This window comes from Sphaerisporangium aureirubrum, assembly GCF_042658925.1.
GTDB lineage: Bacteria > Actinomycetota > Actinomycetes > Streptosporangiales > Streptosporangiaceae > Sphaerisporangium > Sphaerisporangium aureirubrum.
Genome location: NZ_JBHSRF010000004.1, coordinates 115344 through 230686, shown reverse-complemented (window position 1 = coordinate 230686; position 115343 = coordinate 115344). Strand labels below are relative to the sequence as shown.

General features: G+C 70.2%; 79 protein-coding genes (2 of these 79 cut by a window edge). 48 read left to right on the top strand and 31 right to left on the bottom strand.

Annotated features, from left to right (window positions below; genetic code table 11):
- Positions 1 to 394: the end of an AfsR/SARP family transcriptional regulator gene (locus ACFP1K_RS04850; RefSeq protein ID WP_380747269.1), read on the top strand. 515 nt of this gene lie to the left of the window's left edge; the window shows 394 of its 909 coding nt (coding positions 516-909); the start codon falls outside the window, past its left edge; it ends in the stop codon at positions 392 to 394.
- A gap of 79 nt (positions 395 to 473) precedes the next feature.
- Here the strand turns inward: ACFP1K_RS04850 and ACFP1K_RS04845 are convergent, their stop codons facing one another.
- Positions 474 to 1493 carry a phytanoyl-CoA dioxygenase family protein gene (locus tag ACFP1K_RS04845; protein ID WP_380747267.1) on the bottom strand — a complete coding sequence of 340 codons (1020 nt, stop codon included), beginning with the start codon at positions 1491 to 1493 and terminating at the stop codon, positions 474 to 476.
- Between the two features lie 268 nt (positions 1494 to 1761).
- Here ACFP1K_RS04845 and ACFP1K_RS04840 point away from each other — a divergent pair, with 268 nt between their 5' ends.
- The 10 genes from ACFP1K_RS04840 to ACFP1K_RS04795 are packed head-to-tail and all read left to right on the top strand — an operon-like array spanning position 1762 to position 23918.
- Positions 1762 to 6651, top strand: a complete 4890-nt coding sequence (locus ACFP1K_RS04840; protein ID WP_380747265.1) for an amino acid adenylation domain-containing protein — start codon at positions 1762 to 1764, stop codon at positions 6649 to 6651.
- Positions 6648 to 14240, top strand: coding sequence for an amino acid adenylation domain-containing protein (locus tag ACFP1K_RS04835; protein ID WP_380747263.1), 7593 nt, complete (start codon positions 6648 to 6650; stop codon positions 14238 to 14240). The genes ACFP1K_RS04840 and ACFP1K_RS04835 overlap by 4 nt, the downstream gene beginning before the upstream one ends.
- Complete coding sequence (locus ACFP1K_RS04830; protein WP_380747261.1) at positions 14237 to 15823, top strand: MBL fold metallo-hydrolase; 1587 nt, start codon at positions 14237 to 14239, stop codon at positions 15821 to 15823. The genes ACFP1K_RS04835 and ACFP1K_RS04830 overlap by 4 nt, the downstream gene beginning before the upstream one ends.
- On the top strand, positions 15817 to 16719 hold the full coding sequence (locus ACFP1K_RS04825; protein WP_380747259.1) for a hypothetical protein: 903 nt from the start codon (positions 15817 to 15819) through the stop codon (positions 16717 to 16719). The genes ACFP1K_RS04830 and ACFP1K_RS04825 overlap by 7 nt, the downstream gene beginning before the upstream one ends.
- Positions 16706 to 17662: an alpha/beta hydrolase family protein gene (locus tag ACFP1K_RS04820; protein WP_380747257.1), complete on the top strand. Its 957-nt coding sequence runs from the start codon at positions 16706 to 16708 to the stop codon at positions 17660 to 17662. Before ACFP1K_RS04825 ends, ACFP1K_RS04820 begins: the two co-directional genes overlap by 14 nt.
- Positions 17663 to 17676: 14 nt before the next feature.
- The gene (locus ACFP1K_RS04815; protein WP_380747255.1) at positions 17677 to 19596 is read left to right on the top strand and encodes a B12-binding domain-containing radical SAM protein; all 1920 of its coding nucleotides are present in this window, start codon (positions 17677 to 17679) and stop codon (positions 19594 to 19596) included.
- On the top strand, positions 19590 to 20804 hold the full coding sequence (locus tag ACFP1K_RS04810; protein ID WP_380747253.1) for a MalY/PatB family protein: 1215 nt from the start codon (positions 19590 to 19592) through the stop codon (positions 20802 to 20804). The genes ACFP1K_RS04815 and ACFP1K_RS04810 overlap by 7 nt, the downstream gene beginning before the upstream one ends.
- A complete protein-coding gene (locus ACFP1K_RS04805; protein ID WP_380747251.1) occupies positions 20801 to 21889 on the top strand; it encodes an aminotransferase class I/II-fold pyridoxal phosphate-dependent enzyme in 1089 nt (362 codons plus the stop codon). Before ACFP1K_RS04810 ends, ACFP1K_RS04805 begins: the two co-directional genes overlap by 4 nt.
- Positions 21871 to 23199, top strand: a complete 1329-nt coding sequence (locus ACFP1K_RS04800) for a hypothetical protein (RefSeq protein WP_380747249.1) — start codon at positions 21871 to 21873, stop codon at positions 23197 to 23199. Before ACFP1K_RS04805 ends, ACFP1K_RS04800 begins: the two co-directional genes overlap by 19 nt.
- Complete coding sequence (locus tag ACFP1K_RS04795; RefSeq protein ID WP_380747247.1) at positions 23196 to 23918, top strand: gamma-glutamyl-gamma-aminobutyrate hydrolase family protein; 723 nt, start codon at positions 23196 to 23198, stop codon at positions 23916 to 23918. Before ACFP1K_RS04800 ends, ACFP1K_RS04795 begins: the two co-directional genes overlap by 4 nt.
- On the opposite strand, the gene ACFP1K_RS04790 is transcribed toward ACFP1K_RS04795, so the two are convergent.
- Together ACFP1K_RS04790 and ACFP1K_RS04785 are read right to left on the bottom strand one after the other, a co-directional pair.
- On the bottom strand, positions 23899 to 24984 hold the full coding sequence (locus tag ACFP1K_RS04790) for an LLM class flavin-dependent oxidoreductase (protein WP_380747245.1): 1086 nt from the start codon (positions 24982 to 24984) through the stop codon (positions 23899 to 23901). The genes ACFP1K_RS04795 and ACFP1K_RS04790 overlap by 20 nt on opposite strands.
- Positions 24985 to 25029: 45 nt before the next feature.
- Positions 25030 to 25701: an NADPH-dependent F420 reductase gene (locus tag ACFP1K_RS04785; protein WP_380747243.1), complete on the bottom strand. Its 672-nt coding sequence runs from the start codon at positions 25699 to 25701 to the stop codon at positions 25030 to 25032.
- Between the two features lie 171 nt (positions 25702 to 25872).
- Between ACFP1K_RS04785 and ACFP1K_RS04780 the strand changes: the two genes are divergently transcribed.
- On the top strand, positions 25873 to 26310 hold the full coding sequence (locus ACFP1K_RS04780) for a nitroreductase family deazaflavin-dependent oxidoreductase (protein WP_380747241.1): 438 nt from the start codon (positions 25873 to 25875) through the stop codon (positions 26308 to 26310).
- Between the two features lie 78 nt (positions 26311 to 26388).
- Here the strand turns inward: ACFP1K_RS04780 and ACFP1K_RS04775 are convergent, their stop codons facing one another.
- Positions 26389 to 26655: a hypothetical protein gene (locus tag ACFP1K_RS04775; protein WP_380747239.1), complete on the bottom strand. Its 267-nt coding sequence runs from the start codon at positions 26653 to 26655 to the stop codon at positions 26389 to 26391.
- A 422-nt stretch (positions 26656 to 27077) separates the two neighbouring features.
- Between ACFP1K_RS04775 and ACFP1K_RS04770 the strand changes: the two genes are divergently transcribed.
- Positions 27078 to 29222: a protein kinase domain-containing protein gene (locus ACFP1K_RS04770; protein WP_380747237.1), complete on the top strand. Its 2145-nt coding sequence runs from the start codon at positions 27078 to 27080 to the stop codon at positions 29220 to 29222.
- Positions 29223 to 29226: 4 nt separating this feature from the next.
- Here the strand turns inward: ACFP1K_RS04770 and ACFP1K_RS04765 are convergent, their stop codons facing one another.
- From ACFP1K_RS04765 to ACFP1K_RS04740, 6 genes are all read right to left on the bottom strand, one after another.
- Positions 29227 to 30504, bottom strand: coding sequence for a TIGR02679 family protein (locus tag ACFP1K_RS04765; protein ID WP_380747235.1), 1278 nt, complete (start codon positions 30502 to 30504; stop codon positions 29227 to 29229).
- The gene (locus ACFP1K_RS04760; protein ID WP_380747233.1) at positions 30501 to 34625 is read right to left on the bottom strand and encodes a TIGR02680 family protein; all 4125 of its coding nucleotides are present in this window, start codon (positions 34623 to 34625) and stop codon (positions 30501 to 30503) included. Before ACFP1K_RS04760 ends, ACFP1K_RS04765 begins: the two co-directional genes overlap by 4 nt.
- Complete coding sequence (locus ACFP1K_RS04755) at positions 34622 to 35797, bottom strand: TIGR02678 family protein (RefSeq protein ID WP_380747231.1); 1176 nt, start codon at positions 35795 to 35797, stop codon at positions 34622 to 34624. The genes ACFP1K_RS04760 and ACFP1K_RS04755 overlap by 4 nt, the downstream gene beginning before the upstream one ends.
- Positions 35794 to 37362 carry a TIGR02677 family protein gene (locus tag ACFP1K_RS04750; protein WP_380747229.1) on the bottom strand — a complete coding sequence of 523 codons (1569 nt, stop codon included), beginning with the start codon at positions 37360 to 37362 and terminating at the stop codon, positions 35794 to 35796. Before ACFP1K_RS04750 ends, ACFP1K_RS04755 begins: the two co-directional genes overlap by 4 nt.
- A gap of 144 nt (positions 37363 to 37506) precedes the next feature.
- Positions 37507 to 39300, bottom strand: coding sequence for an ATP-dependent nuclease (locus tag ACFP1K_RS04745; protein ID WP_380747227.1), 1794 nt, complete (start codon positions 39298 to 39300; stop codon positions 37507 to 37509).
- Positions 39301 to 41403: a UvrD-helicase domain-containing protein gene (locus tag ACFP1K_RS04740; RefSeq protein WP_380747225.1), complete on the bottom strand. Its 2103-nt coding sequence runs from the start codon at positions 41401 to 41403 to the stop codon at positions 39301 to 39303.
- A 210-nt stretch (positions 41404 to 41613) separates the two neighbouring features.
- Here ACFP1K_RS04740 and drmD point away from each other — a divergent pair, with 210 nt between their 5' ends.
- Together drmD and ACFP1K_RS04730 are read left to right on the top strand one after the other, a co-directional pair.
- Entirely contained in the window at positions 41614 to 44844 is a 3231-nt protein-coding gene (gene drmD / locus ACFP1K_RS04735; RefSeq protein WP_380747223.1) for a DISARM system SNF2-like helicase DrmD, read from the top strand.
- Positions 44845 to 44888: 44 nt separating this feature from the next.
- Positions 44889 to 48983, top strand: a complete 4095-nt coding sequence (locus ACFP1K_RS04730; RefSeq protein WP_380747221.1) for an Eco57I restriction-modification methylase domain-containing protein — start codon at positions 44889 to 44891, stop codon at positions 48981 to 48983.
- 7 nt (positions 48984 to 48990) lie between these two features.
- On the opposite strand, the gene ACFP1K_RS04725 is transcribed toward ACFP1K_RS04730, so the two are convergent.
- From ACFP1K_RS04725 to ACFP1K_RS04710, 4 genes are all read right to left on the bottom strand, one after another.
- Positions 48991 to 49482: a hypothetical protein gene (locus ACFP1K_RS04725; RefSeq protein WP_380747220.1), complete on the bottom strand. Its 492-nt coding sequence runs from the start codon at positions 49480 to 49482 to the stop codon at positions 48991 to 48993.
- Positions 49483 to 49843: 361 nt separating this feature from the next.
- Complete coding sequence (locus ACFP1K_RS04720) at positions 49844 to 50794, bottom strand: alpha/beta hydrolase (RefSeq protein ID WP_380747219.1); 951 nt, start codon at positions 50792 to 50794, stop codon at positions 49844 to 49846.
- Between the two features lie 199 nt (positions 50795 to 50993).
- On the bottom strand, positions 50994 to 51230 hold the full coding sequence (locus ACFP1K_RS04715; protein ID WP_380747218.1) for a hypothetical protein: 237 nt from the start codon (positions 51228 to 51230) through the stop codon (positions 50994 to 50996).
- Positions 51231 to 51466: 236 nt separating this feature from the next.
- Entirely contained in the window at positions 51467 to 51754 is a 288-nt protein-coding gene (locus tag ACFP1K_RS04710) for a hypothetical protein (RefSeq protein ID WP_380747217.1), read from the bottom strand.
- Between the two features lie 15 nt (positions 51755 to 51769).
- On the opposite strand from ACFP1K_RS04710, the gene ACFP1K_RS04705 reads away from it, so the two are divergent.
- The 3 genes from ACFP1K_RS04705 to ACFP1K_RS04695 are packed head-to-tail and all read left to right on the top strand — an operon-like array spanning position 51770 to position 53318.
- Positions 51770 to 52162 (top strand): ATP-binding protein, encoded by a 393-nt coding sequence (locus ACFP1K_RS04705; RefSeq protein ID WP_380747216.1) that lies wholly within the window; start codon positions 51770 to 51772, stop codon positions 52160 to 52162.
- A 3-nt stretch (positions 52163 to 52165) separates the two neighbouring features.
- A complete protein-coding gene (locus ACFP1K_RS04700) occupies positions 52166 to 52888 on the top strand; it encodes a DUF433 domain-containing protein (RefSeq protein WP_380747215.1) in 723 nt (240 codons plus the stop codon).
- Positions 52869 to 53318, top strand: coding sequence for a PIN-like domain-containing protein (locus tag ACFP1K_RS04695; protein WP_380747214.1), 450 nt, complete (start codon positions 52869 to 52871; stop codon positions 53316 to 53318). The genes ACFP1K_RS04700 and ACFP1K_RS04695 overlap by 20 nt, the downstream gene beginning before the upstream one ends.
- A 39-nt stretch (positions 53319 to 53357) precedes the next feature.
- Here ACFP1K_RS04695 and ACFP1K_RS04690 read toward each other — a convergent pair whose 3' ends face one another.
- Positions 53358 to 54311 (bottom strand): restriction endonuclease, encoded by a 954-nt coding sequence (locus tag ACFP1K_RS04690; protein WP_380747213.1) that lies wholly within the window; start codon positions 54309 to 54311, stop codon positions 53358 to 53360.
- A 167-nt stretch (positions 54312 to 54478) separates the two neighbouring features.
- Here ACFP1K_RS04690 and drmA point away from each other — a divergent pair, with 167 nt between their 5' ends.
- From drmA to ACFP1K_RS04655, 7 genes are all read left to right on the top strand, one after another.
- A complete protein-coding gene (gene drmA, locus ACFP1K_RS04685; protein WP_380747212.1) occupies positions 54479 to 58000 on the top strand; it encodes a DISARM system helicase DrmA in 3522 nt (1173 codons plus the stop codon).
- Positions 57997 to 59844, top strand: a complete 1848-nt coding sequence (gene drmB / locus ACFP1K_RS04680; RefSeq protein ID WP_380747211.1) for a DrmB family protein — start codon at positions 57997 to 57999, stop codon at positions 59842 to 59844. The genes drmA and drmB overlap by 4 nt, the downstream gene beginning before the upstream one ends.
- Positions 59841 to 60626, top strand: coding sequence for a DISARM system phospholipase D-like protein DrmC (gene drmC, locus ACFP1K_RS04675; protein WP_380747210.1), 786 nt, complete (start codon positions 59841 to 59843; stop codon positions 60624 to 60626). Before drmB ends, drmC begins: the two co-directional genes overlap by 4 nt.
- 812 nt (positions 60627 to 61438) lie before the next feature.
- Complete coding sequence (locus ACFP1K_RS04670) at positions 61439 to 62272, top strand: glycoside hydrolase family 19 protein (RefSeq protein ID WP_380747209.1); 834 nt, start codon at positions 61439 to 61441, stop codon at positions 62270 to 62272.
- Positions 62273 to 62325: 53 nt separating this feature from the next.
- On the top strand, positions 62326 to 62676 hold the full coding sequence (locus tag ACFP1K_RS04665; protein ID WP_380747208.1) for an effector-associated constant component EACC1: 351 nt from the start codon (positions 62326 to 62328) through the stop codon (positions 62674 to 62676).
- A complete protein-coding gene (locus ACFP1K_RS04660; protein ID WP_380747207.1) occupies positions 62669 to 64492 on the top strand; it encodes a caspase, EACC1-associated type in 1824 nt (607 codons plus the stop codon). Before ACFP1K_RS04665 ends, ACFP1K_RS04660 begins: the two co-directional genes overlap by 8 nt.
- On the top strand, positions 64471 to 66381 hold the full coding sequence (locus tag ACFP1K_RS04655) for a caspase, EACC1-associated type (protein ID WP_380747206.1): 1911 nt from the start codon (positions 64471 to 64473) through the stop codon (positions 66379 to 66381). The genes ACFP1K_RS04660 and ACFP1K_RS04655 overlap by 22 nt, the downstream gene beginning before the upstream one ends.
- A 90-nt stretch (positions 66382 to 66471) precedes the next feature.
- Here the strand turns inward: ACFP1K_RS04655 and ACFP1K_RS04650 are convergent, their stop codons facing one another.
- Positions 66472 to 66867, bottom strand: a complete 396-nt coding sequence (locus tag ACFP1K_RS04650; RefSeq protein ID WP_380747205.1) for a winged helix-turn-helix transcriptional regulator — start codon at positions 66865 to 66867, stop codon at positions 66472 to 66474.
- Between the two features lie 116 nt (positions 66868 to 66983).
- On the opposite strand from ACFP1K_RS04650, the gene ACFP1K_RS04645 reads away from it, so the two are divergent.
- Positions 66984 to 67856 carry an SDR family oxidoreductase gene (locus tag ACFP1K_RS04645; RefSeq protein ID WP_380747204.1) on the top strand — a complete coding sequence of 291 codons (873 nt, stop codon included), beginning with the start codon at positions 66984 to 66986 and terminating at the stop codon, positions 67854 to 67856.
- A 100-nt stretch (positions 67857 to 67956) separates the two neighbouring features.
- Here the strand turns inward: ACFP1K_RS04645 and ACFP1K_RS04640 are convergent, their stop codons facing one another.
- The gene (locus ACFP1K_RS04640; RefSeq protein ID WP_380747203.1) at positions 67957 to 68628 is read right to left on the bottom strand and encodes a signal protein; all 672 of its coding nucleotides are present in this window, start codon (positions 68626 to 68628) and stop codon (positions 67957 to 67959) included.
- Between the two features lie 256 nt (positions 68629 to 68884).
- Between ACFP1K_RS04640 and ACFP1K_RS04635 the strand changes: the two genes are divergently transcribed.
- The gene (locus ACFP1K_RS04635) at positions 68885 to 69274 is read left to right on the top strand and encodes a hypothetical protein (protein WP_380747202.1); all 390 of its coding nucleotides are present in this window, start codon (positions 68885 to 68887) and stop codon (positions 69272 to 69274) included.
- Positions 69275 to 69335: 61 nt separating this feature from the next.
- On the opposite strand, the gene ACFP1K_RS04630 is transcribed toward ACFP1K_RS04635, so the two are convergent.
- Positions 69336 to 70280, bottom strand: coding sequence for a hypothetical protein (locus ACFP1K_RS04630; protein WP_380747201.1), 945 nt, complete (start codon positions 70278 to 70280; stop codon positions 69336 to 69338).
- Positions 70281 to 71485: 1205 nt separating this feature from the next.
- Between ACFP1K_RS04630 and ACFP1K_RS04625 the strand changes: the two genes are divergently transcribed.
- The 3 genes from ACFP1K_RS04625 (at position 71486) to ACFP1K_RS04615 (ending at position 74863) form a co-directional block, all read left to right on the top strand.
- The gene (locus ACFP1K_RS04625; protein ID WP_380747200.1) at positions 71486 to 72451 is read left to right on the top strand and encodes a CHRD domain-containing protein; all 966 of its coding nucleotides are present in this window, start codon (positions 71486 to 71488) and stop codon (positions 72449 to 72451) included.
- A gap of 228 nt (positions 72452 to 72679) precedes the next feature.
- On the top strand, positions 72680 to 73651 hold the full coding sequence (locus ACFP1K_RS04620; RefSeq protein WP_380747199.1) for a CHRD domain-containing protein: 972 nt from the start codon (positions 72680 to 72682) through the stop codon (positions 73649 to 73651).
- A gap of 264 nt (positions 73652 to 73915) precedes the next feature.
- Entirely contained in the window at positions 73916 to 74863 is a 948-nt protein-coding gene (locus ACFP1K_RS04615) for a CHRD domain-containing protein (RefSeq protein WP_380747198.1), read from the top strand.
- 127 nt (positions 74864 to 74990) lie between these two features.
- On the opposite strand, the gene ACFP1K_RS04610 is transcribed toward ACFP1K_RS04615, so the two are convergent.
- The 3 genes from ACFP1K_RS04610 to ACFP1K_RS04600 all read right to left on the bottom strand — a co-directional run bounded on the left by ACFP1K_RS04610 (position 74991) and on the right by ACFP1K_RS04600 (position 78025).
- Positions 74991 to 75866 (bottom strand): hypothetical protein, encoded by an 876-nt coding sequence (locus tag ACFP1K_RS04610; protein WP_380747197.1) that lies wholly within the window; start codon positions 75864 to 75866, stop codon positions 74991 to 74993.
- A 19-nt stretch (positions 75867 to 75885) separates the two neighbouring features.
- Positions 75886 to 76458 carry a hypothetical protein gene (locus tag ACFP1K_RS04605; protein WP_380747196.1) on the bottom strand — a complete coding sequence of 191 codons (573 nt, stop codon included), beginning with the start codon at positions 76456 to 76458 and terminating at the stop codon, positions 75886 to 75888.
- A 211-nt stretch (positions 76459 to 76669) separates the two neighbouring features.
- Positions 76670 to 78025: a hypothetical protein gene (locus ACFP1K_RS04600; RefSeq protein WP_380747195.1), complete on the bottom strand. Its 1356-nt coding sequence runs from the start codon at positions 78023 to 78025 to the stop codon at positions 76670 to 76672.
- A 34-nt stretch (positions 78026 to 78059) separates the two neighbouring features.
- Between ACFP1K_RS04600 and ACFP1K_RS04595 the strand changes: the two genes are divergently transcribed.
- Positions 78060 to 79193 (top strand): amidohydrolase family protein, encoded by a 1134-nt coding sequence (locus ACFP1K_RS04595; RefSeq protein ID WP_380747309.1) that lies wholly within the window; start codon positions 78060 to 78062, stop codon positions 79191 to 79193.
- Here ACFP1K_RS04595 and ACFP1K_RS04590 read toward each other — a convergent pair.
- Positions 79184 to 81988, bottom strand: a complete 2805-nt coding sequence (locus ACFP1K_RS04590) for a hypothetical protein (RefSeq protein ID WP_380747194.1) — start codon at positions 81986 to 81988, stop codon at positions 79184 to 79186. The genes ACFP1K_RS04595 and ACFP1K_RS04590 overlap by 10 nt on opposite strands.
- Before the next feature lie 299 nt (positions 81989 to 82287).
- Between ACFP1K_RS04590 and ACFP1K_RS04585 the strand changes: the two genes are divergently transcribed.
- The 4 genes from ACFP1K_RS04585 to ACFP1K_RS04570 are packed head-to-tail and all read left to right on the top strand — an operon-like array spanning position 82288 to position 87002.
- Positions 82288 to 83091 carry a hypothetical protein gene (locus tag ACFP1K_RS04585; protein ID WP_380747193.1) on the top strand — a complete coding sequence of 268 codons (804 nt, stop codon included), beginning with the start codon at positions 82288 to 82290 and terminating at the stop codon, positions 83089 to 83091.
- Positions 83092 to 83144: 53 nt separating this feature from the next.
- Positions 83145 to 85397: a hypothetical protein gene (locus tag ACFP1K_RS04580; protein ID WP_380747192.1), complete on the top strand. Its 2253-nt coding sequence runs from the start codon at positions 83145 to 83147 to the stop codon at positions 85395 to 85397.
- Positions 85394 to 86236, top strand: coding sequence for a hypothetical protein (locus tag ACFP1K_RS04575; RefSeq protein ID WP_380747191.1), 843 nt, complete (start codon positions 85394 to 85396; stop codon positions 86234 to 86236). The genes ACFP1K_RS04580 and ACFP1K_RS04575 overlap by 4 nt, the downstream gene beginning before the upstream one ends.
- On the top strand, positions 86223 to 87002 hold the full coding sequence (locus tag ACFP1K_RS04570; protein ID WP_380747190.1) for a hypothetical protein: 780 nt from the start codon (positions 86223 to 86225) through the stop codon (positions 87000 to 87002). Before ACFP1K_RS04575 ends, ACFP1K_RS04570 begins: the two co-directional genes overlap by 14 nt.
- 54 nt (positions 87003 to 87056) lie before the next feature.
- Here the strand turns inward: ACFP1K_RS04570 and ACFP1K_RS04565 are convergent, their stop codons facing one another.
- Genes ACFP1K_RS04565 through ACFP1K_RS04545 form a run of 5 tightly spaced genes read right to left on the bottom strand, consistent with a single transcriptional unit; the run spans position 87057 to position 92567 of the window.
- Positions 87057 to 87935, bottom strand: a complete 879-nt coding sequence (locus ACFP1K_RS04565) for an ATP-binding cassette domain-containing protein (RefSeq protein WP_380747307.1) — start codon at positions 87933 to 87935, stop codon at positions 87057 to 87059.
- On the bottom strand, positions 87935 to 88879 hold the full coding sequence (locus tag ACFP1K_RS04560; protein WP_380747189.1) for an ABC transporter ATP-binding protein: 945 nt from the start codon (positions 88877 to 88879) through the stop codon (positions 87935 to 87937). The genes ACFP1K_RS04565 and ACFP1K_RS04560 overlap by 1 nt, the downstream gene beginning before the upstream one ends.
- The gene (locus ACFP1K_RS04555) at positions 88876 to 89760 is read right to left on the bottom strand and encodes an ABC transporter permease (protein ID WP_380747188.1); all 885 of its coding nucleotides are present in this window, start codon (positions 89758 to 89760) and stop codon (positions 88876 to 88878) included. Before ACFP1K_RS04555 ends, ACFP1K_RS04560 begins: the two co-directional genes overlap by 4 nt.
- A complete protein-coding gene (locus ACFP1K_RS04550) occupies positions 89757 to 90752 on the bottom strand; it encodes an ABC transporter permease (protein ID WP_380747187.1) in 996 nt (331 codons plus the stop codon). Before ACFP1K_RS04550 ends, ACFP1K_RS04555 begins: the two co-directional genes overlap by 4 nt.
- A gap of 57 nt (positions 90753 to 90809) precedes the next feature.
- Complete coding sequence (locus ACFP1K_RS04545; protein WP_380747186.1) at positions 90810 to 92567, bottom strand: ABC transporter substrate-binding protein; 1758 nt, start codon at positions 92565 to 92567, stop codon at positions 90810 to 90812.
- Between the two features lie 564 nt (positions 92568 to 93131).
- Between ACFP1K_RS04545 and ACFP1K_RS04540 the strand changes: the two genes are divergently transcribed.
- From ACFP1K_RS04540 to ACFP1K_RS04530, 3 genes are all read left to right on the top strand, one after another.
- Positions 93132 to 94178 (top strand): LacI family DNA-binding transcriptional regulator, encoded by a 1047-nt coding sequence (locus tag ACFP1K_RS04540; RefSeq protein WP_380747185.1) that lies wholly within the window; start codon positions 93132 to 93134, stop codon positions 94176 to 94178.
- A 217-nt stretch (positions 94179 to 94395) separates the two neighbouring features.
- Positions 94396 to 94752 carry a hypothetical protein gene (locus tag ACFP1K_RS04535; RefSeq protein ID WP_380747184.1) on the top strand — a complete coding sequence of 119 codons (357 nt, stop codon included), beginning with the start codon at positions 94396 to 94398 and terminating at the stop codon, positions 94750 to 94752.
- Between the two features lie 57 nt (positions 94753 to 94809).
- A complete protein-coding gene (locus ACFP1K_RS04530) occupies positions 94810 to 95712 on the top strand; it encodes a DUF4429 domain-containing protein (protein WP_380747183.1) in 903 nt (300 codons plus the stop codon).
- A gap of 65 nt (positions 95713 to 95777) precedes the next feature.
- Here the strand turns inward: ACFP1K_RS04530 and ACFP1K_RS04525 are convergent, their stop codons facing one another.
- Positions 95778 to 96296 carry a DUF2690 domain-containing protein gene (locus ACFP1K_RS04525; protein ID WP_380747182.1) on the bottom strand — a complete coding sequence of 173 codons (519 nt, stop codon included), beginning with the start codon at positions 96294 to 96296 and terminating at the stop codon, positions 95778 to 95780.
- 146 nt (positions 96297 to 96442) lie between these two features.
- On the opposite strand from ACFP1K_RS04525, the gene ACFP1K_RS04520 reads away from it, so the two are divergent.
- Complete coding sequence (locus ACFP1K_RS04520) at positions 96443 to 97387, top strand: NBR1-Ig-like domain-containing protein (protein WP_380747181.1); 945 nt, start codon at positions 96443 to 96445, stop codon at positions 97385 to 97387.
- A gap of 22 nt (positions 97388 to 97409) precedes the next feature.
- On the opposite strand, the gene ACFP1K_RS04515 is transcribed toward ACFP1K_RS04520, so the two are convergent.
- From ACFP1K_RS04515 to ACFP1K_RS04505, 3 genes are all read right to left on the bottom strand, one after another.
- A complete protein-coding gene (locus ACFP1K_RS04515) occupies positions 97410 to 98126 on the bottom strand; it encodes an HNH endonuclease family protein (protein WP_380747180.1) in 717 nt (238 codons plus the stop codon).
- 121 nt (positions 98127 to 98247) lie between these two features.
- Positions 98248 to 99060, bottom strand: a complete 813-nt coding sequence (locus tag ACFP1K_RS04510; RefSeq protein WP_380747179.1) for an alpha/beta fold hydrolase — start codon at positions 99058 to 99060, stop codon at positions 98248 to 98250.
- Positions 99061 to 99151: 91 nt separating this feature from the next.
- A complete protein-coding gene (locus ACFP1K_RS04505) occupies positions 99152 to 99940 on the bottom strand; it encodes a CPBP family intramembrane glutamic endopeptidase (RefSeq protein WP_380747178.1) in 789 nt (262 codons plus the stop codon).
- 124 nt (positions 99941 to 100064) lie between these two features.
- Here ACFP1K_RS04505 and ACFP1K_RS04500 point away from each other — a divergent pair, with 124 nt between their 5' ends.
- From ACFP1K_RS04500 to ACFP1K_RS04460, 9 genes are all read left to right on the top strand, one after another.
- On the top strand, positions 100065 to 100910 hold the full coding sequence (locus tag ACFP1K_RS04500) for a glycosyltransferase family 2 protein (protein WP_380747177.1): 846 nt from the start codon (positions 100065 to 100067) through the stop codon (positions 100908 to 100910).
- A 132-nt stretch (positions 100911 to 101042) separates the two neighbouring features.
- On the top strand, positions 101043 to 102245 hold the full coding sequence (locus ACFP1K_RS04495; RefSeq protein WP_380747176.1) for a TIR-like protein FxsC: 1203 nt from the start codon (positions 101043 to 101045) through the stop codon (positions 102243 to 102245).
- A gap of 3 nt (positions 102246 to 102248) precedes the next feature.
- Positions 102249 to 105437: a KGGVGR-motif variant AAA ATPase gene (locus ACFP1K_RS04490; protein WP_380747175.1), complete on the top strand. Its 3189-nt coding sequence runs from the start codon at positions 102249 to 102251 to the stop codon at positions 105435 to 105437.
- Between the two features lie 317 nt (positions 105438 to 105754).
- Positions 105755 to 109387: a CARDB domain-containing protein gene (locus tag ACFP1K_RS04485; RefSeq protein ID WP_380747174.1), complete on the top strand. Its 3633-nt coding sequence runs from the start codon at positions 105755 to 105757 to the stop codon at positions 109385 to 109387.
- 101 nt (positions 109388 to 109488) lie between these two features.
- The gene (locus ACFP1K_RS04480) at positions 109489 to 110721 is read left to right on the top strand and encodes a serine hydrolase domain-containing protein (RefSeq protein ID WP_380747173.1); all 1233 of its coding nucleotides are present in this window, start codon (positions 109489 to 109491) and stop codon (positions 110719 to 110721) included.
- 25 nt (positions 110722 to 110746) lie between these two features.
- Positions 110747 to 111925, top strand: a complete 1179-nt coding sequence (locus ACFP1K_RS04475) for an outer membrane protein assembly factor BamB family protein (RefSeq protein WP_380747172.1) — start codon at positions 110747 to 110749, stop codon at positions 111923 to 111925.
- A 151-nt stretch (positions 111926 to 112076) separates the two neighbouring features.
- Positions 112077 to 113717 (top strand): carbamoyltransferase family protein, encoded by a 1641-nt coding sequence (locus ACFP1K_RS04470; protein WP_380747171.1) that lies wholly within the window; start codon positions 112077 to 112079, stop codon positions 113715 to 113717.
- A complete protein-coding gene (locus tag ACFP1K_RS04465) occupies positions 113714 to 114652 on the top strand; it encodes a glycosyltransferase family 2 protein (RefSeq protein ID WP_380747170.1) in 939 nt (312 codons plus the stop codon). The genes ACFP1K_RS04470 and ACFP1K_RS04465 overlap by 4 nt, the downstream gene beginning before the upstream one ends.
- A gap of 518 nt (positions 114653 to 115170) precedes the next feature.
- On the top strand, positions 115171 to 115343 hold the 5' end (the start) of the coding sequence (locus ACFP1K_RS04460) for a glycosyltransferase family 9 protein (RefSeq protein ID WP_380747169.1). Its footprint extends 1024 nt past the window's final position; 173 of the gene's 1197 nt are visible here — the first part of the coding sequence; the start codon lies at positions 115171 to 115173; its stop codon lies off the right edge, out of view.

The following is a 115343-nucleotide window of genomic DNA, read 5'->3' as shown; positions in this document are numbered from 1 at the left end:
GCTCCAGGCGTGGCGCGGGTCGGCGCTGGCCGGGTTCCACAGCCGTTTCCTGCAGTCCAGGGGCACCTGGCTGGACGAGCTGCGATGGTCGACGTACGAGGAGTACGTGGAGCTGCGGCTGCGCACGGGCCACGCGTCCGAGCTCGTGGGCGAGCTGACGGTGGCGGTGGCCGACCAGCCGACGCGGGAGAGGCTGTCGGCGTACCTGATCCTGGCGCTGTACCAGTCGGGCCGCCGGGCGGACGCCCTGGAGACCTACCTCGCCACGCGCGAGGTCCTCGTCTCCCTGCTGGGCATCGAGCCGGGCCACGGGCTGCGTCGCCTGCACGCGGCCGTGCTGGCCGACGACGAGCGGCGGGCCGCGGCGCTGCTGCGGGAACGTCTGATCGCCTGACGCTTCGTCCCCTGCCACGCCCCGGTGGAGATCGAGGAGATCTCCACCGGGTTTCTGGCGATTCCGGGGACGTACGGCGTCAGGCGGCGGGCAGCCGCCAGACGTTGCGGCTCTCCAGCGGCGAGCCGGAGACGAGGATGCTCTCGTGCCCCCGCACGTCGAGGTTGGAGCCGTCGACGTACTCACCGGTCAGGCGCCCCGGGTACACCAGCGTGTCGGACTTGGTGATCCTGCAGTTGACGGCGGTCCTGCGGCGGTCGGAGAGGTTCGCGGGCGAGCCGTGCATGGTGCGCTCACTGAAGATCACGAAGTGCCCGGCGGGCATGGTGGCCGTCGAGACGGACGCGGGGCGGAAGTCGGTGTACTTGGCCTGCAGGCCGCGGAAACGGCCTTCGAGGTGGTCGACGAGCCGCTCGCGGCTGATCCCGGCGACGTCCACGCCGTCCAGCCAGCCGGTCGTCTCGATGTCCAGCAGCAGCTCGCTCGCCTCGGTGCGCCGGACGATCTCCTCCTTGGCGAGGCCGTGGAACGGCTCGTCGTAGAACGCGGAGTCGGTCATCGGCACCTTCTTCCAGGGCACCCTGGTGTTCTGGCTGCCCGGGGCGAACTGCAACGGGCCGTTCTCGTCGGTGACGTCGTCCAGGGCGATCCACACGGTGAGGTCCCAGATGCCCTCCTCGGGGGCGGCCGGACGCAGGGCGGGCACCGAGTTGCCGATCTCCTCGCCGTCGAAGAGCCCCCACTCCTGGTGCCAGCCGATCGCACTGGCGCCCGGGGCCTTGTGGAAGATCTTCGACCGCCACATCAGCAGGTCCTTGCCGAGGATCGGGATGACCTTCTCGACGATCGCCTCCTGGGTCAGCAGTGCCTCCAGCTCGGTGTCGACGAGATGCCAGTCGCGATGGGAGTGGCGGCCGTAGACGGGGCTGTGCCGCCGGCCGTCGGCGATGTCGGCCATCCGCTCCGCGAGGTCCCTGACCCGGCGCGGGTCGATGTCGAGGGGGAAGGGTCCCGCGAACCCGTCACGCCAGAACCTCTCCGCGTGATCGTCGGCGAATACGGGCTCCGCGATGTCGAGGGTGTTCGTTCTCAGATTCATTGCAGCGCCTCCGCGCACGTCGGGACAAAGGGGCGGCAGGCGGATCACCTGGCGCCATGTCGCCCACCCTCGGCCAGCGTCCGGCTGGGAGGAAAGTGTTGACCTGTTGCCTGTGTCGGGCAACGCCCCCTGAAGCGCCTGGTGATACCGCGGCAATACCCCCGTGAGGACCCGCGCTTGAAGACTCGCATTCGTTCCAGCACGGAAAGGGGTGCTCGATGTCCGACGACCACCGCGACGCGACCGCCGGCGTGAACGGCGGGGCCCGATGAGCCTCGCCGGCCGGGAAGCCGCGTGCCTGCACGAGGTCTTCGAACGGCTCGCGGCCCGTGAACCCGGCGCCGTCGCCGTCGACTCCGCCGAAGGCAACCTGACCTACGGTGAGCTGGACTCCGCCGCCACCGCCGTCGCGCTCACCCTGCGCGACGCGGGGGCGGGCCCGGAGACGACCGTCGGGGTGAGTTTCCCCGTCGGCCCCGGCATGGTGACGGCCATCCTCGGCGTGCTGAAGGCGGGGGCGGCCTACGTCCCGCTCGACCCCGGCCTGCCGGAGGAGCGGCGCGGGCTCATCCTCGGCGACACCGGAGCGTCCGTCGTCCTCGACGACACCGCGATCCTCACCGCCACGGAGTCGGCGCGGTCCGGCGCCGTCGCGGCCGGAGGACCGGCACAGGCCGGCGCCGTCGCGGGCGGAAGCGGCGCCGGGTGCGACCCGGACAACGCCGCGTACGTGATGTACACCTCCGGCTCGACCGGCCGCCCGAAGGGGGTCGTGGTCACCCACCGGGGTGTGCTCAACCGCGTCATGGACTCCGTCCGGCGCCACGCGATCGTCCCCGGCGACCGGGTGCTGCTGCGCACCCCCATCGGCTTCGACGGCTCCGTCTGGGAGATGTTCGTCCCTCTGCTCGCCGGGGCCACGGTGGTCATCGGCTCGGGGGACATGACCAAGGACGCGCGGGCCGTCGTCCGCGCCGTCGTGGAGCGCGGGGTCACGGTGATGCAGGCCGTGCCGTCGATGCTCGCCGTCATGAGCGAGGAGGCCGTGCCGCCCGGTTCCCGGCCGCGCCTGGTGTACGCGGGCGGTGAGCGGTTCGACTCGGGGGTGGCCGCGCGCGTGGCGCGGTCGCTCGGCGCGGGCGAGCTGTGGAACGCCTACGGCCCCACCGAGTGCACGATCGGCTGCGTCGAGGGGCGCTACGTGCCCGGCCAGGACGGTCCCGTGCCGATCGGCGAGCCCATCGGCGGCACCACCGCCGTCGTTCTCGGCCGCGACGGCGGCCCGGTGACGGACGGCGAGCCCGGCGAGCTGTACATCGGCGGGGAGGGGGTGGCCCGCGGCTACCTCGGTGCCCCCGCGCTCACCGCCGACCGCTTCGTGCCGGGCCCGGACGGGACGCGCCTCTACCGCACGGGCGACCTGGTGCGGCGGCCGCCTGGCGGCGCGCTGGAGTTCCTCGGCCGCGTCGACCAGCAGCTCAAGGTGCGCGGCGTCCGCATCGAGCCGGGCGAGGTGGAGGAGGCGCTGGTGCGCCACCCCGGCGTGCCGGCGGCGGCCGTGGCCGAGCGGGGCAACCTGCTCGTCGGCTACGTGGTGGGCGACGTGCCCGCCGCCGAGCTGCGGGCCTTCCTGCGCGACAGGCTGCCGTCCGAGTACGTGCCCACCCACTTCGTGAGCCTTTCCACCCTTCCCCGCACCCCGAACGGGAAGCTCGACCGGGCGGCGCTGCCCGCGGTGGAGCACCACGCGGGGAGCGACACGCCGCCGCCGCGCGACGCGGCCGAGGAACTGGTCCGGCAGGTGTGGGCGGAGCTCCTTCCCGGCGTCCAGGCGGGCCCCGGCGACGACTTCTTCCAGCTCGGTGGCTACTCCCTGCTGGTGCCGAAGCTGGCGGCCCGGCTGAACCGCCGGTGGGGCGCCGCCATCCCCGTGGCCGACCTGTACGCCGCCTCCACCGTGCGCGCCCAGGCCGAGCTGCTGAGCGGCCAGGGAAACGCGGGTTCCGCCATCCCCAGGGCCGCGCGGTCCGGCGCCCTGCCGCTCTCGTCGGGGCAGCGCCGGCTCTGGTTCCTGGACCGCCTGGAGCCGGGCAGCCCGGAGTACATCGTGCCTCTGGTGGTGCCCCTGCCCCCGGCGGCCGAGCCCGCGCTGGTGCGCGACGCGCTGCACGCGCTGGCCGCCCGGCACGAGATCCTGCGGACGACCTACCGGACGCGGGACGGCGAGCCCAGGCAGGTCGTCGCCGGCAAGCCGGTGGTCGAGCTCGCCGTGTCGCGTGACGACCTGGCGCACGTGCTGCGCGCGGAGACCGGCTACGGCTTCGACCTCGCCGCGGGACCCGTCTGGCGGGCCACGCTGTGCGACGACGGCCGCCTCGTCCTGATCGTCCACCACATCGCCTGCGACGGCCTGTCGACGGTGATCCTGCGGCGCGACCTCCTCGAACTGTGCGCGGCGCTCGCCGAGGGCCGCGAGCCACACCTTCCGGACCTTCCCCTCCAGTACGCGGACTTCGCCGGCTGGCAGGAGCGGCGGCTCGGCGACGACGTCCTGCGCGGCGAGCTGGACTACTGGCGGACCCGGCTGGACGGGATCACGCCGCTCGACCTGCCCGCCGACCGCCCCCGGCCGCAGCGCCGCTCCCCCGCCGGGGCGGTGCACACCTTCGAGATCGGCTCCTCGGTCGCCGAGCCGGTGCTGGAGCTCGGGCGGCGGCAGGGCGCGACGGCCTTCATGGTCTTCATGGCCGCCTACTGCTGCCTGCTCGCCCGCCTGTGCGGCACCCGTGACGTGGTGCTGGGCACCCCGGTGGCCGGTCGCCTGCGTCCCGAGCTGGACGACCTCGTCGGCTTCTTCGTCAACTCCCTCGTGCTGCGGTGCGACCTTTCCGGCGCCGAGCGGTTCGAGGACGCGGTGGAGCGGGCCCGGCAGGCGGCGCTCGGCGCGTTCGCGCACCAGGAGCTGCCGTTCGAGCAGCTCATCGAGGCGGTCCGGCCCGAGCGCGACCTGTCGGTGTCCCCGCTGTTCCAGGTCATGTTCGAGCTGGTCGACGAGGACCCCGGGGCCGACGACGCGCTGCGGGACGTACTGAGCTCCTGGAACGTCGCGAAGTTCGACCTCACCCTGCACCTGGAGCGGCGCGCCGACGGGTCGCTGCTCGGCGTGCTGGAGTACGCGACCGACCTGTTCGACCGGGCGACCGCCGAGCGGCTGGCCGGGGCCTACCTGCGCGTGCTGGAGGGGGTGGCGGCGGGAGCCTCGCTCGCCGACCTGGAGATCATGAGTCCCGGCGAGCGTCACCAGGTCGTGGCCGGGTGGAACGACACCGCGCGCGACATCCCGGACGCCTGCGTCCACGAGCTGATCGAGCAGCAGGCGCGGCGCACCCCCGGCGCCGTCGCGGTCGAGGACGGGCGCGTCCGCCTCACCTACGCCGAGCTGGACGCCAGGGCCAACGGCCTGGCCCGGCGGCTGCGCGACCTCGGCGTGGGCCCGGACGTGCCGGTGGGGGTGCTGCTGGAACGCTCGGCCGACCTGGTGATCGGGCTGCTCGGCGTGCTCAAGGCCGGCGGGTGCTACGTGCCGCTGGAGACGACGTTCCCGCCCGCGCGGATCGCCCAGGTCCTTTCCGGCGCGGGCGCCCGGCTCTGCCTGGCGGACCCGGGTACCGGTGTCCCGGACGGCGTCGTGCCGGTGCCCGTGGCGGCGGACGGGTGCGCCGGGTTCCCCTCGGGCACGACGCCCGACGACCTGGTGGCCGTCTACTACACCTCGGGATCCACCGGACGGCCGAAGGGGGTCGCCGCCACCCACCGGGGCTGGGTCAACCGCCTGGTCGCCATGCAGGACACGATGCGCCTGCGGCCGGGCGACGCCGTCCTGCAGAAGACCACCGTGGTCTTCGACGACACCCCCGTCGAATGCTTCTGGCCGCTGATGGTCGGCGCGCGGGTCGTGCTGATGGCCCCCGGCGCGCACCGCGACCCCGTCGCGATCCTGCGGGCCGTCGCCGAGCACGACGTGACGGTCGTGCTGTTCGTGCCCAGCATGTTGTCGCTCGTGCTGGAGTCGCTGACGCCCGCGCGCCGGGCGGGGCTGCGGGCGCTGCGGCACGTCGGCACCAGCGGCGAGGCGCTGAGCCCCGAGCTGGCGCGGCAGTTCCTGGAACGCTTCGGCCCCGGCGGGCCGGTCCTGCACAACCACTGGGGCGTCACCGAGGCGTCGATCGACTCCACCCGGCACGAGGTGACCGCGGCCGACGCCGCGCTGCCCGGCCCGGTCCGCATCGGCAGGCCGCTGGCCAACAACCGGATCCACGTACTGGACGAGGAGCTGCGCCCGGTCCCGCCCGGCGTGCGGGGGGAGATCTACGTCGGCGGCCCCGTCCTGGCCCGCGGCTACTACCGCGACCCGGGCAGGACGGCGCAGTCATTCGTGCCTGACCCGTTCGGGCACTCCGGGCGGCTCTACCGCACGGGTGACCGCGCGTGCCTGCGCCCCGACGGCACCATCGCCTTCCTCGGCCGCACCGACCACCAGATCAAGATCCGCGGGATCAGGGTGGAGCTGGGCGAGATCGAGGAGACGCTGCGCGAGTGCCCCGGCGTGCGCGACGCGGCCGTGATCGTGTGGGAGTCGCCCTCCGGCGGCAAGCGCATCGCCGGGTACACCGCGCTCGGCGACGAGGCGGCGGCGGACGGCCTGGAGGGCTACCTCAGGGACCGCCTGCCGGGCTACATGATCCCCTCGGTGCTGACCTGCCTGCCGGAGATCCCCCGCACGGCGAGCGGGAAGCTCGACCGCGGCGCTCTCCCCCGGCCCGACCTGGCCGCCCTGGTGGAGGGCGAAGGGCTCGTCCCGCCGCGCAACGCGACCGAACAGATCCTCCTCGACATCTGGACGAAGGCCCTGGAAGCGCCCGTCGGCATCCACAACAGCTTCTTCCGTGCGGGCGGCCACTCGCTGCTGGCCGCGCAGGTGATCGTCCAGATCCAGGAGACATTCGACCTCGAACTGCCGCTGCGCACCCTCTTCGAGCAGCCCACGATCGCTCAGCTCGCCACGGTGATCGAGGAGATCATCCGCGCGGAGATCGACGGGCTCGCCGACGAGGAGGTCCAGGCGGCCACGACCTGGAAGCAGGGGGCCCGCACATGACGAACACCGACGTACTCCGCGAGGAGCTGATCCAGGCACGACTGGCAGGGCGGGCCCGGGGCCGGGACGCCGGGCGGGAGCGCCTGGCCGACCGGAGCGGGCCGCTGCCGCTCTCCTTCGGCCAGCAGGGCATCTGGTTCCTCAGCCGCCTGCACCCGGACAGCCCCGAATACCTGGTCCCCTTCGCCCTGCGGATGCGCGGGCCGCTCGACGCCGGCGCGCTGCGGACGGCCCTCGCGCGCCTCGTCGCCCGCCACGAGGTGCTGCGCACCCGATACGAGTTGTCCGGCGGCGAACCCGTGCAGGTCATCGACGAGCCGCCCGCGCCCGCCCTGCCGGTCGTCGACGTCGCCGACCCGGAGCAGGCGCTGCGTGAGGACGCGTACCGGCCCATCGACATCGAGCGCGAGCACCCGCTGCGGGCGCGGCTGCTGCGGCTCGGCCCGCGCGACCACGTGCTCAGCCTCGTGCTGCACCACATCGCCTGCGACTTCCGCTCGCTCGGGATCATCGTCGACGAGCTCGGCGCCCTCTACCGGGAGCAGGCGACCGGCGAGCCGTCCGGCCTGCCGGAGCCCGGCGCGCAGTACGCCGACTACGCGGTGCGCCAGCGCGACCGGGTCTCCGGCGCCGTGCTGGACCGGCGGCTGCGGCACTGGCGGGAGACCCTGGACGCGCTCGTCCCCACCGACCTGCCGACGGACCACGCGCGGCCCGCCGCCAGGACCTGGGACGGCGCGGAGGCGGGTTTCCACCTGCCTGCCGAGCTGGCCGGCAGGCTGAGCGAGGTCGCCGCCGCGTCGGACACGACGTTGTTCGTGCTGCTCCTCACCTGCTTCCAGGCGCTGCTGGCCCGCTACACCGGCGTGAACGACGTCGTGGTGGGCAGCGCGGTGGCCGCCCGCACCCGTGCCGCCGAGCAGCGGATGATCGGGTACCTGCAGAACACGCTGGTCCTGCGCGCCCGCTGGACGGGTGACCCCACCATGGCCGAGCTGGTCGGGCGGGGCACCGAGACCATGCTCGGGGCGCTCGACAACCAGGAGATCCCGCTGCACCTGCTGGTGGACGCGGCGGGCCACGACCGCAGCCTGTCCCGCGCGCCGCTCTTCCAGGTGATGTTCGACCTGGTCGAGGGCACCGCGCCGCCGGTGGAGATGCCGGGGCTGACCTGCGAGCCCGTGGAGGTCGGCGGCGGGACCGCCAAGTTCGACCTCACCCTGCAACTGGCCGAGAACGCCGACGGCTCGCTCCTCGGCGGCCTCAGCTACGCCACGGCCCTGTTCGACCGGCCGGCCGCCGAGCGCATGGTGGACCACTACCGGCGCCTGGTGGAGGCCGTGGCCGGGGACCCCCGCACCCGCCTGTCCGCGATCGACATCCTGGGTCCCGGCGGGCGGCACACGCTGCTGGCCGCGGGCGACGGCGGCCCGGGTCTGCCGCCCCAGGGCACCGTGAGCGAGATGGTGGCGCACCACGCCGTGCGCACCCCGGACGCGGCGGCGGTGCGGTTCCTCGGCGACGACGCGCGCCCCGGCACGTCCTACGCCGAGCTCGACGCCCAGGCCAACCGCGTCGCCCGGCACCTGCTGGAGCTCGGCGCCGGGCCGGAGTCGGTGGTCGGCGTGTGCCTTGACCGCGGCGCGGCACTGCTGCCCGCGCTGCTGGGCGTCTGGCGGGCCGGGGCGGCCTACGTGCCGCTCGACCCCGATCATCCCGGCGAGCGGCTCGCCCAGGTGCTGGACGACGCCGGGGCCGAGCTGCTGGTCACGCAGGACAGCCTGGCCGATCGTGCCGCGGCCGCGCACCGGGGCAGGACCGTGCTGCTGGACCGCGACGCCGCGCTCATCGCCGCGCACTCCGCCGAGGCGCTCGACCGGCCCACCGACCCCGACGCGCTCGCGTACGTCATCTACACCTCCGGAAGCACCGGGCGGCCCAACGGCGTGCTCGTCAGCCACCGGAACCTGGCGTCCTACCTGGCGTGGGCGTCCGCCACCTATGTCACCGGCGACGGGAACGGCGCGCCGCTGTTCTCCTCGCCCGCGTTCGACCTGGTGGTCACCACGCTCTACGTGCCGCTGCTGGCCGGCCGTCCGGTGCACGTGGTCCCCGCCGAGGTGGGGCCGGGACGGCTCGGGGAGGTCCTGGCCCGGAACGCCCCCTACGACTTCGTCAAGCTCACCCCCGGACACCTGGACCTGCTGACCGCGCAGCTGACCCCCGCGCGGGCGGCCACGCTCACCGGCGTCCTGGTCGTCGGCGGCGAGGGCTTCCCCACCGGGCTCGCCGCCCGCTGGCCGCACACCCGGGTGATCAACGAGTACGGCCCCACCGAGACCACCGTGGCGGACGCGCTCTACGAGGCCCGCGGCGGCGAGAGCGGCGACCTGCTGCCCATCGGCCGCCCGGCCCCCGGGACCACCGCCTACGTCCTGGACGCGGACCTCGGGCTGCTGCCCGCGGGCGCCGTCGGCGAGCTGCACGTCGGCGGGGACCAGGTCGCCCGCGGCTACCGGGGGAAGCCGGGCCTGACCGCCGACCGGTTCCGCCCCGACCCCTACGGCACGCCCGGGGCGCGGCTCTACCGGACCGGCGACGCCTGCCGCGTGCTGCCGGACGGGGACCTGCGGTTCCTCGGGCGGGCCGACGAGCAGCTGAAGATCCGCGGCTACCGGGTGGAGCCCGCCGAGATCGACGCCGCCACGACCCGCCACCCGTCGGTCGCCGCGGCGGTGACGCTCATGAAGGACGGGCTGCTCACCTGCTACTTCGTCCCCGCCGGGCGCACCCCGGACACCGGGGAGCTCCAGAGGTTCCTCGGGGAGACGCTGCCCGCGTACATGGTGCCGGCGGTGTTCGTGCCACTGGAGACGATCCCGCTCACCGCCAACGGCAAGGTCGACCGCCGCGCCCTGCCCGCGCCCCGCCGCGACGAGCCCTCGGTGGAGGGCCGCACGGCTCCGGCCGCAGGGCCGCAGGAGCAGCTGGCCGCCGTGTGGCGCTCGGTGCTGCGCCTTTCCGAGGTGGGTGCCGACGACTCGTTCTTCGACATCGGCGGCGACTCCCTGCACGCGGTCGCGCTCGTCGGCGCGCTGCGCGAGTGCGGGCTGGACATCGCCGTGCAGGACGTCTTCGAGCACCCCACCATCGCCGAGCTGGCCGAGCTGGTGGCGGCGCGCCCGCAGGAGGCCGCCCCGGCCGCCGGGGTGCGCCCCTTCGAGCTGCTGGACCCCCGGGACGCCGCCCGCGTGCCGCCGGACGCCGAGGACGCCTACCCGCTGTCGATGGTGCAGGCGGGCATGGTCTACGAGATGGTCGCCGCGGACGGCGCCAACCACTACCACAACACCACGACGTACCGGATCCGCGACGGCCGCCCGTTCTCGGTGGAGGCGATGCGCGCCGCCGCGGAGATCGTCGTCGGACGGCACGAGGTGCTGCGCACCTCCCTGCACCCGAGCGGCTACGGCGAGCCCTTGCAGATCGTGCACCGGGACGCGCGGCTCCAGGTCGACGTGAGCGACCTGCGCGGCCTCGGCGACGACGAGCAGGAGCGGCGGGTGCTCGCCTTCATGGCCGAGGAACGCCGCACCCTGTTCGACCTGGAACGTCCGTCGCTGCTGCGCATGCGCGCGCACGTCCGCCGGGACGACCAGTGGACGCTCACCATCACCGAGTGCCACCCCATCCTGGAGGGCTGGAGCTACAACCTCCTGTTCATGGAGCTGCTGACCTGCTACGACGCCCTCCGGGAAGGCAGGGAGCCCGCGCCCGAGCAGATGCCCGCCGTCCGGTACGCCGACTTCGTCGCCGCCGAGCGCGCCGCGCTGGCCTCCGAGGCCGACCGCGCCTACTGGCGGGATCTCGTCGCGGACGCGGAGAAGTTCGAGCTGCCCCCGGCCTGGGCCGATCCGTCGGCGCCCGACGGGGAGCAGTACAAGATCCAGGTGCGGTTCGACGACCTGATCGACGGCCTGACGGCGGCGGCGCAGCAGGCCAAGGTCCCGCTCAAGAGCGTGATGCACCTGGCCCACCTCAAGGTCATGAGCATGATCACGCCCCAGCGGGAGTTCTTCACCGGCCTGGTGTGCGACGCGCGACCGGAGGTGGCCGGGGCGGAGCGCGTGCTCGGCATGTTCCTCAACACCGTGCCGTTCAGGTTCCGGCCGGGCGCCGGGACGTGGCGGCGGGCCGCGGCGGACGTCTTCGCCGAGGAGACACGGCTGTGGCCGCACCGGCGTTTCCCTGTGCCCGCCATGCAGCGGGAGTTCTCCGGCGGGCGGCGGCTCATCGACGTGATGTTCAACTTCCTCGACTTCCGCGAGGTGGACACCGACCTGGTGGACGTGTTCGGCACCGTGGACGACAGCCCGAACGACTTCCCGCTGTCGGTGACGGCCTTCCGTCTCGGCATCGTCGACCTGACCGTCCACGCGCGGGCGGTGAGCCGCGAGCGGGGCGAGATGCTCGCCGCGGCGTACCGCACCGTCCTCGAGGCCATCGCGGCCGACCCGGACGGCGACGCGCTGGCCTCCTACCTGCCCGCCCCCCTCGAAGTGGAGCACACCGAACGCCCCGTCCCCGAGGCTCCCCCGGTGCACGAGATCCTCGCCGGGCACGCCGGGACCGCCCCGGACCGCGCGGCCGTCGTCCACGACGGCGGCACGGTGACCTACGCGGAGCTGGACGCCGGTGCCAACCGGCTCGCCCATCACCTGCGGGCGCTCGGCGCGGGTCCGGGCACCGTGGTCGGCGTCTGCCTCGACGCCGGACCTGCCGCGATCACCGCGGTGCTGGGGGTGCTCAAGGCGGGCGCGGCCTACCTGCCGCTGGATCCGTCGAACCCCGGGACGCGGCTGTGCCACTGCCTCGCCGACAGCGGCGCCCTCCTGCTGATCACCGAGAGGGCCGTGCCGTGCGAGGTGCCGGCGCGGCCGGTCAACCCGACCCGGGACCGGGACCAGATCGCCGCCCGCCCGGACACCCCGCCGCCGGTGCGCACCGACCCCGACGACCTCGCGTACGTCATCTACACCTCGGGCTCCACCGGACGGCCCAAGGGTGTGATGGTCACCCACCGCGGCCTCGGCGCCTACCTGGCCTGGGCCGCCGCCCGGTACGGCCCGCCCGCCGGGCACGGCGCGCCGCTGCTCGGCTCGATCGCGTTCGACCTGTCGGTCACCAACCTGCTGCTGCCCCTGTTCCTCGGCCGCGACGTCGAGGTGCTCCCGCACGGCGAGGAGGTGGAGTTCCTCGCCGGGCGGCTGCGCGCCGGGACGGACTACACCGTCGTCAAGGCGACCCCGAGCCACCTCGACCTGCTCCGCGGCGCCCTTGAGGCCGGCGGCGACGCGTCCGGGGCCGTCGGCGCGGCGATCACCCTGGTCGTCGGCGGGGAGGAACTGCGCGAGGACACCGTGGCCGCCTGGCGGCGGATCGCCCCCGCGGCGCGGATCGTCAACGAGTACGGCCCGACCGAGACCGTCGTCGGGTGCGTCGTGCACGAGGCGCGCGGGGAGGGCACGGGAGCCGTGCCCATCGGTCGCCCGATCGCGGGCGCCACGGTGCGGCTCCTCGACGCGTTCATGCGGCCGGTGCCCGAGGGCGTGGCCGGTGAGATCTTCATCGGCGGGCTCGGCGTGGCCAGGGGATACATGAACCGTCCCGCGCTCACCGCGCGGAGCTTCGTGCCCGACCCGTACGGCCCGCCGGGGTCGCGGCTCTACCGCAGCGGCGACCTCGGGGTGCTCGGGCCGGAGGGCGAGCTGGAGTTCCTCGGCCGCATCGACGACCAGGTCAAGATCCGGGGCTACCGGATCGAGCTCGGCGAGATCGAGGCCAGGCTGCGCGCCCACCCCGCCGTGCGTGACGCCGTGGTCGCCACCCGCCCCGGCCCGCGGGGCGCGCCGCGCCTGGTGGCCTACGTCGCCGGCGACGCGGGCCCGGACGAGCTGGCCGGTTTCCTGCGCGCGGACCTGCCCGCGTACATGATCCCCCAGGCCTACGTGCGCCTGGACGCGCTGCCCGTGAGCCCGAGCGGCAAGGCCGACCGGCGGCGGCTGCCCGAGCCCGAGGGCCACCCCGACGGCGACCGGCCGCCCTACGCCGAGCCGGTCACCGGACCGGAGCGTGTCCTCGCCGAGGTCTGGGCCGCGACGCTCGGCCTGGAGCGGGCCGGCGCCGACGACGATTTCTTCGACCTCGGCGGCGACTCCATCCTGGTGATGCGCGCCGTGACCGCCGCCCGCGCCGCGGGCGTGGCCGTCACACCCAGGCTCGTCACGCGGCACCGGACGGTACGCGCCGTCGCGGCGGCCTCGCGGGAGGCCGGGGCCGCGCCCGCGCGGCACGACGTCGCGTCCGGCCCGCTGCCGCCCACCCCGATCCTGCTGGCGTTCGCCGGCGAGGCCGCCGACCTCACCGAGTACACCCAGGTCGCCCACCTCGTCGTCGACCCGCCGCCGGACCCGGCACCGCTGGAGCAGGCGCTCCGCGACGTGGTGAGCCACCACGACGCGCTGCGGGTGCGGCGGCGCGACGGCGGGTACTCGATCGCGCCGGACGAGCCGGAGGTGCCGCTCGACGTGGTCGATCTCCCGGCCGGCGCGGACGCCATGCGGGACCTGATCCGCCGTCCCACCGGATCCGGCCCCGCCGTCCACGCCACCCTGTTCACCTCCGGCGACGGGCCCGCGCAGCTGGCGATCGCCGCGCACCGGCTGGCCGTCGACGGCGTGTCCTGGCAGTTCCTGCTCGACGACCTGGCCACCGCCTACCGGCGGCGCGAGGAGGGCCTCCCGGCCGATCTGCCGCCGAAGACCACGTCCTTCCGCACCTGGGCGCACCGCCTCGCCGAGCACGCCCGCAGCACGCCGGTCAGAGGACAGCTCGGGTACTGGCTCACCAGGGGCCCGCACACCCCCGTCGCCCCCGATCTGCCGGACGGCGACAACACCCCGGCGGGCATCGAGACCCTCTCGGCCCGCGTGGACCTGGCCCGCCCGCCCGCGGGCCTGCGGGACGCCCTGCTGGCGGCCCTGCTGCTCACCGTGACCCGCGTCACGGGCTCGGACCGGCTGCTGGTTGAGCTGGAGGAGCACGGCAGGCGGGACGTCTTCCCCGACCTGGACGTCTCCCGCACGGCCGGGTGGTTCACCACGCTCCACCCGGTGGAACTGCGGCTCGCGCCGGACCAGGACGCGACGCTCGCAGCCGTGTCCGCCGCCTTGTGCGCCGTGCCCGACGGCGGCCTCGGCCACGGGCTGCTGCGCCACCTCGGCGACGACGCCGACGCACGCGCGCTGGCGGCCCTGCCCGAGCCCCAGATCCGTTTCAACTACACCGGCTGGTCGCCCCCGGAGGAAGCAGGCGCGAGGTTCGCCCGCGCGCCCGGCGGCCCCTCGCCCGCGCGGCCCGTCTCCGGCGTCCGGTCCCGCGAGTTCGAGATCGACGCGAGCCTGCACGACGGGGTGCTCGAAGCCGTCTGGGCCTACCCGTCCCGGCGGTACGCGCGGGCGACCGTCCGCGCCCTGGCCGAGAGCCATCTGGCCGACCTCACGACCCTCCTCAAAGGGAAGACGACATGAGTGACGACCTGCTCCACCTGAAGCCCAACGTGCGCGTGCAGGGCCTCGTCGACCAGTTCACCGCCTGGCTGCACACGCTCGCGCCCGTCCCCGCCGCGATGAACCTCAACCATCTGCAGCTGCCCATGCTGGACTCCTACATCCAGCAACCCGGCGTGCACGCCGCGGCGGTGGCCAACCCCCGGATGAAGGGCGGCTTCTTCGTCGACGTGGCCCCGGGCCGCGTGGACGAGGTGCGCGACCTGCGCGACCGCATCCTGCGCGAGGAACGCCCGCTGATCGAGCTGGCCGAGGCCGTCAAGCAGGCGGAGAGCGTGCTGCGCGCCCAGGCGAGCGGATACGACCTCACCCCGCTGTACGACCAGCTTCCCCAGGCCCTGCGCGGCCTCGTCGAGCTGGTGTACGACGTCAACCACGCGGCGGGGCTGCGGTTCCTCGAGCCGGTGCTGTACCGCAGCGAGTACCACCGGCCGTCCCGCCAGTCCGTCGACCTGTCCCTGGACGACGGCACCGAACCCCCGTTCATCCTCAGCACGCCCCGGCTGCCCGCCCCCGGGCACCTCCAGCTCCCGATCCCGCTGGCGCACCCCGGCATCGACACGCTGTTCGCCCTGCGCGGCAAGCCGCTGGCCTTCGCCGAGATCCGCGAGGCGCTGGAGATCGGCGACGACGCGTCCGCGCGGGAGCTGCGCTCGCTGCTCACCGAGGAGCCCGCCCCGCCGCCCGGCGCGATCACCGACGGGGGCGGCCGGGTGCGCTACTTCGGGCACGCCTGCCTGGTGTTGCAGAACGCGACCACCGCGATCGTGGTGGACCCGCTGATCAGCTCCCACCACGCCGCCGGCGACCGCTACACCTACACGGACCTGCCCGAACATCTCGACTACTGCCTCATCACGCACGGCCACCAGGATCACGTCGTCCTGGAGAGTCTGCTCCAGATACGGCACCGCGTCGGCGTGGTGGTCGTGCCGAGGAACGGCGGCGGCCACCGGCAGGACCCCTCGATGCGCCTGTGCCTTGCGGGCGCCGGGTTCACGGTGCGGGAGGTCGACGACTACGACGAGATCCCCTTCGACGGCGGCTCCATCGTGGCGACCCCGTTCCTCGGCGAGCACTGCGATCTCGACATCCGCGGCAAGTCCACCTACTGGATCCGGCTGGCGGGCAAGACGATCTTCGTCGGGGCAGACTCCTCCGGCCTGGACAGCAGCTACTACCGGCGTATCCGGGAGCATGTCGGCCCGGCAGACATCGCCTTCATCGGCATGGAGTGCGACGGCGCGCCGCTCACCTGGCTCTACAGCCACCTGTACACGCAGCCGGTGCCGCGCAAAATGGCGATCACCCGGAAGCTGTCGGGGTCCGACGCCGCCCAGGCGCTCGGCATCGTGCGTGAGCTCGGCGCCACCGAGGCGTACGTGTACGCCATGGGCCAGGAGGAGTGGCTGCAGCACATCATGGCCACCAGCTACACGCCGGAGTCCTACCAGCTCCAGCAGGTCGCCGTGTTCCTCCAGGGGTGCCGGGAGCGAGGGATACCGGCCGAACATCTCCTGCGGCGCAAGGAGTTACGGTGGTGACCGCGCGCGTGCTGCTGGACACCGGGCCGACGCCGGCGGAGGCCGCGCGCATCCGGGCCGCCTTCCACGCGCGAGGCATGACCGCCACGGTCGAGGGCCACTCCTACGGCGGCCCGCCGCCCACCTCGGCCTTCCTCATCGTCGTCAACACCCGGCTCCCCGTCTTCCTGGCGCGGTTCACCGGCGCCGATCTGGAAGAGCTGGTCACCTCGCTCCTGGCGCTGCGCGCGGACCCCGCCCAGTGGGGCCGCCGGCACGTCGTCAAGCTGGAGGACGCGGACTCCGGGCTCGGCGTGCTCTGCGACGCCGAGGTCCCGCCGCGGGCCTACGCCGCGCTGCTCACCCTGGACCTCGCGCACTTCGACCGCGACTCGCCTCCCCTGCGCGTCGAGTGGAGCCCGGCGCTCGGCCTCTGGCGGGCCAGGCTGATCGACCTGCCCCGCGACGCCATGGTCCGGGTGCCCCGGCTGGCGGAGTCCGGCGCCGACCCCGCGCTGCTGCGCACGCTGGACGAGGCCGAGAAGAGCGCGTTGTGGCGGCTGGTGGACCCCGGTGCCGACTCGGCGATCAGCAGGCGGCGGGCGGGGATCGTCCTCGCGAGCGCGGTCGGCTGGAGCGCCGCGTCCGTCGCCCGGCGGACCGCCGTGCGCGAGGCCCTGGTGCGGGCGGTCATCCGCGACTTCAACGACGCGGGCTTCGCCGCGCTGGAACCCGGCTTCGAGGCCGCCCGGCCGGCGCAGACAGCCGGGGAACGCGAGGACGCCCTCGCCGCGGCGCGGCACGGGGCCGCCGGCTGGACGCCGGAGACGCTGGCCGAGTTCCTCGTCGCGGAGGGACTCGTGGAGGACATCACCCCGACGGCCGCCAAGGAGCTGATGACCGATGCGCACCGATGAGGTCGCCTTCATGGTCGGCGAGTCCCGCATCGCCGGGACGCTCCACCTTCCCGACGGCGAGGGGCCGCACCCCGCCGTGGTGATCGTGCACGGCTCCGGCGCGGTAGACCGCTTCGGCATCGACGGCACGCTGCGCCCGGTCATCACCCACTTCGCCGCCTCGGGGTACGCGACGCTGTCCTACGACAAGCCGGGGGTGGGCGAGTCCTCGGGCCGCTGGATGGACCAGACGTTCGACGACCGGGCCGCCGAGACGCTCCTCGCCGTCCGGTTCCTCGCCGGTCGCCCGGACGTCGACGCCTGCCACATCGGCCTGTGGGCGATCAGCCAGGGCGGCTGGACGGCCCCGCTCACCGCCACGCTCGCCCCCGGGGAGATCGACTTCACGATCCTCGTCTCGGCGTCCGCCATGACGCCCTGCGAGCAGTCGATGCACCAGCTGAACACCGAGCTCACCAGGGACGGCTTCACCGCCCACGACATCGGCCGGGCGGTGGAGGTGATGGAACGGCGCACCGCCGGCATGCGCGCGGGGAGAGCGGGCGCCGACATCCTGGCCACCGAACCCCTGTGGCTGGCGGGCGAGCCCTGGTACCCGTACTGCGAGACCGACGAGGAGGAGCTCGACTACGTCCGGCCCATCTGGCACTTCGACGTCTCACCGCTCATGCGCCGCCTGTCCTGCCCCGTCCTCGCGATCTGGGGCGCCGACGACGTGCACATGCCCGCGCAACGCTGCGCCGCCACGTTCGCGGCGGACCTGGCGGCGGCCCGGCATCCGGACTTCCGGTTGCAGGTGTACCCGCACGCCGACCACCGCCTAAGGGTCAGCCGGACCTGCGCCCTGGCCCCCGGTTATCTCGACGACATGACGCACTGGCTGTCCTGCCGGAGCGGTACGGCCGACGCGGCCGCCCGCCCGCCGTCCCCCGCGGGCGACTAGCACCAGGAGAAACGATGGCTGAATCCGCCGAAATCTCACAGTCGACAATCCGGAACCTGCGCGTCGAGTCCGGCGCCGCCCCCGCCCGCATGGGCGCGCGGCTACGCTCCCGCCGCCGCAGGCTGGCCGGCCTCCTGGCCGCCGGTGACGAGGTGGACCGCTACTTCCCGGTCCTGTCGGTCCTCGCACCGGTCATGACCCAGGCGGAGGGCGAGATCACCTATCCCGGCGACCCGATGTGCCTGTACGGCGCCCTGAGCGTGGCGGTGCACAACGCGGTCCGCGACGCGGGGCCGCTCGCGGCGAGCCGGCACTACAACGACCTCGCGCCGCGCTGGACCCGCTTCCCGTCCAAGGCCTACCGGCTGGCCGCGCCGAGCGACGGCTACCGTCCCGCCACGGCCGACCCCAACACCGACCAGACGGCCTTCGACCCCCGCATCTGGGACGAGCGGTCGCGGGTGCGCTGGATCAGGCTCCTGCGGCAGGTGCGGCCGCGCGTAGTGCTCATCAGCGCCGTCTCCCCCGCGCACCGGTACGCCCTGGAGATCGCCACGCTGGTCAAGACCGAGTTGCCCCGCGCGTACGTCGTGCTCGGCGGGCGGCACGCCGACGAGACCATCATCACCTCACCCACCGCCATCACCCAGCGCTCCAGCAGCCCCCTGTCGGTCATGGCCGACGGACGCGCGCCGCACGTCATCGACGCCATCGTGACCGGGGAGGCGTACTACACGCTCGACGTGCTGATGCGCGCCCTCGCCCTGTCCATGGACCTCGTGGACCGCTGGGTGGCGCCGGGCGACGTGCGGCTCATGCTCCAGCACCTGCTGGCCAAGGAGACCCCGCCCGGCAAGTCGACCATCCTGCTGACCAGGGGGGACGACAGCCGCGTCACGGCCTTCCCGTTCCACGGGCCGCAGGTCGACCTGGCCGCGCTGCCCTCCCCCTACCAGGCGTTCGCGATCCGCTCGCGGTTCCCCATCTTCACCGACCCCGTGACGGACGGCGTCCTGCGCACCGCCCACTTCATGGCGTCCAACTCCTGTCCCTACCAGTGCAACTTCTGCTCGGAGTCGTCGCTGATCAACCGGCTCAACCGGTTCAAGTCGGACGCCGCGCGGCGCGGGATCGAACGGGTCTGCGAGTACGTGGGCTACGGGGCGGAGTCCATCTTCTTCGACGACTCCATCTTCTGGAGCGGGCGGTACGCGGACATCGAGGAGTTCTGCCGCGAGCTCCACAAGATCCGCCAGGGCGGATACCGCGCGCTCCCCGCCCGCTACCGCCGCTACTTCGACGGCGAGGACGACATGACGCGCCTCGCGAACCTGCAGTGGGGCGCGCAGCTGACCGTCGACACCCTCGTCTCTCTGCACGGCGCCAAGGAGTCGGCGAACATCCTCGCGCTGATGCGACAGGCGGGCTGCAACTACGTGTACATCGGCGTGGAGAGCATGTCGACGCAGGTCATGGACGGTGTGCACAAGCACCTGCGCAGGAAGGCCGACCGGCCGTGGAGCCTGAAGGTGCACGAGGCCGTCTCCCTGGTCAAGGCGGAGGGCCTGCGCGTCGGGACGTCCGTGCTGTTCGGGCTGGACGGCGAGACCCGGCAGAGCATCAACGAGACGATCGAGGCGGTGGGGCGGCTCATCGACGAGCACCTCATCGACCTGGCCAGCCCGAACATCCTCACCTACCACCCGGCGACCCCCATCACCGCCCAGCACGACATGCAGCACAAGCTGGACTACCACTCCCCGCGCGTGGACAACCGCAAGCCGTACACCTACTTCGAGGAGGCCTTCCCCGGCGTGGTCTCGGTGGCCCTGAGCGAGGAGGACATCTGGCACATCCACCAGGAGACCGACCGGCGGTGGGGCACCGTGCGCAACGACAGCTCCGCCGAACAGGAGCTGGAGCCCGCATGGTGACCGGCCTCGCGGAGTCCCGCTTCGACGCCGTCGAGCTGTCGCTGCTCGAACGCAGGGACGGCGAGAAGTGGGCGCACGCGCCCGCCGGGGTCCTCGCGGCCTGGGTGGCGGACATGGACTTCCCCGTCCTGCCCGCGATCCGCGACGCCCTGGCCCGCCGGGCCGAGTCCGACCTCGGCTACCCGGCATGGTTCGACGACAGCGACGGCGGGCCGCTCGGCGAGGTGTACGCCGCGCGGACCCTGCGCCGCTTCGACTTCGCCCCCGACCCCACCTCGGTCCGGATGTTCACCGACATCAACCAGGCCATGGCGGCGACCCTGCACGTCGCCACCGAGCCCGGCGACGCCGTCCTGCTGAACACGCCGATCACGCCACCATTCGTCGACGTCATCGAGAGGCTGGGCCGCCGGGCGCTGGCCGTGCCCTTCGAGCGGACCCCGGACGGCTGGGGCGTCGACCTCGACCGGATGGAGGCGCTGGCCGCCTCCCCCCGCTGCAAGGTGCTCTTCCTGGTCAACCCGCACAATCCCACCGGTCACGTGTTCCGGCCCGGGGAGCTGGCCCGGCTGGCGGACCTCGCCCACCGGCACGACCTGCTCATCGTCTCCGACGAGGTGCACGCCGATCTGGTCTACCGCCCTCACCGGCACACGCCCATCGCCTCGACGAGCGAGGAGACGGCGGCCCGCACCGTCACCCTCACCTCGGGGAGCAAGGCGTTCAACCTCGCCGGGATCCGCTGCGCCGTCGCGCACGTCGGCCCGCGGGAGGTGCGCGTGGCCCTGGACGCGCAGCGCGGCCTGCTGTTCGGCCAGGTGAGCGCCCTGGCCGTGGAGGCGCTCACCGTCGCGTGGACGCAGGGGGACGCCTGGCTGGACGAGGTCAGGGCGGTGCTGGACCGCAACCGGCGGCAGCTCACCCGGTGGCTCCCGGCGGAGATCGGCTACGTGGTGCCCGACGCCACCTTCCTGGCCTGGCTCGACTGCCGCGCGCTCGACCTCGGCGAGGACCCGTGGCTGTTCTTCCGCGACCGCGCGAAGGTCCTGCTGTTCGCCGGGACGGCCTTCGGGCCCGCGGGGGCGGGCTACGCCAGGCTGAACTTCGCCACCTCCGCCAGGGTGCTGCGCAGCATGACCGAACGCATCGACGCCGCCGTCGCGGGAGAAGAGCCCGTGCCAGCCGATCGCACGGAGGTGGGACCGTGACGGCCGTCATGGACACGCAGGGCGGCGACCTCAGGTACCTGCCCGGCGAGTCCCTCCTGGACCTCGGCACGTGCGTCAACCTCTACGGCCCCCCGCCGTCGGTGCGGGCGGCGCTGCGGTCCATCGACCCCGGGCGGATCCTCGCCCACCCCTACGGCTGCGAGGAGGCCTTCACCGCCGCCTACGCGGGCTTCATGGGCACCACCCCGGACCTGCTGGTCCCCGGCCGCGGGATCACCGAGTTCATCCGCGTGCTCGCCCAGATCCTCCCCGCGCGGCAGGTCGCCGTCATCACCCCCGACTACACCGACACCATCCGCTGCTTCCCCACGCATCTCCCCCCGCCCGCCGGGGTGACCGAGACCGTGGACACCCGCCTCACGCGGGTGGCACAGGCGATGGGCACCCATCCCTACGTCATCCTGTCCAACCCCAACAACCCGCTCGGGCTCTACCTCCACCGTGACCGCCTGATCGAGATCTGCCGCGCCCACCCGGAATCGGTCCTCATCGTCGACGAGGCCTACATCGAGTTTCTCCCCGGCTTCACCGAGCTGTCGATGGTGCGCAGCGGCCTGCCTAACGTGGTGGTCCTGCGCTCGCCGAACAAGTTCTTCGGCATCGCGGGCACCCGCACCGGGGCGCTCTGGACCAGGAACGCCGCCATCGCGCGGCGCGTGGCCGAGCGCAAACTCAACTGGACGTTGTCCTACGTCGACACCGTCCTGGCCACCGCCGCGCTGGCCGACACCACCTGGGCCGGCCAGACCCGCGACGCGTTGCTGCGCAACGCCGCCGAGCTGACGGACCTGCTCGCCGGCCGCTTCCCGGGCCTGGCGGGGAACGTCCCCGTCCATTTCCGCTTCATCGCCGTCGACGACCCTCTGGCGGGACACCGGTTCTTCCTCAGGCACGGCGTGGCGGTGCGGGCCTTCGACGGCCACCAGGCCGGGCGGATCTCCGGCCTGCGCGTCACCGCCCCCACGGCGCGCCAGCTGGCCGCGCTGAAGGCGTCGATCGCAGGACACGGGGCGTCGCAAACCGACGAACGAGCAAGGAGACAAAGGTGTCCCATCCCGTCGTGACGCTGGACGACGTCCTGCGCATCCTCACCGACAACGAGACCCACGCGGCGCGCACCCTGAACATGGTGCCGTCCGAGAACGCCATGTCAGGGCTCGCGAAACTCCCGCTGCTCCTGGACTGCTACCACCGCTACTTCTTCAACGAGGGCGACCACTCCGACCGCTGGCACTTCCGCGGCGCCCAGCGGCTGCGCGAGCTGGAGATGGGGCTCACCGTGCCCCTGCTGGAGGAGCTCGGCCGGGCGCGGTACGTCACCGTGCGCCCCCTGAGCGGCCTCAACGCCATGACCCTGGCCCTCGCCACCCTCGGCGGGGAGCCCGGCTCCACCGTGGTGACGGTCGATCCGTGCAACGGCGGGCACTACGCCACCCCGAGCGTCGCCCGGCGCCTCGGGCTGCGGGTGGAGTTCCTGCTCGGCCAGGACCCGCACGACCTCGACTTCGACCACGCCGCCGACCTGCTCAGGCGGGTGCGCCCGGCGCTCGTGTACGTCGACCAGTCGCACTGCCTGTTCCCGATCGACGTGGCGCGCCTGGTGGACGTCGTGCGCGCCGCGTCGCCGTCGACCCTCGTGCACGTGGACGCCAGCCATTGGTTCGGGCTGGTGCTGGCGGGCGTCATCCCCAACCCCCTGGACGCCGGCGCGGACAGCTTCGGCGGCTCGACCCACAAGACCTTCCCCGGCCCGCAGAAGGCCGTGCTGCTGACCCGGGACCACGACATCGAACGGCGGATCCGCCACACCCAGGACTACCTGATCAGCAGCCACCACCTGGCCGCCACCATCAGTCTCGGCATCGCCCTGCTGGAGTTCCGCGACCACGGCGGCGCCGACTACGCGAGGGCGGTGGTCGCCAACACCAAGACGTTCGGCAGGCTGCTGTCCGAACGGGGCACCACGGTCGTGGCGGCCGACAGGGGCTATTCGGCCGGGCACCAGCTCTGGCTCGACACCGCGGCCGACGGCGTCGCGCCCAAGCTGGCCAGCGACCGGCTCGCGCGGGCGGGGATCACGGTGAACTTCATGGACGGGCTGCCGGGATTCGCGGGCCAGGGGGTGCGCATCGGCCTCAACGAGCCCACCTACCGCGGCGTGACCGCCGCCGACCTCCCGGAGCTGGCCGACGTCTTCACGCTGGCGCTGCGCGACGCCGCCCCGGCCGACATGCTGGCCGACCGCACGGCCCGGCTGCGTGACCGGCCACGGCTCGGCGCCCCCGTCCACGACGACACCCCGCTGCTGAGCCTGGCGATGGAGCTGGCCGCGGGTGCCCTGCGCAGCAGGCCCGCCGTGCTGGAGCCGGCGTGAACCGCCCCTTCATCGGCATCGCCGGCTACCACGAGCGCGCCCGCTGGAACATCTACGACACCGACGCGACCGTCATCCACCAGGCCTACGTCCAGGCGATCACGGCCCACGGCGGGCGCGCCCTGATCCTGCCACCCGACGAGCAGGACGCCGGAGTGATCGACCGGCTGGACGGCCTGCTCCTGCCCGGCGGCCCGGACGTCGACCCCGTCTACTTCGGCCAGCGCCGCCACCCCGAGACCGACCGGCCGAGCGCCGACCGCGACTCGGCCGAACTCCTCCTGCTGCGCGCCGCGCTGGAGCGCGACCTGCCCGTCCTCGGGGTGTGCCGGGGCCTGCAACTGCTGGCCATCGTGTACGGCGGCACGCTGCACCAGCACCTGCCCGACCTGCTGGGCCACAAGGGCCACTGCCCGCGTGAGGGAGTCCTCGGCGAGCACGCCGTCCGTTTCGCCGAGCACAGCCTCGCGCGCGCCGTCTACGGCCCGCGCGCCGTGGTCAACTCCCACCACCATCAGGGCGTCACCCACGGCGGCGCGCTCCGGGTGACCGGCCACAGCGACGACGGCCTCGCCGAAGCCGTGGAGGACCCGGCCAAGCAGTTCGTCCTCGGCGTCCAGTGGCACCCCGAACTCTCCGAGGACGAACACCTCTTCGCGGCTTTCGTCGCCTCCTGCGCCCGCCGACCGGCGGACGCGTTCACCTACGGCTTTCGCTGACGGAAGACACCGTGTCCGCCAGGAGCTCGCGCACCCGGGGCACGACCTGGGTGCCGTAGAGCTCGATGTTCGTCATGAGGGCCTTGTGGGAGAGGCCGCCCATGCCGTATTTCAGCTCGAAACGGCTGGCGCCGAGGGCCGTGACGTTGGCGGCGATCTTCTGGGCCACGGTCTCCGGGGAGCCGACGTAAAGGGCGCCGTGCGGGCCGATCTCGTGCAGGAAGGACTCCTTGGTGGGGACGGCGAAGCCGCGCGTCCTGCTGATGCGGCGGATCACCTCCAGGTAGTGCGGCCAGAACTCCTCGCGGGCCTGGTCGTCGGTGGCGGCCACGTGGCCGGGCGAGTGCACGCCGACAGGCAGGGGGTCGCGGCCGAAACTCTCCAGGGCCTGGCGAAAGAGCTGGGAGAAAGGGGCGAAGCGGGAAGGGGGGCCGCCGATGATGGCGAGCATGAGGGAGTAGCCGTGACGGGCTGCGCGGACGACGGACTGCGGGCTGCCCCCGACGCCGATCCAGGCGGGGAAGGGAGGGCCCTCGACGTGCGGGACGACGTCCTGGTCGACGAGGGGGGCGCGGGTCTTGCCGTGCCAGGTGACGGGGCCGCCCTTGAGCAGCTCGGCGAACAGGTGCGACTTCTCCTCGAAGAGGATCTCGTAGTCGGCGAGGTCGTAGCCGAACAGCGGGAAGGAGTCGATGCTGGAGCCGCGCCCGATGATGACCTCGGCGCGGCCCCCGGAGACGGCGTTCAGGGTGGAGTAGCGCTGGAACACGCGGACCGGGTCGTCGGAGCTCAGCACCGTGACGGCCGAGCCCAGGCGGATGCGGGTGGTGCGGGCGGCGACGGCGGCGAGGACGACGTCGGCGGCCGACAGCGGGAAGTCGCCGGTGTGGTGTTCGCCGATGCCGAAGTAGCCGATGCCGGCCTGGTCGGCGAGCACGCCCTGCTCCACCAGGTCGCGGATCGTCTCGGCGTGGGAGAGGGGCCGGCCGTCGTCGTCGTGGGTGACGTCGCCGAAGGTGTCGAGGCCGAGCACGAGGGGGAACGGTTCGCCCGTCGCTGGGGTCATGTCGAGTGTCTCTCTGTCTGGTCCGGGAATCGGGTCAAGGAGGCTTCAGGCGGCCTCGGTGCTCAGCGCGCGCTCGAACTCGCTCCGGCGCAGGGACGCGCCGAAGACGGGGCCACCGGGTTGCAGCAGGCGACCGGCGCGCAGGCTCTCCAGCCGTACGGTGTCGTAGCCGACGCGCTCGATGACGTCCGCCACGGCGGCCACCGCCCCGGGGTCGTCACCGGCGACGCCGAGCGCGCGGCGTCCGGGCGAGCCCACCGGGCTTAGCTCCTCTTCGAGCTGGTGGTAGCCGATGTGGTTGAGGGTCTTGACGACCGTCGCTCCGGCCAGCCGCCGCGCGACGATCTCGCTGCTGCCGTACCGGGGGTCCTCGAACAGCTCCTGGACGCCGTCGATGGGCGGCCAGTAGTTCATCGTGTCCACGACGATCTTGCCTGCCACCAGGTCCGGGTCGAAGGCCGCGAACCGGTGCAACGGAATCGACAACATCACGATGTCGGCGTCCCGCACGGCGTCGGCCGCCCACCGCGGCTCGGCCCCCGGCACCAGCACGCTCGCGATGAGCGCGATCTTGTCCGGGTCGCCGGACGCCGCGATCGACACCCGGTACCCGGCCGCGAGCGCGACCCGCGCGATCGCCGGCCCGGCATGCCCCGCCCCGAGCACGGCGATCCGCGGCGCGCCGCCGTCCACCACGCTCATGGCCCGGTCGCCCATGACTCACCCCTCATCTCCTTGACGCGTCAAGCATAGCCAACATGCTTGACGCGTCAATTATTGCGGTGTCAAAGACATGGGGAAGGCGATGGCGGACACGCGTGAAGACCATGCCCTCGGCGTCACCCGCGTCCGCGAACTTCTCCGGGGACGACCCGATACCGTGTGATCATGCACTCGGACGACCCCGTTGTGGACAACCCCACGGAGTGGGTGGCCCAGCACATCAAGCGCTACGTGGAATCCGACGGCGCCGACGGCCACCGCTACCACGGATACGACTCCCTGCTGCTCACCACCCGGGGCAGGAAGTCCGGACGGCTCCGCCGCACCGCCTTGATCTACGGGCAGGACGCCGGCGACTACATCCTCGTGGCCTCCAACGGCGGCGCCGACCACCACCCCGCCTGGTACCTCAACCTCTTGGAAGACCCCGAGGTCCACATCCAGGTGGGCCCCGACAAGTTCCCCGCCCACGCCCGCACGGCCACCGACGAGGAGAAACCGCGCCTCTGGCGCCTGATGGTCTCCGTCTTCCCGATGTACGCCGGCTACCAGAAGAAGACCGCACGCCCCATCCCCGTGATCATCATCAGCCCGGACCGCTGACCCGGCCGCCTCCCGTCCACGCACGGAGGACCACCCACGATCGCCGTGGGTGGCCCTCCGGCTTGGCGACCGGGCTCGTCAGCTCCCGTAGGCCGTGACCGTGACCCGCCTGAGGTGCCCGTCCGCGACGACCTCCAGCCCGATCGTCCGCGGCCCCGTGGTCAGGACAATGCCGTTGAACACGGCGGCACCACCCGGGCAGCCAACGAACCGCACACTCGTCTCACCGTCACCGAGCCGGTACACGTTGTCCTTCCTGAACCTGCCCCTGTCGTAGCCCAGCACGGTCCCGGCCGTGGCGGTCCTGATCGTCGCCTCGGCCCCCGCCGTGAGACGCACCATCATCTTGAAACTCCGCACCGGCGCCGTCCCCGACGGCACGGGCGACACACGGAACGTGACCACCGAGACCGGCCCCGCCGTGACCGTTCGCGACTCCAGCCCCGCATCGAAGTCCTGCGCGTAGTGACTCCCGCAGACGCGCGTGACCATCCCCCCGGGAGCAGGCCGATCAGAGGTCGCAGGCACGACCGTCCGGACCGGACCCGCCGCCTGCCCACCCGCCGCACCACAGGCGGTTCCGAGAAGCACGAGCGCCAAAGCACTGCTCACCGCTCTCATACCCGTCATACCCGAGCCAGGTGCGCGCAGGTTTCCCGTGCCCGCGCCACGACGCGGCCTTGTATCGTCCGACGCAGCCGCCTGACAGAGCCCCATTCCCGTGGTAAAAGGCCAGATGGTATGGCTGACGAGCGGAGCGAGGCATCATGGCCAGAATTCCCGCGCGCGAGTTCGAACAGCTCCTTCTCACGGTGATCCGCGGCCCGTCCGCGGCGGATACCGTCGATCAACTGCTGAACAGCGACGAGGGTTCTCGCACCAGGGGGACGATCTACTTCCTCCGCAATATTCTCGAACACATCTCTGATCACGAGCTCCATCAGGGCCACTCCTCGTTCGCCGACGCATGTGATCGCGCGATGAGAGACCTGCACGCTTCGCCCGATCCCCGGGGCTCGGGCATCGCCGGTTTTCTGGCCTTGATCTGTATGAACGTGAAGCTCTTGGAGCGGAGATTCGAGAGCCCCGACAGGACCCAGCAGGCGCAGGCGGACGCCTATTTCCGGGAATTGTTCCGGCTGACGTCCATAAGATCGGCCATCTACGCCGTCTACCATCCTGGCGCCGGGGTCGAGCGAGCGTTCGAGCGTTCGGTGTGGAACGAGATCGACCCCGCGAGTCTCGAATACCACAAGGCCGGTACCACCTCCTTCATCCTGGCGGGCGTCAACAGAAGGCCCGCGGACGAATCCGGCGCGTACCGCAAACTGGCCGTGAAATGCGTGCTCTTCCCCTGGAACAAGCTGACCGCCATCGCGCAGGCCACCGACGACTACGCGGTCGACTACGGCGCCGCGAACACCCCGCCGGTGGTGGTGCATCCGATCGCGTCGTCGGACCGATGGGTCCTGATGCCCTTCCAGGAGGGCCGGACGCTGACGGAGTACCTGGAGGAACTGGAGACCCGGACCCCTCCGGTGTCGATGACCGACCGGCTCACCACATGCCGGGACCTCGCCGCCCGGCTCACCCAAGCCCTCCACCAGCTCGCCGACCGGGATTTCGTGGATCCGGCCCGCGCCGCGACCCAGCATCTCGACCTGGCCCCGAGCAACATCCTCCTGGCGGCCCACTCCGGCGACATCAAGCTGATCGACCTCGGCCCGAACCACCTCTACAGCCGCCAGATCGGCATCGCCGAACACGACGACTCCGTCTACGTCGCCCCCGAGGTGAAGAACCGCGGAAGCTCCGCCTCCTCCGACGCGTACTCCCTCGGGATAATCCTCATCCAGGTCATGTGCGGCTACGCGCCCCGCGACGGCCGCGCCCCCGACACCCTCTGGCAACTAAGCCCCGACCTGGGCCGCGCGCTGGAGGACCTGATCGAGGAGGACCCCCACAAACGCCTGCTCCTCCTCCAGGACCCCGCCGTGACCTTCCAGACCCTGGGAAAGTTCCTGGACCACGTCATAGAACTGGCCCAGCAAGAGCCCGACGCCAGCGGCTCGGAGACCAAGAGACTCCTGTCCCGCCTCCTCCCCTCCTCCATCGAGGTCTGGACCCAGTTCCAGCAGTGGCAACTGAGCCGCCACTCGAAGCAGTTCCGCACAGCCGACCGCTACCTGCTTTTCTTCTCGTTCCTCGCAACGGCCTGCTGGTGGCTGATCCTGGCGAAAACGGCCTTGTTCGAGGTGGACGACCTGGTGACAGGCCAATTACAAGACCTCCCCGAGGGCATAAACCTCGTGGCCCAGATCGCCGCCCTGGTCCAGGGCCTGATCGGCGCCAAGTTCTACCAAACGATCATCGCCCGCCTGACCGCCCGGAACATCCCCGGCCCCCTGGCCCGGCTGACCGAGATCAGCCTCCGCCTGATGAGCTGCGTAGCCCTCCTGTCGGTCTTCATCCCGATGTTCTGGCTCCACGAGCTATGGGCCTGGGGCGGCGCCGCAGGCGCATTCCTGGTCTCCATATGCAACGGCCTGACATCCCTGCTGACCACCCGCATGTACCAAGCAGGCGCAGACGCCAACCTCTCCACAGTCCCCCCACCGGGAAAGGTCCGAGCCCGCGGCTACGAACAGTGGTGGTGGACCATGCTCTGCTACGCCATAGCGATAGCCGGCGTAGCCCTAGGCCTGCAAACAGGCATGTTGCACGACACCTGGGTCTACCTGACAGGCTTCGTAGGCATCAGCATCGGCGTCCACTACATCTCAAAATTCGTAGTAGCCGGCTACGGCGTAAGAGCCGAACTGGCCCGCGCCTTCTCAGCCGGCGAACGCGTGGCGATCCTCACCACCCGCGGCGACCTGGGTGACATCCGCTGGCCCCCCCGGTTCAAATGACCGGCTACGACTGCGGCGAGCTCCCGTCGCCGGACAGGTCCGCGAGGAGGGCGCCGAGGACGAGTTCCTCCTCGACGCGTACGGCGCGACGGGTCATCGCCGCCGAGAGAGCGGGATCCCACGGCGTCGGGCAGGGCCGGCCGGTCAGCGGGTTGAGCGGGGGTGTCGCGTCGCCGGCGGCGAGCGTCGCCTCGTACGCGAGGGTGTCGTAGCGCCAGGGACGCCACCCCAACCGTTCGTAGACGGCGGCCGCGATGCCGATTCCGCCCCAGTCGAAGTCACCGTGGTAGGCGAATCGGGCTCCACCGGCGGCGAGCAGGTCGAGCAACGTCCAGACCGCCGCGGACGGTCTGCCGTTGACACAGACCACAGGAGGGCAGTGTGGGCCGAGCTCGTCAGCCGCGGCGGCTATCACGATGGGGTTCTCACAGATCCGGACCATGCGCTCGACGATGGGCACCTCATGGCGGCGCAACTGGCGAAGGGTCAGCACGCACGGCTCCCCGGCGGCGCGGGCCGCCGCCAGCATGCGTCCGGTCGGGCTGTGCCCGTCTCCGGCGAGCCCCAGGCACAGGACGACCGGTGACAGCTCGTCGAGATGGACACCGACACCCGCCCATGCCCGCCGGCGCGCGTCGGCCGTGCCGTCCCCCGCGTAGGGGGATCCGCCGAGCGCGCGCGCCGCCGACACGGCCAGCGTGGCCAGCGGCTCGCCGTCGTCCAGCCCGTGCGCGTCTCCGCAGGTCTCCGCGGCGAGCCTTCCGATCGGGATCCCAGGCGACGGCAGCCGGCGCAGGAGAACGGCCAGCCGATCCAGGACGACCCTCGCCTCCCCCGAATCGGCGGTGACCCGCCGCACCAGGCCGGTCGCGTCCAGCCAGGCGCGCCAGCCGGACAGCTCCGGCCGCCCGGCGACCACGGCGTCCAGCATCGCGTGCGCGTCGCGCCAGGCCGCCGCTCTTTCGGTGCTCTCCCGGCCCAGATCGCGCACCGGACCACGTAACAGGACGACGGCTCCGTGGAGGCCGCCGGAGGACGCGCCGCTCATTCGCAGCACGTGGTCCACCTCGTCCAGGGAGACGGACAGCGAGGACCCGGTCCCGGCCCGGCGGCCGAGTAGCCGCTCAACCGCACGGCGCTGCTCCGGTGAGGCGGCGCCGAGGGTGACGGAGCCGGTCAGCGGCCTGCCGAGCTCCAGCCGTCGGCGTACCCGGTCGACCAGCCAACTACTCTCCGGACCGCCGAGCAGGCGCTCCAGTCGCTCCGATCCGTCCGTGCTCATCCGAAGAGGCCTTCCTGGTCCGGCTCCGGCGAGGCGACGGCGGACGGCGCGGCCACGTCCGCCCGTCCGGCCCTGCGACGCTCGTGGCCGTCCCAGCGCCACGGGGTGACCAGCACCGCGTCGACGCCGTCCCGCCTGGACAACTGGCAGATCGACAGACCCGGTACCTCCGGGTAGCACCCCCACTCACGCTCACTGGTCATCACCACGTCCATGTCGAACGTCGCGAGCAGCCCGAGGCACTTGGCGCGCGAATCGTCGTCCACCCCGGCGAAGGCCTCGTCCAGGGCGACCAGCCGGGGGGCGTGCGGGTTCCCCGCCGACTTGTAGTGGGCCGACGCGGCGGCGAACAACGGCACAGACGCGGCAAGGACCCGCTCGCCGCCGGACGCCGGGCCGGTGGCCGGGCGCCACTGGCCGTCCTGCAACCGCTTGATCGTGAACTCGTGCCACGAGCGGTAGTCGAGCGCTCTGGTCAGCTGCTCGGTCCACCCGGCGGCGGCGTTCTCGGTGTGCTCCCTGTCGATCTGCTCCTGCAGGAAGGCCCCCACCGCGCCCCGATCGGCGTCCGACCACGCGTCCACGGTCTGCCGCAGCTTCTCCCGCACCCGAGCGAGCCCCTCCGGCGCGTTCCTCGCCGTCTGCCACACCAGGCGCAGCCGCATGCCGGTCGAAGTGGGACGGGACTCCAACTCGGCGTTCATCGCGGCCACCTCCTCCTCGGCGGCGGCGATCAGCTCGTGCAACGTGCCCGCCACCTCGTTCAGCAGGTGATTCTCAAGGATCTCCCGCTCCCGGGCCGACAACAATTCCTTGCGATGCGCGGTCTCGGCTGCCAGCGCCTCGGCGAGCTCCGGCACGTCCCGGGCGCGGCCCTGAAACACCACGTCCACCACCATCACACCGTCACGCATCGTCAGCCCCACGGAGTGACCATGCCGTGCCAGGGCATCCGACAGCAGTTTGTGCTCCTCGGTCACCCGCTTCTGCACTCGATCCCACCGGCCGTCGGCGTCGTCCACGCTCTCCAAGGCGGCGTTCACGGCACGGGCCAGGATCACCGCCGGGGTCACCGCCCACGGCTGCGCGGCATCAGGGATGTCCAGCTCGGGCAGGGCGACACGCAGCACGCCTGTGGCCGCGAACGCCTGGAACTCGGCGACGGCCACGTCCCGGGCCTTCTCCGCTTCGCCGATCTCGGCGCTCAGCCTTTCACGGGTGCCTTCCGCGTTCCCGAGTTCCTGAAGCGCGTCCCGTTCCCTGGCGCGGTTCCGCCGCTCCTCCATCTCGCGGGCCCCAAGAGCGTGCCCCACCTCGTCCAGCTTGCGGTGTAGCTCGTCCACGGCAGCCCCGGCGGTCTCCATCAACGCCCGGTACGTCTCGGCCGCCGCCTCGGCCCGTTCGAGCGCCTGCGCGGCCTGCCCGCCGGCCTCGGTCAGGCGCTCGCGAGTGTCGGCGAGCTCCTGCTCGGCGTCGTCCGCCGTGGCCCGCGCCACGAGAAGCGCCTGGGCCGCCGGCCAGAGCTCCGCGAGCGCCAGGCGGTAGCCGGAGACGGCGCCGGAGACGGCGGCGAGCTCCGCCGTCTCCACCGGCAGGCCGACGTCGGCGGCGAACTCCGACGCCTGGGCGCGTGCCGCCGACACCTCACCCTGCCGGTTCGTCATGATCACGGTCGCGGCCTGGTGCGTGGTGTTCAGCTCGACGCGCCGCGCGTGCTCCCCCGCCAGCTTGACGTGGGCCTCCCGCAGCGCCGCGTCCGGCGGCGCCGACCGATGCTCGGCGGCGAGCGTCCGCTGCCGGGCGGCGAGTTCCTCCCCGGCGGCGCGCAACTCCTCCAGCCGGACCCGGACGGTGGCCAGCTCGGCACCGAGCCGCACCAGCCGGGCACGCCGGGCGGCCTCCCGCGCGCCCTCGCCGATGTGGTCCGCGCTCACCTTGTGCCAGGAGCCACCGAGCACGCCGTTGGCCCAGCGGCCGTCCACCGCGACCCAGGTCGCCGCGCCAGGGCCAAGTCCGATCGAGTCGAGCACGGCCCGCACGGCGGCGTCCGGCAGGGCGTCCGCGCGCGGATCGGCGCGGTCTACAGCGGGACGCAGGGCATCGGCCGCCGTCAGGCCGGGCACGGGAGCCGCGGTGAGCAGGACGGTGTCGTCCGCGGCGAGGAGCGTGCCGTCCGGCGTCACCCAGGCGTCGAGGATGCCCGCCGCCTCCAGTGCCGCCTCCAGCCCCGCCCGGTGCTCGGCGTGGACCTCGCCAATGAAGTCCACAACCTTCCAGAACGGTGCCCCGGGCCGTCCGTCCCTGGCCCCGGCCGCCCGTGTGTGCGGAACGGGCGGCGCGTCGTGCCCGCCCGCCTCCAGCCGCCGGATCTCCTCCTCCAGTTCCCCGGCGGTTTCCCGCCCGGACCTGGCCTCCACCTCCAGCCCCGCCAGCCGGCGGGCGAGCTCGGTGGTGGCGGACCTCGCCGCGTCGTCGACGGCGGCCATCGCGGGGTTGCGCCCTTCAGGCTGCCGCGCCCATGTCTCCAGGGCGGCCGCCACGTCGTCCATGCCGGCGACGCGCAGCTCGACCGTGCCGGTGAGGTAGGAGAGGTAGGCGTTCATCAGCTCGGCCGCCTGGTCCGCCGTCCCGCGCTCAGCCGTCGCGATGCGTTCCGCCGCGCTCTGCAACTCACCCGTCAGCCGGTCTACCTCGTCCCGGGCGGTGCCCAGCCTGAGCTCCGCCCGGCCCACCAGGCCCAGCAGGCGTTCCAGCTCGGACACGGCATGGCCGCGCCGCTCGGCGAGCGTGCCGGTGTCCCGGCGGGCACGGGTGAGATCCTCCTCCGCCTCGCCCCGGGTCACCTGCCCGGCAAGATCGTGCGCCCATCGACCGGCGGCGGCCAGGTGGGCGTCCTCGCACCGGGCGCACCGCGCGGCGGCGCCCGCCTCGTCACGCGCGACCCGCAGCGTCACCGCCGCCCGCTCCACGCCGAGCCGGTGCTCATCCGCCCGTCTCTGGCGGCGCGCCACCTCGGCCCCCAGCCGCTCCCGGTCCCGTTCCCGGATGCGCGCGGTCTCCGCCTGCCGTCCGGCTTCCTCACGGCTCTCCTTGAGCCGCTGCGCGTCCCGCATCTCCGGGCTCTGCCGCAGCGCCTCCCTGCGCGCCTCCAGCCGGACCCGCTCCGCTTCCAGCGACTCCAGCGTCGCCTGTGCCGCGTCCAGCCCGGTCCGAGCGGCGGTGTACCGGCCGTCCGCCTCGATGAGGTCCCTGCCGAGATGCTCGTACCTGCTGTGCGTAACCCGCGGCGCGGAGGCCTTGCGCTTGGCCGCCATCGCCGCGTACCCGCGGTAATGGCTGAGGAAATGAGCGGCCGCCGTGCGGGCGTCCTCAAGGGCCCGCAGCGCACCGCGTTCCTCGTCCAGGCCGCGGAACGACTCGGCCACCGTTGTGATGAGCTCGGGACTCAGCGGCGGCAGCGCCTCGGTGAGCGCCCGGGAGAGCAGCTTCTCGTCCGGCCTCTTCGACAGCTGCGGCTGGCGAAGCTGGATGAGCAGGTTCACCAGGGCCTCGTACCGGTGCTCGCCGAGACCGAACAGCGCCTCGTCGACCGCCCGGCGGTAATCCGACGCCCGGTCGTACACCATGCCGTGGCCCTCCACGGCGTCGCGCAGCTTCTCCCGCGTGAGCGCGACCCGCGTGGCGGACAACAGGGACAAATCTCCGCCGACGCGCTGGGGAGTGACGAAGAACCAGTGCCGTGCGATGCCCCGGTCCTTGACGGCCTTCAACCCGCAGCCGATGGTACGGAACTCCGTGGTGCCGTCCGCAGCGCGCCGCCCGAACTCCATCCAGGTGTAGCCGAGCCGCTCGTGATGCGGATGCCTGCCACCGAGGAGGAGGTTCCACTCCATCTTCTTCTGGCGGTCGCCGTCCGGCTCGACACGGTGCGGCGCGAGCTCCCCGTCGAGCAGGAACGGCAGGGTCAGCGCCAGCACCTTGGACTTGCCGGTGCCGTTGTTCCCGCGAAGCAGGAGGCGGCCGTCGTGGAAGTGGAACTCCTCGACGTCGTAGTAGAACATGTCGACCAGCCCGGCGCGGAGCGGCTTCCACCGTTCGGAGCAGGGAGCGGGGAGGGTCATCGGACGGCGTTCCCTGGTTCGCGGATGGTCGGGGCGTCGAGGGCGTAGCGGGCCAGTGCCGGTCTGCCGCGCACCCTGCCAGGCATGATCTCGATCAGGCGCAACGCGGTCAGCTTCTCCAGGGCCGTCCCGAGCAGGCCCTCCTCCGCCCCCACGTCGGTCACCCCCTTGCGCCAGTACGAACGATGCCGCTCGGCGGCCTGCCGGACGAAGGCGCGCAGGTCCTCCATGGTGGCCTCCCTCGTGGTGGCCAGGTGCTCGGCGACCAGCAGCGTGACGTGGCCGTCGGTGCGCTGCTCGGGCATCCGTACGTCCGTCAGGTCGTCGTCGGGATCGACCATCGCGATACCCTCGGCGCGGACCTCGGGCACCAGGCCCGTCGCCTCCTCGATCCTGCGGGTGATCGCGGGCCGCTGGGAGACGAGGTAGGAGCGCTCGTCGTCGTCCAGATCGTCGTAGTAGACGACCGGGTCGTCCAGCAACCTGCGGGTGAGCCGCCTGCGCAGCGCCTGGTTGCGCAGATCGTCGGTGTCGGGCCTCGGCTCGGCGGTCAATTCGGCCAACCGTTCCCCGATGGAGCCGGCCGTGACCGTGGACGGCCCGCGCGTGCCGGTGAGCAGCGCGGCGAGCACCGGCCGCCGCACGTCGTAGAGAACATCGCCGGTGGCGGACAGGTAGGCGTCCTCGTCCCCCGCGACCTTGCGCAACACCCCGAGGTCCAGCAGCGCGCGGACCACGGCCACGAGGTCCGTGCGCTCGGACCGGTGGTCCAGCGCGAATGTGAATCCCGCGTCGGCGAGCTCGGGCTCGGCCGCGGCGTTGAGCACCTCCTCGGCGAGCCTGCCCAGGGTGGTCTGCGCGTCCGCCCGCTCCAGGACCGCGAGGGCCAGGCACAACACGACATACCGCCGCCGTCCGAACGGCTCGCCCGAATGCCCGCGTGCCGGGCGCGTCCCGTCGGACGTCTCCGGGACGGTCTTGAACAGGCGCGCGACCTCGGCGTCCGCCACCAGCCGCCACCCGGTCTCCCGGCCCAGCCAGTCGCGAAGTCCGGCACCGTGGCGCCGGACGAGCTGCAACGCGGCGGCGTCGCTCTCCGCGGTGAGCAGCGGCTTCGCCAGCAATGCCCGCAACGCCCTGCGCCGCTGCTCGGCCTCCTCCTCGGGAGTCACGACGTCGCCATCAGGTCGGTGATCTCGATGAGGTGCTCCGGCCCGCTGAGCACGCCGTCCACCGTGCGCAGCTCCACCCGGCCACCGCCCGCCACCTCCGACAGCCGCACCTCCATGGAGCCGTCGCTGGTGACGACTTTCACCTCCATGTCGCCGGGGAATCTGGCGGAGAGCGCGTCACCCAGCAAACCGAGGAACAACCGGAACGCCCGGGGATCGAGCACGTCCAGCTCCGACAGCCGCACCGGCCCGTCCGTGCACAACCGGGCCCGAGCGGCGGCCGTCTCGACGGCCTCCCGCTCGGCCTGCTCGCGCAGGAACATGCGCTCCCGCGACCGGTCGCGAACGCTGTTCGGCTTGCCGCGCCGCTCGTAGGAGCCGGTCCTGCGCAACTGCGGGGAGATCCTGATCGGCGGGGCGTCCCGCCAGGACGTGGCCGAGGTCACCTCATCCCACTCGCCCATCGTCTCGGCCGGGACCGTCAGATGCCGTGCCGGCGACAACCCGAACGCGGCCCGCCACAGGCGATGCGCCGCCGCGTCGTCCGGAGCCTCCGCGAACCACCGGGCCAGCGTCCGGAAGTCCGCCGACCGGTCCGAACGGCCCGAACGCCGCTCGTTGAGCAGCCCCACCGCGTCGATCAGTTGCTTGATCGCCGTCACTGCCGCCTGCCGCAGCAGCCGCGCCTGAGAAGGACTGCGGGCGTCCTGGGAGATGAACCAGTCCTTCAGCCCGCGCCAGCGATTCCGCCAGGCGCCGAACGCCGCCTCCTCGGCCCTCGCGTACGCCGCCGCCGCGTCCACCCCCTCCGGCACGGCGTCCGCCGCCTCCCGCCGCGCCGCCAGCCGCAACAGCCGGTCGTGCCCTAGCCCTTCGAGCTCACCCAGCAGCCCCGCGATGCGCGCCCCCGAGTTGGCCAGGTCCGCGATGAACCGGTTGATGTAATCAATCAGCCGTTCCTTGTACGCGATGAAGCCCGCGACATCCCCGTCCGAGAAGTCGATGGCCCGCCGCAGCCCTGCCATGAACGCCTGCGCGTTGTCCGCCAGCGAGGAGAACCGCTCCGCCAGCGCCAGCAACAGCAGATGCACCGCCGCCGGATCCGGATCGCCCTCCCACGCCAGCACCCCCAGCGACCGCAACTGCTCGGCGATGTCCCCGAGCGCCACCGACTGCAACGCCCCCCGCCGCCCGATCGCCTCCTCGTAAAACGCGATCGCCTGCTCCGCCGCGTACCCCTCCACCGTCAACTGGAACAAAAACCGCTTCCGATGAAAGTCCTCCACCGACGTGACCCGCCCCGTATCGGCGTCGGCCCGCAGATTCCCCCACTCGACAAGCTTCTCCATCACCTGCGCCACCTGCGCATCCCCCACCTGAGCGCCCTCCCCGTCACTCCCCCCACGCATCTCCGCCGCGACATCCTCAGGCCGCAGATGCACGATGAACCGCTCCTTGGCCCGCGCGAACGTCCGCAGAACCCGCCGATAGAGGAGCGCGTTGGGCGCACTCAGATGCGCGAACGGCTGAGGATCGGCATGAGCCCCCTGTGACAGCTCAATCACCTAACCCAGTCTGCCGCATGTCACCCGCGGACAATGACCCATTCACCCTCCAACCGGTCGCTTGAACCACCCCCACCACGTCTCCCTCCCTCCAGGTCCTGGGCGGCCGGCTCGGGGCGATGCGGAGGGACTCCGGCTGACGGGTCAGGGAACGCAGCGGCAGCGTACGAGGGGGAGGTGCTGTAGCTCGGCCGCCAAGTCTCTGCTCGGAGCCGGGAAGGGCGGGGCGAAGAGACAACCAGTGAAGGTCGGTGAGGCGGCGTGCGTGGACATCGTGCGGCCGTCGAATAGGTCCGCGATGGCGGACACGAGAGCTTCGGCCCGCTCTCTGACGGAGGAGCCGGGAAGGTGGAACTGATCGTTCAGTTCGGTCACCAGGTTACCGGCCTTCCATGCGTTGGTCTTCTCGACGTTCACGCCCAGCCATGTCTCTACTGCTCCAGCAAGGCGAAGGCCACCGACAGTGGTCGAGGATGGATCGTTGGCGGCTGCCCGCAGCACCTCCCACGCCGCTTCGTCGCGGCAGGCGGCCTTCACGAACTCGTTTCCCACTCTGCCATGGGCATCGCCATCCCAGATCACCACGTGCGGGATTTGGAACATCGAGAGAGTTGCGGCGGCACGATGCAGCTCGTATTTGCCGAACGCGTCCAGTACCCCGACGTTGGTGCCTATCCGCTGAAGGAGGCCCTTCGAGCGGAGCCAGGTGAGGAAGGCGGCGTCACTGAATCCTTCGACGACGATCACGCGGTCGGCGAAGAAGGCGGCGGCCCGCTGGCCGTCCAGTTCGTTGAGCAGGCGGGCGTGCCGCAGTTCCCGGGATCGGGCGGGTTGCACGCGCTTGAAGCAGTACTGGGCGGCCTGGGCGTATCTGCTGCGCTCATCGATGCGGCCAAGTGCAAGCTCGACGGCAAGGGGCGGCAGAGAAGTGGCGGACACGGCGTCGCCGGAACGGCGTAGCCGTACGATCGACTCGATCCCGTTGGCCGCCGCGGCGAGCATGGTGGGGTCGTGGGTAGTGATGGTGACCGCCGTACCAGGGCTCGACGACAGCTCGCCCAAGTCCCCGGCGAGGCTCGCGATCTGCGCGGGATGCAGGTAGAGCTCGGGTTCTTCGAACACCACCCACCGCAGGCCGGAGGCCTTGGCATGCCCGGCCCGGCCGCGAAGCTCCGCGGCCATCTGGATGAGCCCGATGATGATCGCGCGTTGCACCCCCATGCCTTGGGCCTCCATGGGCATGTCCTGGCCGTCGGCGGTGAGCCGCAACTCGACGAAGTGGCGCAGGATCGTTCCGGGTGTCGGCTCGGCGAAGGCGATCTCCGGCTTCAGGTTCCACGGGTGCAGGACCTTCCCGAGCCTCCCCGACATGACGGTGGCCGGATTCTCCCGGGCGAGCAGCGCCTCCTTGAGCCGGCCGAGACTCGTTTCGACCTCGCGTACGGCGTGCTCGACGCGCTGCCCGGACGCGGAAGCCGTCAGGATGTCGTGGAGCGGCGAGGGACCGGCCAGCGTGGTGTAGTCGGACAGCCGCGCGGCGGCGGGCACGTAGACGCAGCGCCCGATGGCGGGCGACAGCCAGGCGACGGACGCCTCGCCGCGGCGGATCGCGTGGTACCCACCGGTGCGCCCACCGTCCCCCGTGTCGAAGGAACGCCGGACGGTCAGGGTGGCACCGTCGGCGTGATCGGTGAGCTCTTCGGCCTCCTCGTCGTCCAGTTCGTACTCGACCTCCACGAAGTGGCCCCCGCGAGCGGACCACCACGGCACGTCCCTGCGCGGCTCCCAGCTGAGATCGCCGTAGAAAAGGCGGATGGCGTCCAGCACGCTGGACTTTCCGGCGTTGTTCGGGGCGATGAGAGCGGTGAACGGACGTAGATGAATCTCAAGGTCACGGATCGCGCGGATGTTCTGGACGCGAAGCCGCACGGGACGCATTCAGCCCTCTTCCAGAAACGAGCTCGGCGTGCCGTGATAGGAGATGTACAGAACATCCCTCGCCCGAGTACTCGCCACGAAAAGCAGGCACCTCTCCCGCTGGGTATCACGCTCGTGCACCTTGGGGTCCTCCTCCTGCGGCGTGATCGCGGCGCGCATCGGGACGACTCCCGCCCGGACGCCGATGACGGCGACACAGCGGAACTCCCGGCCTTTCATGCCGTGCATGGTGCCTGTCCGCAAGGCGTCCGACGACACGTCCGACTCCAGATCCACCCATTCGATCCCCCCGGTGTGCAAGGCCCGCCGGGCCGCCCGGATCAGCTCGTTGGACCGGGACGCGACCCCGATCGCGGCGAGCTCGACGCCTTCGGCCTGCCAGCTTCGGATCTGGTCGACGAGGGCGGCGAGCTCCTGATCCTGGTCGGCGAAGGCCCGGACGACCGGTCGGCGGCCGTTGGTCGGCGAATGGAATCCGGCGAGGTCGTCGGAGCCGCCATCCAGTCCCGCGGCGAGATGCCCGCCCAGCTTGGGCGTCGCCCAAGTAAGGATCTGCTGCGTCGTCCGGTAGGAGATCTTCAGCTTGTGGCTCCGCCCGCGCACGCTCACACCCAGCGAAGCGAGCGACACCCGATGGTCGTAGATCCGCTGGTGAGGGTCACCGACGAGGAACAGGTCATCGGGCCCGGACGCGACGACGGCCCGCAGCAGCCGCCAGTGCGCGGGATGCAGATCCTGCGCCTCGTCGACCAGGACATTGCGGTACGCGAAGGCTTCGCCCTTGGCGAGTTCCTCGGCGGCGAGTTCGCACAACTGAGGCAGGACCCATTCGCCGCGGGTGGTCAACCCGGCGGTGACCCGCTCGACGGCCGCCCACACGAGATGACGCTGCCCCCGGGAGAGCGACCTCCCCCTGCCGGGGCGGTCGCAGCCGAGGTACTGCGGGAGAGAGGAGATCCGCTGGGGAAGGATGACCCGCAGCCACTCCTCCTGGAGAAACCGGGCCGTGAAGGGGGCGTGCACAGCCTTGGCGGCGTCCGAGAAGCGACTGAGCAGGGTGCGGTCGTCAATGATCGCGGGCTCTCGTCCGTGCGCTCGCTTGACGATTTCGTACGCGAGGGCGTCGACGGTGGACACCCGGATACGATCGAGCACCTCGTCGTCCCGGATGAGCAACCTGAGCTGCGAGCGCAGCGCGCGGGCGAGGCTCCGGCTGAAGGTGGTGACGAGAACGGGCGTGCCGGACCGTCCCGCCCACCGCTTGGCCAGGTAGTGCGCACGGTGCAGCAGGGTCACCGTTTTGCCGGTGCCGGGCCCACCGGTGACCAGGACGGGGCCGGTGTAGCGGTCCCGATAGGCGAGGGACCGCTGGGCCGGGTGCAGGAAGATCCGCCAGGCGTCGATGGGGTGCGCCAGGATCTCCCGCCAGTCGTCGGCGTCGTCGACGAGGACGACGTCCGATGGGCTGCGGCGCATGGCGGTCGCCAGGTCGGCGGGGTCGACGGGAGCACCCATCTGCTCCACCTGGTAGGCCTTGACCTCCGCGTGCGCCTGCGCGTACGACGTCCCGGAGGCGAGGGCGAGCAGCGCCTCGAACTGTAGCTCCGGGATGAGCCTCTGCAGCGCGATGAGATGGTCGCGGGTCACGATCAGCCGGACGAGTTCCGTGATCTCCGGGTCGATGCCCAGTTCGGCCAGCTGGTCCTCGCCAACGTGCCCGAACAGACGCGCATCGGTCGCCTCGGCCTCGCGGTGCAGCGCGGCACGGAAGTGCTCCAGCCCTGTCTCGTGCCGCAGCTCCAGCACGCCGGTCACCAGGTTGACGCTGGCCCGCATGGTCACCGCGAAGCGGACGGCCTCATCGTGGGTGAGGATCGCGAGCAGCAGGTGGAGGCCGTCGCCGGACGCGAGGAGCACGCCGTACGTGCCGCCGGAAAACCGGAAGAGCCTGATCCGCGGGTCTCTGGCCCGCGGCACCATCTCCAGCCGCCCGTGCCCGCCGATGGTAAATGCGGCAATAGCGTCATTGATCGATTTTTGTGTGGACTTGTCGAGTTTGCTGTAGTGCTGCAACGCCTCACGGGTCAGCCCGAGTCGCGGCACAGCGGCCTTCCTTCCTCGACGGTCCCCAGGCCGAACCCCTGATCGTTCGCTGGAACCTGATTGACGTTAACCATCCCAGTGAAAGATATTAAGGCGTTTCATGTGGCCTTTGCGGAAGGTTATTTGCCAGTGGGCGGTCACCGGTGCGAGACGTCGCCGAACCGAATACCATTTGTGGCCCCCGGAACCCCGACGACGAGGAGGCCGCACGTGGCGACGCAGGCAGCGGAGCGGGCACAGGACGGCCTCCCCGCGCAGGGACAGCTGGTCACGGTGCGCAACCGCCCGTGGATCGTCGCCGACGTGCTGCGCAGCAGCGTGGCCAGCAGCGATCCGCACATCGCCACCGGCTCCCCCGAGCATCTGGTGACGCTGGTCAGCGTCGAGGACGACGCCCGCGACGAGGAGCTCCGGGTCGTCTGGGAGCTCGAACCCGGCGCGGTCGCGCACGAGCAGCAGGCCCTGCCCAGCCCGGAGCACGGCTTCGACGACCCCGAGTCACTGGACGCCTTCCTGGACGCGGTCCGCTGGGGCGCCATCGCCTCAGCCGACAAGACGGCACTGCAAGCCCCGTTCCGGTCCGGCATCGAGATCGCGCCCTACCAGCTCGACCCGGTGGTGCGCGCCCTGTCCATGCCGCGCACCAACCTGCTCATCGCCGACGACGTGGGCCTCGGCAAGACCATCGAGGCCGGGCTGGTCATGCAGGAGCTCATGCTGCGCCACCGCGCCCGCACCATGCTGATCGTCTGCCCCGCCAGCCTCACCCTCCAATGGCGCGACGAGATGCGCGACAAGTTCGGCCTGGACTTCCGCATCGTCGACAGCGCCCTGCTCAAAGATCTGCGCCGCACCCGCGGCCTGTACACCAACCCGTGGAGCCACTATCCGCGCCTGATCGTCAGCATCGACTGGCTCAAGCGCACCCGGCCGATGCGGCTGCTGCGCGAGTTGCTGCCCCCGATGCCCCGGTACCCGCGCGCGTTCGACCTGCTCGTGGTGGACGAGGTGCACACGTGCGCCCCCGCCGGCCGTGGCGCGTACGCGGTCGACTCCCTGCGCACGACCGCGATCCGTGAGCTCGCCCCGCACTGCGAGCACCGGCTGTTCCTGTCCGCCACCCCGCACAACGGCTACCGCGAGTCGTTCACCGCCCTGCTGGAACTTCTGGACGATCAGCGGTTCGCCCGTGGCGTGGAGCCCACCCAGGAGCAGCTCGCCAGGGCGATGGTCCGCCGTCTCAAGAGCGAGCTACCACCGCGCTGGGACGGCTCGGCCGAGTTCCCCGAGCGGCGCCTCGACTACCTGGAGGTCGACTACTCCGCCGCCGAGCGCACGGCCCACGAGCTGCTGACCAGGTACGCCGCGTCCCGATCGGCCGGCTCGGGACGAGCGGCGCCGGACTTCGTGGTCAGCCTGCTGAAGAAACGGCTGTTCTCCTCCCCCAAGGCGTTCGCCGAGACCGTCGAGACACACCTCGCAACCATGTCGGCGAAGGAGGACGCCTTCGCCAAGGAGGCCGAGCGCGCGCCGGGCGCCAAACTCCTCCGGCCGCTCATCGACACCCTGGACGAGACCGCCGACGACGACGAGGCGTACGGCGCCGCCGCCGAGGCCGCCCTCACCGCCGCGCGCCAGATGATGCGCCCGCTCACCGCGGAGGAACGCGACCTGCTCAAGCGGCTGCTGAGCTGGGCCCGCGACGCCCAGGACCGGCCGGATGCCAAGTTCTCCGCCTTCCGCGCCTGGCTCGACCCGCTGCTGCGGCCGGGCGGCGAATGGAACGACGAGCGCGTCATCGTCTTCAGCGAGTACCGCGACACCCAGCGCTGGCTGCACGAGCAGATGCTGGCTGCGGGCTACCCCGTGGACCGCATCGAGCTGCTGTACGGCGGCCAGGACCGCGACGACCGCGAACGCATCAAGACCGAATTCACCGAGGCCCCCGGCCCGAAGAACCCCGTCCGGATCCTGCTGGCCACCGACGCCGCCAGCGAGGGCATCAACCTCCAGCGGTACTGCCACCGGGTGCTCCACTGGGAGATCCCCTGGAACCCTAACCGCCTGGAGCAGCGCAACGGCCGCGTCGACCGGCACGGCCAGCCCGCCGACAAGGTGGAGATCCGGCATTTCGTACCGCGTGGCTGGGAGAGCGCCGTCCCCGGCGCCTCGGAAGGCTCACTGGAGGACGAGCTGGCCTTCCTCTGGATCGCCGCCAGAAAGGTCGACCAGATCCGTGAGGACCTCGGCAGCGCGGGCGACATCATCGCCGCCCGCGTCGAGGAGAAGATGCTCGGCAAGCGGGTCGACTGGCGGGCCGCCGACACCGAGATCGCGGCCAGGGCGTCCCGGGCGCGGCTCAAGGTCGAGCGCGACCTGGCCCGCGACCTGTCTCGGCTGTACGACGCGCTGCACGACAGCCGCACCGAGCTGAACCTCACCCCCGCCACGGTCGAGCGCGTCGTCCGCACCGCGCTGCGCCTGGCCCACCGCAAGGACCTGATCCCCGCCGAGGCGCCGGACGGCGTCCCGGCCCTCTGCTTCCGGCTGCCCGAGTTGCCCGGCGCATGGGCCCAAGCCCGCAACGATGGGCTGCTTCATCCGCTCACCGGCGAGGAGCGCCCCGTCACCTTCGACACCGACGCGGTGAAGGGCCGCACGGACGTCGTCCTGCTCCACCTGGGGAGCCGCCTGGTCCAGATGTGCATGCGGCTGCTTCGCGCCGAGCTGTGGGCCAACGCCTCCGGCACGTCCGCCCTAGCGACCGGACCCGGCACCGGCGGCGCCAAGCTGTCCCGGGTCACCGCCCGCGTCGTGCCCGGGGACGTGCTGCGGGTCCCCGCGGTGGTCGCCCACGGCCGCGTCGTCATCACCGGGTCCGCCGGTACCCGCCTGCACGAGGAGATCGTGTACGCCGGTGGCCTCATCGAGACCGGCAGGCTGGCCCACACCCGGGAGGCCGAGATCGCCGAGTGGCTGGCGGCGGCCTCCGAACAGCCGGTGCCGTCACAACTCCGTGACAAGCTCACCGAGCTGTGGCCCGCTCTCGCCGAGCCGCTGCGCAAGCGTCTCGCCAACCGGGCCGAGCAGCGAAAGCGGAGCATCCGTATCTTGCTGGAGAAACGCTGCGAAGAGGAGGTCACCGCGATCGAGGCGGTCCTCGACGAGCTGGAACGTTCGATCCAGGTCGCGCTCGGCGAGACCACGCGCTGGCAGCAGCCCACCCTGTTCGAGGACGAGCAGCAGGAGCAGCGCGACCAGCTCCGCAAGGACCACGAGGCACTGAAAGAGCGACAGCGGACCATCCCCGGCCAACGCGCCGACGAGGCCGAGGCGCTGCGCCGCCGCTACGCCGACCCGAAGGAGCGTTCCTTCCCCGTGTCCGTCACCTTCCTCGTCCCCGCCGCGCTCGCGCACGCCGCCGCCCGAGGTAACCGATGAGCGCCCGTACGGCACCCGTCCGAGGCCGGCGCGGGCGTGCACCGATGGTCCCGGCGGCGGAGCAGCACGCCGACTGGCTGCGGCTGCTCCGGCCCGACGGCCCGTTCCTCACCGTCAGCGTGCTCACCGACGTCATGGAGCACGGCCTGGACGTCGTCCCGGCCGAGGTCACCGCCCGGCTGCGCCAAGCCTGGCTGGAGGTGCAGGCCGCCCCTGACCTGCTGCGCCCGGCCTGGGTCGACCTGATCTTCACCGAGCTGCTGCGCTGGCCCGCCGGAGTGCTCGCCGCCGACGCCCGACTCCCCGACGAGCTGCGCTCCTGGGGCGGCGACCAGGCGCGCCCCGACGCCGTCGTGTACGGCCCCGACCCTGTCGCCAGCCGGGCGGAACGGCTGCTGGTCTACCGCCGTCCCTGGGACGAGTCGCTGACCCAGGCGACTCGTGACCGGCCGTCGATGATCGAGCAGGCGGCGCTGCTGTGCCGCCGCCGTGGCGTGCCGTTGGCACTGCTCACCGACGGCAGGTTCTGGGTGCTGGTCCACGCCAAACAGGGCGCCCCCACCAGCACAGCCGTCTTCGACGCCGACCTGTGGCTGGAGGAGCCCGCGCTGCTGCGCGCCTTCGCCTCCCTACTCGGCATGTCCCGCCTGCTGCCCCCGCCGACCCAGCAGGACGGCACCCCGTCGACGTCCCTGGCCGGGCTGTTCGAGCGTACGGCGCACGCCCAGACCCAGGTCACCGACACCCTCGGCGACCAGGTGCGGCAGGCCGTCGAGCTGCTCGTCGGCGAGTTCGCCCGTCTCGACCGCGAGTCCAGCGGCGCGCTGCTCGCCGACGTCCCCGAACGGCAGATCTACCGGGCCACGCTCACCGTCATGATGCGGCTCGTCTTCCTGCTGTACGCCGAGGAGCAGCGCCTGCTGCCGATCCTCGACCCGGTCTACGCCGCCGGGTACGCCGTCTCCAGCCTGTACGCCCAGCTCGACGAGGCCCATCACCTGCACGGCGACGAGATCGCCGACCGCCGCCCGGCCGCCTGGCCCCGCCTGCTCGCCCTGTTCACCGCCGTACACCGAGGCTGCAATCATCCCGACCTGCGCATCCCCGCCTACGGCGGCTCACTGTTCGACCCGGCGAAGTTCCCCTGGCTGCCGGCGCTGAAGGTCACCGACCGGGTGATCCACCGCATCCTGGACGCGCTGCTGCTGCTCAAGCAACGCGGCCGGACCCCCGAGCGGTTGTCCTACAAGGGCCTCGGCGTCGAGCAGATTGGCCATGTGTACGAGGGCCTGCTGGAGTTCTCCTGCAAGAAGGTCGCCGAGCCGTACGTAGGCCTGATCGGCAAGCTGGAGCCGGAGGTACGACTCGCCGAGCTGGAAGCCGAACACGCCAAGGGCGAGGAGTCGTTCACCGCGTGGCTGAAGAAGGTCTGCGCGGTCAGCCCCACCGAACTGCGCAAAGCCCTGGCCTACCAGCCCGAGACCCGCGAGATCGGCGACCTCGGCTCAGCCTGCGACAACGACGCCGCCCTCGCCGCCCGCACCCGCCCGTTCCTCGGCCTCCTCCGCCGCGACCTTCGCGAAATCCCCACCGTCTTCCCCACAGGCTCGGTCCTGTTCACCCAGGTAGGCGACCGCCGCGCCACCGGCACCCACTACACCCCCCGCCCCCTGGCCGACGAGGTCGTCGAACACACCCTTGCCCCCCTGGCGTACTCCCCCGGCCCCGCCGAGGGCGCCGAGCCCTCCGTCTGGCAGGCCAAACCCTGGAAGGAGTTGCTGAAACTCAAGGTCGTCGACCCCGCCATGGGCTCCGGCGCCTTCCTCGTCTCCGCCTGCCGCTACCTCGCCGACCGCGTCATAGACGCCTGGGAACGCGACGGCCTCCCCCGCGAGGTCGAGTCCGCCGTAGGCTCCGAGTACGACCGCGACACCCTCCACCTCCACGCCCTACGCCTGGTCGCCGCCCGCTGCATCTATGGCGTCGACCGCGACGACATGGCCGTCGAACTGGCCAAGTTGTCCCTTTGGCTGGTCACACTTGCCAAGGACAAGCCGTTCGGCTTCCTGGACCACGCCCTGCGCTGCGGCGACTCCCTGGTCGGGTTGGTCTCTGAATCCCAGGTCATCGCCTTCCACCTCGACCCCGAGCGCGGGTGGACGCTAAATAACCGACTTGCCGGAACCATCGATGAAGTGGCTAAGTCGGTCCTCACTGAGGTGACCGAACTCCGTGAACACATCGAGTCCACCGCAGTCAACGACGCTCGCGAAGCCGAGGAGAAAGCTGATCTCCTCGGCCGCGCCGACGGTCTCGCTGAACGGCTTCGCTTAGCCGCTGACGCGGTTGCGGGAGCAGCCCTGTCCACAGCAGGTAAGAGCGAGGATATATTTGACTTGCGCCTGAACTCGATCGCGGACGAGGTCATGGCGGGGCTCGGCGGAAATGTTGTCAAAGAGGCGACCGCTCGCACGACAACTGATTTCTGGCTCCGGGGTGAGTCCCGCTCCGAACCGATTCGTCCTCTGCACTGGCCGTTGGAGTTCCCCGAAGTTATGCGCGGTGGCGGCTTCGACGCAGTCGTGGGTAACCCACCATTTATCGGCGGCAAGCGTATCAGCGGCGCTCTCGGTATCGATGTTCGTGAGTATCTTAAGCAGCATGTCGCGGGGAATAAACCAGGCCACGCCGATCTATGTTCGTATTTTTTGTTGCGTAATCACACTGTCGCACCCACAGGCAGAGTGGGGATCATCGCCACTAATACGATCACACAGGGTGATACACGAGAGATTGGCCTAGATCAACTCCGCGAAAGGGGCTGGTCAATATATCGAGCGGTTAAGTCGCAACCTTGGTCCGGCACGGCGTCACTTGAGGTGTCTCTATTGTGGTCTGGACGACCCCGACGAAGAGAGCTTCGAATATTGGATGGAGTTGAGGTCTCCGAGATTACCCCCTCACTGGATAAAAGCTCTCGCCTGAACGGAAACCCTAGACGCATTACCGATAATATCGATCTATCATTCCAAGGCTGCATCATCCTTGGAATGGGATTCATCTTGAATCCTGCAGAAGCCCAGGAGTTAATCGAGAGAAATCCACGCAATGCGCAGGTTATTTTTCCTTACCTAAATGGCGAAGATCTGAACTCTCGTCCCGACCATTCCGCAAGCCGGTGGGTGGTCGACTTCAACGACATGACAGAAGAAGAAGCACGTAGGTATCCTGATTGCTTTACCATCATCGAACAAAAGGTGAAGCCAGAACGGCAGCGCACAAAACCCGACGGCAGTTTCGCCCTCCGCAAACCGCTCCCACAGCGGTACTGGCAGTACGCAGACAAACGACCCGCTTTGCGCAAGGCTGTAGCAGGTTTTGATCGAGTGCTGGCTATTGCTCGAGTCAGCAAGACCGCGATGGCGTCTTTCGTCCCGACCGATCAAGTATTGAACGACAAGATAGTGGTTTTTGCGACCGATCGTTCCGCAGATCTATCCCTGATCAGCTCGGCACTCCACACGGAATGGGCGTGGAGGTACTCAGGAACACTAAAGGCAGACCTTCAATACGCACCCTCCGACTGCTTCGAGACGTTTACGCGGCCAAATTCGACAGAACAGATGAAGAAAGCCGGCGATGAGCTCTTTGATTATCGTAGTCAGCTCATGGCGGAACGGCAGCTTGGACTGACCGCTCTCTATAATCTAGTAAACGACCCATCCGAGCAGAACTCGATGATTCAACAAATCCGGGAATTGCATGTTGGGATCGATGAAGCAGTACGGCAAGCGTATGCGCTCGATGAGGAGTCTGACCTTGGCATCAGAGAGTACGAGTCCAATAATTCGAGTTCGCCACTGCCCGCCTGGCCGGAAATCATCCTCGACCATGGATTCCACGACCATGGCCATGGGGTGCGCTGGACGATCGGGCCGCAAGCGCGTTTGGATGTGCTCGATAAACTTCTCGCGCTGAACTTCTACCGTTACAGGCAGGAGGAGCTAGTCGGCCTACATTCAGGAAGGAAGTCTGCCAAGGGTACGCGCGTCAGATCTTCCGCTGCTCCGATACCGAACGCGGACGGGGTTGACGAGCCGCTCGACGCTCTGTTCCCCCCACCGGACGCGCTCTTCTGAATCCAGGTCACGAGGACTTGGGGGTGCCGTTCGGCCAGACACATGGCGACGAGACTCCCAGCAGGAGGACGTCGTCACCGGTCCGGCCGAGCGCAAGTAGGAAGTCGTCCGGTTTAGAGTGGGCGGTTAAATTGAGCCCATTTTTCGAAATACCCTCAATACTGTATCTCTGTCGCTGCCAGTACTCCTTGATCTGCCTCGCAACCTCGCCGATTTTTTCGCCTGGAATGTCGCGGAGGTAGTAACCTCGGTCGACTATCACGCGCTCTTCAGATCCGCCGTCGGTGGGGTTGAGGCATTTCTTGAGGTTGAGGCTAGGCCGATCTAGCTCGAGACGGGGTTTGGGTGTGAGCGCAGCCACCGTCCCGTTGATGAGTTGTTCGACACGGGTGAGCGCTTGAGCTTGAGTCATGGTGGGTTTATCGACGTCTCCTCCTACAAGACCACAGCCTATGGCGAGAACTGCAATGATCGTGATCATGGAGATGAGGCGTGGCATCTATCCTCCAGCCGACGCCAGGGCGGGCGGTGGAGACGTCGGTTTTGGAGTCGGTTCGGAGAATGGGATCAAATCGTCATACTGTCCGTTGATCAGATGCCCGATATTCCACATGGATGCCGACCGTACTTCCTCCAGATCCCAGTAACTGGAGTGGGCCGGGAAGGCATATGTAGGATGGCCGGTGCGTGGTACGTAGAATTGGTTGGCGCCGAACTTCTTGCTGCTGGGGTCGGTGCCGAAGGGTCCTGTGCCGGTCATGGCTCCGGAGATAACGGCGGACAAGATGCCAGGTACGTCGAGGCGTCCGCCACTCAGCGGGCCGAAGGAACCTAGATCACCTACTGGGTCGTCGGGGGCTTCACCCACCCATACCGAACCCACACCCAGCCTCGGCACGCAAGGCTCCGACACCAGGACTGCCGACGAAGATCAACTGATCGGCGAAGGACTTGGGGCGTAGGCGGGCGGCCAGGCCGGTCACAGTGGAGCCGTAGCTGTGACCTAGGACGGTGAAGCGGGCGTCGGTGGCTGCCTGGTGAGCGGCGTGCAGGCCGACCGCGAAGGCGGCCAAGGCCGGGGCGCCTGCTTCGGCGTCCTCCAGAGTGGCGGGGGTGTGCTTTGGGCCGGCTGATCCCCATTGCGGGGCCGCGTAGCCCAGCCAGGCGATTGAGGCGACCTTTGTGCCGGATTTGGCGAAGGAGTTCGCCTGGTCCCACATCGTGGCGACGCGGCGGGCGTCACCGTCGCCGAAACCGTCCAGTTTGGTGCCGGTGCCGGGGACGTAGGCGACGATATTGTCGGCATCGTCGGGGTTGCCGAAGGAGATCGCGGTCTTGCCCAGGCCGCCTAGTTCCAGTTGCAGGAGGTACGCGTGGGCTCGGCTGTTCTGACCGCCGAGAGACAGGCCCATCTCCACGGAGGCAATCTGGCGCATCCTCAGCTCCAATTCCTTGATCGCCTCCTCGGCCTCCTCCGGTGACTGCGCGCGTAATCGGGTCAGTTCCGCACTGATGCTGGACTTCTGATCGGCAAGGTATCTCCGGTTGCCCTGGTCCCTGATCAGGGAGGGGAGGCCGTTCAGGCTGCCGATCAACTGAGGGAATCGGCTCGTCAAGCGCTGATGGGCAGTGGGGCTCAGTTGTCGCCACCATACGTTCAGGCGGCTTGCCAACGCCGGATCCTTGCCGGTGTTCTGTAGCGCGACCAGTGCCTTATGGGCAGCCGCGTCGCCGTTGGCCGCTGCTGTCGTGAGCTTCATAACGCCGGACGGGTCGGCTGCATGACCGCCGAACAGGCCAAAGGCCGCCATCCTTTGGGGGCCATGCCTGACTTGTGCTCTTGCTGGATTGCGGACAGCCGACGCCGTAGACCCCCCAACTGCTCCTGCGCCCATTCCCCGGCGGCGCCGACCTGCTTGCCGGAGGTCGCGGGTAGGAAGACGGCGGAGAATTCGCCCGACAGCCGTTGACCCGCGCCGGGTAATCGTTGTCCGGCCTGTTGCAGGTCGGCTACGAGACGTTCCATCGCGGTGACGCCATGCCGGAGAAGCCGGTCGGGGTCGCGGACATCACGCTGATCGAGGTGGTGAACGCTGGGAGCTGTGGGGTCTGGCCGCCGAGTTGGCGGATGCGGGCCGCCAGTTGCTCGGTCGCGTGCTGGAGGGCTTGCTGCATGGTCGTGCGGTGCCCGGCCAGGGCCTGGGCGAAGGCGGGAGCGCCGCCGCCGACCCACGCGTTGGCGGCCATGCACCGCATGGGGGGAACTAGGGTCCGAGCGTGTTCATCGGCCAGCCGGATCACCCGCGATAAGGCGGCCTCCAATTCCGGCGTCCCACCCGTCGCCACAAGGTGTCAGAATCCCATGCGGATCGGATATCTCGCAACGGTACATAGCAAAGCGATGTGTCAGGCGAATCATGCGGAATTCTCCCGAATGTCCATGCCGTCCTGACTGCAATGCGGTACAGCGAATCGGCTACGTATCAGCCGAAGTTTCGGGCGGGCTCCAGGCCCAGCACCTCGCGGAACTCGGCGACAGAGAGGCGAAGCTCCTGGTCACGGGGTACTGCACGGAGCACTATTCGGCCGGTCTCGATGATGTGCCGACTGCGGTAGGCGAGCGTGAGTACACCGATCACCGTCGCCGCTTGACGCAGCCCCTCATCGACGCCGCCCCGCACGACCGTAGAGAGTGCTCCATGGAGTTGGACGTTCGCCCGATACTGGTATTCCGGGACGAACTTCAGGCCGTTCCCCTGCGGCGGCGACACCCAGCTTTCCGCGAGGTGGATCTGGTCCGGCTTCCAGAAGCCGTACCGGTCAGCGATGACGCCCTTCTCCGCCTGGACGACGCGGTCCTGCTGCTGTCGGAGGCGGCGACCAACTCCCTGGTGCACACCGACTCGGCCATCATCGGCGTCACCGTGGTCACCGAACCCAACGGCGACGTCCGCGTCGAGGTCTCCGACCAGGGCGCGCAAACCTTACCGGGCATCCATCCACACCCCGACGACGAACCGGCCTCCTCCGGCCGCGGCATCCGCCTGATCCGCGCCCTGTCCTCCCGATGGGGGTTCGCCGAACAGCGCTCTCAGTCCGTCCTCTGGTTCGTCCTCTCCACACCGGAGCCCGGCGACCCGCCCCACGATCCCGCAGGCGCGTCACTGTGCTCCTGGTAGATCATGAAGATCCGCGAGATCTTTGCGATGATGACCGTAACGTCGCCTGGATCGCGAGAGGAGGTGAAGCAGATGTCCTACAGTCCGAAGCTCGCCGCGGCATTGTCGGGTGCGACGCTTCGCCAACTCGCTCACTGGCGCAAGGCCGCCTCCGGCCGTGGAGCTGTACTGACGCCGGAGCTCTCAGACGTAAGGCCGATCCTCTACTCCTTCCGGGATGTCGTGGCCCTTCGGACATGCGTCAAGCTCCGCAACGACACGTCCTTGCAGAAGATCCGCCGGGCTCTGGACACGCTCCGCGATGGTCTACAGGAGCGCGAGCACCTCTCGGCTTACCGGCTGGTGGCCGACGGCAGCACCATCTACCTCGTCGAACCGGACCAGGCGACCGATCTCGTAGGCCGGAAGGCGAACGTGGTCATCCACCAGATGGTAGACGTGCTACGTCCCTTCTACCGCGACGGCCGGCACATTCCCGACCTGCTCCGGCCACGTGAACACGTGACCGTGGACCCGGCGGTCCGTGGCGGGGTCCCGGTGATCGAGGGCACTCGGATCCCTTATGACGAGGTCGCGGCACTGCTGCGCGACGGCGTTCCGGCCGAACGGATCTCCGACTACTACCCGAGCGTCACGGCCCCGGCCGCGAGGGATGCGGCCGACTTCGCCGACTACGTCGACAGCTACGAGCCTCCTCGGGAGCACCGTGAGGCTGCTGCTGGATGAGAACGTCCCCATTCCGCTCCACCGGGTGCTCTCCACGTTCATCCTGACCCACGAGATCGTTCATCTCCTCGAACTGCAGGGCTGGTCGGGAACGCGTGATGAGTATCTTTATCCTCAAGCGGCAGCCGAGGGGTTCCACGTGGTCTTGACCAACGATGGCCGGCAAATGCAGCGCCCGCGGGAGGTCGCGGCCATAGCGGCCTCCGGTGTGCACCGAATCGAATACCCACACAAGCACCGCGGCTTGGCGGGAATGGGCATTGCGATCGCCACGGTCGCAGCGGGATTACCCAGTGCTCTCACCATGCTGGAAGAGGCCGACGGCCAGCGGCTGATCACATTGCGGGGAGTCGACCCGACTGCGGCAAGCCGTCTGCACGTGGTCGACCCCAAGGTATCTCCACCCAAGTTCTGGTTCACTGCCCTGTGAGGGGACATGCGAAGCTGATACGGCACACGGCCGCTGCCGTCAGATATCACGGAAAAACGCGGTGTCGACGGTTACATCCTCCACTTGGCGAATCGTGGTGCTGACGCCTAGCTCGTACTCCCTGAGCAGATCGCACAGACGCCGGCCGTCTATCAGGTCGATCGGCTTGGCGCCTGGACGCTTGGCCTCGAGCCTGGCTCCGGGGGTGAAAAGGCTAGTTGTGATCAAGAGGCCTCGTTCGCCTCTACCATCCAGCGAACCTCGGAAGTCACGCACGATCTCGGGTCCCACGGACTTGGTATAACGCTTGCACTGGAAGTAGACGCGGGAGCTGGTCAGTCTGTACCACGTCGTTCCGAAGCCGTCGATCCCACCGTCACCTGACCGATCGGTGACCTCCACGCCCTCGTAGCCGGCTCGACGCAAGAGGCGCCCGGCGAGACGTTCAAAGGCATACGGGGACAGCTTCATAAGGGCATCGAGCAGGACTTCCTGCCAATCCGGCTCGGGTGAGGGGGCAAGAGAGATCTGCTCGACGCGGAGTTTCTCAGTGGCTGTCGCTCCGTCGTCCACAGACACCTCAACCTCGACCTGTTCACTGGTCACAGGCCGTTCCACGCTCGATCGAGACGAGTCCGCTGATTCCTCTAGTCCTCGTGAATCTCGCATGCGTCGGGCATAGGCCTTATGGAGTGGCTCGATATCGGTTTCTTCGGCATTCTTGCCATCGGGGGTCAACGACCAGGACCCTCGGCTGCTGTTCGTGAGCAGGCCCATGCCTTTCAAATAGCTGCGGGCCCACGCGGTCCGATACTCGATCACACTTCGGGGTCCGTTCTTGTGCACAACAGATTGCTGCTCTTCCGAGAAACCCTGCCGACGATGCACCTCGGCGTCGATCTCGGTTATCGACGCAGAACCTCCAAGTGCGCGTACCGCTTCGAGAGTCGGCCAAAGAAGCTCTTTGTAAGTGGGAAGATCAGCTTTGCTCACGCCGACATGATGGCAGATCAGGCCGACAGATCGCGGGGCCAAGAGCGGAATGGGCCGGAATCGTCCCAAGCCGAGCCAACCTCGTACTGATGCGGCCGGTGATACTCGGTGCCGGAGCCGGGACAACTGTGGGCGGAATGTCGGGCAGGGCGCCTAGAGTCTTGCCTGTGACACAGCCATCAGCGGGCCATTCGGTACTCGCGGTCCCGGATGCGGCGGCGATCCGGGATGAGTTGCAGCGGCTCGTCGTTGACGATCTGCACGGGCCGTACGGGGACGAGGCTGAAGAGTTCGACGAGGATCCGACCGATCGTTACCTTCTCGGGCGGCTCGCACCGAGTGGGACACCGGTGCGGCCGGAGGAGTTGGACGAGCTCGCCGGGTCCGAACCGGTAGCGCCGGGTGAGGGGGATCCTGAGCCGTCCGCGCCCAACGTGCCGAGCATGGCGCCCTCGGCGCTTGGCTTCACCTGCTTCGTGGCCGGGGACACCGAGCGGCTGACGGTGACGGGCCACTGGGCGCGGTATGAGCGGACCGCCAGTGAAGAGACCGGGCGCATGATCTGGCGGCGGCTCCCGATGTCGGGCACCGGGGGCGTCAGACTGCACGAGGGCAAGCTGGGGCCAGTGCACCTCAACGGCGATCAGCCCGAGATCGTGGTGGAGGGCAGGGCCCGGCGCCACGAGGGCGGATGGCTGGTCTCGTTGTTCCTGGTCAACACCCAGACATGGCCCAAGACGCGCCGGGCCGAGCGGTGGATCTTCCAAGCCCGGTTGTCGGCAGCCGGAGAGGGCTTGGCGCCGATCTTCCTGCCAAGGCCGCAGCGGCAGTCCGGCGGGGACGCCGCAGACCGGGCCGAACAGCGGCGCCTGGCGATGGTGTACCGCATGACACCGGAGTTCGCGGTCGGACACGGCGTGGCTGTGGAGGCCAACGAACTGGTGGAAGCCGACCCGATGCGGGCAAGCGAGATTCGCACCGCGGCCGTACCGGATCATGAGATTCCCTTCACCGACGTGCCCGATGCCAAGAAAGATCCAGATCTGCCCGAGCTGGCCGACCTCGTGCTGGACATGAAGTCCCTCGCCGAGTTGAGCGACCGGCCGGGCGATGACCTGTCGGAGCTCACGGCGGCGTTGACACCGCTCGTCACCGGCTACCGCGCCTGGCTCGCCCATGCCGAGCGGTCCGCCGACGACCCGGGGCGCCACCTGGACGACTACCGGCGGGAGGCGCGAGACACGCTGAAGACGGCTCGCCAGGCGGCCGACCGGGTAGAGCGTGGCCTGCGGTTGCTCCTCAAGGACCCGGTCGCCCGTCGGGCGTTCGCCTTCGCCAACCGGGCGATGCACCTGCAACGTATACACAGCCTGGCCGCAGAGCGGCGGCGTGAGGACGACCGGCTTTCGCTGGAGCAGGCCGTCGAGTCGGTGGACCTGCCGAAGAACCGACGCTGGAGGCCGTTCCAGCTCGCATTCCTGCTGCTGAACCTGCCGTCGCTGGCCGACCCGCTACATCCCGAGCGATCCGCCGACCGGGAGAAGGCCGTCACCGACCTGCTGTGGTTCCCCACCGGTGGCGGCAAGACAGAGGCCTACCTGGGCCTGACCGCGTTCGCACTCGCTGCGCGGCGACTCCAGCCGGCGCTCGGAGGACTTGACGCGAGCGACGGGGTAGCGGTGCTGATGCGCTACACGCTGCGGCTGCTCACCATCCAGCAGTTCCAGCGAGCCGCCGCACTGATCTGCGCGTGCGAGACGCTGCGCCAGGCCGACGAGGCCGTGTGGGGGCACACCCCGTTCCGCATCGGCCTGTGGGTGGGTGGACGGGTCACGCCCAACACCACAGACAAGTCCGCCGACGCCGTGGCCGAGCTGCGTGGGGGCCGGGGGATGCGGAAGACGGTGGGCTCGCCACACCAGCTCACCTCGTGTCCGTGGTGCGGCACGAAGATCGAGGCGGGCAAGGACATCGTGGTGGACACCGTGCGCAGCCGCACCTTGATCCTCTGCCCGGATGTGTTCTGCCCGTTCAGTGGCTGGGCGAGCCAGAACGAAGGGCTGCCGGTCGTGGTGGTGGACGAGGAGATCTACCGGCTACTCCCCTCCTTGATCATCGGTACCGTCGACAAGTTCGCCCAGCTCGCCTGGAAGGGGCAGACGGCGACACTGTTCGGCCGGGCCACGCTGAGATGCGAGCGGCACGGCCATCTCACCGAGGACCTGGCCGTATCGGTTTGCGAGAGCCGTACCGGGCATGTTGCCAAGGGGGCGGCACGCGCCGCGAAGATCTTCCCGGCCGCGCCGCTACGCCCGCCGGACCTCATCGTGCAGGACGAGCTGCACCTGATCTCCGGCCCGTTGGGGTCGCTGACCGGCCTGTACGAGACGGCCGTCGACCGGCTCGCCTCCTGGGAGGGCAAGCCCGGCGAGCAGGTCAGGCCTAAGGTGATCGCGTCGACCGCGACCGTGCGGCGGGCCGCGCGGCAGATCGACTCGCTGTTCCACCGCAGCACGGAGGTGTTCCCCCCGCCGGGGCTGAACGCCGACGACAATTTCTTCTCCCGGCAGCGGGATCCGTCATCGCGGCCGGGGCGCCGTTATATCGGCGTATGCGCGCACGGGGTACGGATCAGATCGACACTGATCCGGGTCTACGTCGCGGTGCTCGGCGGGGCGCAGAAGCTCCACGAAAAGTACGGCCACAACGAGGTCACCGACCCCTACATGACCCTGGTCGGGTACTTCAACAGCCTGCGGGACCTGGGTGGCATGCGCCGTCTGGTGGAGGACGACATTTCCACCCGGCTCTCCCGCGCGGACGAACGCGGCCTGGCCCGCCGCTACGACCCGATGCTGCGCGAGCTGACCTCACGGCTCTCCTCCGGCGACATCCCAGAGATCCTGGACGGGCTCGGCGTTACGTTCACCGGAGAGCGGGCCAGGGGAGAGCGGCGGCCGATCGACGTGCTCCTAGCCACCAACATGATCGCGGTCGGGGTGGACGTGCCGCGGCTCGGCGTGATGGTGGTGGCCAACCAGCCCAAGTCCACGGCCGAGTACATCCAGGCGACCAGCCGCGTGGGCCGGGTCGCACCCGGCCTGGTGTTCATGGTCTACAACTGGGCACGACCGCGTGACCTGTCGCACTACGAGACGTTCGCGCAGTTCCACGGCACCGTCTATCGGCACGTGGAGGCGCTGTCGGTGACCCCCTTCGCGCCCAGGGCGATCGACCGGGGGCTGACGGGCGTGCTCATGGCACTGATCCGCAACCTGGAGGGCGCCTACAACGCCAACCTCTCGGCGCAGTCGTTCAACCGGCACAGCAAGCTCGCCGACCACGTGGTCATGTTCCTCAAGCGCCGGGCCGGTGAAGTCGTCGGTCACAACGAGGTGGGGCGCCAGGTGGAAGACCAGCTCCTCGCCCGGCTGGACCACTGGGACCGCAAGCGCAGGGAACCCGGCACCCGGCTCGCCTACGCCAAGCCATACCGCGTCGACGATGTGGTGGGCTTGCTACGTAAGCCCGAGGAGGGCAAGTGGGGCCTCACCACGTGCCCGACCTCGCTGCGCGATGTGGAGCCCGGCATCCGTCTCCTGCTGACACCCGACCCGGGTGTGGAGGAGATCCGGCAGTTCGAGGCGATCGAGACGGAGCAACCGGCCGAGACGGAGGAGGACGCGTGACCACTACCCCGGCCGCGCCGCTGCGCGTGGGCGAGTTGCGGCCGAGCCAGCTCCTGCACACCTACGGCGTCGGCTCGGTGCTCGACCTGCCGAACCTGTCCGTGACCGTCCTCGGCCTGGATTTCTGGGAACGGGGCCGGGCCACCGAGGTGATCGAGGATCGGCTGCTCGCCGCCGTGCGAGGCAAGCTCGGCGACCAGGTTGAGCAGTTGCGCACCCCCCCGTACATCCCCGAGACCGGCGACGTGTTCGACGAGTGGGCGCGCGTGGGGGTTCCTGTCACGCTGTTCCCCCAGTGGCTGCGCTGCTCCCGGCTCCAGTGCAACCGCCTGGCGCCCGCCTCCTCCGGCGTTTTCGAACTGATCCAGAACCCGTACCAGCCGGAGAAGACCCGCTACGTGCACGGCTGCAAGGGGCAGGGCGGCAGCCGGCCGGTCGCGGTGCCCGCGCGATTCGTGCTCGCCTGCCCGGAGGGACATCTGGACGACTTCCCCTGGGCCTTCTACGTCCATCGGGGGGTGGTGCCACCCGCCGATGAGGCCCACACCTACCGGCTGCGGGAACGAGGCACCACGGGCGAGGCGGCCAACGTCTACGTCGAGTGCTCCTGCGGGACGAAGGCTCGGGCCATGTCGGAGGCGTACGGCGAGAAAGCCGAGCAGAACCTGCCGGGATGCCGCGGCCGGCACCCGCACCTGGGCCGGGCATCCGGGTGCGGCGAACCGACCCGCACGCTCGCGCTGGGCGCGACCAACACGTGGTTCGCCATGCAATTGCGAGTCTTCAGCCTGCCCAGGGCGGAAACCGGTCTCGATCAGGTGGTGGAGGAATACTGGGGACAGCTCACCCTGCTGGCGTCGCTGCCCGCCGACACGGCGAAGCAACTGATGCGAACCCAGTCCTGCTGGCCGGAGCTGGAGCCTTACGGCGCCGACGCCGTGTGGAAGGCGATCGGTAAGCGGGCGAACGGCCAGGATGACGAGTCCGGAACCGGAGACGCGCTCGACTTGCTCGGCCCCGAATGGGCGGCGTTCACCGCCGGGAACGACACCGAGTTGCGCGACTTCACCACCCGGCGGGTATCGGTGCCCAGGGAGGAACGTGACTGGCTGGCGGGGGTCACACTGGTGCCGCGCCTGCGCGAAGTCGCCGCACTGTACGGCTTCACCCGCATCGACGCGCCGGAGTGGGGCGTGGTCAGCACCGCCGACACCCGGAGGGCCCCGCTGACCCTGACACCGGCCACCTGGGTGCCCTGTGCCGAGACCCGGGGCGAAGGCATTTTCCTTAAGTTCTCCGAAAAGCGGCTGCGTGAATGGGAGCGGCGCCCGGAGGTCGAGAAGCGGGCCGACGTCCTGGTCCCGGCGCACGAGAAGTGGCGGCGGCAACGACGCCTTCCGCCGGGGCACTTCCCCGGGGTGCGTTACCTGCTGCTGCACACCTTCGCCCACGTACTGATCCGGGAGTTCGCGCTTGAATGCGGGTACGGCGCTTCCGGTATCGGCGAACGCGTCTACGCCGACCCGGATCGGGCGATGGCCGGGGTACTGCTCTACACCGCCGCCCCCGACAGCGAGGGCACCCTCGGCGGGCTGGTATCGCTCGGGCACCCGGACCGCCTCGGCATGCTGATCCGCCAGGCGCTGGACGCGGCCCGCCTGTGCAGCTCCGACCCACTATGCGCCGGACACGACCCCGAGACACACGGCCGCCTGTACGGCGCCGCCTGCCACGCCTGCCTGTTCGCCGCCGAGACCTCCTGTGAGCGCGGCAACCACTACCTCGACCGCGCCCTGCTCGTGGACACCGTCCTCGGCGGTGGCGCCGGTTTCTTCGGTCCGTGACCGGGGACCTCGGCGAGACGATAGCCGTCCTGGCGGGGGAGCTGCCCTTCTCCCACATCGTGGCCTGGGCCGGGGTTCTCCGGAGCGCGGAAGGGCCTGGCGACGATGTCCTCACCAGGCTGATCGAGGCACGGCCCGCCGCGGCCCCCCACGCGGTGCGATTCGTGGATGCTTGGCGGAAGCACGCTCCCGCGTTACCCGGAGCCGGGCTCGGGCTGGCACTGGAAGCTGCCGCCCGTGTTCACCTCGCCGAGGAGGCCCGTCGTCCCTCGATCGTGGTCAGCGGCCCCACCAGCGACGCCGTCGCCGTACGCCTCACGGTCTCCGCCGTTACGGAGATCCTGCGCGCCGCCCGCGAATCGCTACTGGTGGTGAGCTTCGCCGCGCATGGGGTCGACGAGATCGCCCAGGAGCTGGCCGCCGCGGCGGAGCGCGGCGTCCAGATCGACCTCGTGCTGGAAACCGGGGTCGAAGAAGGCGGAACCCTCAGAGGCCGGTCCAGCGCGGCTGCGTTCCGATTATTGACCGGCAAAGCGACCTTCTGGACCTGGCCCCCCCACAACCGCCCCGCCGGCGCCGCCCTCCACGCCAAGCTCCTGGCCGCCGACGAACAGATCGCCCTGCTCGGCAGCGCCAACCTCACCGCCCGAGCCCTCCTCACCAATATCGAGATCGGCGTAATCCTCCGCGACCCCGACACGGTCGGCCGGATCGTCACCCACCTCCGCGCCCTGATGCGGCCGGGCATCGGCCCGCTGGAGCCGGTACCAGACCGACGCTGAAACGAGTGCTGAACGGTCTCCCGTGTCGTCGCAATTTTTGTGGCCTGATGAAGCCGGACACAGAGCCGCTTCAACCTGTGGCCCACCATCCATGATTCATACGAAATGTCCCACAAATTGGGCAAATTTGGCGACAAGCCTTTCTAGCCCCGAACGTGGTACACAGTGCACCCTAAGTTGGCACTCCAAGTCTAGATCACTAGCCGGATCTGGATCGGTCCACATCTCCGCTATGCGGGGATACAGATGTATCTATCTAGTTAGATAACAACTAGCTCATTTCTCCGAGAATCCATCACACGAGGCCCATACCATAGACCACGCGCATAGATCGATCACTGCTCAGGCGATTCGGACATGAAGGCATACCGCACGCAAACCCAGGAAACGCCTTCAGGGTTCCGGATTTCAGCATGTCGCAATCCTCTGTCCGGACATCGCATGAGAGATGACAGAAATCGGGATGATTAAGAAAGCATTGGGCGTAACGTTACGGGCGCTCCTCGGAGTGGTCCTGTCGCTCGTCATCGTGTTACCAGTGCAGACCACGTCGGCCTGGGCAGATCCGATACCGTCCAATGATCCACCAGTAGGCATCGCAGCTCACCCGAAAGGTCACGGCTACTGGCTCGCCGCAGCCGACGGCGGCGTCTTCTCCTTCGGCACCGCCGGCTTCCACGGCTCCATGGGCGGCAAACACCTCAACGCACCCGTCGTCGGAATCCACCGCCACACCCGACGGCAAAGGCTACTGGCTCGCCGCAGCCGACGGCGACATCTTCTCCTTCGGCACCGCCGATTTCCACGGCTCCATGGGCGGCAAACACCTCAACGCACCCGTCGTCGGAATCACCGCCACACCCGACGGCAAAGGCTACTGGCTCGCCGCAGCCGACGGCGGCATCTTCTCCTTCGGCACCGCCGGCTTCCACGGCTCCATGGGCGGCCGTTCCCTGGCCGCCCCGATGACGGGCATCAGCGCCACACCACAGGGCAACGGTTACTGGACAACGGCCAAGGACGGTGGCGTCTTCGCGTTCGGCGCGGCTCGCTATCTCGGCAGGGTGGTGACCAGGAACTCCGAACCCCGGCCATTGCCCGCCCTCCCTCAGGACATCACCCCGAGCCAGCTCTACCAGATCTTCGGTGTCCGGTCGGCGACGATCGAGCATGGCCTCCCGTCGTTGAACGCGGCGATGCGAGAAGCGCAGATCAGCGGTCGGCCTTTCCGGGTCGCCGCATTTCTGACGATCATCAAAGCCGAGAGCGGATTCCGCTACGACGCCCTCGAAGGTGGCTGCCCAAGCCGCCGCTACGCCCCGTACTGTGGCCGTGGATTCATCCAACTGACGTTCCAGAGCAACTATCGCAACGCCGGAAATGCGTTAGGTCATGACTTCCTGGGCGGCCAAATGGAGGATGCGCGCTCTCTCGCCTGGAGCGCCCCCGTCGCTACCTGGTTCTGGAGCAGTCATAATTTGAACAACCATGCAGATCGGCGGGACATGGTGGCCGTCACCAAGGCCGTCAACGGCAGCGGCGCCGCCACATCGCGCATCATCCAGGACTGCAGGTTCTTCAAGAAGGTTCTGAGCACGCTTTACTACCCAGGCGTCCAGCAACCTTCGGTCAACTGCCCGGACTGACACTGCACCGCAGGTGGTCCCTGTTTCCACAACACGCGCGAACAGGAAATCAGATGGAAGCGATGATCCGGGTCACGGGCGGCGACCCTGTGCTGGAAGCGACAGATCTTCATCTGTGGTTGCGTGGCGAACGCGAACTAACGGGACTCGTAGGAGTGGTCCGCAAGCCGCCTGGCGCCACCGATCTCGGCGGCATGATCGATGCCGTGGTGGTGGCGCTCGGATCCAGCGGCGCTGGCGTGGCGCTGGCCCAGGCCTTGAAGGCGTGGCTCAGAACCCGCCGTCCCGATGTATCCATCACTGTGAAGTCCGACGCGGGGGAGGTCACGCTGGACGCTCATAACCTGGTGGCAAGCGACGTGCTGCCAATACTGGAACGGGTTCTCCGGGACCGCGATGCCTGAGCCGCGCACGCGGCCGGGTTCTCGCGCGATTCTCATCGGAACCCGTGGTTCGAAGGACGCCGCCATCCCCTCGACGCCCGGCGCGCTTGTCACCTTGAACGCAGTGAAAGAGGTCCTCACCGATCAGGCGCTGTGCGCCTGGCCGTCCCACCTGGTGACGAGCATCGAGGACGCGAACGACGTGCAAAGCCTTCTGCTGACGCTGCGGCGCCTGACCCGGGAGGCCAGGGACACACTCCTCGTGTACTTCGTGGGGACCGGCATCATCCTGAGGGGTGGACGGCTCTGCCTTGCTCTGGCGTGCACCGAAGCCGACAGTCCGGATATCACCGGATTGGAGTACGAACGGGTTCGCCGGGAAATACTCGACAGCCCAGCCCGACTGAAGATCGTAATCCTGGACTGCTCCTACTCCGGCCGGGTGATCGAGGCACTCACAAGCAGCCGGATCGTCGATATCACCGACATCACCGGAACATACATCATGAGCGCGAGCGACCGGGAAACCGTCCCTGGCCCGCCGGCCGAACCGACGACAACCACGCCGTTCAGCGATGAGTTGATCGCCATGATTCGCTCCGGCGTCCCGGGCGGCTCCGAACATCTCACCTTGGGTGATCTGTACCTCCAGCTACATGAAAGCCTCAGACGGCGAGGGCTACCCGCTCCCAACCGCCGCAACAGCGACGTCGCCGACAGGTATCCATTCACCCGGAACGTGGCGTACGACGGCGGAGCGTCACCACTCCGTGTCGATGCACCAGGACTCCCCGCCAAGAGGATCCGAAGTGGACTGACAGAACGGGGAAAGTGGCGCCGCATGCTGGTCGGGGGCGGACTCACACTGGCCACAGCGACAATCGCCTCATCACGCATCTTCATCGCGTCCGAACAGCCGCCGGGAACCGAACAAGGAGCGCCCGGTCCAACGCAATCCGGATGGCGTGGCCGCCCGCTCGCCGGCGCTCGTGGTCGCCTTTACGGCATCGCGTTCAGTCCTGATGGCAAGATCCTCGCCGCAGGTAGCGCAGACAAGACGGTGCGGCTTTGGGATCTGGCCGCAAGAGCTTCGTCCACGTTTGCACTCGATCACCCCGCCGTCGTCTACGGCACAGCCTTCAGCCCGGCGGATGGTGGGATTCTCGCCACCGGTGGTGATGACGGAACAGTGCGACTCTGGGACTTGGACCGGCGAGCGGTCGCAGCCGTATTGACGGGCCATGGCGCGACCATCTGGGAGGTGGCGTTCAGCCCGGACGGAACCATACTGGCCAGCACGAGCAGCGACAGGACCGTTCGGCTGTGGGATGTGGCCCGTCGGCGCGTCCGAGCCGTGCTTCACCATCCCATGAGTGTCTTTGGAGCGACATTCAGCCCCGATGGCCGCATCCTGGCCACCGGAAGCAACGACACAAAGATCCGACTTTGGGATACCGCGACCCACGACCAACTCGTCACGCTGACCGGTCACCGGCAGGCCATCACCCAATTGGCCTTCAAGCCTCGGGACGAAAAGATACTGGCCTCCGGAAGCTGGGACGCGACCGTACGGCTCTGGGACACAGCGACCCGCAAGCACACGGCGACGTTGCTGGGGCATCAGAAGACGGTCTCCGGAGTTGCCTTCTCCCCCGACGGCAAGATATTGGCTACGGGCAGCGCGGACACCACCGTGCGATTGTGGGACACGCGTAGCGGCCAAACCACCGATATCCTGCGCGACGCCGTCGACGTCTTCGCGGTGGCCTACCGCCCTGACGGCGCGGTCCTGGCCACGACCAACCATACGTTCGCATGGCTGTGGGAGATGCGTTGAGAGCGCCGCACATTGATTACGCGTCTTCGACGGCCATCTTGCTCGGCACCTCGGTTTACCGCGACGTAGCATTCCCAGCGGTACCAGCGGCGGCGAACAGCCTGTACGGCATGCGAGCACTTCTGACCGACCCCCGCCTAGGCGGTTGGCCATCCAAGCGGGTCGAGTTTTGGCTCAATCGCACGGGGGCCTCGCAGGTCACCAAGCGACTCAGACAGGTGGCCAACGCGACCACGGACGTTCTGCTGCTCTACTTCGTCGGTCACGGCACCCTTACCGAGCGCGGAGAATTGTGCTTGGCCCTTACCGATACCGAAGACGACCACTGCGATCTGACCGGTCTGGAATACGAACGCGTCCGGGACGCCCTTGAGGCCAGCCCTGCTCGTATCAAGGTCGTGATCCTGGACTGCTGCTACTCGGGCCGCGTGATTGAGGCCCTTGCACCAGCGCATATCGCCAACATCACCGAAATCCGCGGAGCATACACGCTGACCGCCAGCGACGAGACAGCTCACGTCGTGGCTCTGCCTCATCAGCGACGGACTCACACCTCTTTCACGGGTGAGCTGATCGATCTGGTCCACACGGGCATCCCGAACGGCCAGGAGTGGCTCACTTTGAGGGACGTGTTCCCCGATCTGCGGCATCGGCTCATGCGCCGCGATCTCCCGCTCCCCAACAACAGGGGAACGGGCACGGCGGACGGATTTCCATTCGTATTGAATTCCGCGTACCCGGCCGCGGCCGCTGGTGGGACCACCCTGTCTCCACCGGAGAATCCCGTGTCCTCACGTCCACGTCCACGCCGACTCGCACCCATGTCCCGCCGCTTGATCTCACGGCGGAATCTCCTGCTCGCCGGTGGCGCCTTGCTCACGGTGCCGAGCGTGTCCTGGGCGGTATGGCGCCTCACTTCCTCGTCGCACCCAACGGCCAGTCCCGCGGGCCTCGCTCTCGGCGAACCTCTCACCGGCCACCGTAACGGCGTCTGGGTAGTCGCGGCCGGCGTACTCGGGAACAGGCCCGTCGCGCTCTCAGCAGGCGAAGACGCGCGCATCCTGGTATGGGATTTGACCACCCACGAGCAGGCGGGCAAGCCGCTGACCGGGCACTCAGCCGGCATCTGGGCGCTGGCGATGGGCGATCTGAACGGCGAGCCCGTCATCGTCTCGGGAGGCGAGGACCATACCGTGCGGCTCTGGAGTCTTGCCGAACGTAGGCAGATCGGGTCCTCGATGACGGGGCACGAAGCGCCTGTCAAAGACGTGGCCCTGCACACGGTGGGCGGCCAACCGGTGGCGGTGACCGCCGGACTCGACAACTCGGCACGAGTCTGGGACCTGACCACCAGGAAGGAGCTCGGTCCAGCCATGCGACACCCCGGGAAGGTGCTGGCTGTGGCATGCGGTAAACGCGATGGCGGCCCCATCGCCGTCACAGGCGGTGACGACAAAACGATACGCGTCTGGGGCCTCGACGATCACGCGCAATTGGGACCACCACTGACTTCGGCCGGCCCTGTCGAGGCCATCGCCTTGGGCGACCTGGACACTGTCCCGATCGCGCTGTCCGGCGGCCCGGACAAGGCCGTACGCGTCTGGGATCTGAAAGCAGGCCAACCTATTGGCGCGGCCTTGACGGGGCACACCGACTGGATATGGGGTGCGGCCATCGGCCGTCTGCACGGCCAGACCATAGCGGTCACCGTCGGAGACGGCATCGGCCGGGTGTGGAATCTCACCGAGGGCGGCCGTCTGGAGACCACTCTGGCCGATCAGCACAACAGCGTGTGGGGTGTAGCACTGACAAGTTTCAATAATCACACTCTCGCGGTAACCGGCTGTCTCGACGCCAGAGTCCGCATGTGGGACCTCGGGCCGAGTTGAAAAGCGACCCCGGGGCCCGGGCTTCGGGGCTTCGTGGTCGCATCGCGACCCGCTCGTGGGCCGAGGAATGATGGGCCGAGGTGAGGTGGGCTAGAAGGCTCGTGTCTTGTCGTACGCTTCGCGGGCCGTGGTGACGGCGGCTACTTTTTCCTCGGACCAGCGGGCCAGGGACCAGACGTGTTCGGCTACCTCGTGGCCGAGGGGGGTCAGGGAGTAGTCGACTCTGGGGGGGATCACTGGCTTGGCGTCGCGGTGGATGAAGCCGTCGCGTTCCAGGGTCTGGAGGGTTTGGGCGAGCATTTTTTCGCTTACGCCGCCTACGTGGCGGCGTAGTTCGCTGAAGCGGTAGGAGCGTTCGCGGAGGGCCGCCAGGATCAGGACTCCCCAGCGGCTGGTCACGTGTTCGAGGATCAGCCGGGAGGGGCAGTCGGCGTGGTTGACGTCCGGGGGTGGGGGGACGGCGACCGAGGTATCGCTAACTGTCATGTGAGTACCTTACTCGTAGGTAGGTACTTTCGCCAGGGCATGTGCCCACCGTAGGGTGAGCGGCAGATATCAGGACATGCACGTTTATCCCTCGACGCGGAAGAAGAACATCGGAAATGAGCATCGTCATCACCGGCGCGACCGGGCAACTGGGCCGCCTGATCATCGCCGATCTGCTGGCGGCCGGGGTACCCGCGGGGGAGATCACGGCGGTCGCGCGCAGCGCGGAGAAGGCGGCCGATCTCGGCGCGCTGGGAGTGCGGACGCGCATCGCCGACTACGACCTGCCCGAGACGTTCGCGGACGTGTTCCAGGCCGGGGACCGGGCGCTGCTGATCTCCGGGTCGGAGGCGGGGCGGCGGATCCCCCAGCACACCGTGGTGGTCGACGCGGCCAAGGCGGCGGGGGTGGCGCAGCTCGCGTACACCAGCGTGTTCGGCGGACCCAAGGCGGACTTCCTGCTCGCGCGGGAGCACCAGGCGACCGAGCAGCTGATCCTCGACTCGGGGCTGCCGTACACGTTCCTGCGCAACAACTGGTACTCGGAGGTCTACGCCGGTGACCTCGCCGACCTGGCCGGCATCATCGAGCGTGGTGTCCTGCTCACCAACGCCCCCGGGGACAGCCGCGTCGCCTCCGCCACCCGCGGGGACTTCGCCGCCGCGGCGGCCGTCGTCCTGACCACCGACGGGCACCTGAACAAGGCGTACGAGCTGGGCGGCGACGTCGCGTGGTCGTTCGAGGAGTTCGCCGACGAGGTGACCAGGCAGAGCGGGGAGAAGGTCGTGCACGCCGCGGTGCCCGCCGCCGAGCGCAAGGCGATCCTCGTCGGTGTGGGGGTCCCCGAGGGGTTCGCCGAGATCCTGGTAGACGTGGACGAGGCCATCGGACGCGGGGCGCTCGCCGGGACGCCGGGCGACCTGTCGCGTCTCATCGGACGGCCGACCACGCCGATCGCCGACTCGATCGCGGCGGCCCTGCCGAAGTAGATCTACTGGCCCGGGCGCCTTGGTGCCCGGGCTGTTCGGGCCGCGAGGAGGTACGGCTCGGGGCCGAGCGCGGCAGTTCCGGGCGACGCCCGGGACGACGTCAGGCCGACGGGCCGGGCTCGACAACGAGGGTGTAGTCGACGCCGACCTTGAAGTCCCCGGAGGAGCCGCGGATGGTGAGTGTGTGGCGGCCCGCCGGGAGGGGCGGCAGGCGGGCCCAGATGCCGCAGCCGTGGACGCGGTACGTGCCTTCCTCACCGGTCACCGCGTTGTCCTCGGTGCCGGTCACGATCGTGTCGGGGTCGCTGAGGGACCGGGTGGGGACCGCCGTGCCGTCCAGTACGGCCCTGCCTTGAGCGGTGGCCATGAACTCACGGCAGGTGGGCTCGTCGGCGATCCGGTTCACCAGCGGGAACACCAGGGGACGTCCGGCGGGGACCACGCAGGTCCGTCGCACCAGGCCGCCGGAGGTTCCGGCGAGGAACCACAGGTCGTCCGGCTGGTTGCGGGCGCACCGCTCTCCGGTCGTGTCGCTTAGCGGGCTGGTGGCCTCGCCCTCCGTGGCCGCCCAGGTCCACCAGCGGCCCTGGATCTCCTGGAGGGAGGGGAGAGCCGGGCGGGCGGGTGCCGATGACGCGGGTGAGGGTGGGCCGGCCGGTGCCGATGACGGTGGCGAGGCCGGGCCGCTCCCGGGGGCACCCGTGGGGGCGCTCGCGCATCCGGCGAGGACGGCGAGGAGCGGTAGAACCGACATGACGGATCTGGGGGGCATCGGGGAATCATAGGCACGGCGGGACACCGGCTTGGACGCCGGGCTCCGCAGCCTGGATGCCGGGCCCTGAGGGCCTGAGGGGTTCGGTGCCGGGAGGTGCGGGCGGGGTGGTGATCAGGGGTTTCGTGACAAAGTTCACATCATGGGATGATTGGGACTATTCGGGACATGTCGCCGGTTTAACCCGCCTGTAACACCGAGCACGCCGGCGTCTGGAACCACCGGAGGGGCGTGCGAAGCTAGGAGAAAACAGATCATGAGTAAGATCACTCGGCGCTTGGCCACCGCGGCTGCCACCCTCACCGTCGCGGGCGGAATCCTCCTGAGCACAGGCGGTGCGGCGTCGGCGGCGACCTCCGCGAGCGTGGACGGCGGGGTCCGTGACCATGCGTCCAGCGTGTCCCACGTGGTGCGGCACGAGAGCAAGAACGTGAAGTGGGACGGTCACCGCTGGTGGCACCGGTACAGCAAGCACGGTGACTGGTACAGCACCGACCACGGCCGCCACTACCGCTTCGACGGCCACCGCTTCTACCGCTGGAACGACGGCAAGTGGAAGCGCCTGTCCAACGACTACGCCCGCCACCACGGCTTCGACCGGCACGACTTCTCCTCCAAGCACCACCACGGGCACTCCGGGCACTGACCGGCACCTCGACTGCGGCGTGAAGGCCGTTTCTCCTCCCCAGGAGAAACGGCCTTCGCCGTCACTGGGTGACGAAGGGCCAGGCGGCGGTGCGGGCGGCCTCGATGTACGGGATCGCGCGGAACCAGCCGGGGACCGGGCTGGTGACGACGTGCTCGTGGCCGGGGATGGTGACGGCCTCGGCCGCCTGCGCGGCGGTGGACGGGTGGGTGAGGATGATGACGCGGTCGTGGCCGGCGGCGAGGTGGCGGACGGCGGCGGCGGGGCCGGTCGTGCCGTCGAGCGGGCCGAAGCGGGCCAGCACGGTGGTCAGCGGCTCGCCGGGGCCGACCGGCACGCGGGCGGTGACCGTGCCGCACTGCACCAGGTCCGCGGACGCGGCGCGCGAGGCGACGGCGGCGCCGAAGGCCGCGGCGGCGTCGCCCCTGGTCAGAGGCGAGCCGGGCCAGGCGGGATCGGCCATCGACGCGGTCCGGTCGACCAGGACGAGGGTGCGGCCCGGCAGCGCGGGGACGTTCGCCACCGACAGGTCGGCGGCCCGCCGCAGCGCCGGGGTCCAGCGGGACCCGGGCACTTGCCGCAGGGCCGCGACGATCTCCAGCGGGGTGACGCCGGACCAGAGCACGCGGGCCGGGTCGGCGAGTTCCGCCGCGAGCCCCTCGGCCCGGACGTCCAGGCGGTCGAACTCGGGCAGGTGCTCAAGCCTGTCCTGGTACGACATGGACGGCAGCACGGCCGCCCAGGCGGGCCCGGTCATGGCGCCGAGCAGCCACCGCCGGACCGTGCGCCAGGGCATCGCCGCCCTGGCCAGCGCGTCCAGGACATCGCGTCGTTCCATGAGCCCGGGGCGGCGGGCGGCGGGAATCCGGTACAGGGCCCGGCGGGTGCGCAGGACGGGCAGCCGCTCGGAGATGGTGGTGACCGTCCCCTTGCGGCGGCCGACGGCGTGCGCGAACACCGCCGCCTGGGCGTCGCCGGCGGGCACGGGGTGGGTGAGCGCGAGCACGTCGGCGAACCGCAGCGTGGCCCCCGGGCTGTCGTACGTGGCGAGGGCCCGTTTCGTCGTAGAGACGGACGGCCGCGTCGGCCACGCCGCGCTTGAGCGGCTGCGGGAGCGCGCGGCCGAACCGGTTGAGCCAGTGGTACAGCAGTTCCCCGGGCTCGTCGGCCCGCCGCAGCGACCGGTCGACGACGCGCCGGGCCCCGGCCGTGCGAGCGTGCACCATCTCGGCGACCAGGGCGAGCCGCAGGTGACGCAGCTCGGGGTGCTGCCCCATCCAGTCGAGGAGCCCGGTCAGCCAGGCGCCGTCGGCGCCGGCCAGGCGGCTCGCCAGGTCGGTGTACCGCTCGGTGGGGACGCGGGCGGGCGTGTCGGCGATGGCTCGCGCGATGAGCAGGAACAGTTCTTTCCTGGTCGTGTCCACGCCACTGAGCGCGCGGGTCGTCATGCGAAGCTCAACTCCGTCTGGTCGATGAGGCCGGGAAGAGGGGCGCCCGAGAATAGGAGCCGGCCGCCGCACGGCATGCCCAGCCGTGCTGCGCGGCGGGCTGATGGCGCACCGGGAGCCTGGGTGCGCCGGGGCGAGACAGTGTGGCCCGGCGCACCGCGTGACGTGGCCGTGCCCGGGGCGCGGCGCCGGTCGCGGCGATGCCGCGACGGTGTCGTCACCTCCTGACGCACGGAACACGTCAGCGGTTTCCATCATCCGGAGCCGGTATCCGGGCGGCAAGAGGTATTTATGCGTTCTTGACGGCGGGCGGCGTTGAGATTTCGTCAACGCCCCACGTCAGGGCCGCCTTCCGGCACGCCCCCCGGCCGCGCCGAGGGCCGGGTGCCTTCGCCGGCCGGCGGGGAGCGCGCTCGTGACCGCGGGTTTCAGGCCGAAATTTCCGAGGGATTTCCGCGGCCCTTCTTGGCGAGTCCGGCGGCGGCCGGATCCTGTCATGATCTGCCGGGCAAAAATCGTTATCGCCGGATGCGAAATACCACGTTGCGGCTGGTACAGGGGGACATCTCTGCCGCTTTTTCCATCGAGAATCGTCCTCGGCACGGACAGGTGACCCGACCGTGCGCGCGGAAACCGGCCGGCAGCAGGGAGAAAACGGGAGCCGATAAGTGTACGCGATACCGCAAATTTCACCGGCCAAATTCGGCGAGTCTCAAAATTGCGTATATGTTACATAAGTACGGCGAATACGCCGACGCCATCAATGAGAGGCATCTCCATGAAGGGCAACTTCGCCATATTCGGAATCGCTATCGCCACCGGCCTGGTAACAGTGGCTCCGACGCCTGCGGCGGCACAGGCCGCGCCGGCGACACCGACGACGCCGCTGGCCGTCACCGGCGCACCGGGCGACGCGTACTTCATCGGCTGGCTGGCCGGCAAGAATGAGGTTCCGGTCAGGGGCGGCCCGGCCGTGGGCGACCGGAACGGCCGCGCGTACGTCGTGATCAGGATCAGCGGGAACCGCGTCTCGTACGCCGCCCGGTGGTCGGACATCGGCAGCCCCACGGCGTTCCACATCCACAAGGGCAAGGTGCGGACCAACGGCGACGTCAAGGTCGGCTTCTTCGCAGAGGCACTGCCCGGCAGCGCGCGAGCGGTGACCGGACGGGTGAACGTGGCCGACCGCGGACTGCTGTCGGCGATCAAGAGAAGCCCGTCGCGCTATTACCTCAACCTGCACACCGCGCAGTTCCCCGGCGGCGCGGTACGCGCGCAGCTCCAGCGGATCTCTCGCCCCGTCGACCTGACCGGCGTGCTCGCCCATGACACGCACACCCGGCTGACGGCGAACGCCAACGGCGCGCAGGAAGTACGCGAGGCCGGCAAGACGGTCGGCGACCCCGACGGCTCCGCCCGCTGGCTGATCGGCGTCCAGCGGACGACGCTCCGCTACACCGCCACCTGGGGCAACCTCGACCCGGTCACCAACGGACACATCCACCGCGGCAGGACCGGCGTGAGCGGCCCCGTGGCCGCCGACCTGTTCGCCGACGCCAACGGCCTGCCCGCGTCGGTCCGCGGCCTCGCGGGGGTCGTCTCAGTCAACCGCCGTCTCGCGCGGAGCATCCTGACGTCGCCGAGGAACTGGTACACCAACCTCCACACCACCGAGTTCGCCGACGGCGCCGTCCGCGGCCAGCTTCGCTCGGCCCACGGCCACCGATGACCCCAAGCACGTGCCCGCCGGGACGGGCCGTGGCCGAGATCTGACCACTTCCCACCCTGCTCAGCGGTCGTCCCTCCCAACCGGAGGGGGCGACCGCCTCGTGCTGTCCGCCGCGAAAAGACTGAGATTGTAAACCGTACCCAGGGGTGAATCCCGCGAAATCGTATGCGTAATAGTGCACACACCATCAGCCAATCCGCCGCCTCTCCTGATGCGTATAAGTCGCACATGTACGGCGACCACGCCGACGTCATCATTGAGAGGCTGATCAAGATGAAGCGCACCCTCATCACCTCCAGCATCGTTCTCGCCACCGGCCTGGTGGCCGCGGCCCTGACACCCGCGGCCGCGCAGGCCGCGCCCGCCGCGACCGGTTCGGCCGACGCCTACTTCATCGGCCGGCTGTCCGGCGCGAACGAGGTGCCGGTCGCGGGCGGGCCCGCCGTGGGCGACCGGGACGGCAGCGCCTACGTCGTCATCCGGATCAGCGGCAACCGCGTCTCGTTCGCGGGGCGGTGGGCGAAGATCGGCGCCCCCACCGCGTTCCACATCCACAAGGGCAAGGCGGGGACCAACGGCGACGTCAAGATCGGCTTCTTCGGGGAGGCGCTGCCCGGCAGCGCGCGTGCGGTGGCCGGCGGCGTCACGGTGAACGACCGGGCCCTGCTGGCGGGTATCAGGAAGAACCCGAAGAACTGGTACCTCAACCTGCACACCGCGCAGTTCCCCGGCGGCGCGGTGCGCGCCCAGCTCCAGCGGATCGCCCGCCCGGTGGACCTCACCGACGTGCTGGCCCACGACACCCACGCGCGGCTGAAGTCGGACGCGAACGGCGCGCAGGAGGTCCGCGCGCCGGGCAAGAAGGTCGGCGACCGGGACGGCGCCGCGCGGTGGCTGGTCGGCGTGAAGGACACCAAGCTCCGCTACGCCGCCATCTGGAGCGACCTCGACCCGATCACCAACGGCCACATCCACCGCGGCAAGAAGGGCGTCAACGGCCCCGTGGTGGCCGACCTGTTCGCCGACGCGAACGGCCTGCCCGGCTCGATCTGGGGCATCGCCGGCGTCGCCCCGGTGAAGCGCGACATCGCCCGGGGCATCGTGAAGAACCCGAAGAACTGGTACACCAACCTCCACACCACGAAGTTCGCCGACGGCGCCGTCCGCGGCCAGCTCCGCTCCGCGCACGGCTCCTGGTGACCCGGGGCGCGTGAAGGCGCGGTGCCCGTCGTGCGAGCGAACGCACGGCGGGCACCGCCGCGTCCGGGCCCGCGCGTTACAGCCTGAAAAGCGGCATTCACCAGGGCGAGGATTGGTCGAATGATCGATATCAAGGATGAATCTCAAACCGATATGGACGACCTTATCCAGGCACTTCACTGACCATTACTACGTCTTGTGAAATGCGGATAAATTACAACGGCAAGGGCGACCACGCCGACGTCTCCGATGAGAGGTCCTCCCATGAAGCCCACCCTCGTCATATCCGGGATCGTTTTCGCCACCGGCCTGGTGGCGGCGACCCTTACCCCTGCACAGGCACAGACCGCCCCGGCGGCCACGACCGGCACGACAGCCGTGGCCGACGCCTACTTCGCCGGATGGCTGACCGGCCGGAACGAGGTGCCCGTCAGGGGCGGCCCCGCGGTCGGCGACCGGAACGGCCGCGCCTACGTCGTGATCAAGATCAGCGGCGACCGCGTCTCCTACGCGGCCCGCTGGAGCGGCATCGGCACCCCCACCGCGTTCCACATCCACAAAGGCCGGGCGGGCGCCAACGGCGACGTCAAGATCGGGTTCTTCGGAGAGGCCCTGCCACGCAGCGCGCGGGCGGTGACCGGAAGGGTCACCGTCGACGACCGGGGCCTGCTGTCCGCGATCCGGAGAAGCCCGTCCCGCTACTACGTCAACGTGCACACCGGCCAGTTCCCCGGCGGCGCCGTGCGCGCCCAGCTGCGACGGCTCTCCCACCCGGTCGACCTGACCCGCGTGCTCAACGACGGCGTCCGCCCCCGGCTGACGTCGTACGCCAGCGGCGCGCAGGAGGTCGCCGAACCCGGCAAGACGGTCGGCGACCGCAACGGCGCCGGCCGCTGGCAGTTCGGCTTCACCGGAACGAGCCTCCGCTACGCCGCCACCTGGAGTCGCCTGGCCCCCGTCACCAACGGCCACATCCACCGCGGCAAGAAGGGCGTCAACGGCCCCGTGGTGGCCAACCTGTTCGCCGACTCCGACGGCCTGCCCGCCTCCATCTCCGGCCTCGCCGGCGTCTCCCGTATCCCGCGCGCCCTCGCCAGGAGCTTCCTGCGCCACCCGGCCAACTGGTACTCCAACATCCACACCACCGAATTCCCCGACGGCGCCATCCGCGGCCAGCTCAGCACCCACCTCCTGCTGACCCCGGGCCGCTGACTTCCCCGGCGCCCGCGACGTGACCCATGTGACTCACCCCGGGTATGCGAGCAAGTAAGGGTGAGTCAATATGTCTCGGGCGCCGACGTCAGAACGTGCCGATGACCGTCCATCTCGCCGTTGCCGCTCACACGCTTTTGATCTCCCGTAGCGATGACCGCAATGCTTTCGCTATCCCAGACGCGCGCTTGTAGGCCGTCTCCCGCGTGATACTGATGCCGTTCGCGTGACTGGCGACGTTGATGGAGAACGCCTCACCGCTCGTGAGGGTGATACGGAAGTCCTGTGTCACACTGACATCGGCGGGGGTTATATATCCTATTCGGATGGGGCCTTCCATGCGGATGGCCTCGCCTCTGGAGGCGCTGCCACCGCGACTCGCGAGCCTGTCGTTCACCGTGGCGATCGTGGTGACGTCGGACAACATGAACTCGTGTGTGGTCTCCAATTCCAATTTACCTTCGACAAAATTGATCAGACAGGAGTAGACGCACAGGTATGAGTCCGTCAGGCAGACAACGGCCGCTTCGTAACTTGCGAATCGAGGCTGGCCCGCTCTGTCGATCGCATAGTCTGTTGGAAACGCGGGGCCGATCATCACGACGGGTTTGATGACCATTGACTCGTCCGGGATGTTCATCTCCTTGACCGCGTGCTCCTTGACGGCCTCCACGTCGCTGAACAACCACGCCTCCATGTCGTTGTCGTCAGGAGCGAAGGCTCGCGCGGCGGCTTGTCTCGAATATTGGCGAAGCCGCTTGACTCCACCCGCGCCGAACCGCCACCCGAGATAGCTTCCCACGATCATAAAACCGATGGCCACAATGAATTCGGCGCCTACGCTGGGCCGGGCTGCGACGTTTAACGCGATAATCCAGAAAATAACCACCGCAGCCACACCCATCACCAACATCGCGATTCCCTCCGACCGTTCGCCCGGGTCTGGAGGTGCCACGAAGTAGCGGCGGACCACGTCAGGCCTTCGTGGTGCCTGTGGATTCATGACTTCTCCGCTTCCTCTGCTATCCGAAGTATTCTTCGAGAACCCGCCGGACACGGCTTCCACTCGCTTCGACGTGTGCCAGAATGATCGGCACGTTCTCATCGTCCTCGCCGAGCGCGCCGAGCGCGCCGAGCGCAGAGGAAAGCATCTCTTCGGGCGCCGGGGGGTCGAAGTCGAAACCGTTCTGCCGGTAATAGTCTTCCTTGATTATCGCCCACAACAACAACGCGCCCACGTGTCCCGGTGACTGCGCCAGCGTTTGCCGTAGCTCCCGCTCGATCCGCTTGATTCCACGACGACCGCCTTCATGAAGCCTTGGCCGTTTTCCATGCAGAAGGGCCACGGCGAGAAGGAAGTGGGCTTGTGTCGAGTTTTCCACGTCGAGCGTGGCTTGTTCGAGCGCCGTCGTCGCCAGTGAGTACTGCCTCTGCCGGAGGTACGTGACTCCCTGCTTGTACACGTCCGTCGGTGGCGGAGTGGTGCTTATGGTCAGGTCACGTCCGGCGACGTAGAGTCTTGCCTTGTCGTGGACTTGCGCATCGATGTGCACGGGGCTCGGCTCGGGTACGTCCCCAGGCGCGATCAGGCCCATAGGATTCCTTGGCTCTCTTGAGTCGCGGAAGGCTCACCTTAAGGCATTCATCGCCCACAGAAAGGCATAAATCTATTTTTTTATGAGCTTACGCTTGTAGAGCGCCAGACCTGGATTGCTCCTGATATATGCATCTTTGAGATGCAGTGGCGACATTGTTGGCATTTGAGCCGATTTCCGCCGATTTGATGCCCCATCTTGATGAATGTGGTCAGTGCCGCCACCGGGTGCGGGCCGCGATCTCCTCGGGAGTCGCGTTCTCGAACAGGGCGATCTCGCCGCGGCGGACGGTGGCGACGGTGTCGATCACGGCCTCGCCGAAGGCTTCGGTGAGGACGGGGTCTTCGGTGAACAGGGGGAGGACGGCATCCAGGGATGTCGGGAGGCGGGGCTGGTCGGTCAGGGTGACGGGGTCGACGTCCACCGGGGCGGGGAGGACGGCTCTTGTGGTCAGGCCGGAGCGGCCGGTGGCGAGGAGGGCGGCCAGGGCCAGGTAGGGGTTGGCGGCGGCGTCGAAGCACTTGACCTCGAAGTTGGCGGCGGTGGCGCGTTCTCCGGTGGCGCCGGGGACGAAGCGCAGGGCCGCCTCGCGGTTCTCCAGGCCCCAGCAGGCGAAGGCGCCCGCCCAGTGGGACGGGACCAGTCGCAGGTAGCTGGCGACCGAGGGGGCGCCGACGGCCAGCAGGGCGGGCAGGTGGGACAGGATGCCGGCGGCGAACGCCTGGCCCGCGGGGGTCAGGCCGTAGGGGCCGTTGCCGCCGGACATCAGGTTGACGCCGCCGCGCCACAGGCTGAGGTGGATGTGGCCGCCGTTGCCGACGCCGTCGGCGAGCACCTTGGGGGAGAACGTGGCGCGCAGGCCGTGGTTCTGGCTGACGGCGCGGATCGTCTCGCGCACCAGCACGGCGGTGTCGGCCGCGCCGACCGGGGTGTCCTCGGCCACCGAGATCTCGTACTGCCCGGCGGCGTACTCCGGGTGGATCTGCACGACCTGGACCCCGGCCGTGGTCAGGGCCCCGACGATGTCCCTGAGGTAGCCGGCCCGCTCGGTGAGCCGTGTCATGCCGTACGCGGGGCCGGCGCACGCGGGCGTGAAGTCGTCGCCGCCGCCCACCGAGGCGGCCCACTCGACCTCGAACGCCGTCCGCACCTGATAGCCGTCGGTGGCCAGGCGCAGCACCTCGCGGCGCAGCAGGTGCCGGGCGTCCAGCGGGTGCGGCTCGCCGTCCTGGTCGAAGCGGTCGGCCGGCGCCCAGGCCCAGCCCGGCAGCGGGACCAGCGGCGCGAGCCTCGTCAGGTCGGGGTGCAGGCGCAGGTCCCCCACCGGGCCGCCCGCGAACTCGCCCTGAACGATGGAGTCGTCCAGCAGGAAGGCGTCGAACACCGGTGAGGCCCCGATGCCCCAGGCCGCCGCGTGCGCCAGCCGGGCGAGCGGCACGGCCTTGACGCGGGTGATGCCGCTGGTGTCGACCCAGGTGACCGCGACCCCCGTGACGCCCTTCGCCTCCAGGCCTCTGGCCTTGTCGCGGGCCAGATCGGCGCGGCGCGTGCGCTCCTGTTGATCCATTCGCTTCTTCTACATGATGGGAATCGTGACGTCCATGGAGAGCACCGTGTTGCCGTGCGTGGCCGGACTGCGGCTGGTCGACCACCACTGCCACGGGGTGGTGGACGGGGACCTCGGGCGGGAGGAGTTCGAGTCCCTGCTGACCGAGGCGGACGCCCCGGCGCCGGGGACCACGCTGTTCGACTCGCTGGCCGGGCTCGCGGTGCGCCGCTGGTGCGCGCCGCTCCTCGGCCTGCCCGCGCACGCCTCCCCCGGCGACTACCTGGCCCGCCGCGCCGAGCTCGGCGCCGAGACGGTGAACGGGATGTTCCTGCGGGCGGCGGGGCTCGCGGACCTCTGCGTGGACACCGGTTTCGCGGCCGGCCGGCTGCTGTCCCCGGCCCGGATGGGCGAGGTGGCCGGTGCGCGGGCACATGAGATCGTCCGGCTGGAGCAGGTGGCGGAGGAGGTGGCCGCCGAGGGGCCGTCCGCCGGGGAGTTCGCCGACGCGGTGCGGGCCCGGCTGGCCGAGCGGGCCGCGCACGCCGCCGGGGTGAAGTCGATCGCCGCCTACCGCGCCGGGCTGGCGCTGCCCCCTCGGCGGCCGACCGGCGCCGAGGTGCGGGCCGCCGCGGGACGCTGGCTGTCCTCGGCCGGCGCGCGTCCCCGCCTCGCCGACATGACGCTGCACGCCTACCTGGCGTGGTGCGGGGTGGACCTCGGCCTGCCTGTGCAGTTCCACGTCGGGTACGGCGACGCGGATGTGGACCTGCACCGTTGCGACCCGCTGCTGCTGACCGGGTGGCTGCGGGCCACGGCGGCCGTGGGCACGCCGGTCGTGCTGCTGCACAACTACCCCTACCACCGGGGCGCCGCGTACCTGGCCCAGGTGTTCCCGCACGTGTACCTGGACGCCGGGCTCGCCACGCACAACGCCGGGCACCGGGCCGCCGCAGTGATCGCCGAGACGCTGGAGCTGGCACCGTTCGGGAAGTTCCTGTTCTCCTCCGACGGGTTCGGGCTGCCCGAGCTGCACTACCTCGGCGCGCTGTGGTTCCGGCGCGGGCTGGACGCGTTCCTGCGGTCCGGACTGGACGCCGGCGAGTGGACGTACGACGACGCCGCGCGCATCGCGCACCTGACCGGCGCGGGGAACGCCCGCAGGGTCTACCGGCTCGATCAGGGCTGACCGACGATCGCGGGCGGCTTCGGCTGCGGCGCGGGCGACGGCAGGACCACGCCGATGAGGAAGGGCTGGAGCCCGGCGACGATCACCGTGGCGACCCCCGCGCCCACCGCCACGGCCACCGAGGACGCCCACGCGGTGACCGACCACAGGTTGTGCACGTCGACCAGCCGCCCGGGCCGGTACCCGTGCCGGACCAGCACCCCCCGGTCGCCGAGCACCCCGAGCGTCATGGCGTACGCGAACAGCTGCACGGCCAGCAGCGCCGTGCCGTTCCAGCTCTGCCCGCCGCCGTGCACCGTGGCGCCGAGCAGCGCCGGGAAGGCGGCGGCCACGAAGAACCACAACCCCTTGGCCAGGCCGGTGTCGCCGCGCAGCAGCGGGTAGAAGTAGCCGAACAGCAGCCCGTACCCCGCCCACCGCAACACCAGCGGCGCCACCGCCGACACCCCCGCCAGCACCGGGTAGCCCTCCTCGGCCCCGATGGACCCGGTGGCGCCGAGCCCGAGCAGGATCCACGGCGCCCCGATGATCGTCCCCGTGAGCAGGCCCCACCTGGCGCGTTCCCACGGACGGCGGCTGGTGAGCGACCCGAACGCACGCTGGTGCGTGGAGACCCGCACCGTCCGGCCGGATGCCCGGACGGTGTGCGGCGCGTCCGCCGTCTCCCGCTCCACGGCCTGGATCCGCGCCTGCCCGGTGGCGAACCCGTCGTCGCTCTCGGCCGCCTTCTCGCGCAGGGCCCTGCTCATCGACGGCAGCGTCCGCCGCGCCGCCCCCGCCCGCAACGCCCACGCCACGGCCGCCCGCTGCTCCGCCAGATGCTGCCCGAGCACCCGCACCGCCCGCTCGGCCTGGTCGGCGGGCAGCAACACCCACGCCCCGAGCGCCGCCGCCGGGATGGTGACGGCCACCGAGGGATCCAGCAGCGCGTATCCGCCCGACAACACGAGGAACCACGCCGCCAGCCCCACCCTGCGTTGCTCCCGCAGCCCGTCCGCGGACCGCACGGGATCGCCCCCGAGCGCGCGCAGCGTGACCGCCACCACCGCGACCAGGACCAGCACCAGCAGCCCGTTCAGCAGCTGGCCGAACGCCAGCAGATCCCACCAGCCCACCGACCCCGACCGGCTGCCGAGCGTGCCCCACGGCACGGCCGCCGCCAGCCCCACCGGCACGAGCACGAGCGTGACACGACGCGGCAACGGCGCACCGACCGCGTTGCCCGCGAACCGCGCCACGACCGCCACCATCACGGCCCCCGCCAGCAGCAGCACCCCCCACCGGAGGACGGCGGGAAGGTAACCGCCGAGGTCGTGATAGGTGGCCAGCACCGCCAGCGCGGCCGTGGTGAGCGTGAGGAGCCACGCGCCCCCGAGATACCCCCGCCGCCGGGGCCCGCCCGCGCGACGGCTCACCGCGGCGCCGATCCACGCGCCGTTCAGCGCGAGCACGGCCAGCACGACGACACCCGCCGCCAAGATGGCGCCACTCACCAACGGCCACGTGTTCTCCTGCGCGGCCGGCCCGGACACCACCGCGGGCACCACGTACAGCGGCAGGACGACGGCCGACGCGACCACGAGAAGAAGGCGGCCACGCGTCGTCCGCCGCGCCGGCCCGGCCGCCCACCGTCCGCCCAGGCTGAGGACGGCCGCCGCCAGAAGGATCAGCGGCCCGCTCGGCGAGGACTCCTCGGGGAACCAGAGCCCCGCCCCCTCCAGCAGCGGCCGGAGGGCCTCGGCGATGTCTGGCGGCCGATCGTTGAACACCAGCAGCGCGACGACCCCCGACATGACCAGATGAGCGACCACCACCGCGCCGGCGGCCCACTCCAGCCGCCGCCACGCCGCCGACTCCCCGGCCGCCCCGAAGACCCCCGCCCGGGAGGCCAGCAGCACCACGACCCAGACCCCGATCGCGAGCACCCCGCCGCCGAACGCCCCGAGCGCCGCCAGGACCCCGCCCACGATGAACCCGACCACCTCCGGGGTGTCCGGCCCGGAGAAGTAGGTCTCCTTGACCGGCGTACCCGGAACCAGCCCGACGTCCAGCTTCCCGCCGTAGCGCCCGGTGGACCGGACGGTGACGTTCTTACCGGTCTGCCCCGCCAGCGTGAGGTCCTGAACCCGGACGGACCCGATCGACCACGTACGGGTGCCGACCTCGACGTCGCCCAGCGCGCTCGTGTACACCTCGATCTGGAGCGGCTCGCCACGTTTCCCGGGCGTATGAACGGCCTCCATCGAGATCACCGCGTAACCGTCCCCCGCGGACGTCCGCAGCACCGGCACCGTCCATTCCACCGAGGACCGCCCGATGATGACGAACCCGGCGGTGCCCTCCAGGAACGCGTTCGGCCGCTCCCGCGCGTCCCCCCACCCCACCATGGCCACCGCCGGATCGCCACGCGAGGTGGTCAGCGTCGCCGTGACCCGCAACGCCCCCGCACCGATCTCCGCCACCCGGAAGGAAACCCGCCTGGGCGGAATCTTGGTGAACGGAAACTTCGACCGCCAAGCGCACCGCGCCATCTGGTAGGCAGGCTCATCCAGCAGCACATGCTCCGCACACCCGTCCCGCAGATCGAGCGGCGGCCGCGACGTGACCAGCACATCGGCCGTGACCGCCGCCACCATAGCCAGCACCAGCAACCCGAGCCCTCCGGCCACCACCCGGATGACATCCCGGCGCAGGCGGATCCAGAACACGCGGGGGGAGGACATCGGCGCGGCGGCCGGGGAGGGGATGTCGTCCGGACTGGCGCCCTGTGTCGCGGAGTCGGCACGGTCGGTCACAAATCATCAGTCTGGCCGGATATTTCCCTCCACGCACGACATTTCTATATCCGCTGCGTTCTCCTCCGGCCGCCGCACCCTGCCCGAGCCAGCGCCACCTCGGCCGGCGCGGTTCCGGCGCGGGCTCGACCGCCACCGCCGGACCGGCAAGCCAGGCATATACGACATTAAATATATTTAACGGGATTTATAGGATCGATTGAGCATCGGATATTCACCCTGTTTGCCGGACCACAATAGTTTCTGCTACCGTATGCGGCCCCATTAATGCGGACATATCCGGTAGAGACGGGGCCACAATGGCGACGAAAGCCCTGATCCATCGCTGCGTACTCGGCATTGATATCGAGAAGTACAGTCTCGGCCGCACCCTTCACCAGCAGGACGTCGCGCAGCGGTCGCTCGACGAGATACTCCGGCACAGCGCCCAGACGGCGGGACTGGACCGTGACGTGTGGGTCCGGCAAGCCGGTGGGGACGGCGAGCTGGCCGTGCTGCCCCCGGAGTCCGACCTGTCGGCCGTGATCGGCCTGTTCGTCCGTGACATCGACGACAAGCTCGCCGAGCACAACAGGATTCACGGGACGGGTACGCAGCTCAGGGCACGGATGGCGATCCATCTGGGCCTGCTCCAGGAAAGCGCCCTCGGATTCGCCGGCCCGGCCCTCATCGTGCTCAGCCGCCTGCTCAACTCCCGGGTACTGAAGGCCGCGCTGGCCGCGGCATCCGGCGCCGACCTCGCGCTGCTGCTGTCCGCGCCCGCGTACGAGATCGTGGAGGCGGACGCCCACGGGTTGCGGCGGCGTACCTTCCGCGCGGTGGACGTGGAGGACACCGCGAAAGGGTTCCGCGATGTCGCGTATCTCCATGTCGCCGGAGATCATTTCTCCGGTGGCTCTCCGGCGCGCGGCGAGAAAGGGCCCACGGATGATCAGCCGGATATCCGCGGTGGCGAGACCGCGCACGATTCCGGGCCCGTGGACAATCGCGATCACGTGACGCGGGTGTACGGGTCGAACTTCAACATCTCCGGCGGCCGGCCGTCGATCAAGATAAGCGAACGTGGTGACATGTACATTTTCGAGAACACCACGGACGACTGATGGCCGCCGCGCCTGACGACGACACCGGGAACGTTCCACCACGACCGGAGGGCATGAGAGACGTCCCCGGGAACGACCGGCCGAAGGACGACGACCGGGAGAAGGACGACGGAGGCGACGACCCGCCGGCGGGCCCCAGGAGGAGGCGCAGGAAACCCGAGGAACGCGCGAAACGTCCCGCCGGTGAGCTCGGCGCCCGCCAGAAACGGGAGGAGCTGAACCAGGAGGACGACGGCCCGGAGTCACTCCGGCCCGAGGAGCACATCGCCCACGAACGCAGGGAACGGGCCCGCCGCGAGGAGAACCGTCGCCGTCTGCTGTCCGATGTGGACGATGCCCTGCTCGGCGGCCACTTCAACGTGTCCGGCCACGGACGCCTGTACCAGGCCGGCCGGGACGTGCACTACAACCACTACGACGGCCGGGAGTACCCGGAGGCGACGCCGCTCACCGAGCATCACCTGCGGCAACTGGCCCCGGCGCACGTCGTGGAGACCGACGGCTACCGCCGGCTCACGGCGCATGTGGCGGCCGGCAGGGTGTGCCTGCTGCGCGGCTCCCCCGGCACGGGGCGGTGGACGGCGGCCGTGGCCGGTCTCGCGCACGCGGGGGCGCGCGGAGCGATCGACCCCCGGCCGGCGACGTTCCCGCCCGGCACGGCGCCACACCGGCTGCGCGTCGCCGCTTTGCGGGACAGGACCGGCTACCTCGTCGACGCGACGGCGGCCGAGTGGATCCGCACGGGGTGCGCGGCGGGTCTGCGGCATCTGGCGCATCTCGCCACGCAGGCCAATTGCGCGTTCGTGGTCGTGACGGACGCCGCGACGCGGGTGGGCGCGGAGAACAGCCAGACGCTCGTGGTCTCCCACCGGGCACCTCCGGTCCTGGACGTCTTCGAGCGTTGCCTGTGCTACTGGCTGCACGAGCTGGGTGTGGCCGACTCGGCGGGGCGGGCGCGCGTGATCGCCGCCGACTCGGTGGTCCGCGAGGAACTCGGAGAGCTCGGGCGCCCGCGGGAGGCGGGCCGGCTGGCCGGCGACATCGCGGCGTGTCTCGCCGAGGGCCGCGAGTACACCGAGGTGCTGGCCGAGCGCCCGCAGCGGGTGAGACAGGAGGCCAAGTCCCTGCTCTCCGAGGAGGGCAAGGGCAGGAAGTACGAACGATGCTTCCTGCTCGCCGTCTCGGTGCTGAGCGGGCAGCCGATGGTCACGGTCACCTCCGCGGCGCTGCGTCTGGCCGAGCTGGTCGACGCCGCCAAGACCACCCCGCCGGAGCGTGACTCGCAGTGGTCCGCGTTCGACGAGACGCTCGGCGACTGGCTGGGGTACGCCGAGGCGGACGACAACACGGGTGACGACCCGGCCAGGCGGCCGATCCGGCTGCGCAGGGCCACGCTCGGCGCGGCCGTGCTGGAGGTCGCCTGGCACAACCACCCGACGCTGCACGGGCCGTTGACCTCCTGGCTTCACCGGCTCACCGAGGACCCGGAGGAAGCGGAGGAGGTGCGGATGGCCGCCGCGCAGGCCGTCGGCAAGCTCGCCATGTACGACTTCGCGGAGATCGAGCGGGAGTTCGTCCGCGCCTGGGTCGAGTCCGCGTCCGTCCGGTCGCACTGGCTGGCCGCGTGGGCCCTGGACACGGCGGCGGGCAACCGGGCGGTGGCCACGAAGGTGGGGGCCCTGCTGCGCACGTGGACGGGGCCGTCGGGGACGGTGCGTCAGCACTCCGCGGCGGTGCGGGCCTACAGCACGACACTCGGCGGCATGTTCCCCCGCGACGCGTTGCGGGCCGTGCGCGTCGTCACGGCGAGCCGCTCGCGGTTGCACTTCGAGGCCGCGCGTGTGCTGGAAGAACTGTTCCGCTCCGGGCTGCGGGACGAGGTCGTCGACGAGATGGACCGGTGGCTGCCGGGCGGCGGTCAGGAGCACGAGGTCACCGCCGCCCTCGCCCTGATGCTGATCGCCATGGTCCCGGAGCATCCGGAAGGCGACCGGCCGGCGCTGCTCGCCATGTTCGCGGACGCCGAGGCAGATCGGCGGCACCAGATCGGGCAGCTGTGGCGCAACGCGCTGACCTGCTCGGAGGGTGTCAGCAGGCTCGCGTGGGACGTCCTGCGCCTCTGGGTCGAGCACGCCGACCGCGAGCCCGCCGCCTCCCTCGGCCCGGTCGGCGGGCTCGTCGAGGAGCTGAGCGAGCCGGTGGGCAGGGCCCTGTGCTTCCACCTTCAGTGGTGGCGGGGTGACCCGGTCTCCCCCGGGACGGTCTCGACATTGCTTTCCGTTCTCACGACCAGGAGGGGTGAATGAACACCACGGTCGCTCCGGCGCGGGCACGCCCGAGCCCATGGGCCAGGTTCGGCACCTGGCTCTCCTCACTGTTACGCCGCGTCCGCAAGCCGATCACCGAAGAGGTGGACGACCAGCCTTTCGAGTTCTGGACGCCGGCGCTCCACGACGGCTTCCCGTTCCACGTGTCCATCCGGCTGTCCTGGCAGGTGAAGGGAGCAGGTGCGCGGAGAGCGCTGCGTGAGGCCGTCGGCGAGCGGCGGGAGGCGTTCCGCCAACGGCTGGAGGACGCCGTGCGGCCCGTGGCGAGGCTGCGCGCCCCGCACGAACCGCACCTCGCGGAGAAGGAGATCAACGAACTGATCAAGGGCATGCGTCTCTTCGAGGAGGACGAGAAGGTGCAGTTCGCGTGCACCGCGACGTCCCGCGTCACCCCGGCCTGGCCGATCGTCCAGCAGCAGCAGAAGCTGTGGTTGAGCCGGGTGGCCCAGGAGGAGATGCATCGCAGGGCCGTCCTGGCCGTCGGACGGATGCGTGAGTCACGCGAGGCGTGGCGCTCGTTCCTGTCCGAGGGCATGGACGACTGGATCACCCCCTACGCGGTCCGGCTCGCCGAGTCGCACGAGGATGTCGCGGGGACGGTCACGGAGATGCTCGACTACCGCAGGAACGAGGCGTCGGACCTGATCGCGCTGGTCTCACAGATCATGAGCGCACACCAGTCCACGAACGTGTACGACTTCGTGGTGAGCAGCGAGACCGTGCTGCGCAACACGCTCACGATGATGGGCATCCCGATGCCCGACCCGCCGCCCGACTCCCTGTTCTCCCCTTCCGGAACCGTCCGTGGCTCTGACTGAGGCGGGCCCCGCCGAAGCGGTCGTCACCGGGGCGCTGGAGCCCGGCTGGCTGTGCGGCCGGTGCGCGATCGACTCGGGCGGCCGTGAGCGGTGCCCCGGGTGCGGGAGCGTCCTCATCGCCCGTCACTTCCCCCGCATGCCCCGGCGCCTGCGCCCGGGGGCGGCCGTGGCGGCCGTGCTCGCGGTGGTGGCCGCCGCTGGAGCCCTGGCGACGGCCGGGCGTGAGACTTCGCGTCCGGAGGCGGAGGCCGCCCCGATCGTGTCGCCGGCACTCGCCGTCGCGTCCCCCGTCGCGCCACCCGCCCCGGAGCCCACGTTGGACCGCGCCCGCGAGCAGGCGGAGGCGGTGGACCAGCTGCTGGCCGGCAGCAGGGCCGCGCGTTCCGGCCTGGTGGACGCCATCGCGGACGTGCGGGCGTGCCGGACCGCCGGGCTCTCCGTCATCGGGTCGATCACGGACGCGCGGCGCGAGCAACTGACCTCCGCGCAGACTCTAGAGGTGGACGCCCTCGACGGCGGGAGCGCGGTGAGATCGGCGCTGACCAAGGCGCTGAACGCCTCCTACCAGGCGGACGCCGCCTTTCTCGCCTGGGGGCGCCGGTACGTGAACCGCGGCTGCGGCGGCCCGGTGGAACAGGACCCGGACTACCGGCGGGGGCTGCGGTTCTCCGGGGACGCGGAGACGGCCAAGGCGCGGTTCGTCATCCGGTGGAACCCCGTCGCCGCGTCGTTCGGCCTGAAGGAACGGACCGGGAGGACCATCTGACCCGTCGCGCCTGTTCCGGCCGCATCAGACCGGAACAGGGCGCACGGGAGCTGGTCAGGCGCTCGGGCAGGAAGGCAGGTGGGCGCAGGCCACCAGGTGGCCCTCTTCGGCCTCGTAGAGAGGGCCGGTGGCGGCGTTGGCGTGGTAGAGGCATTTGTCTACCGGGGGGGCCTCTTCCCAGGAGGAGTGGAGGCGGGGGACGGCGGAGATGAGTTGGCGGGTGTAGGGGTGGAGGGGGTCGCCGAAGACCTTTTCTGTGAGGCCCGTTTCCACGATGGCGCCTCGGCGGAGGACCACCGTGCGTTCGGCCAGGTAGTTGCCGAGGGAGAGGTCGTGGGTGATGTAGAGGACACCCAGGCCGCGGCTTTTCAGGTCGGCGAGGAGGTTGAGGACGTCTATCCGGGTGGAGGCGTCGAGCATGCTGGTGATCTCGTCGGCCACCAGGAGTTTGATGTCCAGGAGGAGGGCGCGGGCGATCAGGAGGCGCTGGAGCTGGCCGCCGCTCAGCTGGTGGGGGTATTTGTTGATCACCTGGCCGGGGTTGAGGCGTACGGAGGTCAGTGCCTCCTCGACTCGCTGGTCCCAGCCTTTCTCGGCCGGGTAGTACTGCTCCTTGATCATGGCGAAGACGCGGTCCGCCTTGAAGACCGGGTTGTAGGAGCTGAACGGGTCCTGGAACACGCCCTGGACGTGCCGGTAGTAGGCCTTGCCGGGCTTCACGGGGGTGCCGTCGAAGGAGATCGTGCCCGAGGTGATCGAGGTGAGGCCGAGGATCATGCGGCCGATCGTGCTCTTGCCGCTGCCGCTCTCGCCGATCAGGGACACGACCTCGCCGGGGGCCACGTCGAAGCTGACCCCGCCGACGGCCGTCAGCGTCTTGCCACCGAAGGCGCCCACCTTGTAGACCTTCGTGACGTCATCGAGTACGAGCATCATGCCTTCCAGCAGGCGACGAAGTGGTCGGGTTCGATCTCCACCACCGGGGGTTCCTCCTCGGCGCACTTGGCGAACGCGAGGGGGCAGCGGTCCCGGAACCGGCAGCCGGAGGGCGGGGCGAGCAGCGAGGGCGGGCTGCCGGGGATGCCGGTCAGCTTCTTGTCGGCGTACCGGACGCCCACCTCGGGCAGTGAGTTGATCAGCAGCTGGGTGTACGGGTGCTTGGGCGCGTTGACGATCGCCCGCGCCGGCGCCTTCTCGGCCATCCGGCCGGCGTACATCACCATGATCGTGTCGGCGATCTGGTACGTCAGCGAGATGTCGTGCGTGATGAAGATCATGCTCTTCACGAAGCCGGCCTTGCGGAACCCGACGAGGGCCCCGGCGACCGCCTTCTGCGTGGACACGTCCAGCGCGGAGGTGATCTCGTCGGCGATGAGCAGGGACGGGTTGAGCAGGGTCGAGATGACCATCACCATGCGCTGCTTCATGCCGCCGGACAGCTCGATCGGGTACCGGTCCAGCACCTCCGGCGACAGCTCCACCTGCGCGAGGCGGGTGAGCAGCTCGTCCCGGTCGAGCTTGGTGCCCCGGGACCTGACCAGCTCGCCGACCATCTTCCCGATCTTGCGGGTCGGGTTCATGGCGCTCATGGAGTACTGCGGGATGAGCGAGACGCGGTGGAAGCGGTAGGCGTTCATCCGGGCGTCGTCGGCGATGGGCAGCGTCTCGCCGTCCAGCTCGACGGTGCCGCCGACGTGCTTCATCCGGCCGTCCATCCGGATCAGGCTCTTGCCGAGCGTGGTCTTGCCGCACCCGGACTCCCCGGCGAGGCCGAGGATCTCGTCGTCCTTGACGGAGAAGGTGACGCCGTCCAGCGCCTTCACATCGCCCTTCAAGGTCCGGTAGTAGACCTTGAGGTCGTTGACCGTGAGGCTCATGTCTCCCTCAGCTTCGGGTTGAAGACCTCGTCGAGGCCGACGTTGGCGACGTACAGCGCCCCGACGATCGCGGTGATCCCCGCGCCGGGGGGCACGAACCACCACCACAGGCCTAGGTGCAGGGCGCTCCACTGGTGGGCGTTCTGCAGCATCAGGCCGAGGGACACGCCCTCGGTGGGCCCGAGTCCGATGAAGTCGAGCGAGGAAGCGATGAGGATCGACCCGCCGAACAGCAGGATGAACGTCATGAACAGGTAGGAGCTCATGTTCGGCGCGATCTCCCGCAGGATGATCTTCGGGGTGCGCACGCCGCTCAGCCTGGCGAGGTCGACGAACTCCCGGGTGCGCAGCGAGAAGGTCTGCGCCCGGATGGCCCTGGCCGCCCAGGGCCAGCTGGTCAGGCCGATGAACAGGGCCTGCACGCCGACGCTGCGGATGCCGAGGTAGGCGTTGATGATCAGCAGCACGGCGAGGGTGGGCAGCACCAGGACCACGTTGGTGATCATGTTGAGGATCTCGTCGACCCAGCCGCCGCGGTAGCCCGCGAGGAAGCCGATGACCATCCCGATGACCGCCGCGATCCCGCCGCCGAGCAGGCCCACCTCGAACGTGGTGCGCAGGCCGTAGACGAACTGGACCCAGATGTCCTGGCCGAAGGTGTTGGTGCCCATCCAGTACTCGCCCGACGGCGGCTGCATCGGCAGGCCGGAGTACGCGTTCGGCGTCCCGCTGACCAGGATGGGGCCGAGGACGCCGATGCCGAGCAGCACCAGGACTATGGTCAGGCCGATGAGCAGCTTGACGTTGCGGAACGCGAAGTACAGGGCCTCGCGCCGCACCGTCGCGGGGGTCTGCGGCAGCGCGGTGTCCATGACGGTCATGCGGCGGCTCCCGTCATGCCGGCGCGGGTGCGCGGGTCGACGACGACGTAGACGATGTCGATGATGAAGTTGGCGATCAGCACGCCGAGGACGATGAACAGGAACGTGCCCTGGAGCAGGAAGAAGTCCTGGTTCTGGATCGCCTTGAGGATCAGGCTGCCGAGGCCGGGATAGGAGAAGACGATCTCGGTGACCAGCGCGCCCGCGACCAGCACGCCGAGCTGGAGGGCGAGGCCGGTGATCTGCGGGAGTACGGCGTTGCGGAACGCGTACTTGCGGATGAGGCGCTGGGGCGCGCCGAGGGCCGCCAGGTAGTTGGAGTAGTCGGACTCCAGCTCATAGATGATCATGTTGCGCATGCCGATCGCCCAGCCGCCGAGCGCCACCAGGAACAGCGACGCGAAGGGCAGGGCCCAGTGCAGCAGGAGGCTCCCGATGAACTCCAGCGACAGCGTGGGCCGCAGTGAGAAGGCGTATCCGCCAGCCACCGGGAAGATGCCCGCCACGACGCCGAGGCCCCAGGCGAGGATCACCGCCAGCCACATGTACGGCGTGGCGGTCAGCACGTAGCCCACCGGCAGCACCGTGTTGTCGAGGACCTTGCGCCGCGCCGCGAACGCGCCGAGGCGGTTGCCGATCACCCAGCTCAGCAGCACCGCCGGGATCATCAGCGCGAGCGTGTAGGGCACGGCGCCGAGGATGACGGTGGCGACCGGCGTCGGGAACACCCACACGCTGATCCCGAAGTCGCCGTGCAGCAGTGCCGCCCAGAAGTTGAGGTATTGCCGCCACAGGGGCTCGTCGAGCCCGAACAGGTTGGTGTAGTAGGCCCGCATGGCCTCCAGGGCCTCCGGCTGGGAAACCCGGGCCCGGGCCAGCATGCTGGCGACGGGATCACCGGGCATGAACCGCGGGATCATCCAGTTCACCGTGACGGCGACGAAGAACGTCAAACCGTAGATGAGCAGCTTTCTGCCGAAATATTGGCGCACGAGGTTCTCTCCAGAAAAGCCCCCTCCCGCCAGGCGGGAGGGGGCGATGTCATCCGGTCAGGGGTTCACCGGCTGCAGTTGGGCGATGGTCTCGAAGCCGCCCAGTTCCATCCAGTTGCGCCAAGCGACAGGCGCGGTCTTCGGGGCGTTCGCCGCCGAGGAGGGCCAGTTCTTCCACACCGAGCTGCTGACCTGGGACCACAGGCCGTTGTACCAGAGCGGGATGATCGGCATCTCGTCCAAGGTGACCTTCTGCAGCTTGGAGGTGATCGCCTTCATGCCCTCGACGTCGTCGAGCTTGACCTGGTCGAGCTGGTGGACCAGATCCCAGGCCTCCTTGTTCTCGTACCGGCCGAAGTTGACCGTGTTCTGCACCTTCTGGATCGGGAGCTGGAAGACGTAGTCGTAGTACGTCCACGGGCTGCTCGACAGCTGACGCTCGTTGTTGATCAGCAGGTCGAACTTCCCGGAGCCGCGCAGCTCGACCAGGGCGTTGAAGTCGGGGAAGTCGGGGGTGACGTTGATCCCGACCTCCTTGGCGCTCGCGGCGATGACCCGGATGGACTCCATCCAGTCGGTCCAGCCGGAGGGCACGATCAGGCTGAGGTTGATCTTGGAGCCGTCCTTGTTCTCCACCAGCCCGTCGCCGTCGCCGTCCTTGTAGCCGGCGTCGGCGAGCAGCTTCTTCGCCTTGGCGGGGTCGTACGAGAAGCCGTACTGGCTCACCATGGCCGGGTCGACGAACTGCTCCCACTGGGGCAGCAGGCCGGTCGGGCTGGAGGCCTTGACCAGGTTGCCGTAGACGCCCTCGACGATCTTCTTGGTGTCGACGGAGAACGCCAGCGCCTTGCGGAACGCCGGATCGTTCATCGGCTTCTTGGTGGTGTTCGGGACCAGCCACGCCGTGTTGGCCGACAGCATGTACGGAGGCTCGGGGTAGAACGTCGAGACGCCGAAGTTGCCCTTGACCAGGTTGGCCGCGCCGGGCAGGAAGTTGTTGCTGAGGTCCAGGCCCTTCTGCAGCAGAAGGCCCATCGCCACCTCGTTGCTGGAGTTGACGATGTCGACGATGTACTTGGGCTTGGGGTCCATGTTGAGGGCCGTCTTGCCCCACCAGTCGTCACGCTTGACCCAGACCACGCGGTCCTGGTCGTGGCTCATGTACTTGTAGGCGCCCGTGGCGACCGGGTTCTCGTTGACGCCGTCCAGCACGTCCTGCTCGGACCGGCCCTTCCAGATGTGCTCGGGCACGATGGACCGGCTGTAGAGGTTGAAGCCCCACTGCTGGTAGTTGGCCTTGGAGAAGTTGAACTTCACCGTCTGGGGGTCGACCGCGTCCACGCTGGAGAGGAAGTCCCAGATGTTGTGGTACGGGATGGTCTCGAACTTGCCGAGCTCGAAGGTGAACTTGACGTCGGCCGCGGTGAGCGGCTTGCCGTCCGACCACTTGATGCCGGAGCGGAGCTTGGCCTCGAAGGTCTTGTCGTCGGTCCAGGTGCCGCTCTCGGCCAGCCAGGGGATGAGCTTGCCGGCGTTGGGGTCGAAGTGGAACAGCGTCTCGTACGCCAGGCCCTTGGTGCCCGTGGCCGAGTCCCATTCACGGATGGGGTTGAAGTTCGCCGGCGGGCCCCACTGGGTGCCGCTCATGTAGAGCGTCTCGTTGCGGGGCAGCGAGTTGGGGTTCGCCGGTGCGGCCGGGGCGCTCGCCGCGTTGGAGCCTTGGGAGGCGGGGGGCGTGGAACCGCCGCCGGAACACCCCGCGGCCACCACTCCGGCGACTATGAGCGGGATCAGATACCGCGCTCGGTTTCGCATCGTGTTTCTCCTTCCTCCGCGAGCCGATCGCGGAGGTTCCGAACAACCTTCAGGCTCCGATGGAGAGGGTTACGGGAGCTTCCTCCCGGTCTGCCCGAGTTCGGAAAAGGGTCGTGGTGACCGGGCGGGAGAGCGCTCTGGGAGCGCTCCCACACTCGGCCGGCCGTTTCCCTGTTCACGGACCCGCTTGTCGTCACACACCTCATCCCGGACCGCGGGACAGCCGGTCCGGCCGTGCTGTCGAGCCAGCTCAAGCAGCGTTTGGTGAACCGGGTAAGTACGGTGAACGTAAATTTCGTGTGTCTGGTGTGTCAATAGTCGTGACCCGTTTGAGACATCACACGGCCCCTGCGAGGCCCCATCCGACCCCTGTTTTGGACGCGGAGATCCGGTCGTTCGGCACCGACCTTATCGGGGTTAAGTGCCGGGTTTTCCACTTAATGCCCGGCTTCACGGCGAGAAGCGGGCCGCGACGGGACGCGATGCGGGAAGCGTCACCGCAGGGTACGTAGTAAGGTGCGCGGCAGAACGCGTTAACGTAACCGGTTCAGCCTGGGGGCCGACGTGAAACGACCGACGATCGCCGACATCGCGCGCCGGGCCGGAGTCTCCAAGGTCGCCGTCTCCTACGCCCTGAACGACCGGCCCGGCGTGTCCGAGGCGAAGCGGGCCACGATCAAGGCCATCGCCAAAGAGATCGGATGGCGGCCCAACAGCGCCGCCCGCGCGCTCAACGGCGCCCAGGCCCGCACCGTGGGCCTCGTGGTGTGCCGCCCGGCCCGCATCCTCGGCATGGAACCGTTCTTCATGGAGCTGATCAGCGGCATCGAGGGCGAGCTGTCGGCCCGGTGCTACGCCCTGATGCTTCAGGTCGTCACCGACCACGAGCAGGAGATCGAGGCGTACCGCCGCTGGTGGGGCGAGGGCCGCATCGACGGCGCCATCCTGGTCGACCTCCACTTCGACGACCCCCGGGTGGCCGAGCTGCAGCCGCTCGGCATGCCCACCGTCGTCATCGGGCACCCCACCGAGTCCGGCGGCCTCGTGCCGGTGTGGTCGGACGACGCCATCGCCGTCCAGGAGACCGTGCGGTACCTCACCGCGCTCGGTCACCGCAGGATCGCCCGGGTCGCCGGGCTGCCGCAGCTCGTGCACACCGTGCTGCGCGACCGTGCCTTCGCCGCGGTGTGCGAGCAGCTCGGCCTGTCCGGGTACTCCGTCGTGCACACCGACTACACCGGCGAGGAGGGGGCGCGGGCCACCCGGCGGCTGGTCAGCTCGCCCAGCCGGCCCACCGCAATCGTGTACGACAACGACATCATGGCCGTCGCGGGCCTGTCGGTGGCGCAGGAGATGCGGCTGGACGTCCCGGGCGACCTGTCCATCGTGGCGTGGGACGACTCGCCGCTCTCGCAGGTGGTGCGCCCCGCGCTGACCGCGCTGACCCGGGACATCCCCGCCTACGGCGCGCACGCGGCGCGGCGGCTGCTCGCGCTGATCGGCGGCGACGACGTGAGCGGATTCGAGGACGCGGCGGCGCGGCTGACGCCCCGGGGCAGCACGGCGCCGCCCCCCGCGTCGCTGTCGCCGGCCACCTCGGCGCTCTCCTAAATGATGTTGGATTTTATCGGAATATGTGAGGCATTTCCGCGTACCGTAGTCGGCGAGGGGGTTTCTACCGCGAGATCAAGGGAAGTTGCGACCTGGTTCGAGCTGGTCGATCAACCGTCGAAAGGCGGCTGACCACCGATGACATGCTCGCGAGGGTGTTTCAGCGGTGGCGACGGCCATATTCGCCGGCGACGGGTGATCCACGGAAGAGGTCGTGATGACGAACGAGGACAAGGACGGCAAGACAGCTGCGCGTGAGCTAGCGACGCGGCTGCCCGGCTGGATGGTCTGGTACGGCGAGCACACCCGCCGCTACTGGGCGACCCCCCGCGGCAAGGCCGCGGCCCGGGGCGTGCTCGCCGAGGCGGACACCCCCGAGGAGCTCGAGGACATCGTCCGGCAGATGATGGGTGCCGCACCTCGCCCCGAGGCCCCCGCCGCCGAGACCCGCGCACCGGAACCGGTGGACGGGCGAGAGATGATCCAGGGGTCCGAGACCGTGCGCTCCCCGCAGAACCCCGCCGAGCCCAAGCACAGCCGGGAACCGGTCGGCGCCAGGAACGCCAGGGACTGACCCTTTCGTCGCGTTGTCCGGAGCTCGGCCCGTTGATCCGGACAATAGGATCCCGGTATGGCGGAGGTCCTGGTACGAGACGGCACGTGGACATTCGACGGCGAGACCCTGCGCGTCATCCCCTCACGGGACCGCCACGTCCACAAACTCCGGCAGCTCATCGGCGAGCGCGCGGTGCCACTCGCCGCGATCGCCGGCATCGCGTACGAGCCTGGACGCAAAGGGGGCAGGCTGCGGTTGCGGCTGCGTGAGGGGGCCGACCCGTTCGTGTCCGCCACCCAGGGCCGCGTGCCCGACGCCGCCGACCCCTACCGGCTCACCGTCGACGCCGACCGTGCCGGCGTGGCCGAATACTTCACCGACGAGGTGCGCAACTCCCTGCTCATCGAGCAGATCCCCGACGCGCCCTGCGACTCCTACCTCCTGCCCGGCCCCGCCGTCCCCCTCACCGCCTCCGCCGGCGACGGCTCGGCCACCTTCGACGGCGACCGCGTCAACCTCAACTGGAACTGGGCCACCGAATCCGGCAAGCGCTCCGCCGGCCCCCAGCAGTTCGCCCTGCGCGACCTGGCGGGCGTCGACTGGACCCCCTCCGTGGGCCTGGAGAACGGCTTCGTCCGCTTCCGTCTGAAAGGCGCACCCGATTCCCGCCAGCACCCCAAACACGACCCCCACTGCCTGGTCCTCTGGGGCCTGGACAAGGAGACCCGCACCGTGGCCCTCCTCGTCACCGCCCTGACCGCCCGCCTCCCCCACCCGCTCTCCCCCACCGACGCCCCCTGGCCCCGCACCCCCGCCCTCCCCTCCTCCCCCCCTCCCTCCGACGCACCCCCCGCCGCCGGCGACGACCCGGACGCCGTGCTCCGCCGCCTGCGCGAACTGGGCGAACTCCACCGCGAGGGCCTCCTCACCGAAGAGGAGTTCACCACCGCCAAACAGGCCCTCCTGCGCCGCCTCTGACCTTCTCGGAGACACACGGGCGGAACCCGGACCTCCCGGACCCGGATCCCGCCGCGCGTCATCCGTCACACACAGGCGGTGTTGACCTGAGGTCCGTTGCCCCCGGAGTTGTCGCCGCCGGCGCAGGTCACCCAGGAACCGTTGATCATGTTCGTGTAGATCCAGTTGTACCCGGACAGGTTCTCGTACTGGCCGCTCATGGTCCCGTAGTCCCGTCCCCAGACCCCGGCCCACAGGCTCTTGGATCCGGAGTACGACCGGGTGACGGCCCAGTTGGCGTTGCAGCTGTAGGAGTACCAGAGCTCGACCCGGCCCGTACCGTTGCCGTTGCTGATGTTGGCCGTACGGACCGCCGCCGCGTTGGACGCGCAGCCCGCGGAGTACGGGTCGAGCCCGGTGCACATCGAACCCGAGCAGAGAGCCGCGTACGCGGGTTCCGCCGTGGCGGCGGAGATCACCGGGGTCACGCCGCCGGTGACGGCGAACATGGCGACCGCCCAGCCCAATGCCCGCGCGTACCTACGCCGCCGGACCGGCCCGTGAGATTCCACTTTCTGGGTGTCTGCCGCCGTTGTCGGACTCATGTTGCCCCTCCTATTGGTCGGACGAAATTCCCGTGGCCAGGGCCCTTCGGCCGAGGCGATCACCATCGTGGGGTGGCGGGAAATGTCATGGCCCCTGACAATGTGTTTCCGCAGGTGAATCCCTGACAATTCAGCGGGATGCCGGCATGGACGGGGTGGACGACATGACAAACGATCGGCAACGCTCCAAAAGAGGACGCCCGTGGGCGCCACTGAAAGGCGACGATCCCGGGCTCCGCGCCCTCGCCACGTGGTTGCGCGAACGATGCGACGAATCGGGGCTGACATTGAGGGAAGCCGAAAAACGTATCTCCTACAGCAGGGACACCATTTCAAAGAACCTGGCCGGGGACACGCTGCCGGAATGGGCCTTCGTCGAGGCGCTCGTCACCGCGTCCACCCGCGACGACGCCCGCGCCGCAGCGCTCCTGGCGCAGAAGGCCAGGCAGCGGTGGGAGCAGGCCGCGGCGGACCGGCCGGCCGGCGCCCCCGCGGCCCGCGAGGCGCCGGAGAGCACGTCGCCGCGTCTTCCGAGGTCGGCGCCGGACGGCCGTCCGCCGAGCCGCCGACGCCGTCTCACCGTCGCGGCGGCGGCCGGAGTCCTGGTGGTCTCCGGCCTCGTCGTGGCCGTGAAGATATGGCCGGACACGGGCGCCGCGGGCCCGCCGGCGTTTTCCGGCCTTTCCACGTCGGCGGCGCCCCGGCCGCAGTCCACTCACGGTCCGCTCGTTCCCGGCGACGACTCGACTTTCGTCGCCGATGTGACCGTTCCCGATGGATCACGGGTCCGGGCCGGGCAGCGGTTCGTGAAGACATGGGAGATCCGGAATTCCGGGGTGATCGTATGGCGGAATCGATTCCTCACGCGTCAGGGCGCCGCAGAAGGATCGGATTTGTGCGTCTCCCCGGCCAGGACGCCTATTCCTCTCACCCAGCCCGGTGCGCGAATAAAGATCAGCGTGCCCATTACCGCTCCCAAGACGCCGGGGTCGTGCCGGGTGGACTGGAAGATGACCGACGCGGCCGGGCGTCATTATTTTCCCGACCTGGCCGGGCTGTATCTCGTGGTGAATGTGGCCGGCGAGCCGTGAGGCCGCGCCTCACTCTGCGGCACTAGCGGCACTGGCGGAGCATGACGCGTTTGTCGGCGGCGGTCACCGGGAGGGCGTACTTCACGGCTACCTGGGCGAAGCGGGCGGCGTAGGCGCAGCGGACGCGGTGGGACGGGGGGAGCCAGGAGGCGGGGCCGGAGCCGCCCTTGGCGACGTTGACGGAGCGGGAGACCGGGAGCAGGTTGAGGGGGTCGTTGGCGATGCGCATGCGTTTGGCCATGGGCCAGTTGCGGGCGCCCATGCGCCATTCGTAGGCCAGGGGGACGACGTGGTCGACCTGGACGCGGTCGGCGTCCTCGCGGCGCCAGGTGATGGTGCGGCCGGTGTACGGGTCGGTGAGGCGCAGGGCGACGACCACGCAGTCGGAGCCGCGGCGGAAACGGACCTTCTGGCCGTCCCTGGCCAGCAGGTCGTCCCGGGTGCGGCAGCCGTTGCGGGCGTACGGGATGCCCCGGGCGTCGTCGGCCCACTTGGCGCCGAACTTGGTGCGGGTGTAGCCGGTCAGCGATCCCGAGGTGCCCACCCGGAGCTTCCTGATGAGCTTGCGCGCGGCGGCCCGGTCGCCGCGCGAGGTGATGGGAGATAAGCCCCGCTTCGTCCCGTCCGGGTTGTCCAGCGGCATCGCCTGGCGAAGGCTTTGGGTCGGATGCCGGGGAGGCTCGGAGCGCGTGCCGTGCGCCGCGATGGAGACGAGGACGGCGGCTCCCGCGAACACCACGAAGATCTCCCGCGCGCCCAGCGCCGCCTCCCGAAGTCCTCACGCCGATGGCCCGCCTGAGTAATCCCCATAAACCGCGGAATCGACACCCACGACATGTTCACGCAGGTCAAGCCTAGGGTCAGTTCCGGGTGAGCACCTCGTGGAGGCGTTCGGCGAAGGCGGCGGCGTGGGGGATGTAGCCGACGTGGTCGCCGGGGAAGTCGAGCACCTCGGTGCCGAGGCGGGTGGCCAGTTCGGCGGTGGCCTGGTAGGGCATCTGGTCGCGGGACTCCAGGCCGCCGCCCAGTACGACGGGGGCGGTGCGCAGGGCGGGGAGGTCGGGTTCGTAGCGGGGGAACGAGGTGACCTCGTGGGCGAAGAAGAAGTCGAAGTTGCGGCGGATCCGGGCGACGATCTCGCGGACGCCGGGCGGGAGCTCACCCTGGGGCTCCATGACGGGACGCTGGCCGAGGGCGCCGGAGAACTCCGCCACCGCGGCGTCCACGCCCCGCGACATGTACGTGTCGCGCACGCCGTCCAGGAAGGCGAGCCAGTGGTCGCGGTCGGGGAGCACGGTGACGGCGGGGGGCTCGTGGGCCACCAGGGCGCGTACCTGCCCGGGGTGGCGGGTGATCAGGTCGAGGCCGACGAGCGCGCCGGAACTGCTGCCGAAGACGTACGCGGGCTCGCCGGCGACCTCCTTGAGCAGCAGGTGCGCGTCGTCGGCGTGGGTCTCGATCCGCTGCGTGCCGGGGGGCTCGGTGAGCTCGCTGCGGGAGTTGCCCCGGGGGTCGTAGGCGACCACCGTGTACCGGCCGGCGAGCAGGCGCGCCATGCCGGTGAACCCGGCGGCGTCGCCGTTGCCGCCGGCGATGAGCAGCAGCACCGGGCCGGAGCCGTGCGCCTCGTAGTAGAGGCGCGCCCCGGGCACGGGAAGTGTCGACGTCTTCATGGGTCCCCCTTCGTAAGAACCGGTCATAGGCGTCAATATAGGTTGACACTCATGATCACGTCAACCTAAATTGACACCCCGGTCTTGAGGGCTACGGCAACCAGCTCACCTTCCCCCGCAACAGCCCGTAGCCCACGAAGGCCACCACGTCGATCAGGGTGTGCGCCACGATCAGCGGCATCGCCCGGCCCCAGCGCTGGTAGAGGCGGCCGAACAGCAGGCCCATCGCGAGGTTGCCGATGAAGCCGCCGAACCCTTGGTAAAGGTGGTAGGACGCGCGCAGCACCGCCGACAACGCGACGGCGTGCCACGGCTTCCAGCCGAGGCGGCCGAGGCGGTGCAGGAGGTACCCGGCGACGACGACCTCTTCGAGCACGCCGTTCTCGGCGGCCGAGAGGATCAGCACGGGGACGCGCCACCAGGTGTCGGGCAGGCGGTCCGGCACGACGTCGAGGTTGACGCCGGCTTGGTACGCGAAGAGGTAGAAGACCAGGCCGGTGCCGCCGACCACGGCCGCGAGGACCGCGCCGCGCAGCAGGTCGCGCCCCGGCTCGCGGCGGTCGGCCCCGATGGTGCGCAGCGACTCGCCGGACCGGGCCAGCAGGTAGCCGACCAGCGCGACCGGGGCGAGGGAGATGACAATGCCCGTGAGCTGGTAGGCGAGGTCCAGCCACGGGCGGCCGGGCGCCATGGTGCCGACCAGCACCGCGCGCTGGGCGTTCAGCTCGCGGGACGCCGTCAGCGACCCGATCAGGGACACCAGGGAACGCAGCGCGCTGGCACCGAGCGACACCGCGAAGACGACGATGATCTCGGTGCCGATGAGGCGCGGCGTGAAGGCCCGCGCGTCCTCGGCGGCGTGCGGCGGAGAGTCTCGCATGACCGCAGATTAGCCGCGGGACCTGGGAGCCGTGGCCGCGCGCCCCCATCTGTGGACAACCGGCGATCAAGGTGTGCAAGGCGACGTCAAGTGACTTGCAGGCGGCTTGCGGCACCCTTGGCCCATGACAACGCAGGGGATCGTCACGACGTCGCGAACCGAACACCCCCGCCGCACCGGCTACAAGCCGGTCACCGACACCATGGCACTCGGGGTCACGGTCAGCGTGGTGGTCCCGGCGATGAACGAGGCAGAGAACCTGCCGCACGTGTTCGCCACCCTGCCCGCGTGGATCGACGAGGTGGTGCTGGTCGACGGCCGCTCCACCGACGACACCGTGGCGGTCGCGCGGGCCCTGCGCCCCGGGCTGCGCGTCGTCACCCAGTCCGGCAAGGGCAAGGGGAACGCCCTCATCGAGGGCTTCGCCGCCGCCACCGGCGACATCATCGTGATGATCGACGCCGACGGCTCGACCGACGGCCGCGAGATCATCCGCTTCGTCTCCGCCTTGGTGGCCGGCGCCGACTTCGCCAAGGGCTCCCGCTACGCCTCCGGCGCCGGGTCCGACGACATCAGCCTGACCCGCTCCCTGGGCAACATCGCGCTGACCGCCCTCACCAACCACCTCTACGGCACCCGCTACACCGACCTGTGCTACGGCTACAACGCCTTCTGGTCCCGCCACCTCCAGTCCCTGGCCCTGGACTGCGACGGCTTCGAGATCGAGACCCTGATGAACGTCCGCGCCGCCCAGGCCGGCCTCACCGTCCACGAGATCCCGAGCCACGAGCGCAGCCGCATCCACGGCACCAGCAACCTGAACGCCGTGCGCGACGGCTGGCGCATCCTCAAGACCCTCGTCCGCGAGCGCACCCGCCCTATCCCCACACCCCCGGCACCGGTCACCCCCATCCCCCAGCCGCGCCAGCCTCTCCTGATCGACCGCGTCTCCCAGCGTTCGACCGCCTGAAGAAAACCGCGACAGCGACCGCTGTTTCACCGCATTTCATGACGGTGACGGGATCGGCCGTGTCGCTCGTCACGGATACCCCGGTCGGATAGGGTTCGCCGTGTCAGGGCGCGGGCACGGTCGGTGAGGTCTGTGGCGTACTTCTTCTTCAGCTACGCACGGGCGGACGCCCTGGACGACTACTTACGCCGGTTCTACGAAGACCTGCGGCGTGAACTCGCCACCAGGGCCGGAATCGCGATCGAGGACGCCGGGTACCTCGACATCCACGAGGCCGCCGGGACGACGTGGACGACGGGCCTCGGCAAGGCGCTCGCCGAGGCGAAGGTCTTCGTGCCGGCCTACTCACCCGCCTACTTCTCCAGCCGTGCCTGCGGCCAGGAATGGCACACCTTCGCGGCCCGGGTCGATCGGCACCGGCGCACGACCGGACAGGCGGTGACGGGAATCGTCCCGGTCTGGTGGGTCCCGCCGCTGAGCCTGCCGCCGAGGGTACGGGTCGTGCAGGACACCCGCGATCAGTTCGGGGAGGGATATCGCGAGTACGGCCTGCGCTACCTCATGCAGCTGAGGGAGAACGCCAGCCGGTACCAGGACTTCCTCGTGAGGTTCACCACGATGCTCATGACCGCCGGCGCCGGCCCACCGGCGCCGGGGAGCGTGGTCGACCTGGAGACCCAGCCGGACGCGTTCGTCCGCGACGACGAGGACGCGCCGGCGGGCGGCGCCGGGCAGGTGAGCGGGCCCAAGCGGGTGACGTTCGTGGTGGCGGCCGGCAGCCGGACGCAGATGCGCGTCCTGCGCACGACCCTCGACGTCTACGGCGACGAATGGGACGAGTGGCGGCCCTACTACCCCGTCTGCCCCGATCCGATCGCCCTGCGCGCGCAGAGCGTGGCGACCGCGCAACGAATGTTCTCCAGCCTCCAGCCCGCCGGCGAGCGCCTGTTCGAGCTGCTCACCCGCGCGCTCACCAGCAAAGAACTCGTCGTCCTGATCGTCGACCCGTGGGCGGCCGGCCTTGAGGAGTACCGGCGCCTCCTCGACCGGCTGAACGGCCTGCGCAACAACAATCTCGCCGTCGTGGTGCCGTGGGACGGGGCCGAGGCGCCGGACACGACGACCCTGGACGCGCTGTACCTGGCCCTGGCCAACTGGGCGGAGGCCGGCAGGCCGGGCTTCAGCGGCGACATCCGGTCCATGGAGGACTTCGAGAAGATCCTCGTGCAGGTGCTGGTCGAGATCCGCGCCCGCATCGTCAGATGGGACACGGTCGCCCGGCGGGTCGCGGGGACTCCCATGGCACGCCCGATCCTGACCGGACCCGGGGGCTGACCGATGCCCGCGCCGATCATCACCTTCTACTCCTACAAGGGCGGCACCGGCCGCTCCATGAGCCTGGCGAACGCGGCCTGGATCCTCGCGAGCAACGGCCTGCGGGTCCTCGCCATGGACTGGGACCTGGAGGCTCCCGGACTGCACCGCTTCTTCCACCCGTTCCTCCCCGACCGGGACCTGCGCACCTCGTCCGGTGTGATCGACCTGATGTGGGAGTTCGCGACCGCGGCCGTCGACCCTGAGGGCCCGGCCGGGCCCGACTGGTACGAGAAGCTGGCCCGCGTCGCGCCGTACACCGTTTCCGTCGAGCATCCTTTCCCCGGCGCCGGCACCGTCGACCTGGTCCCCGCGGGCAGGCAGGACGCGTCCTACGCCGCGCTGGTCAGCACCTTCGACTGGGGCAACTTCTACGACCGCCTCGGCGGCGGCCAGTTCCTCGAGGCGCTGAAGCGGGACGTGCGCGACAGGTACGACTACGTCCTCATCGACAGCCGTACCGGGCTGAGCGACACGGCCGGCATCTGCACCGTCCAGCTGCCCGACATCCTCGTCAACTGCTTCACGTTCAGCACCCAGTCCATCGACGGCGCGGCGGCGGTCGCCGCGTCGATCCACCGCCAGCGGCGCGGCGACCAGCTGCGCCTGTTCCCCGTGCCGATGCGCGTCGAGGACGGCGAGCAGAGCAAGCTGGACGCCGGCCGCGACTACGCCCGCAAACGATTCGGCCGCTACCTGTCGCACCTGCCCGACCCGGAGCGCTACTGGGGCGAGGTGGAGGTCCCGTACAAGAGCTTCTACGCCTACGAGGAGGTCCTGGCGACGATCGGCGACAGGCCGCTGCAGGAGAACACCATCCTGGCCGCGTCGGAGCGAATCGTCGCGTACCTCACCGACGGCCGCGTGACCGGCCTGGCCGCCCCACCCACGGAGGCGGAACGACGCACCCTGCTGGCCCGCTACGCCAGAGAGGGCGGCCCGGCCCCCCTGGTCCGCGGCGGTATCGGGTTCGGCGAGGAGAGCCCGCGGGTCTTCGTCTCGTTCGCCTACGACTCCGCCGACCACTTCGAGCGGGTCCGCGAGCTGTGGTACGTCCTGCGGCAGACCGGCCTCGACGCCCGCCTGGACCTCGCGCCGGGACAGCGGCGAGCCGACTGGAGCGACTGGCTCGCCGCCGAACTACGGGCCGCGGATCTCGTCGTCGTCGTGGCGTCGCCCACGTACCGGCGCCAGGCCGAGGAAGGCGAGGACGGGCAGGCACCACGCCTGCTCCGCGACGCGTACCGTCACGACCTGACGCGACGTCGTTTCGTCCCCCTGGTGCTTCCCGACGACTCGGCCGCCGACCTGCCCGGCTTCCTCGAAACAGGCCCGGAGGAGGAGGTGCGGCTGGAGGAACTGACTCCGACCGGCGTGGAGCCCCTGCTCCGGACGCTGGCCGGTCGCTACGCCCCGAAGGCCGGGCGAGTGGCGCAACCGCGCGTCGGGCCGTCACACAGGCCGGACGATCCGCGGCTGCTGGAGGCCAAGGAAGCCCTCGCTGAGACGGTCGCCCTCCAGTGGAGGGCGGAGTCCTTGGTGCGCGAACTGTACGCCCCGGACCTCTTACCGTTGACCTGGGCCAGCACCGCGCGTCCTGTCTCCGCGGCCGGGGTGACGGCGTACCCGGAGACCTCGTGGCACGGAGAACCGCGGCTTCGTGGCGACATGAGCAGTATCGCCGACATGTTCCTGTCGCTGCCCTGGCGGCGGCTGGTGGTGCTGGGAGAGCCGGGCACGGGCAAGACCTCGAGCGCGATCATTCTGGTCCTCGATCTGCTCCAGCGCGCGGGGACGAGCACCGACCCCGTGCCTGTGTTGCTGTCCTTGAGCACGTGGGATCCGGGCGTCGAGAGCTTCGACACCTGGCTGGCGCGCCGGCTGCGCGAGGACTATCCGACGCTCGCGCGGCTCGGCCCCGAGGCGGCGGGGCGCTTGGTGGCCTCCGGGGACATCCTTCCGGTGCTGGACGGCCTGGACGAGATCCCGTTCGACCAACGGGACCTCGCGCTGCTCGCGCTGGACAGGAGTACCACCGGCCGCCCTCTCGTGGTGATCTCCCGCTCGTCGGAGTACGAGGCGACCGTGCGCGGGACGGGCCGGGCGCTGGCCAAAGCCGTGGTGATCGAGATGCTGCCCCTCGCGCTCGCGGACACGTTCGGCCATCTCCGCGACGTGAGCCTTCCCACGGACACCCGGTGGAGCGACCTTTCCGTTCATCTCATCGAGGACCCGGAGCAGCCGCTGGCCCGTGCGCTCTCGACACCGCTCATGGTCATGCTGACGCGGGCCGCCTACACGTCTCCCGGGACAGAGCCCGCGAAACTGCTCGACCGAGGCAGGTTCCCGGATCAGGCAGCCATCGAATCCCATCTGCTGGCGCAGTTCATTCCTGTCGCCTACGCCCGCTACCCCACCTCTCCAGCCGGCGAGGGGACGAACTACGACCCGGCGAAGGCCACGGCGTGGCTGTCCTTCCTCGCCTTCTTCATGACCATGGAGAGCAGCCGTGAACTGGCATGGTGGCGGTTGCACGAAGCTCTCCCGCCGCTGGTCAAGCGCATCGGCCCCGGCTTGGTCGCCGGCGTGCCGACGGCACTGACGACCTGGGTTGTCGGGGCTCTGTCATCCTGGGCGACGCTGTTTCCAACCGTTCCCCTATGGCAGGCCGTCGCGGCGGTGGGCCTGTTCACAGGCGTCCTGGCCATGACGGCGCGCCCGCCGTCAGGACCACGGGAGAGGTTGGGCATCGGCCGATGGGCCACCAGGTGGAGACCTGCGTACAGCCCGCTGAACGCACTGCGCCGTGACCGGACCAGCACGTTGATCGTCATCATGATCGTACTGGCCCCCGGTGTCCTGGCCCTGCCCTTCTCAACGTTGATATGGCAGGACGGGACGTACCCCTCCGCGCTTCTCGGCGGTTTCCCGATCGCTCTCCTCTTCCTGGTGAGGAGTGCCTGGGGATGGCTGGGTCTGAGCAGATTCTGGCTCGCCCTCCGCGGTCACCTGCCGTGGCGCCTCATGCGATTCCTCGCCGACGCCCATCGGCGCGGCGTTCTGCGGCAGAACGGCCCGGTGTACCAGTTCCGTCACGCGCACCTCCAGGATTGGCTCGCCGGGAAGTACGACGGCCCCCGCCCGGGCCGCTGAGAGCCGGAGACCAGCCCGCATCTACCGATGGCCGTCGAGGCCGGACGGCCCGTAATGGCTTCCGCCACCCCGTGAAACGGGGCTTCTCACAAAGGTGTTTTCACCCCGTTGACGGGGCTGTCGTGCGTATGTAACCTTTGGGCAGCGCTGCGCAAGAATCTTGCAGATCAGTGTTATTTTCTCGCTCTTCCTCGCAACTTCAGGGATGCACTGCGTCCGTGCACCTACCCCCCATCCGTGTGCGGTCGAGGCCGTGTGCTTCGTCCCCCCGAACCCTGTTGAGCCTGACGAGAGATAGAAGAACGCGAATGAAAAAGATGCACGGACCTTTACGGCTGGTGGCGACCGTGGTCGCCGCCGGCCTGTTCGTCGTGGGGGCGGTCGTGCCGGCCTCGGCGGCGGGTGGGCCCAACTTGTCGCCGGGGAAGGCGACGATGGCGAGCAGTACGAACGGCGGGTTCCCGGTGTCGAACATCAACGACGGGAACCAGGACTCGTACTGGGAGAGTGCGAACAACAGTTTCCCGCAGTGGGCCCGGGTCGATCTCGGGGTCGCGACCAGCGTGGACCAGATCGTGCTGAAGGTGCCGTCGCCCGCCGCCTGGCAGACGCGGACGCAGACGCTCTCGGTGCAGGGCGGGGCGGACGGGAGCAACTACAGCACGGTGGTGGCCTCGGCCGGGTACACGTTCAACCCGGCCACCGGGAACTCGGTCACGATCAACTTCCCGGCGGCGAGCCATCGGTACTGGCGGGTGCTGGTGACCGCCAACACCGGGTGGCCGGCGGCGCAGATCTCCGAGTTCGAGATCTACGGCGCGAGCACCGGCGGTGACGTCCAGCCGCCGAGCGCGCCGACCAACCTCGCCTACACCCAGCCGGCGAGCGGGCAGATCAGGCTGACGTGGAACGCGTCCAGCGACAACCTGGGCGTCACCGGCTACGACATCTACGCCAACAGCCAGCTGCGGGCGAGCGTCGCGGGGAACGTGACGACCTACACCGACACCCAGCCGGCCTCGGCGACCGTGACGTACTTCGTGCGGGCCAGGGACGCGGCGGGGAACCAGTCGGCCAACAGCAACTCGGTGACCCGCACGGGCACCGGCGATCCCGGGACCAACCTCGCGATCGGCAAGGAGATGGTCGAGTCCGGTCACGTGCACACGTATGTCGCGGCCAACGCCAACGACAACAACGTGAGCACCTACTGGGAGGGCAACTCCGGCGCGTACCCGAACACGCTGACGGTCAGGCTCGGCGCCAACGCGAGCGTCAGCTCGGTCGTGCTGAAGCTCAACCCCGACCCCGCGTGGGGCACCCGCACGCAGAACATCCAGGTGCTCGGCCGGGAGCAGAGCTCCACGACGTACCAGAACCTCGCGTCGGCGGCCAACTACACCTTCAACCCGGCGAGCGGGAACACGGTGACCATCAACGTGTCCGCGTCGGTCGCCGACGTGCAGCTGAGGTTCACGAGCAACAGCGGCGCGCCCGGCGGGCAGGTCGCCGAGTTCCAGGTCTTCGGCGTTCCGGCGCCGAACCCCGACCTCACCGTCACGGCCCTGACGTGGTCCCCGGCCTCCCCGATCGAGACCAGCGCCATCACGTTGTCGGCCACCGTCCGCAACGCCGGCAACGCGGCGTCCGCCGCGGACACCGTCAATCTCTACCTGGCCGGCGCGCTGGCAGGCACCGCCGCCGTCCCGGCCCTGGCCGCGGGCGCCACCGCCACGGTGACGCACAACGTCGGCACCCGGGCCGCGGGCACCTACCCGGTCAGCGCCAGGGTGGACGAGGACAACACGGTCTTCGAGCAGAACGAGACCAACAACAGCTTCACCGCGGCGTCCTCACTCGTGGTCTCCGAGGCTCCAGGCCCGGACCTGCAGGTCCTCGGCATCACGTCCAACCCGCAGAACCCGGCGGTCGGCGCGGCGGTCACGTTCACCGTCGCGGTGAACAACCGCGGGACCAGCGCGACCGGCGCGACCACGGTCACCCGGGTCGTCGTGGGCGGCACCACGCTGAACGGCAGCACCGCGTCGATCGCGGCCGGGGCGACGGTCAACGTGGCCGTCAGCGGCAGCTGGACCGCCACCAGCGGCGGCGCCACCATCACCGCGACCGCCGACGCGACGAACGCCGTCACCGAGACCAACGAGAACAACAACTCGCTCTCGCGGTCCATCGTGGTCGGACGCGGCGCGGCCGTCCCGTGGATCTCCTACGAGGCCGAGGCCGCGAACTACCAGGGCACGCTGCTGGTCGCCGACTCGCTGCGCACCTTCGGCCACACCAACTTCGCCACCGAGTCGTCCGGCCGCCAGTCGGTGCGCCTCAACAGCACCGGGCAGTTCGTCGAGGTCACCTCCACGGCGCCGTCCAACTCGATCGTGGTGCGCAACTCCATCCCCGACGCGGCGGGCGGCGGCGGCATGGACGCCACGATCAGCCTGTACGTCAACGGCACCTTCGCCCAGAAGCTGTCCCTGTCGTCCCGCCACAGCTGGCTGTACGGGAACACCGACGGCCCCGAGGCCCTGACCAACACCCCGCAGGCCGACGCCCGGCGCCTGTTCGACGAGTCGCACGCGCTGCTCTCGACGACGTACCCGGCGGGCACGAGGTTCCGGTTGCAGCGTGACGGGACCGACAACGCCGCGTACTACATCATCGACACGATCGACCTGGAGCAGGTGGCGCCGGCCACGAGCCAGCCCGCCGGCTGCGTCTCGATCACCCAGTACGGCGCCGTGCCGAACGACGGCGTGGACGACACCGCCGCCATCCAGCGCGCGGTCACCGACGACCAGAACGGCGTCATCGGCTGCGTATGGATCCCGGCGGGCCAGTGGCGCCAGGAGAAGAAGATCCTCACCGACGACCCGTTGAACCGGGGCCAGTACAACCAGGTGGGCATCAGCAACGTCACCATCCGCGGCGCGGGCATGTGGCACTCCCAGCTGTACACGCTGACCGAGCCGCACCTCGCCACCGGCGGCATCAACCACCCGCACGAGGGCAACTTCGGCTTCGACATCGACAACAACGTGCAGATCTCCGACATCGCCATCTTCGGCTCCGGCACCATCCGCGGCGGCCCCGGCGGCGCCGAGGGCGGCGTGGGTCTGAACGGCCGGTTCGGCCTGAACACCAGGATCACCAACGTCTGGATCGAGCACGCGAACGTCGGGGTGTGGGTCGGCCGCGACTACGACAACATCCCCGACCTGTGGGGTCCCGGCGACGGCCTGGAGTTCAGCGGCATGCGGATCCGCAACACCTACGCCGACGGCATCAACTTCACCAACGGCACGCGCAACTCCCGGGTGTTCAACTCCTCGTTCCGCACCACCGGTGACGACTCGCTGGCCGTCTGGGCGAGCCGCTACGTCAAGAACACCACCACCGACATCGGCCACGACAACAGCTTCGTCAACAACACGATCCAGCTGCCCTGGCGCGCCAACGGCATCGCGATCTACGGCGGCTACGGCAACCGGGCCGAGAACAACCTCATCTACGACACGATGAACTACCCGGGCATCATGCTGGCCACCGACCACGACCCCCTGCCGTTCTCCGGCCAGACCCTCCTCGCCAACAACGGCCTCTACCGTTGCGGCGGCGTCTTCTGGGGCGAGGCCCAGGAGTTCGGAGCCATCACCCTGTTCGCCGCCGGCGGCGACATCCCCGGCGTCACGATCCGCGACACCGACATATCCGACTCCACCTACGACGGCATCCAGTTCAAGTCCGGCGGCGGCGCCGTACCGGGCGTCGTCATCACCAACGTCCGCATCGACAAGTCCAACAACGGCGCCGGCATCCGGGCCCACGGCGGCGCCCGAGGAAGCGCCACCCTGACCAACGTCACCATCACCAACTCGGCCGACGGGAACATCCTCCGGGAACCCGGCACACAGTTCGTGATAAACGGCGGCTGACCCTTTGAGGCCCGGCGCCTGAGACGACCGGCGATGTAGCGTGCTCCCCAGGTGAAAGGGAGCACGCTACATTGCTGTCGCCCGCCGGAACGAGGTGGAACATGGCACACCGGACGTCACCGATCCGGCGGACGACGGCCGGGGCCGCCGCGGTCCTGCTCGGGACGCTCGGGGCCGGGTGCGCGCGCGACGCGCCGGGGCCGGTCACCCCGCAAGCCTCGCCGGGAGCGACCACCGGCGCGCCGGCCGGCCCGCCCGCCGTCGGCACCCCTGGCACCTCGCCGCCGGCCACCGTGGGGACCGGGGACTTCCCCGGGACGGCGTGGGAGCGGGGGAACGCGCGCGAGGCGGGGTTCGATCCCCGGGAGCTGGCGAAGGTCGCGGCGCGGGCCCGCGAGAACGGGTCGAACTGCCTGGTCGTGCTGCGGCACGGGAAGGTCGTGGCGGACTGGTACTGGAACGGGACCACCGCGTCGTCCCGCCAGGAGGTCTTCTCGGCGACGAAGTCGTACACGAGCACGCTGGTGGGGATCGCGGAGGCCGAAGGGCTGCTGGACATCGACGACAAGGTGTCCGAGTACGTCCCCGAGTGGGCCGGGACGGCGGCGGGGGACGTGCGGATCAGGAACATCCTGAGCAACGACTCCGGGCGGCACTGGGATCTGACCACCGACTACCGCGGGCTCGTCCAAGCGGCGGACCGCACGGGGTTCGCGGTGAAGCTGTCGCAGGACGCGGCGCCGGGGAAGGTGTGGGCCTACAACAACGCGGCCATCCAGACGCTGGACGCGGTGCTGCGGAAGGCGACCGGCAAGGAGCCGGGCGAGTACGCGCGGGAACGGCTGCTCGGGCCGCTCGGGATGCGGAACTCGGAGATGACGCGGGACCGGGCGGGAAACACCAACATGTTCTTCGGGTTGCGGTCCACGTGTGAGGACATGGCCCGGTTCGGCCATCTGTTCCTGCGGGGCGGGGTGTGGCACGGGGCCCGGCTGGTCCCTGCGCGGTGGGTGAAGGCGGCGACCGGGCGGCCGTCCCAGAAGATCAACGCGGCCTACGGCTACCTGTGGTGGATCAACGCGCGGGGCACGGTCACGGGCCCGCTGCGGGCCACCACCCGGGCGGAGAGCGACCAGGCCCGGCCCGCGCGCCTGGTGAGCGGCGCCCCGCCGGACATGTACTGGGCGATCGGCCTCGGCGGGCAGGTGATCCAGGTCGACCCGGGCTCGGACACCGTGGTCGTCCGCCTCGGCCCCGGGAACACGGGGTCGCGGTACGGCGCGCAGGACACCGCGAAGGCCGTCACCCAGGCCCTCACCGAACCGGGGCCCTGAGATGTGGCGATGGGGAACCGCCGGTTTGGCGTTCTGCGCGTTGTCGGCCGGGCTGTGGTTCCTGCTGCGCGCCTGGGGCCTGGAGACCGTGGCCAACCTCGCGGGGCTGGTGTCGCTGCTGGTCCCCGCCACGGTGGGGATCGTGGGCTGGGCACGGACGCAGCACCGGCACCCGGAGCCGCCCCGGCCCGCCGCGCCGTCCAGGTCACGGGCCGCTCCCCGGGCGGGGGCCAGGAAGGCCGGGTGGAAACGGAGTATCGGGGGTGGCGTGTACTCCGGTCCCGCGGTGGCGGACGGCATGGTCTACGTGGGCGGCAACGACGGCAAGGTGCACGCGCTGGACGCCGCCACCGGCCGGGTGCGCTGGACCCGGAGGACCGGCGGCTACGGCACCTCGGCCCCCGTGGCGGTGGACGGCGTCCTCTACGCCGGCGGCGGCAAGGTGCACGCGCTGGACGCCGCGAGCGGCCGGGTGGTCTGGGCCCGTGAGACCGGCGATCAGGTCTCCACCGGTCCCGCGGTGGCCGGGGGTGTGGTCTACGCCGGCAGCGGCCGCGTGCTGTACGCCTTGGACGCCGCCACCGGCGCGGGCGTCTGGAGCTTCACCGCCGGTGAGATCATCACCGGCCCGGCGGTGGCGGAGGGCCTCGTCCTCATCGGCAGCTGGGACCACCACGTGTACGCCCTGGACGCCGCCACCGGCGCCGTGCGCTGGAGCCACGCCACCGGTGGGCGCGTCAGCGGCAGGCCGGCGGTGGCCGGCGGCACCGTTCACGTCGGCAGCCACGACTGCCACGTGTACGCGCTCGACGCGGCCACCGGCACCGTCCGCTGGAGACACGGCACCGGTGGGGCCGTGTCCGGCGGCGCGGCGGTGGCGGGCGGCGCCGTCCACATCGGCAGCGAGGACCGCACGCTGTACGCGCTGGACGCCGCGACGGGCGAGGCCCGCTGGACGTACACCCCGATCAGCGCGTACAGCGGCGGATGGACGACCCCGGCGGTGGCGGGCGGCATCGTCTACGCCGCCACCCCCGGTGGGGGGGTGTTCGCGCTGGACGCCGCCACCGGTCATGTGCGCTGGCACGTCTACACGCATGGACTCGTCGGCGGCGGTCCCGCCGTCGCGGACGGTGCCGTGTACGTCGGGGACAGCACCCGCCACGTGTACGCGATGGAGGCCACCACGGGGCGGCTCGGCTGAGCCGAGCAGGGCGCAGGACAACCAGAAGTAGTCACTTAGCGTGACAGAGTTCAAGATTCATCCCCTTTCTACCTCGTGTTATGCGCAAAGGGGCGTTTGACCGCGGCTTCTCTCGGTAACCAGACCAGCGCGGCCCTACGGAGGTAAGCCGATGCGGTTTCTGGGGATCAACGCCATATTCCATGATCCGGCGGCGGCGCTGGTCGTGGACGGGGAGGTCGTCGCGGCGGCCGAGGAAGAGCGGTTCAGCCGCCGCAGGCACGGGAAGCGGCCCGTGCCGTTCTCGGCCTGGGAGCTGCCCGAGCAGGCGGCGGCCTGGTGCCTGCGGAAGGCGGGGCTGCGGGCCGAGGACCTGGACGGGGTGGCGTACTCGTACGACCCGGAGCTGGTGCGGCCGGACGGGCCGGGGCTGGACCCGTGGTGGGAGGAGCTGCGGACGACGTACGCGCGGCGGGCGCCGTCGTTCCTGGCGGCGGCGCTACCGGGGCTGGACGCCGCGCAGGTGACGTTCGTGCCGCATCACATCGCGCACGCGGCGTCGGCGGGGCTGGCCGCGCCGTACCGCCGGTCGGCCGTGCTGGTGTGCGACGGGCGCGGCGAGGCCGTGTCGCACGTGGCGGGGGTGTACCGCGACGGTGAGCTGACCGTGCTGGCGGCGCAGGAGCTGCCCCACTCGCTCGGGCTGATGTACGAGGAGGTGACGGCGCACCTCGGCTTCCAGCGGGCCGGCGACGAGCACAAGGTGATGGCGCTCGCGGCCTACGGCGAGCCGCGTCACCTCGGGGAGCTGCGGGACCTCGTCCGGGCCACCGGCGACGGCGGGTTCCACGTGGAACAGATCGACTGGGGCGGCTACGCCAAGGCGGGGACCGGGGACGCGAGCCGGACGGCGGAGCAGGCGGATCTGGCGGCCAGTGTGCAGCGGCGGCTGGAGGAGGTGCTGCTGGAGCTGGCCTGGTGGTTGCACGATCGGACGGGCGAGCGGTGCCTGACGATGGCGGGCGGGGTCGCGCTCAACTGCGTGGCCAACACGCGGCTGCTGCGTGAGGGGCCGTTCGAGCAGGTCTGGGTGCAACCGGCGGCCGGGGACGCCGGGACCGCGATCGGCGGGGCGCTGCACCTGGCGCGGCTGTACGGCGAGCCGGTGACGCCGATGGCCGGGACCGCCCTCGGGCGGGGGTGGACCGACGAGGAGCTGGCGGCGTGGCTGGACGGCGCGGGCGTCCCCTACCGGCGGCCCGCCGACCTGGCGGGGGCGGTGGCGGCCGAGCTGGCCGCCGACCGGATCGTCGCGTGGTTCCAGGGACGGTCGGAGTACGGCCCCCGCGCGCTCGGGCGGCGCTCGCTGCTGGCGCACCCCGGACGGGCCGCGAACATCGACCGGCTGAACGCGATCAAGGGCCGCGAGCCGTGCCGGCCGGTCGCGTCGATGGTGCTCGCCGAGCGGGCCGGGGCGATCTTCACAAGCGGGCCGCTGCCGAGCCCGTACATGCTGTTCGTGCACGACGTGCGCCCCGGGTGGTGGGATCGCATCCCTGCCGTGGTGCACGTGGACGGCACGGCGCGGGCGCAGACCGTGGACCGGGCGTCCGAGCCGTTGCCGGCCCGGCTGCTGGTGGAGTTCGAGGCGCGCACCGGGCTCCCCGTCCTCGCCTGCACCGGCCTGAACACGGCGGGACGCCCCAGGGTGGACGACCCTCGCGACGCGCTGGAGTTCTTCGGCGCCGCGCCGGTGGACGTGCTCGCGCTCGGGCCTTACCTGGTGCGCCGCGGGGAGGTGTACTCCACATGATCACCGTAGTGATCCCCACCATCGGGCGCCGCAGCCTGACCCGCACCCTGGCCGCCCTGGGCTCCGACACCCCCACCATCGTGGTGGACGACCGGCCCCGGTTCTGCCCCGAGTTGCGGGTACCCGGCCATGTGCGGGTGCTGCGCACCGGGGGCCGGGGCCCCGCGGCGGCCCGCAACGCGGGCTGGCGTGCGGCGCGCACCCGCTGGGTCGCGTTCCTGGACGACGACGTCGTCCCGCAGCCCGGATGGACCCGTGACCTGGTCACCGACCTGGCCGGCCTGCCCGCCGAGGTGGCGGGCAGCCAGGGCCGCCTGATCGTGCCCCTGACCGAGGGCCGCCGCCCCCGCGACGCCGAGCGCGACACCGCCGGCCTGGCCCGCGCGGGCTGGGTCACCGCCGACATGGCGTACCGCCGGATCGCCCTGGAACGCCTCGGCGGCTTCGACGAGCGTTTCCCCCGCCCCTACCGCGAGAACACCGACCTGGCCCTACGCCTCCTCCGCGCCGGCTACGCCCTGGTGAAAGGCAGGCGCGTGAGCCACCACCCCGCCCGCCAAGACAGCTTCCTGACCAGCCTCCGAGCCCAGAAACTCAACGCCGACGACGCCCTGATGCGCCACCTCCACGGCCCCAACTGGCAAGCCACCATAGGCGTCCCCCCCGACCACCTCCCCCACCACGCCACCACCACCGCCCTAGCCCTCCTCACCTGCGCCCTAGCCCTAACCGCCCCCTCCCACCCCAAAGCCACACCCGCCGCCCTACTAACCTGCACCGCCTGGCTAACCCTGACCGCCAAACTAACCTGGACCCGCCTACCCCCACCCCCCCACACCCCAGAAGACCTACTCCGAACAACCCTAACCAGCCTGGTAATCCCCCCACTGGCCTGCGCCCACCGCCTACACGGCGAACTAAGAGCCCGCCGATGAACGGCCCAATCCAAAGCCCCCTCCCCAGGGCCAACGCGCCACACATGCGTACACCCAAATTGAGCTCACCCCGAGCAAGCGCACCAGAGGTGAACACACCGCAGGTGAACACACCGCAGGCGAACACACCGCAGGCGAACACACCGCAGGTGAACACAGTGGAGGCGGGCCCGCCGACCGTGCGTGCGTCAGGAACACATACGACGGGTAACGGAGGACGGGTACGGAATTCGGGGGTGGCCGGAAACCGCGGAAGAGGTGACGCGGATGGCGGTCACCTGCCTGGCGACTCCCCCCGTGACATGCACCCACCGCCGATGCGGCGAGTTGCGAGCACCCCGTTGAGGGGCGCACGGCAAAGGCGCCTGTCCAGGGGGAGCGCGCCGGACATGCGTGCGCCCGGAGCAAACGCGCCGAGGGCGAGCGCGCAGAGGGCGGACGCGCCGACCGTGCGGACGCCGGGAACACACACGACGGGTAACGGAGGACGGGTACGGAATTCGGGGGAGGGCGGGGCCGTGCTGGTGGTGCGGCTGGACGGGGTTGGGGATGTGTTGCTGGCCGGGCCGGCGGTGAGGGCGGTGGCGGCGGGGGCGGGGCGGGTGGTGGTGCTCGCTGGGCCGACAGGGGTTGCGGCGGCGGAGTTGCTGCCGGGGGTGGATCGGGTGCTGGAGTGGCGGGCGCCGTGGAT

Excerpts from the sequence above, each read along its gene's own strand:
- ACFP1K_RS04635 (WP_380747202.1), top strand. The coding sequence starts at position 68,885 with ATGAGTAAGATCACTCGGCGCTTGGCCACCGCGGCTGCCACCCTCACC.
- ACFP1K_RS04580 (WP_380747192.1), top strand. The coding sequence starts at position 83,145 with ATGAGAGACGTCCCCGGGAACGACCGGCCGAAGGACGACGACCGGGAG.
- ACFP1K_RS04790 (WP_380747245.1), bottom strand. The coding sequence starts at position 24,984 with ATGACCCCAGCGACGGGCGAACCGTTCCCCCTCGTGCTCGGCCTCGAC.
- ACFP1K_RS04490 (WP_380747175.1), top strand. The coding sequence starts at position 102,249 with ATGCCCGCGCCGATCATCACCTTCTACTCCTACAAGGGCGGCACCGGC.
- ACFP1K_RS04650 (WP_380747205.1), bottom strand. The coding sequence starts at position 66,867 with ATGACAGTTAGCGATACCTCGGTCGCCGTCCCCCCACCCCCGGACGTC.
- ACFP1K_RS04500 (WP_380747177.1), top strand. The coding sequence starts at position 100,065 with ATGACAACGCAGGGGATCGTCACGACGTCGCGAACCGAACACCCCCGC.
- ACFP1K_RS04470 (WP_380747171.1), top strand. The coding sequence starts at position 112,077 with ATGCGGTTTCTGGGGATCAACGCCATATTCCATGATCCGGCGGCGGCG.
- ACFP1K_RS04610 (WP_380747197.1), bottom strand. The coding sequence starts at position 75,866 with ATGAATCCACAGGCACCACGAAGGCCTGACGTGGTCCGCCGCTACTTC.
- ACFP1K_RS04530 (WP_380747183.1), top strand. The coding sequence starts at position 94,810 with ATGGCGGAGGTCCTGGTACGAGACGGCACGTGGACATTCGACGGCGAG.
- ACFP1K_RS04730 (WP_380747221.1), top strand. The coding sequence starts at position 44,889 with ATGGTCCCGGCGGCGGAGCAGCACGCCGACTGGCTGCGGCTGCTCCGG.
- ACFP1K_RS04485 (WP_380747174.1), top strand. The coding sequence starts at position 105,755 with ATGCACGGACCTTTACGGCTGGTGGCGACCGTGGTCGCCGCCGGCCTG.
- ACFP1K_RS04510 (WP_380747179.1), bottom strand. The coding sequence starts at position 99,060 with ATGAAGACGTCGACACTTCCCGTGCCCGGGGCGCGCCTCTACTACGAG.
- ACFP1K_RS04480 (WP_380747173.1), top strand. The coding sequence starts at position 109,489 with ATGGCACACCGGACGTCACCGATCCGGCGGACGACGGCCGGGGCCGCC.
- ACFP1K_RS04535 (WP_380747184.1), top strand. The coding sequence starts at position 94,396 with ATGACGAACGAGGACAAGGACGGCAAGACAGCTGCGCGTGAGCTAGCG.
- ACFP1K_RS04660 (WP_380747207.1), top strand. The coding sequence starts at position 62,669 with ATGCCTGAGCCGCGCACGCGGCCGGGTTCTCGCGCGATTCTCATCGGA.
- ACFP1K_RS04845 (WP_380747267.1), bottom strand. The coding sequence starts at position 1,493 with ATGAATCTGAGAACGAACACCCTCGACATCGCGGAGCCCGTATTCGCC.
- ACFP1K_RS04820 (WP_380747257.1), top strand. The coding sequence starts at position 16,706 with ATGCGCACCGATGAGGTCGCCTTCATGGTCGGCGAGTCCCGCATCGCC.
- ACFP1K_RS04555 (WP_380747188.1), bottom strand. The coding sequence starts at position 89,760 with ATGACCGTCATGGACACCGCGCTGCCGCAGACCCCCGCGACGGTGCGG.
- ACFP1K_RS04620 (WP_380747199.1), top strand. The coding sequence starts at position 72,680 with ATGTACGGCGACCACGCCGACGTCATCATTGAGAGGCTGATCAAGATG.
- ACFP1K_RS04655 (WP_380747206.1), top strand. The coding sequence starts at position 64,471 with ATGGCTGTGGGAGATGCGTTGAGAGCGCCGCACATTGATTACGCGTCT.
- ACFP1K_RS04640 (WP_380747203.1), bottom strand. The coding sequence starts at position 68,628 with ATGCCCCCCAGATCCGTCATGTCGGTTCTACCGCTCCTCGCCGTCCTC.
- ACFP1K_RS04585 (WP_380747193.1), top strand. The coding sequence starts at position 82,288 with ATGGCGACGAAAGCCCTGATCCATCGCTGCGTACTCGGCATTGATATC.
- ACFP1K_RS04835 (WP_380747263.1), top strand. The coding sequence starts at position 6,648 with ATGACGAACACCGACGTACTCCGCGAGGAGCTGATCCAGGCACGACTG.
- ACFP1K_RS04830 (WP_380747261.1), top strand. The coding sequence starts at position 14,237 with ATGAGTGACGACCTGCTCCACCTGAAGCCCAACGTGCGCGTGCAGGGC.
- ACFP1K_RS04720 (WP_380747219.1), bottom strand. The coding sequence starts at position 50,794 with ATGGCGGCCTTTGGCCTGTTCGGCGGTCATGCAGCCGACCCGTCCGGC.
- ACFP1K_RS04595 (WP_380747309.1), top strand. The coding sequence starts at position 78,060 with ATGGAGAGCACCGTGTTGCCGTGCGTGGCCGGACTGCGGCTGGTCGAC.
- ACFP1K_RS04575 (WP_380747191.1), top strand. The coding sequence starts at position 85,394 with ATGAACACCACGGTCGCTCCGGCGCGGGCACGCCCGAGCCCATGGGCC.
- ACFP1K_RS04700 (WP_380747215.1), top strand. The coding sequence starts at position 52,166 with ATGAAGATCCGCGAGATCTTTGCGATGATGACCGTAACGTCGCCTGGA.
- ACFP1K_RS04465 (WP_380747170.1), top strand. The coding sequence starts at position 113,714 with ATGATCACCGTAGTGATCCCCACCATCGGGCGCCGCAGCCTGACCCGC.
- ACFP1K_RS04785 (WP_380747243.1), bottom strand. The coding sequence starts at position 25,701 with ATGGGCGACCGGGCCATGAGCGTGGTGGACGGCGGCGCGCCGCGGATC.
- ACFP1K_RS04520 (WP_380747181.1), top strand. The coding sequence starts at position 96,443 with ATGGACGGGGTGGACGACATGACAAACGATCGGCAACGCTCCAAAAGA.
- ACFP1K_RS04745 (WP_380747227.1), bottom strand. The coding sequence starts at position 39,300 with ATGCGTCCCGTGCGGCTTCGCGTCCAGAACATCCGCGCGATCCGTGAC.
- ACFP1K_RS04715 (WP_380747218.1), bottom strand. The coding sequence starts at position 51,230 with ATGGCCGCCAACGCGTGGGTCGGCGGCGGCGCTCCCGCCTTCGCCCAG.
- ACFP1K_RS04625 (WP_380747200.1), top strand. The coding sequence starts at position 71,486 with ATGAGAGGCATCTCCATGAAGGGCAACTTCGCCATATTCGGAATCGCT.
- ACFP1K_RS04770 (WP_380747237.1), top strand. The coding sequence starts at position 27,078 with ATGGCCAGAATTCCCGCGCGCGAGTTCGAACAGCTCCTTCTCACGGTG.
- ACFP1K_RS04670 (WP_380747209.1), top strand. The coding sequence starts at position 61,439 with ATGGGCGGCAAACACCTCAACGCACCCGTCGTCGGAATCACCGCCACA.
- ACFP1K_RS04765 (WP_380747235.1), bottom strand. The coding sequence starts at position 30,504 with ATGAGCACGGACGGATCGGAGCGACTGGAGCGCCTGCTCGGCGGTCCG.
- ACFP1K_RS04665 (WP_380747208.1), top strand. The coding sequence starts at position 62,326 with ATGGAAGCGATGATCCGGGTCACGGGCGGCGACCCTGTGCTGGAAGCG.
- ACFP1K_RS04780 (WP_380747241.1), top strand. The coding sequence starts at position 25,873 with ATGCACTCGGACGACCCCGTTGTGGACAACCCCACGGAGTGGGTGGCC.
- ACFP1K_RS04810 (WP_380747253.1), top strand. The coding sequence starts at position 19,590 with ATGGTGACCGGCCTCGCGGAGTCCCGCTTCGACGCCGTCGAGCTGTCG.
- ACFP1K_RS04545 (WP_380747186.1), bottom strand. The coding sequence starts at position 92,567 with ATGCGAAACCGAGCGCGGTATCTGATCCCGCTCATAGTCGCCGGAGTG.
- ACFP1K_RS04815 (WP_380747255.1), top strand. The coding sequence starts at position 17,677 with ATGGCTGAATCCGCCGAAATCTCACAGTCGACAATCCGGAACCTGCGC.
- ACFP1K_RS04560 (WP_380747189.1), bottom strand. The coding sequence starts at position 88,879 with ATGAGCCTCACGGTCAACGACCTCAAGGTCTACTACCGGACCTTGAAG.
- ACFP1K_RS04615 (WP_380747198.1), top strand. The coding sequence starts at position 73,916 with ATGAAGCCCACCCTCGTCATATCCGGGATCGTTTTCGCCACCGGCCTG.
- ACFP1K_RS04775 (WP_380747239.1), bottom strand. The coding sequence starts at position 26,655 with ATGATGGTGCGTCTCACGGCGGGGGCCGAGGCGACGATCAGGACCGCC.
- ACFP1K_RS04505 (WP_380747178.1), bottom strand. The coding sequence starts at position 99,940 with ATGCGAGACTCTCCGCCGCACGCCGCCGAGGACGCGCGGGCCTTCACG.
- ACFP1K_RS04760 (WP_380747233.1), bottom strand. The coding sequence starts at position 34,625 with ATGACCCTCCCCGCTCCCTGCTCCGAACGGTGGAAGCCGCTCCGCGCC.
- ACFP1K_RS04525 (WP_380747182.1), bottom strand. The coding sequence starts at position 96,296 with ATGAGTCCGACAACGGCGGCAGACACCCAGAAAGTGGAATCTCACGGG.
- ACFP1K_RS04725 (WP_380747220.1), bottom strand. The coding sequence starts at position 49,482 with ATGCCACGCCTCATCTCCATGATCACGATCATTGCAGTTCTCGCCATA.
- ACFP1K_RS04840 (WP_380747265.1), top strand. The coding sequence starts at position 1,762 with ATGAGCCTCGCCGGCCGGGAAGCCGCGTGCCTGCACGAGGTCTTCGAA.
- ACFP1K_RS04565 (WP_380747307.1), bottom strand. The coding sequence starts at position 87,935 with ATGCTCGTACTCGATGACGTCACGAAGGTCTACAAGGTGGGCGCCTTC.
- ACFP1K_RS04605 (WP_380747196.1), bottom strand. The coding sequence starts at position 76,458 with ATGGGCCTGATCGCGCCTGGGGACGTACCCGAGCCGAGCCCCGTGCAC.
- ACFP1K_RS04645 (WP_380747204.1), top strand. The coding sequence starts at position 66,984 with ATGAGCATCGTCATCACCGGCGCGACCGGGCAACTGGGCCGCCTGATC.
- ACFP1K_RS04600 (WP_380747195.1), bottom strand. The coding sequence starts at position 78,025 with ATGGATCAACAGGAGCGCACGCGCCGCGCCGATCTGGCCCGCGACAAG.